A 115,343-nucleotide genomic window follows, 5' to 3' on the forward strand; every position below is an offset into this window, starting at 1 on the left:
GCGGTATCAGCATTACACAATTATTGATCATTGCGGCTATCGTGGTGCTGTTATTCGGTACTAAAAAGCTGCGCGGCCTGGGATCGGATTTAGGCGCCTCGATTAAAGGATTCAAAAAATCCATGAGCGAAGATGACAACGCGACGACGAAATCGTCGGATAAGCCTTCTCAGGATGCCGACTTTACCCCACCGCCCATCGCGCCGAAAGCCGACCCGGCACGGCCGGATGAAGCCAAAAATAAAGATAAAGAGCAGGTATAAGCCGTGTTCGATATTGGATTTGGTGAGCTGATGCTGGTATTCGTTATCGGACTGGTGGTGCTGGGTCCAGAACGTTTGCCGGTTGCGGTCAGGACGGTGGCAGGTTGGATCAGGGCAATACGATCCATGGCGTCGACGGTGCAGAACGAATTAACGCAGGAGCTTAAGCTGCAAGAGTTGCAGGACAGCCTGAAAAAAGTTGAAGAGGCCAGTAAAAACAACCTGTCGCCGGAGCTGAAAGCCTCGATGGAAGAGCTGCGTGAAGCGGCGGAGTCCATGAAGAAGGAATTTAAGGGCATCAATAGTGCCGCACTGGATCCGGCTGAGCCGCATACGATTCACAATCCGCTGGTGACCGATCCCGAGGCGTTGCATGACGGTGTGACCCCGGCAGAGGGCGATCGCCAGGCCGACGCGCCACCGATGACGCCGGCCGACTCCGTAGCGGATCCGGCCGCCCAGGCCGCGGCGCCCGCCGCGAAAGCGCCGCTCGACCCGACGTCAGCGCCGGCCGATGCCGTAGCGAATCCGGCCGCTCAGGCCGCGGCGCCCGCCGCGAAAGCGCCGATCGACCCGGCAGCAGCGCCGGCCGATGCCGTAGCGAATCCGGCCGCTCAGACCGCGGCGCCCGCCGCGAAAGCGCCGATCGACCCGGCAGCAGCGCCGGCCGACTCCGTAGCGAATCCAGCCGCTCAGGCCGCGGCGCCCGCCGTGAAAGCGCCGATCGACCCGGCAGCAGCGCCGGCCGATGCCGTAGCGAATCTGGCCGCTCAGGCCGCGGCGCCCGCCGCGAAAGCGCCAGCCCAAGGGGAGCCCGGCAGCGCGGCCTCCGCCCCGCGGCCGGCATCGTCCACTTCTCCACTGAATAATGATCGCTAATCCATGGCCGTTGATGATACCCAACCCCTGATCAGTCACTTAATCGAACTACGCAAGCGGCTACTTTATTGCATCCTCAGCGTACTGGTGGTCTTTCTGGCGCTGATTTATTTCGCTAACGATATATATCAGCTGATATCCGCGCCGCTTATCAAGCAGTTGCCGGCGGGGGCCAGCATGATAGCGACCGATGTCGCGTCGCCGTTCTTTACGCCAATCAAACTGACCATCATCGTCTCGGTATTTGTCTCCGCGCCGCTGTTGCTTTACCAGGTATGGGCCTTCGTGGCCCCCGCGCTGTATAAACATGAACGCCGGCTGATGATGCCGCTGCTATTCTCCAGCACCCTGCTATTTTATGCCGGTATGGCTTTCGCCTACTTCGTCGTATTCCCGCTGGCCTTCAGCTTTTTTGCCCATACCGCCCCGCGCGGCGTGCTTATCGCAACCGATATTAACAACTATCTCGACTTCGTTATGGCGCTGTTTATGGCGTTCGGGGTGTCGTTTGAAGTGCCGGTAGCTATCGTACTATTATGCTGGAGCGGCGTGGTGACGCCGGAGGACCTGCGCAAGAAGCGGCCCTATGTGCTCGTCGGCGCCTTTGTGATTGGTATGCTGCTGACGCCGCCGGATGTCTTTTCCCAAACGTTATTGGCGATACCCATGTACCTGCTGTTTGAGATCGGCGTGTTCTTCGCCCGGTTCTACGTCGGTAAAGGGCGCAAAGGCGCTGAGGAAGAAGACGATCCCGAAGAGGATGAGCCTGAATAACGCCGTGACATGGGCAATACCGTCAGGGCGAGGAGGGTTGCTGTTAGGGTATGGCGATTTCCAGGTTTGTCGGCTCACGCCTTCAGCGCTGTGGGGGCATCATCCTCGCCGGGACCGGCTATTGGATCTTATGAAATTGGCGATTATCCAGGCTTTGATACACCTGTTTATTTAACAAATTCAGCAGCAGCATGGAGCGCGCTTCGCCGTCAGGTTCGGTATAAATGGCCTGTAATCCTTCAAATACCCCGGCGGTGATCAACACTTTGTCGCCGGTTGAAGGCGTTTCGGGATCGGTCACGTTGTCAAAACTATGGTCGCGCAGTTCTTGAATGACTTCGGCGGGGATGATGACCGGCAGACTGCCAAAGCGGACAAAGTGGCTGACGCCGCGGGTAGCGCTGATGGTGGTGGTATGAATGGTTTCCGGATCGAATTCGATAAACAAATAATTTGGAAACAGCGGCTCGCAGGTTTCTGTGCGCTTGCCCCGGATGATTTTCTCCAGCGTTACCATCGGCGTCAAACAGGCGACCGCCTGCCGTTCCAGATGTTCTTTAGCACGCAGCAATTGTCCACGCTTACAATATAATAAATACCAAGCTTCCATAGTAACAATTTACCTATCTCATCGAAGACTTAGCATAACAAAAGCCATAACAGATATATAGCACCGGACGCCGCCGCCGTGGGGCTTGGGGGGGCTTATTTTTACCGATCTTTGACAAAAGACCAGCAAGGCTGATAAACAGATCTTATAATGCAGGCTAAATACCGTTCCTGATGATGCTATGAAATACCGTGACTTGCGCGACTTCCTCGCTCTGCTGGAGCAGCGGGGAGAATTAAAACGAATCAGCTTGCCCATCGATCCCTATCTGGAAATGACGGAAATCGCCGACCGCACGCTGCGTGCCGGCGGTCCGGCGCTGCTATTTGAAAACCCTAAGGGGTATACCATGCCGGTACTGTGCAATCTGTTCGGCACCCCGGAACGGGTGGCGCTCGGTATGGGTCAGGAGAGCGTTAGCGCACTGCGCGATGTGGGTAAATTGCTGGCATTTTTGAAAGAGCCAGAGCCGCCCAAGGGCTTTCGCGACCTGCTGGACAAAGTTCCCCAATTCCGCCAAGTACTGCACATGCCGACCAAACGGCTCAGCGCCGCGCCTTGCCAAGAGCAGATCTGGCAGGGTGAGGATGTGGATCTCGGCCGTATTCCGGTGATGCATTGCTGGCCTGGCGACGCCGCGCCGCTTATCACCTGGGGGCTTACGGTTACGCGCGGACCGCACAAAGAACGGCAAAACCTCGGTATTTATCGTCAGCAGGTGCTGGGCAGGAATAAGGTCATTATGCGCTGGCTCTCTCATCGCGGCGGCGCGCTCGACTTCCAGGAATGGACGCAGCAAAACCCCGGTAAACGTTTTCCCGTCGCGGTCGCTCTCGGCGCCGATCCGGCGACAATTTTGGCCGCGGTGACGCCGGTGCCTGATGCGCTCTCCGAATACGCATTCGCCGGCCTGCTGCGGGGTTACAAAACCGAAGTGGTCAAGTGTGTTTCCTGCGATTTGGAGGTACCGGCCAGCGCGGAGATCGTTTTGGAAGGTTACCTTGAAGCGGGAGAAACGGCGACGGAAGGGCCGTATGGCGACCACACCGGCTATTATAATGAAACAGACAGTTTCCCGGTCTTCACGATAACCCATATTACCCAGCGGCGCGACGCGCTATACCACTCAACCTATACCGGCCGCCCGCCCGATGAACCGGCGGTATTGGGGGAAGCGCTTAATGAAGTCTTCGTTCCCATATTGCAAAAGCAGTTTCCAGAAATCGTGGATTTCTACCTGCCGCCGGAAGGGTGCTCCTACCGCTTGGCGGTAGTGACCATCAAAAAGCAATATGCCGGCCACGCCAGACGGGTAATGATGGGGGTCTGGTCATTCCTGCGTCAATTCATGTATACGAAATTTGTTATCGTATGCGATGATGATATCAATGCACGTAATTGGAAAGACGTGATATGGGCGATGACGACCCGTATGGATCCGGCGCGCGATACGGTCTTGATGGCAAATACACCGATAGATTATCTCGATTTCGCTTCGCCGGTTTCCGGGCTGGGCTCGAAAATGGGCATGGACGCGACAAATAAATGGCCGGGAGAAACACAGCGCGAATGGGGTACCCCAATTGAAATGGATCGGACGGTGCGCGCGCGCGTTGACGCTATCTGGGACCAGCTGGCTATCCTAAAAAATGGCCACGCGTCGTAATTTACGCGGCGCCCGTGGCGAATTGCTTAATGACCCGACAGAGGGACTGCATGACAACATTGACCTGTAAGGTCTCTTCCGTGGATGCCATCACTGATACCGTTTACCGCGTACGGCTGGCACCGGAAGCGGCTTTCCACTTCCGCGCCGGGCAGTACCTGATGGTGGTGATGGATGAACGCGATAAACGTCCCTTTTCCCTGGCGTCAACGCCCATGGAAACGTCGTTTATCGAGCTGCATATCGGCGCTTCCGAACTCAATTTGTATGCGATGGCCGTCATGGATCGTATCCTGAAAGAGAGGGAAATTACCGTCGAAGTCCCGCAGGGCGAAGCCTGGTTGCGTGATGATACCGACAGGCCCATCGTGCTGATCGCCGGTGGTACCGGTTTCTCCTACGCGCGCTCGATTTTATTGACGGTGCTGGCGTGCCAGCCCGAGCGTAAAGTGGCGATATACTGGGGCGGTCGTGAACGGGACCATCTCTACGATTTAGGCGAGCTGGAGGCGCTTACCCTACAGCATCCGCAATTGTCCGTAGTACCCGTGGTCGAACAGCCGGATGAACAATGGCAGGGCCGTTCCGGTACCGTCCTGATGGCGGTGATGCAGGACTATGGCTCCCTGGAACCCTACGATATCTATATCGCGGGGCGCTTTGAAATGGCAAAAATCGCTCGTGAACGTTTTTGCGCCGAGCGCAGCGCCGTGGTCGATCGCATTTTTGGTGACGCTTTCGCCTTTATTTAAGCCGGTTCATCCGCATCAGCGCCGTTTCATTCGCGGCGACGGCCCGGCGGGGAGGCAGCACTCGACGGGCCGGCCGCTGTGCCAGGCGGAGCGCTATGGTAATATGGGCCAATTACGTTCCGCATAGGGTCTGAACATGGAATCGCTTTCTTCGTTATATCAGGATCATCTCGCCACACTCCAACAGCGCACCCGGGAGATATTGCAGCGCCAGCAGCTGGATGGATTGCTGATCCATGCCGGCGAGCCGATAGGCCGCTTTCTTGATGACCATGACTACCCGTTTAAAGTCAATCCCCATTTCAAAGCCTGGCTGCCGGTCACTCGCGTACCGCACTGCTGGCTATGGGTGGACGGGGTAAACAAGCCGAAACTCTGGTATTACCTGCCGGTAGACTACTGGTATCTCGTGGAACCGTTGCCGGATAGCTTTTGGACGCCGTATATAGATATCGTGCCGTTCGCCGATCCGGACGAGATCACTATGCTGTTGCCGCCGCGCGCGAGGGTCGCCTACCTGGGATCGGCGCCGCAGCGCGCTTCCCGCCTGGGGATTGAGAGTGAATATATCAACCCGCAGCCGGTGCTGGATTATTTGCATTTTCACCGCGCCTATAAAACCGACTATGAACTCGCCTGCATGCGCGAGGCGCAAAAATCAGCGGTAAACGGCCATCGAGCGGCGAAAGAAGCCTTTTTGTCCGGCATGTGCGAATTTGATATTAATATCGCCTATCTTAGCGCCTGCGGTCACCGCGATACCGATGTGCCTTATGATAATATTATCGCCCTGAATGAACATGCCGCGGTATTGCATTATACCCGCCTGGATCAGCGCACGCCGGACCACCTTCACAGCTTTTTGATCGATGCCGGCACGGAATATAACGGTTACGCCGCCGACCTGACCCGCACCTATGCGGCGCAAAAAGACAGCGATTTCGCCGCGCTAATCACGGCGATGAATAATGAGCAGCAGGCGCTTATCGCCACCATTGAAACCGGTATTAACTACATCGACTACCATGTGCAAATGCACGGCAGAATCGCCAAATTGCTGCGGCAGTTCGAGATTATCAGCGACCTTAGCGAGGATGCCATGGTGGCGGAGGGCGTTACCGTGCCGTTCCTGCCGCATGGACTGGGGCATCCGCTGGGATTACAGGTACACGATGTTGCCGGCTTCATGCAAGATGACCGCGGTACGTCCCTGGCGCCGCCGTCACGCTATCCCCACCTGCGCTGTACGCGCGTACTGCAACCGCGCATGGTGTTGACGATCGAACCCGGTCTTTATTTTATCGAAACGCTGCTGGCGCCTTGGCGCTCTAGCCCCTTCAGCCGGCATTTCAACTGGTCGCGTATCGAAAGCTTCAAGCCTTATGGCGGTATCCGCATTGAGGATAATATCGTCATTCGCGACAACCACATCGAAAACATGACGCGCGCGCTGAAATTGGCATGACGGCGTCTTGGTTCGCACCGGCGGCGGTGGTCACGCTGACGGCGGAAATAAAAAAAAGCCGTTTTATCACATTGCTGTCCCCCACGCGGGGGACCGATGCCGCTAAAGCCTACATCCTGCAATGTCGCAAGCAACATCCGACGGCCGCGCATCACTGCTGGGCGTATATCGCCGGTCCGCCTTCCGACTCCCTTCAGCGGGGGTTTTCCGATGATGGCGAACCCTCGGGCACCGCCGGTAAGCCTATGCTTGCACAGCTGGATGGAAGCGGTCTTGGGGAAATCACTGCGGTAGTGGTGCGATATTATGGCGGTATTCACTTGGGCACCGGCGGCCTGGTTAAAGCCTACGGCGGCGGCGTTCAGCAAGCGCTGAAACAGGTTTCGCCGGTGGCGCGAGTTCCGCGCCGGCGTTTCGTGCTGCGCTGCGATTATCCACAATTAGCCTGGGTAGAGGCCGCGGTGCAGCAGGCCGAAGGCCTGATTGTCGAAGGTGACTATCGGGAATCGATTATACTCACACTCGAGATCCCTGTGCATCATATCGCGATGGCCAATGATACACTGCGCGATCTCAGCCGCGGCGCATTGCAATTAACACCTGTTCCACAATAATGCCTTCCACCGGAAGGGTGTAATCGTTAAGGATAGTGCAGACATGCATTTTCGCACCATAACCCGCATCGTGGGTCTGCTCGTCATCTTGTTCTCCGTGACCATGATTATTCCCGGTCTGGTGGCCTTGATCTACCGGGACGGTGCCGGCAGCGCGTTCGCGCAAACGTTTTTTTGCGCGCAGGCCATTGGACTCTTACTCTGGCTACCCAATCGTCGCCAGAAAAGCGAATTGAAATCCCGCGAGGGCTTTCTCATTGTGGTACTGTTTTGGACCGTCTTGGGCAGCGTGGGTGCTTTGCCGTTTTTGTTTGCCGAACATCCCAATTTGTCGGTCACCGATGCGTTTTTTGAATCCTTTTCAGGGCTCACCACAACAGGTGCCACCGCATTGGTGGGGCTCGATACCTTACCCCACGCCATTTTATTTTACCGGCAAATGCTGCAGTGGTTTGGCGGTATGGGGATCATTGTCCTGGCGGTAGCGATTCTGCCGATTCTCGGCGTCGGCGGCATGCAGCTCTACCGCGCGGAAATGCCCGGCCCGCTGAAAGATAATAAAATGCGCCCCCGTATCGCGGAAACGGCCAAGACCTTATGGCTCATCTATGTCGCGCTGACGATTGCCTGCGCGCTGGCGCTGTGGGGCGCGGGCATGCCGGCGTTCGACGCGATAGGCCACAGCTTTTCTACGATTGCCATCGGCGGTTTTTCCACCCACGATGCCAGTATCGGCTATTACCATAGCCCGCTTATCAATACGATCGTCGCCGTGTTTTTACTGATATCCGGGTGCAACTACGGTTTACATTTCGCCGCCCTCAGCGGCCACAATCTGAAAGTCTACTGGCGGGATCCCGAATTTCGCATGTTTATTTCGGTACAGTTGACGCTGGTGGTGGTCTGTATTTTGATTCTCTGGCGCTACGATGTATACGATTCCAGCCTGCAAACGCTTAACCAGGCTTTCTTTCAGGTGGTATCCATGGCGACCACCGCCGGGTTTACTACCGACAGTATCGCCCAGTGGCCGCTGTTTCTACCGATATTGCTGCTCTGCTCGGCGTTTATCGGCGGCTGCGCCGGTTCTACCGGCGGCGGGTTGAAGGTGATCCGCATTCTGCTGCTCTACTTGCAGGGCTCGCGAGAACTGAAACGTTTGGTGCATCCCAACGCCGTTTACACCATTAAATTGGGCAGCCGGGCGCTGCCGGAGCGGATTCTCGAAGCGGTTTGGGGTTTTTTTTCCGCTTATGCGCTAGTGTTTATCCTCAGTATGCTGGCGGTGGTCGCCACCGGCGTCGATAATTTTTCCGCCTTCGCGGCGGTAGCGGCAACGCTTAACAACCTTGGGCCCGGCCTGGGGGTCGTGGCCGATAACTTTACCTCCATGAACGCGGTGGCCAAGTGGATCCTCATTTTGACCATGCTGTTTGGCCGACTGGAGGTATTTACTTTATTGGTCCTGTTTACGCCGACTTTTTGGCGTGAGTGATACAAGGTTTACCATGAAAACGTTGATTCTCTACTCGAGCCATGACGGCCAAACGCACAAAATCGCGCGCGCTATCGCGGCTCATCTTACCGATTGCTGCGAATGTGATGTGGTGGATTTGCGCCTCGCCCGCGATCTTGATTTGCAGCGTTATCAGCGGGTGGTGATTGGTGCGGCAATCCGCTACGGGCGGTTCGCTGCGGATCTTGACCACTTTATCGCGCAGCAGCTTGAATGGCTGCACAGTATCCCCAGCGCGTTTTATTCCGTCAATTTGACGGCGCGCAAGCTCGATAAACGCACCCCGAACACCAACGCCTACACCCGGAAATTCCTGGCGAAAACGCCTTGGCGGCCGGATCTTTGCGCCGTGTTCGCGGGGGCATTGTGCTACCCGCGCTACCGCTGGTTTGATCGGGTCATGATCCAGCTGATAATGCGTGTGACCGGCGGTGAAACCGATCGCACCAAGGAAGTGGAATATACGGATTGGCAGCAAGTTTCTGCCTTTGCCGGTGATTTGGCGCAATTAACCGCCAAACAGGCGACGCAGCGCCCCTAAATGGGGCGTTTTGCTGAAAAATAAATCAATCAGATCGTATTTGTGAAATAGCGCTTGTCACCGGCCGTGAAGGCCCTATAATGCGCCTCCACTGACCGGGAACAGTCGCTGCGACTTACCGGCTCAGCCAGAGGCAAGCGACCCGCGAAGGGCAAATAAAAGCTTGACTCTACAGCGGAAAAGCGTAATATACGCCACCCGCGCCGGTAGAGAAAATACCCTCCCGGCCACGCTCTTTAACAATTTATCAGACAATCTGTGTGGGCACTCACAAGACGATATCGATACACGAAATATCAAGTCTTGAAGAGTGAACAACGAATATTCATAGAATACCAGTTTTAATTCTTTGAGCATCAAGCTTTTAATTGAAGAGTTTGATCATGGCTCAGATTGAACGCTGGCGGCAGGCCTAACACATGCAAGTCGAGCGGCAGCGGAAAGAAGCTTGCTTCTTTGCCGGCGAGCGGCGGACGGGTGAGTAATGTCTGGGGATCTGCCCGATGGAGGGGGATAACTACTGGAAACGGTAGCTAATACCGCATAACGTCGCAAGACCAAAGTGGGGGACCTCGGCCTCACACCATCGGATGAACCCAGATGGGATTAGCTAGTAGGTGGGGTAATGGCTCACCTAGGCGACGATCCCTAGCTGGTCTGAGAGGATGACCAGCCACATGGAACTGAGACACGGTCCAGACTCCTACGGGAGGCAGCAGTGGGGAATATTGCACAATGGGGGAAACCCTGATGCAGCCATGCCGCGTGTGTGAAGAAGGCCTTCGGGTTGTAAAGCACTTTCAGCGGGGAGGAAGGCGATGGCGTAAATAGCGCCATCGATTGACGTTACCCGCAGAAGAGCACCGGCTAACTCCGTGCCAGCAGCCGCGGTAATACGGAGGGTGCGAGCGTTAATCGGAATTACTGGGCGTAAAGCGTACGCAGGCGGTCTGTTAAGTCAGATGTGAAATCCCCGGGCTCAACCTGGGAACTGCATTTGAAACTGGCAGGCTAGAGTCTCGTAGAGGGGGGTAGAATTCCAGGTGTAGCGGTGAAATGCGTAGAGATCTGGAGGAATACCGGTGGCGAAGGCGGCCCCCTGGACGAAGACTGACGCTCAGGTACGAAAGCGTGGGGAGCAAACAGGATTAGATACCCTGGTAGTCCACGCTGTAAACGATGTCGATTTGAAGGTTGTGGCCTTGAGCCGTGGCTTTCGGAGCTAACGCGTTAAATCGACCGCCTGGGGAGTACGGCCGCAAGGTTAAAACTCAAATGAATTGACGGGGGCCCGCACAAGCGGTGGAGCATGTGGTTTAATTCGATGCAACGCGAAGAACCTTACCTACTCTTGACATCCAGAGAACGGCAGAGATGCCTTGGTGCCTTCGGGAGCTCTGAGACAGGTGCTGCATGGCTGTCGTCAGCTCGTGTTGTGAAATGTTGGGTTAAGTCCCGCAACGAGCGCAACCCTTATCCTTTGTTGCCAGCGATTCGGTCGGGAACTCAAAGGAGACTGCCGGTGATAAACCGGAGGAAGGTGGGGATGACGTCAAGTCATCATGGCCCTTACGAGTAGGGCTACACACGTGCTACAATGGCGCATACAAAGAGAAGCGATCTCGCGAGAGTCAGCGGACCTCATAAAGTGCGTCGTAGTCCGGATTGGAGTCTGCAACTCGACTCCATGAAGTCGGAATCGCTAGTAATCGTGGATCAGAATGCCACGGTGAATACGTTCCCGGGCCTTGTACACACCGCCCGTCACACCATGGGAGTGGGTTGCAAAAGAAGTAGGTAGCTTAACCTTCGGGAGGGCGCTTACCACTTTGTGATTCATGACTGGGGTGAAGTCGTAACAAGGTAACCGTAGGGGAACCTGCGGTTGGATCACCTCCTTACCAGAACGATACGTTCAAGTGACGTGTCCACACAGATTGTCTGATAACTGTCACGAGCAAAGCAGCCCGTCGGCGGCTTTTTTTTTATGCCGATTTTTCGTGTCCCCTTCGTCTAGTGGCCTAGGACACTGCCCTTTCACGGCGGTAACAGGGGTTCGAACCCCCTAGGGGACGCCACTTTGCTTTTTATTTCAGAGCGCGTTTATCGAGCGCGCTGCGAAATACCGCTCTTTAACAATCCGGAACAAGCTGAAAATTTGAAACACATGCTGAAGCGCAAACTCAGTATGCGAGTCTCTCAAACGAAGTAAGCAAACCTGAGATAACGCGTAAGCGTTATCACTGTAGCGCGACAGGCCTTGTCGTCTCCGTGGCGTCTTCACAGACGACGCCGGGTCTCGCCAGTATGGCGACACTCGAGCGAGACGGCGCGAACGGCTGAAAGCCCAGGCGCACGGCACGCAGGCACCGCAGTGGACTTGATGTCCATGAGGATGCCGAGTACCGCGCAACGCCGGATTTCGGTCGTGCAGCCCGTCGGACAAGGTGCAAACAGCTCAGGGTTGTGAGGTTAAGTGACTAAGCGTACACGGTGGATGCCTAGGCAGTCAGAGGCGATGAAGGACGTGCTAATCTGCGAAAAGCGCCGGTGAGCTGATATGAAGCGTTATCAGCCGGCGATGTCCGAATGGGGAAACCCGGTGCAATTCGTTGCATCATCGTTAAGTGAATCCATAGCTTAACGAAGCGAACCAGGGGAACTGAAACATCTCAGTACCCTGAGGAAAAGAAATCAACCGAGATTCCCCCAGTAGCGGCGAGCGAACGGGGAACAGCCCAGAGCCATCATCAGCTTGCGCATCAGGAGAACGGTCTGGAAAGTCCGGCGACAGAGGGTGATAGCCCCGTATCCGAAGGTGCGCTTGTTGTGAGCTCGATGAGTAGGGCGGGACACGTGATATCCTGTCTGAAGATGGGGGGACCATCCTCCAAGGCTAAATACTCCTGACTGACCGATAGTGAACCAGTACCGTGAGGGAAAGGCGAAAAGAACCCCGGCGAGGGGAGTGAAATAGAACCTGAAACCGTGTACGTACAAGCAGTGGGAGCATCCTTCGGGGTGTGACTGCGTACCTTTTGTATAATGGGTCAGCGACTTATATTCTGTAGCAAGGTTAACCGTATAGGGGAGCCGCAGGGAAACCGAGTCTTAACTGGGCGTCTAGTTGCAGGGTATAGACCCGAAACCCGGTGATCTAGCCATGGGCAGGTTGAAGGTTGGGTAACACTAACTGGAGGACCGAACCGACTAATGTTGAAAAATTAGCGGATGACTTGTGGCTGGGGGTGAAAGGCCAATCAAACCGGGAGATAGCTGGTTCTCCCCGAAAGCTATTTAGGTAGCGCCTCGTGACGTCATCTACGGGGGTAGAGCACTGTTTCGGCTAGGGGTCCATCCCGGATTACCAACCCGATGCAAACTGCGAATACCGTAGAATGTAATCACGGGAGACACACGGCGGGTGCTAACGTCCGTCGTGAAGAGGGAAACAACCCAGACCGCCAGCTAAGGTCCCAAAGTCATGGTTAAGTGGGAAACGATGTGGGAAGGCCCAGACAGCCAGGATGTTGGCTTAGAAGCAGCCATCATTTAAAGAAAGCGTAATAGCTCACTGGTCGAGTCGGCCTGCGCGGAAGATGTAACGGGGCTAAACCATGCACCGAAGCTGCGGCAGCGACACGTAAGTGTTGTTGGGTAGGGGAGCGTTCTGTAAGCCTGCGAAGGTGGCCTGTGAGGGCTGCTGGAGGTATCAGAAGTGCGAATGCTGACATAAGTAACGATAAAGCGGGTGAAAAGCCCGCTCGCCGGAAGACCAAGGGTTCCTGTTCAACGTTAATCGGAGCAGGGTGAGTCGACCCCTAAGGCGAGGCCGAAAGGCGTAGTCGATGGGAAACAGGTTAATATTCCTGTACTGGGTGTGACTGCGAAGGGGGACGGAGAAAGCTAGGTTCGCCGGGCGACGGTTGTCCCGGTTCAAGCGTGAAGGTGGAATGAGCAGGCAAATCCGCTCATTCTCAACACTGAGGCGTGATGACGAGCCACTACGGTGGTGAAGGAATTGATGCTACGCTTCCAGGAAAAGCCTCTAAGCTCCAGGTCACATCGAATCGTACCCCAAACCGACACAGGTGGTCAGGTAGAGAATACCCAGGCGCTTGAGAGAACTCGGGTGAAGGAACTAGGCAAAATGGTGCCGTAACTTCGGGAGAAGGCACGCTGGCATGTAGGTGGAGGGCCTTGCGCCCCGAGCTGAAGCCAGTCGCAGATACCAGCTGGCTGCAACTGTTTATTAAAAACACAGCACTGTGCAAACACGAAAGTGGACGTATACGGTGTGACGCCTGCCCGGTGCCGGAAGGTTAATTGATGGGGTTATCGCTTGCGAGAAGCTCTTGATCGAAGCCCCGGTAAACGGCGGCCGTAACTATAACGGTCCTAAGGTACGAAATTCCTTGTCGGGTAAGTTCCGACCTGCACGAATGGCGTAATGATGGCCAGGCTGTCTCCACCCGAGACTCAGTGAAATTGAACTCGCCGTGAAGATGCGGTGTACCCGCGGCAAGACGGAAAGACCCCGTGAACCTTTACTATAGCTTGACACTGCATTGAGCCTTGATGTGTAGGATAGGTGGGAGGCTTTGAAGTGTGGACGCCAGTCTGCATGGAGCCAACCTTGAAATACCACCCTTTAATGTTTGATGTTCTCACTCAGGCCCGTTATCCGGGCCGAGGACAGTGTCTGGTGGGTAGTTTGACTGGGGCGGTCTCCTCCCAAAGTGTAACGGAGGAGCACGAAGGTTAGCTAATCACGGTCGGACATCGTGAGGTTAGTGCAAAGGCATAAGCTAGCTTGACTGCGAGAGTGACGGCTCGAGCAGGTGCGAAAGCAGGTCTTAGTGATCCGGTGGTTCTGAATGGAAGGGCCATCGCTCAACGGATAAAGTACTCCGGGGATAACAGGCTGATACCGCCCAAGAGTTCATATCGACGGCGGTGTTTGGCACCTCGATGTCGGCTCATCACATCCTGGGGCTGAAGTAGGTCCCAAGGGTATGGCTGTTCGCCATTTAAAGTGGTACGCGAGCTGGGTTTAGAACGTCGTGAGACAGTTCGGTCCCTATCTGCCGTGGGCGCTGGAAGATTGAGAGGGGCTGCTCCTAGTACGAGAGGACCGGAGTGGACGCACCACTGGTGTTCGGGTTGTCATGCCAATGGCATTGCCCGGTAGCTACGTGCGGAAGAGATAACCGCTGAAAGCATCTAAGCGGGAAACTTGCCTCGAGATGAGTCTTCCCTGAGGCCTAGAGCCTCCTGAAGGGACGTTAAAGACGATGACGTTGATAGGTCGGGTGTGTAAGCGCTGCGAGGCGTTGAGCTAACCGATACTAATGACCCGTGAGACTTAACCTTACAACACCTGAGCTGTTTGAGAGCGAGCGTGAGACGAGAGCGAAAGCGAACGTTGACGCTCAAAGCGCAGGCGGATGACACCGCCGACACCCGCGCCAACCGCAGGCCAGATATGGCCGCGAAAGGCATAAGCCACACCGACCCCGGTGCGGCGGCAGGGCGTGCAGCGTGCGCAAGAGACAAGACATTATCAGCGATGTTCCGGATAACGCCCGACGGTCACGTGAGTGAGGGTCGGGCAGCAAGAGCCTTCTGCACGGCGAAAGCGGTGCGGACAACGAATTTGCCTGGCGGCACTAGCGCGGTGGTCCCACCTGACCCCATGCCGAACTCAGAAGTGAAACGCCGTAGCGCCGATGGTAGTGTGGGGTCTCCCCATGCGAGAGTAGGGAACTGCCAGGCATCCAATAGGTTGTGCCGGTTAACGCCGGAACGACAAGCAGTATCAACAGGCAGCGAGAGCTGCAATAAACACCCAGGATGGTCAACAGGCGTCTGACCCCGCTCATGTTAATCTGGTGTGTGTCATGATTCGGTGGTGCGGTAGTTCAGTCGGTTAGAATACCGGCCTGTCACGCCGGGGGTCGCGGGTTCGAGTCCCGTCCGCACCGCCACCCTATTTAGGGGCGTAGTTCAATTGGTAGAGCACCGGTCTCCAAAACCGGGTGTTGGGAGTTCGAGTCTCTCCGCCCCTGCCAGCCATGGAAACCCTTCGCATTCGCGAAGGGTTTTTTTTTGTCTGTCGTTTCTCCCTGTGCCGACGCCCGGACTAAATCAGCTAAACATATGCACAAAAACACTGATCGTTCAGGGTGTGATGGCGCTCATCATAATTATTTTCATTTCTATTAAAACTAATTAACACCCACAGGTAACAAGAGAGGTGCGTCCGTTAATCATCCAGCAATGCTGTCCCAAAAAGCGCCCGGCCATAAGCCGGTGGCGGGAAGCCGGGCGCGCCTCACCTCTGCAAAAATACAAAAATAAGGAAGGTCACATGATGGTCAAGCGCATGATAATGGCATTGGCAATAAGCGTTGCCTTGGGTCAGACGGCGCAGGCGGCGGCGCCGGTGGTTGGTTTCTCGCAGATTGGTTCTGAATCCGGCTGGCGTTCGGCGGAAACCAAAGTCGCGAAAACCGAAGCGGAAAAGCGCGGTATAACGTTGAAAATCGCCGATGCGCAGCAAAAGCAGGAAAACCAAATTAAAGCGGTACGCTCCTTTATCGCACAGGGCGTAGACGCCATCTTTATCGCGCCGGTGGTCGCCACCGGCTGGACGCCAGTATTACAGGAAGCCAAGGAAGCGAAAATCCCCGTGTTTTTGCTAGACCGCATGATAGAGGTCAATGACCCATCGCTGTATACCTCCGCAGTCGCATCTGACAGCGTGCATGAGGGTAAAGTCGCCGGCGAGTGGCTGGTGAAGGACGTCGGGGATAAAGCCTGTAACGTCGTGGAGCTACAGGGTACGGTCGGCGCCAGCGTTGCTATTAACCGTAAAAAAGGCTTTGCAGACGGCATCAGCGGGCATTCCAATATAAAAATCATTCGTTCGCAGTCTGGAGACTTCACCCGGAGTAAAGGCAAAGAAGTCATGGAAAGCTTCATCAAAGCGGAACAAAACGGCAAGAACATTTGCGCCGTTTACGCCCACAACGATGATATGGCAATCGGCGCTATACAGGCGATCAAAGAGGCCGGTTTGAAACCGGGCTCGCAGATTAAAGTGATCTCAATCGACGGCGTACCGGATATCTTCAAAGCGATGATGAACGGGGAAGCCAATGCAACGGTCGAGTTGACGCCCAATATGGCCGGTCCGGCATTCGATGCGTTGCTGGCGATGAAGAAAGACGGCAAGGCGCCGCCGAAATTTATCCAGACCGACTCGCGGTTGCTGTTGCCGGATACGGCCAAGCAGGAATATGACGCCAAGCAGAGCATGGGCTACTGACAACGGTGTTGACTTCGCCGCCTGCCACGGTAGCGGCTAGTGTATCAGTGACGGGGGAAAAGGCATGGCATCCGCACCGCTTCTGGAGCTTAAAGGCGTCAGCGTGGAATTTCCCGGCGTAAAAGCCCTCCAGCAGGTGGACTTTACCCTGCATAGCGGCGAGGTAGTGGCGTTGTTGGGTGAAAATGGCGCCGGCAAGTCAACGCTTATCAAAGCGCTGACCGGTGTATACCGGCGCTCGGCCGGCGAGATCCTGCTTGCCGGCCGGGCGGTGGAGCCCAAGGGTACCGCCGACGCGCAAGCGATGGGCATCGGGACCGTTTATCAAGAGGTGAATCTGCTGCCGAATCTGTCGGTGGCGGCCAACTTATTCATTGGCCGTGAGCCTGTTTGTTTCGGTTTGGTCTCACATCGGAAAATGAATGCCCGCGCCCGGCAGATTTTGGCTCAATATGGCTTGGCGGTTGATGTCAGCCAGCCCTTGGCCAATTATTCCATCGCGATACAACAAATCGTGGCTATTGCCCGGGCGGTCGATCTTTCCGCTCAAGTGTTGATCCTCGACGAGCCCACCGCCAGCCTGGACGCGAATGAAGTGGCGATGCTGCTTGATATACTACGGCAACTGCGCGACAGCGGCGTCGGAATGATTTTTGTAACGCATTTTCTCGATCAGGTTTACCAAATCAGCAATCGTATCACCGTACTGCGCAACGGCCAGTTGGTTGGCACCCGCGACGCCGCGACGTTGCCGCGGCTTGAACTGGTGCAAATGATGTTGGGCAAAATGTTTAACGAGGCTGACTTGAAACGTTCCGCTCGGCCGGTAAGCCGCGCGGACCCCCTGGTGTCTTTTCGTCAATACGGCCGCCGCGGTACGGTGGCGCCTTTTGATTTACAGGTGCGGCCCGGGGAGATCGTCGGCCTGGCGGGGCTGCTGGGATCCGGCCGTACCGAAACGGCGCAGCTGCTGTTTGGTATTAAGCCTGCGGACAGCGGCGAGGCCCGTTTGGCCGGCAAACGTATTCGTCTATCAAACCCGCGCCGGGCCGCTCATTTGGGTTTCGGTTATTGTCCGGAAGACCGAAAAAATGAGGGTATCATCGGTTCCGCCACGGTGCGAGAAAATATCATTCTAGCGTTACAGGCACAGCGCGGCTGGTTCCGGCCGCTGCCGCTGCGTGAGCAACTGCGCATCAGCGATGCGTTTATTCGCCTGCTGAGTATCCGCACCCCCGGCCCCGAGCAGGAGATCCAGTATCTTTCCGGCGGCAATCAGCAAAAAGTGCTGCTATCGCGCTGGTTGGCCACGCAGCCGCGCTTTCTAATCCTCGATGAACCCACCCGCGGTATCGATCTTGGCGCCCATGCGGATATTATCCGGGCCATCGAGGCGTTATGCGCTGACGGGATGGCGCTACTGGTCATCTCGTCGGAACTGGAGGAGATGGCCGGGTACGCCGATCGTATCATTGTCCTACGCGATCGTCGGCACGTGGCCGAGCTGGGGTGCCAGCAAATCTCGGTCGCCGGCATTATGCAGGCCATCGCCGCGCAACCCGAGGAGGCCGCCCTTGAGCAGTAAACCTTTGTCCACGCCGGCCGGCGCGCGGCGGATACGCTGGAGCATGCCCTCTGGCAGCACGCAATGCCTGGCGCTGCTGGCTATCTTGATTATTGACGGCCTGGTCTCGCCGCATTTTTTCTCGTTACATATTCAGGACGGCAGGCTGTTCGGCAGCGTAATCGACATCATCAATCGCGGCGCGCCGGTGGCTCTCCTGGCGCTGGGTATGACGCTGGTTATCGCCACCGGCGGTATTGACCTGTCCGTCGGGGCGGTCATGGCAATCGCCGGGGCGGTGGCGGCGACGCTTATCGATCATCACGTATCGCTACCGGTGGCGCTGGGAGCAGCCTTAGTCGCCGGGGTCGTGTGCGGGCTCTGGAACGGTTTTCTCATCGCCGTACTGGGGATGCAACCCATCGTCGCCACGCTGATTCTGATGGTTGCCGGCCGCGGTGTGGCGCAACTGATTACCGAAGGCCAAATCGTGACCTTCGATAATGCGGCGTTCGGCAAAATCGGCCACGGGGCGCTGTTATGGTTACCGGTACCGGTGATCATCGCCGTCGCCATGCTGCTGTTGTTATGGGTGCTGACCCGCAAAACCGCGCTGGGGCTGTTTATCGAGGCGGCCGGCATCAACATCCGTTCGGCGCATAACGCGGGGGTCAATACCCGTCTGGTGCTGATGGTCGTGTATATGCTGTGTGGGCTATGTGCCGCCGTGGCCGGTATTATCATTACCGCCGACATTCAGGGGGCGGATGCTAACAATGCCGGACTGTGGCTGGAGCTGGACGCCATATTAGCCGTGGTTATCGGCGGCGGCTCGTTGTTGGGCGGCCGTTTTCATCTGCTGCTATCGCTGGTGGGGGCGCTCATTCTTCAGGGCATGAATACCGGTATCTTGCTTTCCGGCTATCAGCCCGAATTCAACCTGGTCGTGAAAGCGATTGTGGTGCTGCTGGTTCTAATGGTGCAGTCGCCGCGGATGTCGCTGTCGATGTTGCGGAGGCGCCACTAATGCTGAAACGTAATTTGCCGTTGGCGTTTACTATCTTGGTTTTCATTGCCGGTTACCTGTACTGTCTGAGCCAATATCCGGGCTTTGCCTCCACGCGGGTCATTGGCGATCTGCTAACGGATAACGCGTTTTTGGGGATTGTGGCGGTGGGGATGACCTTTGTGATCCTCTCCGGCGGTATTGATTTGTCGGTTGGCTCGACAATTGCGTTTACCGGCGTACTGCTGGCGAAAATGATTGGAGAATATGGCATTCCCCCCGGATTGGCCTTCATTATTGTGCTGGCGCTGGGCGCGCTGTATGGCGCTCTGACCGGTTGGATTATTGATGCTCTGCGGTTACCGGCGTTTATCATCACCCTGGCCAGTATGTTTTTCCTGCGCGGCATGAGTTTTATTTTGTCGCGGGAGTCGGTCCCTATCGTTCACCCGTGGTATGACCTGCTGGCTAACTATGCCTGGCGGCTGCCCGGCGGCGGCAGGCTCACTTTGTTGGCGCTTATCATGTTGCTGGTAGTGGCGGTGGGGGTAGTGCTGGCGCACCGCACACGCTTTGGCCATAACGTCTACGCCATGGGCGGTAACGGTTACTCCACCGCCCTGATGGGGGTGCCGGTAACAAGCACGACGGTGCGGATATATATGCTGTCGAGTTTCCTGGCGGTGCTGTCGGGCATCGTCTTTTCTCTTTACACCTCGGCGGGTTATGCTCTGGCTGCGAGCGGCGTGGAGCTAGACGCTATCGCGGCGGTGGTTATCGGCGGAACGCTACTGACCGGCGGCGTCGGTACCTTGCTGGGTACGCTGTTTGGCGTGATGATTCAAGGATTGATCCAAACCTATATCACCTTTGACGGGACGCTCAGCTCCTGGTGGACCAAGATCGTCATAGGGATTCTGCTATTCGGCTTTATCGGTCTGCAAAAAGGCTTAAACGCGTTCTGGCTGGCGCGCCGTGGAAACGGTAACGCAGTGGCGATTCGGGCCGCACCGCTGAGCGGCGCCACGCCGGCCGGGCCAGCGCGACGCGGATCGTCATAGCACGGCGGTTTTCAGCAGTTGCCGAATCATCGGACGCTGATCGCTGTTTTGCAGCCATACCGCGTACAGCGGGCGTACAATGGTTGGCACATCGCTAACGGGCCGCAAATCCGGAAACCGCTGCGCCCAATGGCTGGGCAAAAAGGCGCAGGCGGCGGTGACCTGTAATAGCTGGCGCGTTAATTGCGCCGAGGTGGTGGTGACGAGCGGCGCCTGCTGATTAAGCTGCAACCGGTTTTCGTGCGTATGAAAATCGGCTCCCCATTCAAGCTGTATATAAGGTCGCTTATCGTTAACCGGTTCGCCGCCGCTGGCATCGGCGAACAGCGTCAGGGAAAAGCTGCCAAGCTGCTGGCTGGTCAACTCCTCCATTTTTGGCGCTTCGGTGGTAATCATTAAATCCAGCTGGCGTTCGTGCAGCTCTTTAATCAGCCCCTGGCGCAGGGCAATGCGCGCCTCCAGCTGGAGGTCCGGCCACTGTTTATAAAGATTTTGCAGCCAATCTCCCAGCCACGCTTCCCACAGCGATGCGCTGGCGCCAATGGACAGCGGATTGTGCTGCAAGGAGCGCGTCACTTCCTGCTTGGCGACCTGCCAGGTGATCATCAGATTTTCGGCATAGGGCAACAGGCGTTCCCCCGCCGCGGTCAGGCGAATATTATTCCTATGACGGGTAAACAGGCTTACGCCCAGCTGGGTTTCCAACTGGCGGATGCGAAAGCTGACCGCTGATTGTGTCAGATAAAGCGCTTCCGCCGCTCGCCCGAAATGTCGGGTACGGCTTACCTCCAAGAATGTTTTCAGTAATTCCGTGTCCACTGCGCTCTCCAAAAAAATTTTGTCGTACTGATTAAAATGTTTCGTTTTACAGAAAGTCAACCCTAACTAATACTCCGCGCCATAAACAGCATGGCTTATGTAGAGATGGGAGCGCGTAAGATGGCGGACAGCTTTTTTACTTCTAATCGTTATTTTGATAACAAAAATTATCCTCGCGGCTTCTCCCGGCATGGTCATTTCACCATTCGGGAAGCGCAGTTATTGGAGCGTTGCGGCCATGCCTACAATGATTTGGACAGCGGCAAACGGGAACCTGTAACCGATGAAGAGCGGCAGTTTGTTGCGGTGTGCCACGGTGAACTTGCCCCCGCCAACGAACATGAGAAGGTCTGGTTCAAATACATAGAGCATACTCGCCGCCCCAAGCGTTTTCATACCCTTTCCGGCGGTAAACCACAGATGGATGTGGTGGAAGACTACACCGACACTGAAGATTGATAAAGAAGGGGCTGCGGCCCCTTTGTTCTAACGCTTATTCCCGCTGTTGCCACAGCTCGTGCAGCAGCCGGTCGATACAGCGATAGCTGAGGGCTTCCGCCAGGTGATTCCGGCTAATTTGGGCCTCACCCGCCAGATCCGCCAGTGTACGCGCTACTTTTAATAACCGATGCCAGGCGCGTACCGACAATCCCAGCGACGTTAATGCATTTTCCAGAAACTGGCCATCGGCCTCCGATAAAGGGCACCATTGCGCAAGCTGCGTATTGCTTAGCCGAGCGTTAAGGCTCTGCGCGCGCGCTAACTGAATGGCGCGCGCCGCCATGACCCGTGCACGCACGGTCGCGCTGTCTTCGCCGGGCGGCGGGCGGCGGCGCAACGACCCCGGCGGCAGCAGCGGAACCTCCACCGACAGATCGAAGCGATCCAGAAACGGCCCCGACAGGCGATTCAGATAGCGCAGGATCTCAGCCGGCCCGCAGCGGGCATGTACCCCGCTGCGATCGCCGGAAGGGCTGGGGTTCATGGCCGCCACCAGTTGAAAACGCGCCGGCAGGCAAACGCTGGCCTGAACCCGCGCGATGTGGATTTCACCCGTTTCCAGCGGCTCGCGCAGCGCATCGAGCACCCGCCGCTGAAACTCCGGCAGCTCGTCAAGAAACAGTACGCCGTTATGGGCCAGCGAGATCTCGCCGGGGCGCGGGAAGGTGCCGCCGCCGACCAGTGCGGCCATCGTCGTGCTGTGATGGGGGGCGCGAAAAGGACGCTGCCGCCAATGGCGTCTGGCGGTGCTGACGCTGACCAGACTGGTAATGGCGGCGGTTTCCATCGCCTCGTTATCCGTTAACGGCGGCAGCAGCCCCGGTAATCGGCTCGCCAGCATGGTTTTCCCGGTACCCGGCGGCCCTATCAGCAATAAATTGTGGCCGCCGGCCGCGGCGATTTCCAGCGCGCGTCGGGCCTGCTGCTGGCCGATAACCTCGGCCAAATCGCTGCCGTCTGACGGCGCTGGTCGGGTATCCGTCGTGGGGTCGGCGATGATCAAAGAGCCGTTGCCCTGCAAAAAGCGGCACACCTGCTGTAGACAGCCGGCGAGGCACGCCTGGCTGCCCGGCAGCAGCGCGATTTCTTCGCGGTTGGCCTGCGGCAGGATTAGCTGCCGACCGTCGCCCGCCGCGCCGTGGGCGGCCGGAATAGCGCCATAAACCCCCCGCAGCTCCCCGGCCAGCGACAGTTCGCCAAGAAACTCATAAGGTTTGAGCCGCATGCCGGGGATCTGTTGCGTCGCCGCGAGGATTGACAGCGCGACCGGCAAGTCGTAGCGCGCCCCCTCTTTCGGCAGATCCGCCGGCGCCAGGCTGACGGTGATACGTCGGGCGGGGAATTGATAGCCGCTGTTAAGAATGGCGCTGCGCACCCGATCCCGTGACGCGCGCACGGTACTTTCCGGCAGACCCACCAGGGTGAAGGCGGGCAACCCCTTTCCCACATGTGCCTCCACCGTGATAGACGGCGCCTGGATGCCGATTAGCCCGCGGGTGTAAATTGTCGCCAGTGCCATGGGGCTCTCCTTTATCAACGGAGCTGAGTATGCCCGCTATCGCGGCGGCAGGGCGGTAACAATAAAAAGATTTGCGGCGCGGGTATGAAAAATAACTTCGCCATTGACATACCGTGGCAAAAAAATGCAACGGCGCTCGCCTTTCTGGCCTAGCTACGCCGGAAACCCCGCTGCACGGTATCGCCGTCCACCGTTGCGCTGTTTTCCCTGACGGGGTAGTCCCGCGTTGTTGATGACGGCGGAAGAAGGTGAATAGAGCGATTATCGCTCAAAGAACGGCGCGCATTAGTCCGCGGGGAATCACTTTCGCCGCTAGCGATCGGGGAAATAAGACTACCGGGGGGAAATAAGGCTACCGGATAAATAGAGGCAATCGGGTCAATAGAGGGGACAATACTCTCTCTTAAACGAGGTTTAATGCAGAACGCCGCAGGCGGAGATAATGAGAATAAAATACGCTGCCTCTCTGCGTTTACTATCACGACCACAGGCCATCGTCCCCTTTCCCTCGTTATATTTTGGCGCGAAAATGACGTGACCAACCTTACCTGTCCAATCCGTCATGCGCCGACCAGCCAGTGAAAGGCGCGATAGTCTACTGAAATATAAAGCGTTAATTCAAGGCTGGCGGGAAGTGTCCCGCAGTGTCGCTGTCGTCATATTCAGACGGCTTCGCTATAAATTAACCCAGTACCTTTCAATCAAGTCGAATAGGGAGGATGTGCAAGTTAGCAGGGGTTTTCTTTTTACGCTATGGCATTGCTTATTATTGCGCGCAATGGCTACTGCTCATGGCGTACCGCAAAGGTATTATCCCCCTTACCCGAAAAATAGCTTTAATACTAATCAATCGTCCGATGCCTCTATATTACGTCCCGTAGGCTCAAACTGTCATCGACCCACCGATCCCTTCCCTGGCGGCAGCGCAGCGAAGACGCGCCAATCGGCCTAATCCCACTCATCACGGCGAATGGTCCTACTGACCCCCTCTATCACCCTCATCTCAGCAGCGGTAACCTTGTTTATCCCCTCATCGCCACCGCGCCCGCTAAGGGGGTGAACGCCGTGTCTCTACCTCTCTCTCTTCTGGTATCGGTGGAACTCTCTTGCCTTAAAGCGCGGCTCTAGGCGGCTACGTTGTCTGGCCGTCGTCGACTAAATGAAAAATTTTCATTTACGAATAACCTGATTTAAATCAGGGGATAACAGGGTAAAACGCGCTGCTCGCGCTGGAGGGCATAACGAAAATAGTTGTCATGCTTACACTAACTGTGATAACTCTGTAGGCATTCATTCGATGTCAAACATAATGAAAACCTATTTATGAAAGCCGTTGTTCAAGTGATTAGCCTAGTCGTGATTAGCGTGGTGGTGATTATTATCCCACCGTGCGGGGCTGCACTTGGACGAAGAAAAGCTTACTAAACAAGCTTAAATCTCAAGAAAACCCCCGCACCAACTGGTCGGGGGTTTTTTTTTGGCATCAATCAAGCGACAGGAGAACACTAAATGAAAATTAGAATATTGTTCTGTCCCTGCGGCGCGAAGGCGGGGAACTAACCATGAACGGAGCTCAATGGGTAGTACAGGCGCTGCGGGCACAGGGTGTGGACATGGTTTTCGGCTATCCCGGCGGCGCTATCATGCCGGTGTACGACGCGCTCTACGACGGCGGGGTTGAGCATCTGCTATGCCGTCATGAGCAGGGCGCGGCCATCGCAGCAATCGGCTACGCACGGGCTACCGGCAAAGTGGGGGTGTGTATCGCGACCTCCGGTCCTGGCGCCACCAATCTTATCACCGGTCTGGCCGATGCCTTATTGGACTCGGTGCCGGTCGTGGCGATTACCGGACAGGTGGGATCGGCGTTTATCGGCACCGACGCCTTTCAAGAGATCGATGTATTGGGCCTGTCGCTGGCCTGTACTAAACACAGCTTTTTGGTGGAATCGCTGGACGCGCTGCCGGGCATCATCACCGAAGCGTTCGCCATCGCCACCAGCGGACGTCCCGGCCCGGTCCTGATTGATATCCCCAAGGATATTCAGCTGGCCGACGGCGACCTGACGCCGCATTTGTTGAGCCTCGACGATCAGGCCGGTAGCATCCAGGGCGACCTGGAGGGGGCGCGCCGGCTGATGCGCCAGGCAACCCGCCCGGTTTTGTACGTCGGCGGCGGCGTTGGCATGGCCGGCGCGGTACCGGCGCTGCGGCAATTGATTAGCCAAACCGGCATTCCTGCCGTGGCGACGCTGAAGGGGCTGGGCGCGCCGGAGGGCGACGATGCCTGTTATCTGGGCATGCTGGGTATGCACGGTAACCAGGCCGCCAATCTGGCGGTGCAGGCGTGCGATCTGCTGATCGCGGTTGGGGCGCGTTTTGACGATCGGGTAACCGGCCGGCTGAACGCTTTCGCCCCACAGGCCAAAGTGATCCATCTGGATATTGATCCTGCCGAATTGGGCAAGCTGCGTCAGGCGCATATTGCGCTGCTGGGAGACCTGAATCATCTGTTGCCGGCGCTGGCGCAGCCGATGTCCATCGACGCCTGGCGGGTTGAAACCCAGGCGCTGAAGGCGGAGTACCGCTGGCGCTATGATCACCCCGGCGAGGGGATTTACGCGCCGGCTCTGCTGCGGGCCATCAGCGATCGTGCCCCCGATGACGCCATCGTGACCACCGATGTAGGGCAACATCAGATGTGGGCCGCCCAGCATATGCGTTTCAGCCGGCCGGAGAATTTTATTACCTCCAGCGGGCTGGGTACGATGGGTTTCGGCATTCCCGCCGCGATTGGCGCGCAGATTGCCCGGCCGCAGGATACCGTCATCTGCGTCTCCGGCGACGGCTCCTTCATGATGAATGTGCAGGAGCTGACTACCATTAAGCGAAAACGGTTGCCGCTGAAAATCGTGCTGCTGGATAACCAGCGTTTAGGCATGGTCCGACAATGGCAGCAGTTATTTTTTGATAAACGTTATAGCGAAACCACCCTGACCGATAACCCCGATTTTCTCACGCTGGCCAGTGCCTTCGACATTCCCGGCCTGCACATCACCCGTAAAGACCACATCCCGCAGGCGCTGGAAACCCTGTTTACCCAACCGGGGCCGTTCCTGCTGCATGTCTCTATCGATGAGCTTGAGAATGTCTGGCCGCTGGTGCCGCCGGGCGCCGGTAATGAAACCATGCTGGAGAAATCATCATGATGCAACATTCCCTTTCCATTCAGGCGCGCTTTCGCCCGGAAGTCGTGGAGCGTATTTTACGGGTGGTTCGCCACCGCGGCTTTGAGCTGTGCGCATTAAATATGACGCCGCGCACCGAGGCTGAAGGTATAAATATTCACTTGACCGTTGCCAGCAAGCGGTCCGTGGACTTATTGTCTGCACAATTGAGCAAACTAATGGATGTCGCCTGTGTCGAGATCCAGCAATTAACATCACAACAAATACGTGCCTAAGGCCGGGTAAGGAAAGAAAAAAATGACAACGAAGAAAGCTGATTTCATTTGGTTTAACGGTGAAATGGTTCCGTGGGCAGAAGCCAAAGTCCATGTAATGTCGCATGCGCTGCATTACGGGTCATCAGTCTTTGAAGGTGTACGTTGCTACGATTCGCATAAAGGCCCGGTGGTATTCCGTCATCGTGAACACATGCAGCGCCTGCATAATTCGGCCAAAATCTATCGCATGCCGGTGACGCAAAGCGTGGATGAGCTGATGGCGGCCACGCGCGCCGTTATACTGAAAAATAAATTGGTCAGCGCCTATATCCGGCCGCTGGTGTTTGTCGGCGATGTCGGCATGGGCGTGAATCCGCCGGCGGGCTACACCACCGACGTGATTATCGCCGCCTTCCCCTGGGGAGCCTATCTGGGAGAAGAGGCCCTGGATCAGGGAATTGACGCGATGGTGTCTTCCTGGAATCGCGCGGCGGCCAATACCATCCCGACCGCGGCTAAAGCCGGCGGCAATTACCTGTCCTCCATGCTGGTGGGCAGCGAAGCCCGCCGCCATGGTTATCAAGAGGGCATCGCCCTTGACGTGCACGGTTATGTTTCCGAGGGTGCCGGCGAGAACCTGTTTGAAGTGAAGGACGGTATTTTGTTTACGCCGCCGTTCACCTCTTCCGCGCTGCCCGGCATCACGCGCGACGCCATTATCAAGCTGGCCGTCGCGGCCGGACTGGAAGTGCGGGAACAGGTCCTGTCCCGCGAATCGCTCTATCTGGCCGATGAGGTCTTCATGTCCGGTACCGCCGCCGAGATAACCCCGGTGCGTAGCGTTGACGGCATCAAGGTCGGTATCGGCAAATGCGGTCCGGTCACCAAGCAGTTGCAGCAGGCGTTTTTCGGGCTGTTTACCGGCGAGACTGAAGATAAATGGGGCTGGCTGGATCCGGTCAATCAATAACGATAACGCTTTCGCGCCGGGGCGCTACGGCCGCCCTGGCCATCTGAATAACTGGAGTTATGAGCATGCCTAAGTACCGTTCCGCTACCACCACGCACGGCCGTAACATGGCCGGCGCACGCGCCCTCTGGCGCGCCACGGGGATGACCGACGACGATTTCGGCAAACCGATTATCGCCGTGGTCAACTCCTTTACCCAGTTTGTGCCGGGCCACGTGCATCTGCGCGATCTGGGTAAGCTGGTCGCCGAACAAATCGAAGCGTCCGGCGGGGTAGCGAAAGAGTTTAATACCATTGCGGTGGACGACGGCATCGCGATGGGGCACGGCGGCATGCTGTACTCTCTGCCGTCGCGCGAGCTTATCGCCGATTCGGTGGAATACATGGTGAATGCCCACTGCGCCGACGCTATGGTGTGCATTTCCAACTGCGATAAAATCACCCCCGGGATGCTGATGGCGTCGCTGCGCTTGAACATACCGGTCATTTTTGTCTCCGGCGGCCCGATGGAAGCCGGTAAAACCAAACTGTCGGATAAAATCATCAAGCTGGACCTGATAGACGCCATGATTCAGGGCGCCAACCCCCACGTCTCGGATGAAGACAGTAACCAGATTGAGCGTTCCGCCTGCCCGACCTGCGGATCCTGCTCCGGCATGTTTACCGCCAACTCGATGAACTGCCTGACCGAGGCGCTTGGCCTTTCCCAGCCGGGCAACGGTTCGCTGCTGGCGACCCACGCCGATCGCAAACACCTGTTCTTGAACGCCGGCGAGCGTATCGTCGGGTTAGCCAAACGCTACTATGAGCAGGATGATACCAGCGCGCTGCCGCGCAGTATCGCCAGCAAAGCCGCGTTTGAAAACGCCATGACCCTGGATATCGCCATGGGCGGCTCGACCAATACCGTGCTCCATCTGCTGGCCGCGGCGCAGGAAGGCGAAGTGGACTTTACCATGGCCGATATCGATCGCCTGTCGCGGAAGGTGCCGCATTTATGTAAGGTCGCGCCCAGCACGCAAAAATACCACATGGAAGACGTACACCGCGCCGGCGGCGTCATCGGCATTCTGGGCGAGCTGGACCGCAGCGGCCTGCTTAATCGCGACGTACGCAACGTGCTCGGACTGTCGCTGCCGGAAACGCTGGCGCGCTACGATATCATGGTGACCGACGACGCGGCGGTAAAAAGCATGTACGCCGCCGGGCCGGCGGGCATTCGCACCACTCAGGCGTTTTCCCAGGAGTGTCGCTGGCCGTCGCTGGATGACGATCGTCAAGAAGGCTGCATTCGCGCCCGTGAATTCGCCTATAGCCAGGACGGGGGATTGGCGGTGCTCTATGGCAACATTGCCGAAGACGGCTGCATCGTGAAAACCGCCGGCGTCGACAAAGGCAGCTTGGTGTTCCGCGGGCCGGCCAAGGTGTATGAAAGTCAAGAAGCCGCGTCCGAGGCCATCCTCGGCGGTAAAGTGGTGGCCGGCGATGTCGTGGTGATCCGCTACGAAGGTCCGAAAGGCGGACCGGGAATGCAGGAAATGCTCTATCCCACCACCTTCCTTAAGTCCATGGGGCTGGGTAAAAGCTGCGCGCTGATTACCGATGGCCGCTTTTCCGGCGGAACCTCGGGATTGTCTATCGGCCACGTGTCGCCGGAAGCCGCCAGCGGCGGCCTGATCGGGCTGGTGCGCGACGGAGATATCATCGATATCAATATCGCCGGTCGCGGCATTGTGCTGGACGTGGCCGATAGCGAGCTGGCCGCGCGTCGCGAGACCGAACTGGCGCGCGGTGGCGCAGCCTGGACGCCGGTCGCGCGTGAGCGCCAGGTGTCGTTCGCTCTGAAAGCCTACGCCAGTTTGGCGACCAGCGCGGATAAAGGCGCGGTGCGCGATAAAGCCAAGCTGGGAGGATAAAGCGCCATGGCTGAGTCTCAACCGTTTTCCGCCGAGCCTTGCCCTGCGGAGTACCTGCGCGCCGCGCTACGCGCGCCGGTGTATGAAGTGGCCCAGGTCACGCCGCTGCAGATGATGACTAAGGTGTCGGAACGCCTCGGCAATACCGTGCTGGTGAAACGTGAAGACCGTCAGCCGGTGCATAGCTTTAAACTGCGCGGCGCCTACGCGATGATCGCCGGGCTCAACGCAGCGCAGCGGGCCTGCGGCGTGATTACCGCCTCGGCGGGCAACCATGCCCAAGGCGTGGCGCTTTCCGCCAGCCGCCTCGGCATTCCGTCGCTCATCGTGATGCCGGTTAATACCGCCGATATCAAAGTGGACGCGGTGCGCGGCTTCGGCGGCGAACCGCTGTTATTCGGCGCCAACTTTGATGAAGCCAAGGCAAAAGCCATTGAATTGGCACGCGAACGCAATATGACTTTTGTGCCGCCGTTCGATCATCCGGCGGTGATCGCCGGTCAAGGGACGCTGGCGATGGAGTTGTTGCAGCAGGACGCCCATCTGGACCGCATTTTTGTGCCGGTGGGCGGCGGAGGCCTGGCGGCGGGCGTAGCGGTGCTGATAAAACATCTGATGCCGCAAATCAAGGTTATCGGCGTTGAAGCGGAAGAGTCCGCGTGTCTGGCGGCGGCGCTGCAGGCCGGTGAGCCGGTGGATTTGCCGCGGGTTGGCCTGTTTGCCGAAGGCGTGGCGGTACGGCGCATCGGTAATGAAACCTTCCGCCTGTGCCGCGATTATCTTGATGATGTTATTACCGTGGACAGCGACGCCATTTGCGCGGCGGTGAAGGATTTGTTTGAGGACGTGCGGGCGATTGCCGAGCCCTCCGGTGCGCTGGCGCTGGCGGGAATGAAAAAATATGTCCAGCTGCACGGCATCCGTGATGAGCGTCTGGCGCACGTGCTGTCCGGTGCCAACGTCAATTTTCACGGCCTGCGCTATGTCTCGGAGCGCTGTGAACTGGGCGAGCAGCGCGAAGCGCTGATGGCGGTGACCATCCCGGAAAGAAAGGGCAGCTTTTTGGCCTTCTGCGAACTGTTGGGCGGTCGGCCGGTTACCGAATTCAATTATCGCTATAGCGATGCCGATAACGCCTGTATTTTCGTCGGCGTTAGGCTGACCCGCGGGCGTGAGGAGCGCGAGGAGATCCTGGCGGAAATGGCCGCCGGCGGTTACCAGGTGGCGGATCTTTCCGATGATGAGATGGCCAAGCTTCACGTCCGTTATATGGTGGGCGGTCGCCCGTCGAAGCCGCTGCGCGAGCGTTTATACAGCTTCGAGTTTCCCGAGTCCCCCGGAGCGTTGCTAAAATTTTTGTACACGTTGGGGACGCGCTGGAATATTACGCTGTTCCACTACCGCAGCCACGGCACGGATTATGGCCGGGTGCTGGCGGGATTTGAATTGGCGGAGCGCGAACCGGAATTCGATCATCATCTTTCGGCCTTGGGCTATGAGTGCCACGATGTTACCGCCAATCCGGCGTTTCGCTTGTTCCTGGCGGATTAAGCGCATCGCCCGCCGCTGACGCTGTCGGCGCCTGACCGCGGTTGCTTCGCCGTTTCGCTTGTTCCCGGCGGACTTACCGCCCTGTCCGCGGGGCGAATCGGGCGTCAGGCGGCGGTTAGCGCTCCAGCAGTTGCCAGAAGGCGTCGATCAGCGGCTCTTGTAGCCGCTTTCGTTGTGCACAGACTCCCAGCGCCAGCGGCGCGACCGGGGTGCCGTGCTCCAGCAGGGTGATGCGGCTGCGCACCGGCTCCGGCGAATTGTCCATCACCACCGACGGGATCAGCGCGATACCGCAGCCCAGTGCCACCATCGACACAATCGCCTCATTGCCGGCAACGGTAGCGTAAATCAGCGGATTGCTGATATGGTTGCTGCGAAACCACAGTTCAATGCGCCGACGCGCCGGACCGTGCTCCGGCAAAATGAAAGGGGTATTCGACCAGTCAGGCTGGGGGGTCTTGACCCGGGCGCGAACCGGGCAAGGCAGCGCCGGCGCGATCAATATCATGGGGATTTCGCCGATGGGGGTAAAATCGATACTCGCCGGCAAAATTTCCGGATGGCCGGCTATGCCCAAATCCGCTTCGCCGGACTGCACTTTATCCAGCGCGTTGGCGGCATCGCCGGTGGTGAGTTTTATTTCCACCAGCGGATGCTCGGCGCGAAACAGATCGAGGATCGGCGGCAAATGGCTGTAGGCGGCGGTTACCGAGCAAAACAGCCGCAGTTCGCCGCTGAGTGAAGGACCGTGTTGACCGAGGCGGTGGCGCAGCTGTTGGTATTGCAGCAGGGTTTGCTGCGCGAACTCTTTCAGTTGCTGGCCGGCGTCGGTCAACTGTACAGTACGGTTATCGCGTAAAAACAGCGTCTGCCCGACATCCTCCTCCAACCGTTGGATTTGGCGCGACAGGGTCGACGGGCTGACATGCATCGCCTTGGCGCTGCGGCCGAAGTGGCGGCTTTCCGCCAGGTGGAGAAACAACTTGAGGTCGCGGATATCCATGGATTCGCCCCGAGAGTGAATGAAATCCACCGTCGCGTAGTGCCGGCCAGTGGTATTGCAGATTCTGCAAGGTCAGATTGTTAATATATCAATTTAAGCAATGCTTTTCCTGCTTTATAGTGATGGCAGAAAAGATTCCTGTCCGCGGGCGAACGCCTACGGCACGCCCTGATACCTGATGATGGAGTTGCACCATGGCTAACTATTTCAACACCTTAAATCTGCGCCAGCAGTTGGCGCAGTTGGGTAAATGTCGTTTCATGAGCCGCGATGAGTTCGTCGATGAAGCGGGTTACTTGCAAGGCAAAAAAGTGGTGATCATCGGCTGTGGCGCCCAGGGTTTAAACCAGGGGCTGAATATGCGTGACTCCGGGTTGGATATCGCCTACGCGCTGCGTAAAGAAGCGATCGACGAGAAGCGCCCCTCCTGGCGTAAAGCGACGGAAAACGGCTTTCGCGTCGGCACCTATGAAGAGCTGGTGCCGGAAGCGGACCTGGTCGTTAACCTGACGCCCGATAAACAACACTCCGCGGTGGTGCAGGCGGTACAACCGCTGATGAAACAAGGCGCCGCGCTGGGCTATTCCCACGGCTTCAACATTGTTGAAGTGGGCGAGCAAATCCGCCGCGACATCACCGTTATCATGGTGGCGCCGAAATGCCCTGGGACAGAGGTGCGCGAAGAGTACAAACGGGGGTTTGGCGTACCGACCCTTATCGCCGTGCATCCGGAAAACGATCCGAAGGGCGAGGGGATGGCGCTGGCCAAAGCCTGGGCGGCTGCGACCGGTGGTCATCGTGCGGGGGTGCTGGAATCCTCCTTTGTCGCCGAGGTCAAGTCGGATCTGATGGGCGAGCAGACTATCCTGTGCGGTATGCTGCAGGCCGGCTCGCTGCTGTGCTTCGACAAGATGGTCGCCGACGGCGTCGACCCGGCCTACGCCGGCAAACTGATTCAGTTTGGCTGGGAAACCACTACCGAAGCGCTGAAGCAGGGCGGTATCACGCTGATGATGGACCGCTTGTCCAACAGCGCGAAGTTGCGCGCTTTTGCGCTGTCCGAGCAACTGAAGCAACTGATGCAGCCGCTGTTTGAAAAACACATGGACGATATCATTACCGGCGCCTTCTCCAGCGGCATGATGGCCGATTGGGCCAACGATGATGTCAAACTGCTCGGCTGGCGCGAAGAAACCGGCCGTACGCCGTTTGAAAATGCGCCGCAGTACGACGGCAAAATCAGCGAGCAGACCTATTTTGACCACGGCGTGTTGATGATCGCCATGGCAAAAGCCGGCGTGGAACTGGCATTTGAAACCATGACCCGTTCCGGTATCATTGCCGAATCGGCCTATTACGAATCCCTGCATGAATTGCCGCTCATCGCCAATACCGTCGCCCGCAAGCGTCTGTATGAGATGAACGTGGTCATTTCCGACACCGCCGAATACGGCAACTATCTGTTCGCCAATGCCGCCGTGCCGTTGCTTAAAGAGGCGTTTATGGGCAACCTGCAGGCGGGGGATTTGGGCAAACCGGTGGCCGAGGGGGAAATCGACAATGCGCGCCTGCGTGATGTTAACGAAGCGATTCGCCAGCATCCGATCGAAATTGTAGGCGCCGAATTGCGCGGTTACATGAAGGATATGAAGCGCATCGCGGTCGCCAACTGACAGGCGGTTGGGTCATCCCCCGGATGACGCGCCGACAGACTCACGCCCCGCCGTTAGGCGGGGCTTTTTTTTTGCCTATTGCCGGCGAATGTGGCCCGACCGTGGCGAGGCAGGGGCGTTGGGGCACCCGTATCCTCATTACGACGGGGATAAACCCCGGCGCCGCTTTCTGCTACAATCCCCCTCCGTTCTCTGCCACCGTTTTTGCCCGGGAATAACGAATGCGCCTTAATCCGAGCCAACAACAAGCCGTCGAATTTGTCACTGGACCCTGCCTGGTGCTGGCCGGCGCCGGCTCGGGTAAAACGCGGGTCATCACCAATAAAATCGCCCATTTGATCCGCGGTTGCGGTTACCAGGCGCGCCATATCGCGGCGGTCACCTTTACCAATAAAGCCTCGCGGGAGATGAAAGAGCGGGTGGCGCAAACCCTGGGCCGCGCTGAGGCGCGCGGCTTAACCGTCGCCACGTTCCATACGCTCGGGCTGGCTATCATCAAGCGCGAATATAAAGCATTGGGCATGAAGGCTAAATTTTCGCTGTTCGATGAGCAGGACCAACTGGCGCTGTTAAAGGATCTCACCGAGCCGTGGCTGGAAGGGGACAAAGACTTGCTTAATCAGCTTACCGCCACCCTCTCCAACTGGAAAAATGATCTGTTGTCGCCGCCGCAGGCCGCGGCGGCCGCGCGTTCCGAGCGGGATAAACTGTTCGCCCACTGTTACGAGCTCTACGACAATCATCTGGTTGCCTGCAATGTGCTGGATTTCGACGATTTGATCCTGCGACCCACTAAGCTGCTGCAGCGCGACGAGGCGGTGCGCGAGCGTTGGCAAAACCGGCTGCGCTATCTGCTGGTGGATGAGTATCAGGACACCAACACCAGCCAATATGAACTGGTAAAGCTGCTGGTAGGGCCGCGGGGCCGTTTCACCGTGGTGGGGGACGATGACCAGTCGATTTACTCCTGGCGTGGCGCGCGACCGCAAAATCTGGCGCTGTTGCAACAGGATTTCCCGACGCTCGCGGTGATTAAGCTGGAGCAGAACTACCGCTCCACCGAGCGCATACTCAACGCCGCCAATATTCTTATTGCCAACAACCCGCATGTCTTTGAGAAAAAGCTGTTTTCCCGGCTGGGCTATGGCGAAATCCTAAAGGTTGTCACCGCCAATAATGAAGATCACGAGGCCGAGCGGGTGGTGGGAGAATTGATCGCCCACCATTTCATCAACAAGACCCGCTATCGCGATTACGCCATTCTGTATCGCGGTAATCACCAGTCGCGGCTGTTTGAAAAGATGCTGATGCAGAACCGCATTCCTTATCGCATCTCCGGCGGCACGTCGTTTTTCTCACGCCCCGAGATTAAGGATCTGCTCGCCTATCTGCGCGTGCTGACCAATCCCGATGACGATAGCGCGTTTTTGCGAATGGTGAACACGCCGCGCCGGGAGATCGGCGCGGCGACGCTGGCGAAGTTGGGTACCTGGGCGACACAGCGCGACAAGAGCCTATTCACCGCCAGCTTCGATCTGGGCCTGGAGCAAACGCTGAGCGGCCGCGGCCTGGAATCGCTGCAACAGTTCACCCGCTGGCTGGCGGGCATTGCCCGCCAGGCGGAGCGGGAGCCGGTCGCGGCGGTGCGTGAACTCATCCACGGTATCGACTATGAAAGCTGGCTGTATGAAAGCTCTCCCGGTCCGAGAGCGGCGGAAATGCGGATGAAGAATGTTAACCAGCTGTTCAGCTGGATGACCGAGATGCTTACCGGCTCCGATTTGAATGAGGCGATGACGCTTGATCAGGTGGTCACCCGTTTTACTCTGCGCGATATGATGGAGCGCGGCGAGAGCGAGGAGGAGTTGGATCAGGTGCAGCTGATGACGCTGCACGCCTCTAAGGGGTTGGAGTTTCCCTATGTCTTCCTGGTCGGCATGGAGGAGGGACTGTTACCGCATCAAAGCAGTATCGACGAGAACAATATTGATGAGGAGCGCCGCCTGGCTTATGTCGGCATTACCCGCGCGCAAAAGGAATTAACTTTCACCCTGTGCCGCGAGCGGCGTCAATACGGTGAACTGGTCAAACCGGAACCGAGCCGCTTCTTGCTGGAACTGCCGCAGGACGATTTGGCGTGGGAGCAAGTGCGTAAACCGGTCAGCGCCGAGGAGCGGATGAGCCGTGGACAGGGCCATCTGGCCAGTCTTCGCGCTCAGTTGGCCAAGGCGCGCGGCGAGGGCGGCTAAGCTATTTCCCGCTTAGCGCGGCAACAGCGGCCGCGACGGGGCGTAAGCTGAGCCGATCGCTCAGCTTTGCGGTGCTTCTTCCAGCAGTAACGGCCAGTGGACGTAACTCTGCCACTGGCTTTCTTGCTCCAGGTATTCCGCCCGCAGCGGATGCTGGTTCAACCAGTCGTGGGGTAACAGGACGTGCAGCGTCTCGTCCATGGCGCGCAGCTCCACCGCGGGTAACGCGTCGTCGCGCCGGCGGCTGGCAAAGATGATCGCCAGCCGCATCAACCGACATAAGCGTTGAGCGATGCGCGGCGGCAGGCTATTTTGCTCATTCAACTGAGTGAGATCGATGTGGTTGCTCTGGTTTTGCAGCAGCGTGGCGATAAGCTTTTGCTGGGCGGGGGTAAAACCGGGAAGGTCGGTATGGCGGACGAGATAGGCGGCATGGTGCGGAGCGCGTTTAATATCAATGCTTAGGCCGATTTCGTGGATCATGCTGGCGCAGCGCAAAAGCGTGAAACATCGCTCGTCCAATTGCCAGGTCTCGGCCACCTGACGGGCGAATCCGTCCGCTAGCCGGGCGACCCGCTGCGCCTGCTCGGTATCCAGCTGATAGCGGCGCTGCAAGTTTTCCAGGGTGCGCTGGCGGATATCGCCGCCGGCCGGCAACGCCATCATGCCGTACATCATCCCCTCGCGCAGCGCGCCGCCCGCCAGGGTCATGGTCTTGATGCCGAGTTCGGCAAATACCGCCAGCAAAATCGCCAGCCCGCTCGGGAACACCAGCGCTCGATCCAGCGTCAGACCTTCGATTTCCAGCTCTTCGAGCTTGCCGCAGTGAATGGCGCGCTGTTTAAGCTGCAGCAGTTTGCTGAGCGTAATATGTTCATCCATCCCCTGGGCAACCATAATTTCTTGCAGCGCCTGCACCGTGCCGGAGGCGCCGACGCACACCTGCCAGCCCCGGGCCAGCAGTCGGAAAGCGACCGGGCGGATTTTTTCGCGCGCCGCGTGCTCCGCCCGCTCGAAGTTTTCCCGTGTCAGGCTGCGGTCGTTAAAATAGCGCTCCAGCCAGGTGACGCAGCCCATTTCCAGACTGAACAATTCCAGCGCCTGCGCGCCGCGCCCCACTACCAGCTCGGTGCTACCGCCGCCGATATCCACCACCAAACGTTCATCGGAGCCGCCGGTCGTGTGGGCGACGCCCTGATAGATAAGCCGGGCCTCTTCTTCGCCCGAAATGACCTGCACCGGACAGCCCAGAATATCACTGGCCGGGCCGAGAAATTCCGCCGCGTTAGTGGCCAGGCGCAGGGTGGCGGTGGCCACCACGCGGACGTGGGCGGGAGGGATATCCTGCAAATGTTCGGCAAACAGGCGCAGGCACTGCCAGCCGCGCTGCATCGCGTCGCTGGAAAGCCGGTTATCGCCGTTGAGCCCGGCGGCCAGACGCACTTTACGCTTGATGCGCGCCAGCGTCTGGACGGTGCCGGACACCTCACGCACCACCAACATATGAAAGCTGTTGGAGCCTAAGTCAATGGCGGCATAGAGTGAGGAGGCGCTTATCATCTGCGTTTAGCCCGGACGTTTACGGTTATGGCGCGGCGCGCCGCTGCGCCGCGGGCCGCCGCTGCGGCGGGGACCACTGCCGTTGCGGGGGCGGGTCAACCGTTTTGGCGCGGGCAGGTCGGTCAGCAGTGCGTCGCTGTTGTATTTACTAACGGGGATCTGATGGCCAATATAGCTTTCTATCGCGGTAAGATTCAATGCATATTCTTCACACGCCAGGCTGATGGAACACCCGCTCTCGCCGGCACGGCCGGTCCGGCCGATACGGTGGACGTAATCTTCGCAGTCGTCCGGCAGATCATAATTGAAAACGTGGGTCACGGAGGGAATATGCAGTCCGCGGGCGGCCACGTCCGTCGCCACCAGGATATCCAGCGCGCCCTGGGTAAACTCTTCTAAGATGCGCAGGCGCCGCTTCTGCGAGACATCGCCGGTCAGCAGCCCGACGCGATGACCGTCAGCGGCCAGGTGGCCCCAGATATCCTCACAGCGGTGCTTGGTATTGGCGAAAATGATACACCGGTCGGGCCACTCTTCCTCGACCAAGGTTTGCAGCAGGCGCATTTTTTCTTCATTAGAAGGATAAAACAGCTCCTCTTGTATGCGGTGGCCCGTTTTCTGCAGCGGCTCCACTTCAACATACTCGGCGTTATTCATATGCTCGAACGCCAGCTCGCGCACCCGATAAGAGAGGGTGGCGGAAAACAGCATGTTCAGCCGTTCAGCGGCGGCGGGCATCCGGCGGAACAGCCAGCGGATATCTTTGATAAAGCCGAGGTCGAACATTCGATCGGCCTCGTCCAGCACCACCACCTGAATGGCGCCCATATTGACGTAATTCTGTTTGGTGTAGTCAATCAGCCTGCCGGTGGTGCCCACCAGGATGTCGACCCCGGCTTCCAGCACTTTCAGCTGTTTATCATAACCATCGCCGCCGTAGGCCAGCCCCATTTTCAGGCCGGTCGCCTGGGCTAATGGTTCGGCATCGGAATGGATTTGCACCGCCAGCTCGCGGGTAGGCGCCATAATCAACGCGCGCGGCTGATTGGTTTGACGCCCCTCGGCGGCAGGGTGGGTGAGTAAATGATGAAACGTGGCCGTTAGAAAGGCCAGCGTTTTGCCGGTACCGGTTTGCGCCTGGCCCGCGACGTCTTTGCCCGCAAGCGTAATGGGCAAAGTCAGCGCTTGAATGGGCGTACAATTGTTAAAGCCTTTAGAATCAAGCGCTTCAACGATTAACGGGTGCAGGGCGAAGTCGGAAAACTTCTTTTCTGTTAAGTGTGTTTTGCTCATAGTGTGGTAGAATAACAGTTAACTATTGCATTACGAAAGTGTATACAGTGAAATAAAGTCAACCTGTTGTTGGTCATTGCTGCAACGGCAGGTAACGATAATTCTGTGGAGTAAAACATGAGCGATAAAATTATTCATCTGAGTGACGACAGCTTCGAAAAGGACGTATTACAGGCCAAAGGGCTGTTTTTGGTCGATTTCTGGGCCGAATGGTGTGGTCCTTGTAAAATGATTGCGCCTATTCTGGCAGAAGTCGCTGATGAATTCGACGGCAAACTGACCATCGCTAAATTGAACATCGACGAGAATCCGGCCACTGCACCTAAGTATGGTATCCGCGGTATTCCCACCCTGTTGCTGTTCCGCGATGGTGAAGTGGTAGCCACCAAAGTTGGCGCCCTGTCCAAAGGACAGTTGAAAGAGTTCCTTAACGCAAATCTGTAAGCGGTATTGCGCATCTTCCTCTGGGCGCTGGCGTTCATAAGCATTTCTCATATTGACCGCTAGACGCCCATCAAGAACCATGCTAAGTTTATGTCCACTGCATTGTGATCTTACCTGTAGTTTGAATCTGAGCTTTACTCTTTGCCCGCACCCCGTTGTAAGAAAGTACCAAACGTGACCAACGAGGGCGTCAGGCAGGCGGGATTTAAATTAATCCGTTGTTAGGCACTCTTAATCTCAGTCTTCTTGTTATTCATATTGCATGAGTCGCTGTTCATCAGCCCAAACGGGATTTCCCGGGATTAAATGCCATAGACAGGCACGGTTTTACGCTGCCATACCATCCACAAAATCAGTTCGAGATATACCCCGAGTTTAAGAACCCACCATTATGAACCTTACCGAATTAAAAAATACGCCGGTTTCAGAGCTAGTGACCCTCGGCGAGAATATGGGGCTGGAAAACCTGGCCCGCATGCGTAAACAAGACATCATCTTCGCCATCCTCAAGCAGCATGCCAAGAGCGGCGAGGATATCTTCGGCGATGGCGTGCTGGAAATTTTGCAGGACGGATTCGGTTTTCTCCGCTCCAGCGACAGTTCCTACCTTGCCGGCCCCGATGATATTTACGTTTCCCCCAGCCAGATCCGCCGCTTTAACCTGCGCACCGGCGACACCATTTCCGGCAAGATCCGTCCGCCGAAAGAGGGCGAGCGCTACTTTGCGCTGCTGAAAGTCAACGAAGTCAACTACGACAAGCCGGAAAACGCCCGCAACAAGATCCTGTTTGAAAACCTGACGCCGCTGCACGCCAATTCGCGTTTGCGCATGGAGCGCGGTAACGGCTCTACCGAAGATTTGACCGCGCGCGTTCTGGATCTTGCCTCGCCTATCGGCCGCGGCCAGCGTGGCCTGATCGTGGCGCCGCCGAAAGCCGGTAAAACCATGCTGCTGCAAAATATCGCCCAAAGCATCGCCTATAATCACCCCGACTGCGTGCTGATGGTGCTGCTGATTGACGAACGTCCGGAAGAGGTGACCGAGATGCAGCGTCTGGTGAAAGGCGAAGTCATCGCTTCGACCTTCGACGAGCCGGCGTCTCGCCACGTGCAGGTCGCCGAAATGGTGATAGAAAAAGCCAAGCGCCTGGTTGAACATAAGAAAGACGTTATAATCCTGCTGGACTCCATTACCCGCCTGGCGCGCGCCTACAACACCGTCGTACCCGCTTCCGGCAAGGTATTGACCGGCGGTGTCGACGCCAACGCCCTGCATCGTCCGAAACGTTTCTTCGGCGCCGCGCGTAATATGGAAGAGGGCGGTAGCCTGACCATCATCGCCACCGCGCTTATCGATACCGGCTCGAAGATGGACGAAGTGATTTACGAAGAGTTCAAGGGCACAGGCAACATGGAACTGCACCTGTCGCGTAAAATCGCCGAGAAACGTGTTTTCCCGGCGATCGATTACAACCGCTCAGGGACCCGTAAAGAAGAATTACTTACCACTCAGGAAGAGCTACAGAAAATGTGGATCCTGCGCAAAATCATCCACCCGATGGGTGAAATTGATGCGATGGAATTCCTGATGAACAAGTTGGCGATGACCAAAACCAACGATGAATTCTTCGACATGATGAAACGTTCGTAAGTCACAAAAACTCGGGTAGCGCCACGTGAGAACGTGGCGTTTTTCTTTTCTAATGCTAGGATAGTCACATCTTTGGTGTGTCCGGTTACACGCGTCTGTGCCTGTCCGGGCGATTTTGATCCTATCTGCACGCCTGACGGAGATTCAGGTGGAACATAAAGAGATAACAGAAACCCTATTTCGTTGTCACAAAACTCAGTGACGAGTAAGGCATCGGAGTTGAGGCGTAAACCATGGTGACGCATTGAACGACCTGATGGATGCAGAGAGCTTTCTATTGTGAACATACTCAATATGAGTACTGATTTTGTTGCTATTTTTCTGTTTTCTTTGCTCTTTTTGTTTTTAGCGCGCAAGGTTGCCAAAAAAATAGGCCTGGTCGACAAGCCCAACTACCGCAAACGCCACCAGGGGCAGATCCCTCTGGTGGGCGGTATTTCCATTTATGCCGGCATCTGCTTCGCCTTTCTCTACACGGATCATTATATTCCTCACGTGTCGCTGTACCTGATGTGCGCAGGCGTCCTGGTCGTGACCGGCGCGCTTGACGATCGGTTCGATATCAGCGTGGTGGCGCGCGCCATCATCCAGGCGCTGGTCGCGGTGGCGATGATGGTCTTCAGCGGCCGCTATATTAATAGCCTGGGCTACATTTTCGGGCCGTGGGAAATGGTGCTGGGGCCATTTGGTTACTTGGTGACGCTATTCGCCGTCTGGGCGGCGATCAACGCGTTCAATATGGTGGACGGTATCGACGGCCTGTTGGGCGGCCTCTCCTGCGTGTCTCTTGGCGCCATGGGCATCCTGCTCACGTTGGACAATAATCCAGGCCTGGCGCTGTGGTGTTTTGCCATGATCGCCGCCATTTTGCCCTATATTTTATTAAACCTTGGGGTGTTCGGCCGACGCTATAAAGTGTTTATGGGCGATGCCGGCAGCACCATGATCGGCTTCACGATTATCTGGCTGTTGCTGCAAAGCACCCAGGGCTGGGGGCACCCGATGAATCCCGTGACCGCCCTGTGGATCATCGCCGTGCCGCTGATGGATATGATAGCCATTATGTACCGCCGGATGCGCAAAGGCATGAGCCCGTTTGCGCCCGACCGGCAGCATATTCACCACCTGATCATGCGCGCGGGCTTCAGCTCGCGCCAGGCGTTTATCATCATTACACTCACCGCCGCGCTACTGGCGTTTTTCGGCGTGGCGGGGGAACGCTGGCTGCGCTGGCCGGAGTCGGTCATGTTGTTGCTGTGGATCGGGGTGTTTTTACTGTATGGCTACGTACTGAAATGCGCCTGGCGGGTCGCCCGCTTCGTCAAGCGAACCAAGCGGCGGCTTAGCCACTACAAAAAAAACACCACCTTAAACGGAAATTCGGGGCGAAAATGACACCTGCTAGCTCACCCTCCTCCGCCGGCCGGGGACAGGCTATCGACAATGAACTGGACTTGCGCGGTTTGCTATGCGTGCTGTGGCGCGGCAAGGTTACCGTCATCGCCTATGCGCTCGCGTTTGCGCTGGGCGCGCTTATATACTCCTTCGTGGTGCGCCAGGAGTGGACCGCCATCGCCATTACCGACAAACCGACGGTGAATGTACTGGGCGGCTACTTCTCCCAGCAGCAGTTTTTGCGCAATTTGGATGTGAAAAATACCGCGCTGCCGACCTCTGACACCCCCTCGATTGCCGATGAAGCGTATCAGGAATTCTTGCGCCAGCTCGCATCCTACGACACCCGCCGGGATTTCTGGCTCGCCAGCCCCTATTATCAAACGCGCAAAAAGGGCGACGTCCACGCCGACGCGGTGCTGCTGGATGAGTTGATCAACGCCATTCAGTTCCTGCCGCGCGACGAGGTGAAAAAACTGCCCGACAGCGCGCGGCTGGTGGCGGAGACCGCGCCGGACGCCAATCAGCTGCTGCGTCGCTATGTGGATTTCGCCAACCAGCGCGCGGCCAACCTTCTCAATGAGGATGTTATGGCCGCCTGGGCCGCGCGCACCGTTTCGCTCAAAGCGCAGGTGAAGCGGCAGGAGGCGGTGGCCGCGGCGGTCTATCAGCGCGAGCAGCAACAGCTTAATCAGGCGTTGAAACTGGCGCTCGCGCAGGGTATCGACCGCAGCCGAACCGACGTCGCCGCTGAGAATTTGCCGCAATCCGAAATGTTTCTGCTGGGACACCCGCTCCTGCAGGCACGTTTGGACGCTCTGCAGGCGGCCGGACCGGCCTATGATACCGATTACGACCAAAACCGCGCGATGTTGACTACCCTCAATGTAGGGCCGGTTTTAAACAAAAGCTTTAAGACCTACCGTTATTTGAGGACCCCTGAAGAGCCGGTAAAACGCGATAAGCCACGCCGCCTGTTCCTGCTTGTGCTGTGGGGAGCCGTAGGTATGCTGCTGGGCGCGGGCGTCGCGCTGGCGCGCCGTCGTTAATGCCGCCGACAGGCATTAAACTGTCGGAATAGTCCGCTGCCGTTAGCCGCGCGGCCGAATGTATTCCAAGCCGTTGCCGGCTTTGCTCAGAATAAAGGGAACTGTTGTGAAAGTGTTAGTCGTCTTTGGCACACGGCCGGAAGCCATCAAAATGGCGCCGCTGGTTCTGGCCCTGGCCGCTGATCCGGCCTTCGAGACCCGCGTCTGCGTGACGGCCCAACATCGCGAGATGCTGGATCAGGTGTTGCGCCTGTTTGCGATCGTGCCCGATTACGATTTGGATATCATGCGCCCGGCGCAGGGCCTTGGCGAGATAACCAGCCGCATATTGACCGGCATGCAGCCCGTCCTGGACGACTTCCGTCCAGACGTGGTGCTGGTGCATGGCGATACCACCACCACTCTGGCCGCCAGTCTGGCGGCGTTTTATCAACATATCCCCGTGGGCCATGTGGAAGCGGGCCTGCGCACCGGCGATCTCTCCTCTCCCTGGCCGGAGGAGGCGAATCGTAAATTGACCGGCCACCTGGCCCGCTGGCATTTCGCGCCCACCGACAATGCCCGCGCCAATTTGCTGGCTGAAGGGCTGCCGGCGGCGCGCATCGCGGTGACCGGCAATACGGTAATTGACGCGCTATTTTGGGTGCGGGACCGGGTAATCAGTAATGCCGGGCTGCGCGCCAGCCTGGATGAGCGTTACGCGTTTCTCGACGGTGTGCAGAAGATGATATTGGTCACCGGCCACCGCCGCGAGAGCTTTGGCGACGGTTTCAAGCGTATTTGCGCCGCGCTGGCGCGTATTGCACTCGATCACCCCGACGTGCAGGTGGTCTATCCGGTGCATCTTAATCCTAACGTTAGCGAACCGGTAAACCGTATGCTGAGCGGTATCGCCAATATAAAACTCATTGATCCACAGGACTATTTGCCGTTCGTTTATTTAATGAATCGCGCCACGATTATTCTGACGGATTCCGGCGGGATCCAGGAAGAAGCTCCCTCGTTGGGGAAACCGGTGCTGGTGATGCGCGATACCACCGAGCGGCCGGAGGCGGTGGCGGCCGGCACCGTGCGGCTGGTAGGGACGGACGAGCAGGCGATTCACCAGGCGGTATCGCAGTTGCTCAATGATGCCCAGGCGTATCAACGGATGAGCCGGGCGCATAACCCCTACGGCGATGGCCATGCCTGTGAGCGGATTATCACGGTATTAAAAAAAGATAGCAGGTGAATCCATGAATTTTGACACAATTTCCGTTATTGGACTGGGGTATATCGGTCTGCCCACCGCCGCGGCGTTTGCCTCGCGCCGCAAACGGGTGATAGGCGTAGACACAAATCAGCATGCGGTGGACACCATTAACCGCGGCGCAATACACATCATTGAACCGGATTTGGACCGGGTTGTGACCGATGCCGTGCGCCAGGGGCTGCTGCGGGCGGTGAGCCAGCCGCAGCCGGCGGACGCGTTTCTCATCGCCGTACCGACACCCTTTCAGGATGACCATGAACCGGATCTGAGCTATGTCAAGGCGGCGGCGTTATCGCTGGCGCCGGTTTTAGCGCCGGGATGTTTGGTAATCCTTGAGTCCACGTCGCCGGTGGGAACAACTGAACAGATGGCCGGCTGGCTGGCGGACGCGCGTCCCGATCTGACCTTCCCGCACCAGGCGGGAGAGGCGGCGGATATCAATATCGCCTATTGCCCGGAGCGCGTGCTGCCCGGCAAAATTATGGTGGAGCTGATTAAAAATGATCGGGTGATCGGCGGCATGACGCCGCGCTGCTCGGCGCGCGCCGCCGAGCTGTATCGCATCTTCCTGGAAGGTGAGTGCGTGGTGTCCAATGCCCGCACCGCCGAAATGTGCAAGCTGACCGAGAATAGCTTCCGCGATGTGAACATAGCCTTTGCCAATGAGCTGTCGGTCATCTGCGCGGAACAGCAAATCAACGTCTGGGAGCTGATAGCGCTGGCCAATCGCCATCCGCGGGTCAATATTTTGCAGCCGGGACCGGGCGTCGGCGGCCATTGCATCGCGGTGGATCCGTGGTTTATCGTGGCCCAGAATCCGGCGCAGGCGCGGCTTATCCGCACCGCGCGCCAGGTGAATGACGACAAACCCGATTGGGTGGTGGAAAAAGTGAAGGCGGCGGTGGCGGACTGCCTTAACGACAGCGGGCGCGGCAGTAGCGATGTGACCATCGCTTGCTTCGGGCTGGCGTTTAAACCGGATATCGACGACCTGCGTGAAAGCCCGGCGCTGCATGTGACCGAGCTCATCGCCCGCTGGCATCGCGGTCAGACGTTGGCGGTGGAGCCGAATGTCGACGCGTTGCCGGCCTCGTTGGACGGATTGGTCACCCTGGCGGACAGGGACCAGGCGCTGGCGACGGCCGATGTTCTGGTTATGCTGGTGGATCATCGCCAATTCCGCGCCCTCGCGCCTTCCGCCATCCGCCAGCGCTGGGTGGTGGATACGCGCGGAGTCTGGCGATGAGACGCCTGCTGATTACCGGCGGCGCGGGGTTTATCGGCTCGGCGCTGGTACGCTATATTCTCGGCGCCACCGCGGATCGGGTGTTAGTGGTGGATAAACTGACCTATGCCGGCAATCTGGACTCGCTGGCACCCGTCGCCGACCATCCCCATTATCGCTTTGCCCGCGCCGATATCGGTGACGGCCCGACAATGGCGCGGCTGCTCGCGGAGTTCCAGCCGGATGCCATCATGCATCTGGCGGCGGAAAGCCATGTCGATCGCTCCATTGACGGCCCGGCGGCGTTTATCGATACCAACATCACCGGGACCTCGATTCTGCTGGAAGCGGCGCGCGGGTATTGGCAGACCCTGCCTACGGCCGCGCGCGCCGCCTTTCGCTTTCACCATGTCTCCACCGATGAAGTGTACGGCGACCTGCCCAATGACGGTAGCCGGTTTAACGAAAGCTCGCCTTATGCGCCCAGCAGTCCCTACTCCGCCTCGAAAGCCGCCAGCGACCACCTGGCGCGCGCCTGGATGCGCACCTTTGGCCTGCCGGTGCTGGTGACGAATTGTTCCAATAATTATGGCCCCTATCACTTCCCGGAAAAGCTGATCCCGTTGATGATTATCAACGCCTTGGCGGGTAAACCGCTGCCGGTGTACGGCGACGGCGGTCAGATCCGCGACTGGCTGTATGTGGAGGATCATGCCCGCGCCCTCTATCAGGTGGTGACCCGCGGCCGCCCTGGTGAGACTTATGTCATCGGCGGCCATAACGAGCGGCGCAACATCGACGTAGTAGAAGCGCTGTGCGGGCTGCTGGAGCAGGCCGGTGCGCCTCATCCCCCCGGCGTCGTCGCGTTCAGGCAGCTCATCACGCAGGTGGAAGATCGGCCGGGGCACGACCGGCGTTATGCGATTGACGCCGGTAAGATTGCGCGCGAATTGGGTTGGCGGCCGCAGGAAACCTTCGACAGCGGGCTGGCCAAGACCGTGCAGTGGTACCTAACCCATCATGAATGGTGGCAGCGGGTGCTGGACGGTCGCTATCGCGGCGAGCGTCTCGGCCTCGGGCCGGGCCAGTAAGGCGAGGAGAACAGATGAAAGGTATCGTTCTGGCGGGCGGCAGCGGCAGCCGCCTCTATCCGATCACCCGCGGGATTTCCAAACAACTGTTGCCCGTGTACGACAAACCGATGATCTATTATCCGCTGTCGGTGCTGATGCTGGCGGGGATCCGCGACATCCTGATTATCACCACCCCGGAAGAAATGCCGCTATTCAAGCGGCTGCTCGGCGCGGGCGAGGCGTTCGGTATTCGTCTGACTTATGCCGCCCAGCCCCGTCCCGAGGGAATAGCGCAGGCGTTCCTGATTGGCGAAAGCTTTATCGGCGACGACCGCTGCTGTCTGGTGCTTGGCGACAATATCTATTTTGGTCAGGGCTTTAGCCCCAAACTGCGGCAGGTGGCCGCGCGCGAGCAGGGCGCGACGCTGTTCGCCTACCAGGTGATGGATCCCGAGCGGTTCGGCGTGGTGGCGTTCGATGACGATTTCCGCGCCGTCGCGCTGGAGGAAAAACCGGCCCATCCCCGCTCCCGCTGGGCGGTAACCGGTCTCTATTTCTATGATCGCCAGGTGGTGGAGTTCGCGAGACGGGTTACGCCTTCGGCGCGCGGAGAGCTGGAGATCACCTCGATAAACCAGATGTATCTGGAGCAGGGCGGGCTGCAGGTCGAGCTGCTGGGGCGCGGTTTCGCCTGGCTGGATACCGGCACCCATGACAGCCTGATAGAGGCCAGTACCTTTGTACAGACGGTCGAAAAGCGCCAGGGATTCAAAATCGCCTGTCTGGAAGAAATCGGCTGGCGCAACGGCTGGCTCGATGATGACGGCGTGCGGCGCGCGGCGCAGGCGCTGGCGAAAACCGGCTACGGCCAATACCTGATGGATCTGCTCCATGTCCGCCCGCGCCAGTATTGACCTCCTGGCCTGGGAGAGCGAGTTTTTCGGCCGCCGCCTGGGCCGCGTCGTGTTTGACGACGCCGCGCCGCGTTTGACCCCGTCGGCGCTGACGGGATTTGCGCTGGTGCAGGCGAAAGTGGCGGCGCAGGCCACGGCACAAATGGATGCGCTTAGCGCCATCGGATTTCGGCCGGTGGAAGGCGAAATGGACTGCTGTTATACCCTGCCGGCCTGCGCCGGCGGCGCGCCGGTCGCGGGCGCTGCGGCGCTGCCGGCGGCGGAAATGCGGCTGGCGGGGGAGGCGGATATATCCGCGCTGCGCGCGCTGGCGGCGCAGACGTTGGTGCAAAGCCGCTTTCGGGCGCCGTGGTTCAGCGACGAAGAGCGCCAGCGCTTTTACGCGCAGTGGGTGGCAAATGCCGTACGGGGCAGTTTTGATCACCTCTGCCTGGTGGCGCAGGGGCCCGACGGTATTTCGGGGCTGGTAACGCTTCGGGATATCGGGGGGCAAGCGGCGCGTATCGGCCTGCTGGCGGTGTCCCCCGCCGCCCGCGGTCGCGGCACGGGCAAATTGCTGTGCCGCGCGGCGCTGGGCTGGTGCCGCAGCCGCGGCTTCCGGCAATTGTGGGTGGCGACGCAAACCGCCAACCTGCCGGCGCTGCGGCTTTATTTGGCGAGCGGCGCACGGGTAGTGCATGCCGCGCATTGGTTATACCGAGGACCTCATGATTCCATTTAACGCGCCACCGGTGGTCGGCACCGAATTGGGCTTTATGCAGACCGCGATGGGCAGCGGCAAGCTGTGCGGCGACGGCGGATTTACCCAGCGTTGCCAACACTGGCTCCAGCAGCGTTTCGGCAGCGCGAAGGTGTTGCTGACGCCTTCCTGCACCGCCTCGCTGGAGATGGCGGCTATTCTGCTGGATATCCGCCCCGGCGATGAAGTGATTATGCCGAGCTATACCTTCGTGTCCACCGCCAACGCCTTTGTGCTGCGCGGCGCGACGATTGTCTTCGTCGATATCCGCCCGGACACGATGAACATGGATGAGGCGCTGATAGAAGCGGCGATCACCCGCAAAACCCGCGCTATCGTGCCGGTTCACTATGCCGGCGTGGCCTGTGAAATGGATACCATCATGGCGATCGCCGAGCGGCACCGCTTGTGGGTGGTGGAAGACGCCGCGCAGGGGGTCATGGCGACCTATAAAGGGCGCGCCCTCGGCACCCTCGGCCATATCGGCTGCTTTAGTTTCCACGAAACCAAAAATTATACCGCCGGCGGTGAGGGCGGCGCGACGCTCATTAACGATGCGGCCCTCGTTGAGCGGGCGGAAATCGTCCGCGAAAAGGGCACCAACCGCAGCCAATTTTTCCGTGGACAGGTGGATAAGTATACCTGGCGCGATATTGGTTCCAGCTATCTCATGGCGGATATTCAGGCCGCCTATCTATGGGCACAGATGGAGGCGGCGGACATCATCAATCAACGGCGCCTGGCGCTGTGGCATCGTTACGCGTCTGCGCTGGCGTCGCTGGACGGTTTGACGCTGCCGACGGTGCCGGCCACCTGTTTGCACAATGCCCACATGTTCTATGTCAAGTTGCGGGATATCGACGATCGCGACGGTTTCATCCGCCATTTGAAAGCGGCGGATATCTTGTCCGTCTTTCATTACATTCCGCTGCACGATAGCCCGGCGGGGCGCCGCTTTGGTCGGTTCCACGGCAGCGATCGCCATACTCAGCGCGAAAGTCAGCGCCTGGTGCGTTTGCCGCTGTTTTACAATCTAAGCGACGACGATCAGCAGCGCGTCATTGACGCGATATACGGCTACTTCAACTGATATGTCGCTGGCGAACGCATCCGTCTGGACCGCGCTATCCACGCTTATCAAAATCGGCGCCGGTCTGCTGGTGGTGAAGGTGCTGGCGGTGGCGTTCGGTCCCGACGGCGTGGGGCAGGCGGGGAATTTTCGCCAGTTGGTCACGGTGCTGGGCGTACTGTCCGGCGCCGGCATCTTCAACGGAATGACCAAACTGGTGGCGCAGCATCAGCATCAACCGGATCGGCTGCGCGCGGCGCTGGGCACCGGCTCGGCGATGGTCCTTGCTTCTTCGCTGCTGCTGGCGGCGGTGTTTGTTTTTGCCGCCGATCCGGTCAGCCGCGCGCTGTTCGGCCATGAGCGGTATCGGGATGCCGTCGTGGCGCTGGCGGTTATCCAACTGGGGATCGCCTGCGCCAACCTGGGGCTGGCGATTTTAAAAGGATATCGGGACGCCGCCGGCAATGCGTTAGCCGTCAGCGTCGGCAGCCTGCTTGGCGTCGCCGCCTTTTTTGTCTGCTACCGGCTGGGCGGCTACGCGGGCGCGCTGGCCGGGCTGGCGCTACTGCCGGCGATGGCGCTGCTGCCGGTGCTGTTCATGTTGTGCTACCGGCGCCAGCTGCCGCTCTCATTCTTGCTGCCCGCCTGGGACGGCGGCTATGCCGCGCTGCTGGCCAAGTTCACCGTCATGGCGCTTATCACCGCGGTGACCCTGCCGGTGGCCTATGTGATGATGCGTAATTTGCTGGCCCGCACGGAGGGTTGGGCGGCGGTGGGGATTTGGCAGGGCGTCAGCAGTATCTCGGACGCCTATTTGCAGTTTATCACCGCCTCGTTTACCGTTTATTTATTGCCCACGCTGTCGCGATTAAATGATAAGCGGTCGGTAGCGCGGGAAATCGCGCGTGCGCTGCGCTTTGTGCTGCCGGCGGTGGCGACGGTCAGCCTGACGCTTTGGCTATTGCGGGACGTAGCGATCCGGCTGTTGTTTTCCGCCGAGTTCAGCGCCATGAGCGGGCTGTTTGCCTGGCAACTGGTGGGGGATGTCCTGAAGGTGGGTGCCTATGTTTTTGGCTACCTGGTGGTGGCCCGTGCCGCGCTGCGCGTTTATCTCGTGGCTGAAATAAGCCAGTTTGTGCTGCTGACTGGCTTTTCCCATTGGCTTATTCCGCGCCACGGCGCGCTGGGCGCGACCCAGGCCTATATGGCCACCTATATCGTTTATTTCGCGCTGTGCAGCGGTGTATTCCTACTTTATCTCAGGAAAAAATGAGCAATTTGATACATGTGCTGGGATCCGATATCCCCCATCATAATCTGACGGTGCTGCGTTTCTTTAATGATACGCTGGCGGCAATCTGCCCGCCGGCGCACACCCGGCGATTTATGGTGGTCGCCCCGGACGGCGCGCCATTTTCCGGCTACGGTCAGCTGGATATCGAGCGTTTTGACAGTAAGCGGGCACTGACCAAAGCGCTGGTGCGCCGCGCCGCCGCGGCGCCGGACGAACGTTATTTTCTGCACGGCCAATTCAATCCCTCGCTCTGGCTGGCGATGCTGGCGGGCAAAATCCGCCCTGCGCGTATAAGCTGGCACGTATGGGGCGCGGATCTGTATGAGGAATCGCGCCGCCTGCGCCACCGGCTGTTCTATGTGCTGCGCCGCCGCGCCCAGGGGCGGGTCGGTCATGTCTTCGCCACCCGCGGCGATCTGGCCTGCTATCGCCAGCGGCATCCGTCGGTGCCGGCTTCGCTACTCTATTTCCCTACCCGGCTGGCCGCGGATATCGTGCGGGTGGCGCCAGCGGAGGCAGGCAACCGGCCGCTAACGCTGCTGGTGGGCAATTCCGGGGACCCCTCCAACCGCCATTGCCAGGCGCTGCGCGCCATTCATCATCAATTCGGCAGCGCGGTCAAGATCATCGTGCCGATGGGCTATCCCGCCGACAACGATACCTATATCGCCACGGTGCGCGCGGAAAGCGAGCGCTGCTTCCCCGAGGGACAGGTGCGGATCCTCACCGAACCGCTGGCCTTTAACGATTATCTCGCGCTGTTGCAGGAATGCGACGCCGGCTATTTCCTCTTCCGGCGCCAGCAGGGCATCGGCACGCTGAGCCTGCTGATTCAGTTGGGCCTGCCATTCGTACTTAGCCGGCACAATCCGTTCTGCCAGGATTTGGTCGCGCAGCAGGTGCCCGTGCTGTATGAGGATGACGCGCTCGACCCCGCCCTTATCCGCGAAACGCAGCGGCGCATGCTGGCGCAGGATCCGGCGCGTATCGCCTTTTTCTACCCGAATATCCTGCATGGCTGGCGTCAGGCGTTGTCCATTGCCGCGGGGGTACCGCTATGACGCTGGCGCAGTTCGGCGGCCTGCTGGTGGTCTATTTGCTGTCGTTGGCGCTGGTTCTGTCGCTAACCTACCGGGAATTCCGGCGGGTCAGGTTTAATTTCAATGTTTTCTTTTCGGTGTTATACCTGCTGACGTTCTATCTCGGTTTTCCCTTTACTTGTCTGCTGGTGTACCGCTATGGCGTCGAGGTGGTGCCGGTGGAAAACCTGCTGGAATCGCTGCTGGCGGCGACCGCCTTCTATGGCATCTACTATGTCAGCTACAGAACCCGGTTGTTCCCCCGCCCGCGCGGCCCGCGGCCGCCCTGGTTCAGCATCAGCCGTACCGAGATCCATTTACTGTGGCTGCTGCTGGCGCTCATCGCCGTGGCAACGGTGATGGTGTTTTTCATCCATAACGGTTTTTTGCTGTTCCGGTTGCATGCCTATAGCCAGATCTTTTCCAGCGATGTCTCCGGCGTCGCGCTAAAGCGTTTCTTTTATTTCTTCATTCCCGCAATGTTGCTGATCTATTTCCTGAACCCTACCCGGCGCAGCTGGATAATCTTTCTTATCGCCACGGTTGCCTTCGGTATTTTCACCTATATCGTGGTGGGCGGCACGCGCGCCAATATCATTATTGCCTTCGCGCTGTTTTTGTTCATCGGTATCCAGCGCGGCTGGATCACCTTGTGGATGCTGGCGGGCGCCGGCGTAGCGGCGATCGCGGGCATGTTCTGGCTAGCGCTGAAACGCTACGGGCTGAATGTCAGCGGCGATGAAGCGTTCTATACTTTTCTCTATCTAACGCGCGACACCTTCTCGCCCTGGGAAAACCTGGCGCTGCTGCTGCAGAACTATGGACACATAGATTTTCAGGGTCTAGCACCTATCGTTCGTGATTTTTATGTCTTCATTCCCGGCTGGCTGTGGCCGGATCGGCCTTCGCTGGTGCTGAATACGGCGAATTATTTTACCTGGGAAGTGCTGAACAACCATTCAGGCCTGGCGATTTCACCCACGCTTATCGGTTCGCTGATTGTGATGGGCGGCGTTGGGTTCATCCCGCTGGGCGCTGTCGTGGTCGGGCTTATCATCAAGGGGTTCGACACGCTCTATGAGCGCGGCACGGCGGCGGGCGATCGCTACCGCGCCTCGCTCTTGCAATCCTTTTGTTTTGGTGCGGTATTCAACATGATAGTCCTGGCGCGTGAAGGATTGGATGCGTTTGTATCACGGGTGGTGTTTTTCTGCCTGGTGTTCGGGCTGTGTTTAATCGCGGCCAAACTGTTGTTCTTGCTGTTCCGTCATGTGGGGCTGATACGGCCGCGCAGCGCCAGATTGAACGACCACCGCGCCGTGCCGTAACCGATTACCCCCCATGGGAAGAATATAATGCATAATAACGACGGGGTTCCCCATTATCAAATTCGCGGCCTGGCCCTCTGGGGGTTTCGCGACCGGGCGGAATTTATCGATTATTTGTTTGCCGGCGGGCGGCTGAAAACCGGCACCCTGGTGGCGATTAACGCTGAAAAAGTCCTGAGCGCCGAGCGGGATGCGGCGCTGAAACAGCTGCTTGACGAAGCGGAATATAAGTATGCCGACGGCATCAGCATCGTACGTTCCATCCGCCGCAAATATCGCCATGCCGAGGTAAGCCGTATCGCGGGCGCGGATTTATGGGAAGATCTCATGGCGCGCGCCGGCAGGGAAGGCGTGCCGGTATTTTTGCTGGGCGGCCGTCCGGTGGTGCTGATGCAGACCGAAGCGCAGCTGCGCGTGCGCTGGAATGTGAACATCGTCGGCCGGCAAGACGGCTATTTCACCGCCGACGCGCAACCGGCGCTGATAGAACGCATCCGCGCCAGCGGGGCCGCTATCGTCACCGTTGCCATGGGTTCGCCGCGTCAGGAGCAATTGATGCAGGCATGCCGGCGGGCATATCCTGCGGCGCTGTATATGGGCGTAGGGGGCACTTATGACGTGTTTACCGGCCACGTCAAGCGCGCGCCCAAGGTGTGGCAGGATTTGGGGCTGGAGTGGCTTTACCGGCTGTTAAGCCAGCCGTCGCGCCTGCAGCGTCAGCTTAAACTTCTGCGTTACTTGGGCTATCATATCAGCGGACGCCTATAGCGGGCGAAGGGGGAAGGGCAGGGCGGCGACGCAAGTGAGCAAAGGGTAACCAAACGCATCATTTCTTTGAAAAACCACTAGACAGCCGGCGCGTAAATCCGTACTATCCCCACCCGCAACGGCGCTACGCGCCCGTAGCTCAGCTGGATAGAGCGCTGCCCTCCGGAGGCAGAGGTCTCAGGTTCGAATCCTGTCGGGCGCACCATCACGTTTGTGCGCAGAGCCGTGGTAAGTCCTATGCCGCGTTGCGATAGTAATCAGTAATGGTGATTGTAGCTCAGTTGGTAGAGCCCTGGATTGTGATTCCAGTTGTCGTGGGTTCGAGTCCCATCAGTCACCCCATTATCAGTGGGCATGCGAAGGTGGCGGAATTGGTAGACGCGCTAGCTTCAGGTGTTAGTGTCTTAACGGACGTGAGGGTTCAAGTCCCTCTCTTCGCACCACATCCTTGAATTGTCAGCATTACCTGCCCGTTGGCACCCCGCTTGAGTTTGTTCCAGGGGCCTACGCGGCGTATTACCTCGGCGAGTAGCGCAGCTTGGTAGCGCAACTGGTTTGGGACCAGTGGGTCGGAGGTTCGAATCCTCTCTCGCCGACCATATTCTCAACGATCTTGTTGCGCGATATCCAGACAAGGTCGTAAAAGACAACAGCAAGTCATGATGACTTGCTGTTTTTTTTTGCCCTCATGCTCCCGCTGCTCAGCCCGGTTTTGATGTTGACTCCTGTGGAACCGCGATCGGGGGCGGGACTGCTAAGGCGCTTCCTGTCGCCAGCACTGCGGTGAAGACAGGACTAAACGTTTTCAAAACGGCCGTGCGTTATGACACGATATCACCTTGGCTTTACCAACGGCGATGTATTACGGTTTCTTAGTGAGGATGAGGGGATAATTCCCGCTAAAATAACCTGTTTGCATAATGGTCTTAAGCCAGCAAAAGCGAATCAGCTTTCACTTATAATGACAGAAATGAGACGCTGAAAATCCGAGCCCCGTCATTGTTGCTGTAAAAAAAACGGCGTTTTATGCTGTAGTAAAATCAATAATAAGCCTTAATAAACAAAAAGCCATGAATTTACGTGTTTTAGTAATAAAGATAAAAATGTACAAAAAAGGTTATTGCTTAATTAAAAATAAGAAGCGCATCACATATCAACGTAAACATCACATGCTATAACAGTATTAAACAATATCAGGTTTATTGTTTTATTAGTTGACCGCAGAATTTAAAATTACTTAATTATACAAAGTTTATTAATATCATTTATTAATAAAGATAGCACTGATGTTAGCCGTAGAGAAAGTGAATATCGCTGCCAACGCAGGCAGGGTCGGTAGACCAATGTACAGGGGAAAGGAATATGGAAAGGATTCTCGTGACAGGCGGAGCGGGCTATATTGGTACACACCTCGTTGAACTCCTTCTTTCTCAGGGACATAGGGTTCGCGTTATTGATAATGGAACCTTCGGCATGTCCGGGTTACGCCCCTTTTATGGGTTAAGCCATTTCGAGATGCAACAAGGGGACATTCAGATTACCGCGCATCTCCGAAAGGCGGTCGTCAATATTGATAAAATTGTTCATCTGGCCGGGATTGTCGGCAATCCGGCGTGCGCTTTTGACAAGGAAATTTGTAACGAAGTCAACGTGGTCGCGACCCAAAAGCTATTCGACGTAGCGGCAAAAGAAAAGGTTAAACATATTCTCTTTGCCTCAAGCTGTAGCGTGTACGGTTATGGCGAGGATGTTTTTACTGAGCGGTCAAAGCTGAATCCAGTGGACTATTATTCAGAAACAAAAATCCAGGGTGAGGCCATCGCCCAGGCTTACAAAGAGGATATGGCCGTCACGATATGCAGGTTCGCCACCGTCTTTGGCGCCTCAAGGAGAATGCGGTTTGATCTAGCCGTCAATGGTATGACCGCTAATGCGGTTAACAGAAGGGAATGCATCATTCATGGCGGGCAACAATGGCGGCCGTTTATCCATTGCAGAGATGTGGCTCGAGCCATAGCAATCGCTTTGGCAGCGTCAAACGAAAAAATCAGCGGCGATATTTACAATGTTGGTGATGACAAACTAAACATTAACCTGTCTGGGCTGGGGAAGGTGATCTGCTCCTGCATACCGGGCGTTGTCGTAAAAAGTGACGCATCCATTACAGATAATCGAAGTTATAAAGTGGCCTTTGCAAGTATCAGGAATAAGTTAGGGTTTGCTGCTGAGTATGACCTTAAAAAAGGCATAAAAGAGATTGAAATGCTGGTGAAAAGTCATTTAATTCCTGACCCTAACTTAAATATATACAGCAATGTTAAAACCCTGGAACATAACCTGCTCGTCAGGGGGCTGCCATGAAAAGTAAACCCGCTATTCTGGGTGGAGAGAAAGCCTTCACGCAAGGAATACCCTTCTTGAAACCTTATATTCCTTCTATTGCGGTTTTAAAAGAGAGCCTAGCGGAAATTTTAGCCTCCGGAATGCTTACCAAAGGGAAATATTTACAGGCATACGAAGACAAGGCAAAGGCGTATAGCGAAGACGCACAAATGAATGTCGTTGCGGTATCGTCGGCGACCATTGGCCTGACGCTTACCTTGCAAGCGCTTGGCATAACGGGGGAGGTGTTGGTGCCGTCGTTTACATTTTGTGCATCTGCTAATGCGATTGTACAAGCCGGGGCTAAACCGGTGTTTGTTGATTGCTGTCCGGATACATACACTATAAGCATCAGCGATCTCGCGCAAAAAATAACCAACCAGACTGAAGCGATACTTGCGGTCCATGTCTTTGGTGTGCCTGCGGATTGCCTGGCGCTCGAAAAGCTAGCTAAAGCACATAATATCAAGCTCATATTCGATGCGGCCCACGGCATGGGATCCACATTGGATAACATCAAGATTGGTCGTTTCGGTGACGCTGAAGTATTCAGCACCACCCCAACGAAAACGCTGGTTACTGGTGAGGGTGGATTGATCTTTACCCGCGACGCGGCGTTAGCGCAAAGATTGAGAACGTATCGAGAGTATGGCAATCCAGGCGATTATGATTGTACCTATGTAGGCACGAATGGACGACTTAACGAAATAAGCTGTCTGATGGGGGTCGCTTCGTTCGATTTGTTGCCGGAAAATATCAGATTACGCAATGCAGCCGCTAATGCCTATACGCAGAGATTGAAATCGGTTCCCGGTATCAGCCTACAGCATATCCCTAACAATGTTTTGAGTACCCATAAGGATTTTTCTATCCGGGTGGATAAACACCTGTTCGGCTGTGATAGGGACGTTTTGGAGGCGGCTTTATGTGCCGAGGGCATACCAACAAGGCGCTATTTCTTTCCCGTGGTACATAAAATGAAAGCCTATAAGGAATTCAACGCGACCGTATTGCCCGCGAGTGAAAATATCGCTGCAACTATTCTTTGTCTACCTATCTATCCTTTGTTGCCATTGAATGATATTGCGCTAATATCATCAGCAATAGCGAAAATACAGCGCCAAGCGCACCGAATTGCAAATTACATTGACGGAAGTTAATAATGAGCAGATATGTAAAAGACATGAGAGCCATGATCGGTCACCGGCCTTTATTATTGGCGGGGTCGAATGTCATCATTTTGGATGAAAGAGGCGATATTTTATTACAACAAAGATTGAACGGCCATTGGGGTTTGCCGGGAGGGTTGCTTGAGCTGGGTGAGTCATTAGAAGAGACCGCGCGACGCGAAGTGTTAGAAGAAACGGGACTGACGGTTGGAAACCTCAAGTTTTTAAACATATTTTCTGGCATTGAGTACTTTTTCACGCTGCCTAACCAGGACCAAATACACGTCATAACGGCGCTGTATCTTTGCCGAAACTATCGTGGAGAGATAAGGATGAACGCAGAAGAGTCAAAAGATCTCAAGTTCATGCCTATCGAACACCTTCCCGGCAATACCGAGGCGGAGTATCGCCATTATATTCAGTTTTATCTGGATAATCTTTCCCTCTATGACGTTCCAGGAAAGTAACCACGCGTAATGATGTGGATTGAATACCAGAGCGAGGCAAAATTGCTAGGGCTCGGCTCGCTTTTGATGTCTCTTCCGCGGCTATATTCGTGGTTACAATAAACAATGCTCGTGGTTACAATAAACAATGCATTCTTGCCTATTTGATACTTGCCTAGCCTAGCCTAGCCTAGCCCTAGCCCTAGCCCTAGCCCTAGCCCTAGCCCTAGCCCTAGCCCTAGCCCTAGCCCTAGCCCTAGCCAACCGCCAATCGCTAACCGCCAATCGCCAACCGCTAACCGCCAACCGCTAACCGCTAACCGCTAACCGCTAACCGCCAACGCTATCGCAGATCCGTATCGCACCGTGTTACAGCAGCCAGGGCCCCTTAGCCCGCTAAAACATGCGGTATCCTGGCTTAAGTTAATCAACTAATTCGAGTTAGCCAACGTATCCGCAAATTAGTAGGATAGTGACGAAGCAGGATCCATATCACACATCCGCTACAAATCTTTTGAATTTTCATTTAGCGCAAATATAATGCTAACTCAAGGTAGCAATAGGGTTGTTCCCATGAATGGATATTATCTTGGCGTTGACGCCGGCTCGGCCAGCGTAAGAGCAGGGTTGTTTTCCTCCCGGGGCGAGCGTTTGGCTTTCGCCACCCGTCCTATCAGTCAGTTTCATGATGAAGGCCATTGCGTAGAACAATCGTCAGATGAAATCTGGACGGCGGTAGGGGAAGCGGTGCGGGAAGCGGTGACGACATCGCATATCGCCCCTGAACGCATTAAAGGCATCGGTTTTGACGCCACCTGTTCCCTAGTCATGTTGGGCAGCGCAGGCGAGCCCCTCTCGGTGTCCCCCAGCGGCGATCCGCAGCGTAACATCGTCATGTGGATGGATCATCGGGCGACCCGCGAGACTGAAGAGATCAACGCTACGGAAGATCGCGCCCTTCAGTATGTGGGCGGCAAGGTCAGCGTGGAAATGCAACTGCCCAAAATCCTGTGGTTAAAGCGGCATTATCCTGAACGTTATGCGCAATGCGCCCGGCTGCTGGATTTGGCGGATTTTTTAGTGTGGAAAGCCACCGGCGCCGATATTGCCAGCGTCTGCACCTTAACCTGCAAATGGAATTACCTCGCCCATGAAAATCAGTTCAGCGCTTCGCTATTAAGCGCGATGGGGCTTGAGGATGTTCTGGCACGTATCCCGCCCGTCATCTTGCCGCTGGGCAGCGCCGCCGGCAAACTCAGCCCGCAGGCCGCCCGCGCTTTTGGCCTGCCGGAGGGCATCGCGGTAGCCACCGGTATCATCGATGCTCATGCGGGCGGTCTGGCGCTGCTGGCCGGGGATCCCGAGGGGAGTTTGGCATTGATCGGTGGGACGTCCAATTGTCACATGATCGTCAGCCGCGAGCCCTGTCAAGTTGCCGGCGTATGGGGGCCCTATTGGAATGCGATGCTGCCGGAATGGTGGCTGAACGAAGGCGGCCAAAGCGCCGCCGGCGCGCTGGTGGAGTGGACTATCGCTCAGCATGAGGCCTGGCCGGCATTAGAGCAGGAGGCCAAACAGCGCGGCGTGAGCCATTGGCAACTATTAAACGAATGGGTGAGCGATCTTGAGCAACGCGACCCTTTCCCCACGCGGGCGCTGCATGTGTTGCCGGATCATCATGGGAACCGCTCCCCGCGGGCAGACCCGCTGGCGCGCGGGGCGGTGTTCGGCTTGACCCTTGAGCGCGGCCGCGATGGCCTGGCGCGCCAATATCTGGCGACGCTGCAGGGCATCGCGCTGGGGACGCGGCATATCATCGATGTTATGCAACAGGCGGGGCATCATGTATCGCGGCTTTTTTTATGCGGCGGCGTGACGCGCAATACCCTGTGGCTGAGAGAGTACGCCAATGCCACCGGCCGCACGCTGCATCTGGCGGCGGAAGAGGACGTGGTGACGCTCGGCGCGGCGTTGCTCGGCGCGGTGGCCAGCGGCGAATATGCCGATTTCGCCAGCGCCGCGCGGCAAATGGTGCGGCCCGGCGCGGTAATTGCCGCCGATGCCGAAAAGCACAGTTTTTTTGCAGCGAAATACCGCGTCTTTTTACAAATGTATGATGATCAGCAACGTGCCGCCGCCCTAATGCAGTACGCCTGATAATAACAAAGGAGAGGCTATGCTAACGCTAAATCTGACGCCCGCCGCCGCTTCGGTCCGTGCCGGGGAACGCGAAGTGCTCATGATAACCAATGCCGATCTGCGCGAACCGGCGAATCTGACCTGCTGGCCGATGCAGCAGCGCTTTGAGCGAAAGTTGCAAACGGCGCTGGAGAAAACGGGATGGCACATGAAACGTGCCCACGACGTAGATAACGCCCGCGGTCACGGCTTCATCAGCTCACAGAAGGAAGGCAGCGCGCTTTTCGCCCATATCGATGCCGATGCGCCGCTCATTGTCCTATTGACCGCCTGGCAATATTCCCACCACATCGCGCCGTCGCTGGTGCATCACCGCGGGCCGGTGCTACTGCTGGCGAACTTTGACGGTACCTTCCCGGGTCTGGTCGGGATGCTGTGTATGGCGGGCACCTTGACCAGTCTTGGCAAAAACGTGTCCAGATTGTGGTCGGAGAATTTCGATGACGCCTTCTTTGAGCAGGGGCTGGCCACGTGGCTGCGCGATGGCGCATTGCACCATGCAACCCACTATCTGCGCGCCATTCCTCCCACCCACGCCCTGATGGCGACCGCGGCGGGGCAGATAGGCCGGCAAACGGGCGAATATATCCTGCGCCATAAGGCGATTATCGGTTTGTTCGATACCTTATGTATGGGCATGCTGAACGGCGTGTTCCCGGTGAAAGCCATGGTGGGTGCCGGTATGCCGCTGGAATCGCTGTCGCAATCGGCGCTGTTGGTGGAGATGGACAAAGTTCCGCAGGCGCTGCGGGAAAGCTGCCTGCAATGGTATGAGCAGCGTGGCATGACCTTTCATTTCGGCACCCGCCACGATCAGGATTTGACCCGTGAACAGGTGCTGGAACAGTGCGCAATGCTGATTGCGCTGGCCCGTTTTGTGAAACGATTTGGTCTGGCGGCGGTAGGCGTGCAGTATCAGCAGGGGCTGAAGGATTGCTGTGCCGCATCGGATTTTGCCGAAGGCGCGATTGGCAACGCCGAGCGTTTCCCGATACCCGATGAAGACGGCACTATTATTTGGCCAAACCAAGCCATCCCCTGTATTAATGAAGTGGATATGGGGTCCGCCATTCCGCAGGCGATGCTGTGGCGTTTGCTTGACGCGCTGGGACTGCCGGCGGAAACCACGCTGCACGACATCCGCTGGGGCAGCGACTATCAAGGCGTATTCTATTGGGATTTGGAAATTTCCGGCGCGGTGCCGTTTGAGCATTTAAAAGGCGGCATAGCGGGAGCGCAAGGGTATCGTCAGCCGTCAATGTTTTTCCCCAACGGCGGTTCCACTATATGCGGTCAAGGTAAGGCTGGACGCTTTGTTTGGGCGCGGGCGCATTATGAAGGGACCTGCATTGTCATGCATATTGGTACCGGCCGCGGTGTCGAATTGCCGGCGGAGGAGTTTGAACGCAGGCGGCGCGCCACCAATTATGAATGGCCGTTGCTCAATGCGGTTCTGGACGGCGTTAGCCGCGACGATCTCATGGCGGGCCATCAGAGTAATCATTTGACGCTGGCCTATGTGGATGAGCCGTTATTGGCTGAGGTGTTGACGGCATTTGTGGCCCAGGCTTTAACGCAAGGTATTCAGGTTTACGTTGCGGGCAGCGCCTATGATTTATTAATTAAGCAGTGATCACCATAAATTCACGGAAGAATAACGATAAAGAAGGCTATTAAAAACAGCAGTACTATTGCATTAATTGTGGTTTTAGATCGATACGTTTTACAGCACGTGTGATGACGCAAAAGAGCAGGGCGTTCCCCTGCTCGCATCAGCGCGCACGTAACAATATGGCTTGAAATAAACACGTTTAACTATGATGAATATCAGCGCCTGTTGATATTCTTACTCTGTTACCTGACCAAGCTTGAGAATATTATTATGCAAAACGTTAGCAAAAAAGAGATGCGCCTGGCGGTAATATCGAGCCTGGTAGGCAGCATGCTGGAATTCTATGATTTCCAAATATACGGCATGGCCGCCGCGCTGGTATTTAATATTCTTTTCTTCCCCGACGTTGATCCGACTACCGCCTTATTAGCCTCGTTCGCCACCTTTGGCGTCGGGTTTATTGCGCGACCGCTGGGCGGCATGTTTTTTGGTTACCTGGGCGATATTATCGGCCGTAAAAAAACGCTGGTCATCACCCTTATCGGCATGGGGATCGTGTCGTGTCTCACCGGCCTGCTGCCGGGCTATATGCAAATTGGGCTATGGGCGCCGGCGCTGCTGGTGCTGCTGCGCTTCCTACAGGGCTTCCTGGTAGGCGGTGAATGGGGCGGTGCGGCGCTGCTGGTGTATGAATACGCGCCACCCCACCGGCGCGGTTTCTTCGGCGTCTTTCCGCAAATCGGCGGTTTCCTCGGCAACCTGCTGTCCGCGGGCACCTTTGCCTTGGTCACCTTGTTACCCCAGGATGATTTATTGTCGTGGGGCTGGCGCATCCCCTTCCTGTCCAGCGCCATCTTGTTGGGCGTGGGGCTGTTCGTTCGCGCCAAACTGGATGAAACCCCAGCCTTTAAGGAAATGCAAAGGCAGGAATTGATCCTAAAGGACCAAAAAACCAAAAAAACCATTCCTACCGTCGAGGTTATCAAGAATTCCTGGCGCAGCATTTTGACCATCATGCTGTTACGGTTGGGTGAAAGCGTTCCGTATTATGTCGTCACGGTATTTGCGGTCTCTTACGCCAGCACCCTGGGTATCGAGCGCGGCACTATGCTGTTGGCCATCGTTTTGGTTTGTATCCTGGCTTGCCCGATGCATCTGCTGTATGGCGCGCTTTCCGATAAAATCGGCCGCCGCAAGATTTATCTCTTTGGTGCCATTGTCGCGGCCATCAGTCCCTTTCCCTTCTTCTGGGCGCTGGAAAGCCATTCGTTCGTATTAATGCTGTTGGGTTATGTACTGGTGATAAATATTGCCCATAACGCCATCAACTCGATGCAACCTTCACTCTTTTCGGAATTATTTAACACCAAAGTCCGCTACAGCGGGATTTCTATCGGCAGCCAGTTTGGCGCCATCCTCGCGGGCGGGTTTACACCGCTTATCGCAACATCGCTGGCGCGCTACGACGGCGGCCACTGGACGCTGGTTGCCCTGTATGTCACCGCCGCGTCGATGGTCACCGTATTAACCGCATTCTTCCTGAAAGAACGGCACGGTCGCCATGCTGAAAAACCCCTAACGCGGCAGGGCAACGTCTCCGTTGATGCCGCCGACTAAAGCACGCAGAGGTGACGCAGGGATGCGCGCAACATCCAACATTCATACGGCAGTCAATGACAGGAGTAGGGCATGAGTAAGTCTTTCCCGGGTGGGGTGTGGCCAGTGATGTTGACGCCCTTTAAAGAAACTGGCGACGTGGATTACAAAGCGCTAGAGACATTGGTCAATTGGTATATTGATCAGGGCGTGGCGGGGCTTTTTACCGTCTGCCAGTCAAGCGAGCAATTCTTTCTGACGCTTGAGGAACGCATTAACGTTACCCAAACGGTAAAAGGCATGAGCGCGGGACGCGTGCCGGTTATCACCTCCGGCCACGTTGCGGATGATATTCACGATCAAATCGCGGAAATGCAGGCGATGGAGAAAACCGGCGCTGAGGCGTTAATTTTAATTACCAACCGGCTGGCGCGTGAACATGAAAGCGATGAATGCTGGATAAAAAATTGCCAGGCGTTGCTGGATAAGTTGGACCGGCAGACGGCGCTAGGCTTATATGAATGTCCTTATCCTTATAAACGCCTGCTGTCTGAGAAAATCATTGAATTTTGTCTGGCGACCGGCAGGTTCTATTTCATCAAAGATACCTGTTGCGACGCAGATATTCTGGCGCGGCGAATTAAGTTAACCCAGGGCAGCACCATAAAAATATATAACGCCAATACCACCACCTTGCTTGATTCGCTTAGGAAAGGGGCGGCGGGCTATAGCGGCGTTATGGCCAATTTTCATCCGAAACTGTATGTGTGGCTTTGTGAAAACTACCGGGACGCAAGGGCGGAAGAATTGGCGGCAGACCTCTCTATTATGTCATTAATTGAAAGGCAATATTATCCGGTCAACGCTAAATATTATCTTGCCAGCGTCATGCATTTGCCGATGGGCACCACCAGCCGGCAGCAAAATGATAACGGCTTAACCGATACGTTTAAAAAAGAGACATTTTATCTTTCCCATCTTACCGAAAAACTCGAGAAGCGTTTTTATTAAGGAGTAGACAGAATGAAAAGTTTCAAACCAGAATATGATGTCATCGTCGTTGGCGGCGGACCGGCAGGGGTTATGGCCGCATTGGCTTCAGCCAGGACGGGGGCGAAAACGCTTGTCGTAGAACGGTTGGGGTTTCTCGGCGGCACCGCCACCAACTCGCTGATTGGGCCGATTTCGCCTTTTCATTATGGCGATGAGCAGGTGATTGACGGCATTCCGCAGGAATTCATGGATGAGCTGATGGCGGCCGGCGGCAGTACGGGACATTTAAAAACCCTGGATCCGTACGGCAGCGGCGCGTCATTGGGTTTCTACGATCGCGAGAAATACAAATACGTGGCGCAGGAAATGTTGGTAAAAGCCGGAGTGGATATTTTCTTCCACGTGTTCATCCGCGATATCCTCAAAGAAGGCAATAAAGTTACCGGCGTCACCATTTCCGCTAAAGACAAAGACTACACTTTCCGCAGCAAGGTAGTGATCGATTGTTCTGGCGACGGCGATGTGGCGGTCAAAGCCGGCGCGGATTATGTTTATGGCGATGCGGTAACTCATAAGGCGCAGCCCGGTTCCGCGATGTTTGAAATGGCGGACGTGGACGTGGATAAGGTGTATGACTACATCTGCGCCAACCCGGACGATTTCGAGTTTAAAACCGACTGCGTTCCGCTACGGCCCTACGACGAGCGCTTAAAGCAGCACTATTTTGTGGCGCAGGGGTTTAAAAAACTGGTGAAACAAGCGGTGGACGCCGGCGAGCTGAAATTCGGCCGCGATAGTATTATTGTCCTTAACAGCGTACATCCGGGCAGTATCCATTTTAACGCCACCCGTGTTCATGGTTTCGATTTGTCCGACTCTGAACAGCGGTCGCTGGCGGAGCTGGAGGGCCGCCGGCAGCTCGAATCCGTGTCGGAATTTATGATCAAGTATGTACCGGGTTTTGAAAAAGCCTGGGTGAACGATACCAGTAACGAAGTGGGGTCACGTGAGTCGCGCCATATCGTCGGTTTGTACACCTTGACCGGCGAGGACGTGGCGGAAGGCCGTAAATTTGACGATGTGGTGTCGCGCGGCTATTTCCCGATTGATATTCACAACCCGAACGGCGCCGAAGGTTATCGCCAGGATGGACAAGGCGGCCACTGGATCGATCTGAAAGATACCTATGATATTCCGCTGCGCTGCCTGGTGCCGGCCCATATCGATGGCATCGTATTGAGCGGCCGCTGTATTTCCGGCACCAGTCAGGCGCATGGCTCTTACCGCACGCAGGGCGGTATTATGGGGATTGGCCAGGCGTCGGGCGTGGTAGCGGGACTGTGCGCTATTCAGGGAGTCCAGCCGCGTGAAATTGACGTCAAGGCAGTACAGGATCAGCTGTTGGCGTTCGGCGCTTCACTTTGGCGCGATAAGGAAAAGACCGCCCGTGAGCAGGCACACGCCACGGCGTGTGTGAAAGCCTACCTTCAAGGGCGCGATAAATTTATTACCCGTGCCGACGTGTTGAAAAAATTCCATGAGTGATCTCACCGTCAATCTGGCGCTTATCGCAGCCAGCTAACGCTTATCGCTATCGATGCCCGCCCTTAGGCGGGCATTGTTATTGCGGTGAGCGCTCTGCGCATGGCCATCTTAAGCGTAGTGATCCCGCTGGCAGCGCCGCTAATGCACCGAGCGCTGCCGCCATAATAGCGTCATGGGAATAACGCGCCGCACGTGGTTAGGCGTTTCCCGTTGCAGGATGTGCAGCATAGTATTGAAAGCTTGATCGGCCCAGATATTTTCATCCTGCTTCACCGACCAGAGATTATTGGGCAAAAAGCTCAGCATGGGATGTTCATCGAAGGTGCCGATGTTAATGTCGCGGGAAATGTAGCCGCGCAAGGTTCTTAACTGACTTAGCGCTCCTTCCAGCACCGGCAGCGATGAAGCAATAAAGGCGTTCGGCGGCGCGGCATGCCGCGACATATAATCATGCATCATTTTTTCGCCATCCATCCTGCGGTTATGGGCGCTTTCCAGGATCCAGTGGGGCTGAACGGGCAGTCCGTGGCTCGCCAGCGCCTGTTGATAACCCTCTAGACGTGCGCGAATACTGGGCTGCTGAATATCGCCGCCGAGAAAAATAATCGGCTCGGCGCGCGCCGATAGCATGGCGTGGGTTAATTCCACGCCGCCATTAAAATTATCGCTCACGACCAACGCGCTATTATCCAGACCAAAATCCCGGTCAAGTACCACGATAGGCTTTTTGGCGCGTTCGACGTGATGCTTTTGCGCGCTACGGGATGATGGGACGATAAATAGCCCGTCGATATTGCGCTGCACCATGGATTCCACCAGCTTTTTTTCGCGCTGCGAATCGCTGTAGCTGCTGCTTATGACCAGGTGATAGCCCTCTTCACGACAGCGTAGCTCGAGTTTTTCCGCCAGATTGGAGAAAAACGAGTTCGACAATCGGGGAATGATCAACCCGAGGGTATCGGTTTTATTTAGCTTCAGGCTGCGTGCGGTATAGTTGAGCGTGTAGCCATGTTCGGCGACATAGCGATTTATCCGTTCCTGCGTGCGCGCGCTAATCCGATATTGATCGGCCTTACCATTAAGCACCAGCCTGATGGTGGTGATGGATAAGCCCAAGTCCGTTGCTATTTGCTCTACGCTTTTAGCCATAATCCAGCATAATAAAAAAAGTCCAGAAAGGCAGTATAACGCTTTTGCTGCGTCGGCGCAGCTAGAGACGGGATCGAATGCGATCTCACGCAGGTTGGAAAAATCATCCCGGACAGGTATCATTACGGGGAGAAAAGGTTCGCGCCGCGGCGGCGACGTGACCCTCCGGGTGGCGCACGGATCGTCTCGCGAAAAACCGCCGGTTCGGCCGCAGGCCATCTCAGCCGCCCGTTTATGTTGTTAATCTTAGGTCAAGTTTATGTTAATGCATCCGCTGTTGCTCCATCCCCGTATCGCTTAATCGGGCAGTGAAGGTTGAACGTGCTTTCACTGCTGCGGAATGACGTTCCGTGGCTTTTATCCCTTTACGAGATTTAAACCATGTCTAACAACGATAAACATTGGTCCAAGGTAGAATATCTTCACCAGACGGTGACCAATCCGAATATTCACATCTCGGGCGAACACAGCTACTACAGCGAATATTGGGATGACGGCTTTGAAAAAAGCGTGGTCCGCTACCTGCACGGCGACAGCGTCAGTCAGCAATGGGCGCCGCTCGGCATCCTTGACCAGCTGTGGATTGGCGATTACGTTTGCATCGCTGCCGGGGTCGTCATCCTGATGGGGGGGAATAACACCCACCGTACCGATTGGTTCTCTTTGTATCCGTTTATGGAGACGATCCAGGCGTCCTATGTGCCAAAGGGCGATACTCGGCTCGGGGATGGTTGCTGGCTCGGTATGCGCGCCATGATTATGCCCGGCGTCACCATCGGCGAAGGGGCCATCATCGCCGCCGGCAGCGTCGTAACCCGCGACGTCGATCCCTATACGGTGGTCGGCGGCAATCCGGCCCGGCCGATCGCCTCGCGTTTCGACCCGCAGATTATCGCACGGCTGCTGGCGCTGAACATTTATCAGCTCAGCCCCGAGGAGTTTGACCTCATCCGCCCGCTGCTCACCGCCAATGATATTGACGGATTGGAGCAGGCGGTCGCCGGTTTGGCCTCTCGCCAAAGGTGATAGCCACGCCTTGCGACCTCGCAACGGCAACCCGCCCGGCCATGGCCGGGCTTTTTTTTATCGGTAAGATGCTCAGCCGCAAGAAACTCTCCTCGCCGATGGCGGCGCCAGGTGTGTCTGGTCGTGGTCGCTAGGGCTTCCCGGCCGATGACGACAGCGGGCGATGGCGCTTCTGCTGTTGGACGTCGGGGATAATTAATTTCGCCGAGTTTTGGCGATTAGCGGGCAATAGTTGCGGGCAATGTCACATTATTATGCCTGCTAAACGTGATCTTTATCTCAAATAAACACCCTTTCCGCCACCTTTTATCTTTTGTCCTGCCGGGTGGACAAGCTTTAGTATTGTTGCTTTTGCCGCGTCCGACTAGATTATTCACCATGCCAGCGGTATTTATCGCCTGATTAAGACGGTAATAAAGGAAGATGATATAACGATGAGATAATTAGCAGAATTCAGGCAACCTCGTAAAAGGTCACTATGATGCAAACGCTTACTTCTCGGCAAAATAAATTACTGCGTTATTTACTCCAGCATCAAGAATATGTAGCGCTTAAAACCATCGCCCGCTATCTGGCGGTTTCGGAAAAAACGGTCCAGCGCGATTTGCAGTTTATCGAGGCCTTCCTTTCTGTGTGGAATATTGCTTCAGACAAAAAGGCCGGTATGGGGATTATGCTACAGGCGGACGACCGTCAGCGGTTAATGCTGCTAGAGCAGCAGGTCATCCCCGAGGACGGTTTCACCGAGGCGCTGGCCAATAAGTCGCGGCGGATCAAAATCGCCTCTCAGCTATTGAGCGAGACGCCGCGCGAGACCTCCATCAGCAAGCTGTCGGAGCGCTACTTCATCAGCAGCGCATCGATCGTTAACGACCTCAAAATTATAGAGGGCTGGATGCAGCCGCTGGGGTTGACGCTGGTGCGCAGCCAGAGCGGCACCCATATCGAAGGCAGCGAGAACAATGTACGCCAGGCCATGGTGTCGTTGATTAACGATATCATGAATCACAGAGAGCCCGGGATGATTAATCATTCGCGGCTCGATCCCGGCAGCTATAAAGCGCTGACGGATTATTTTGGCGCTGAAGACGTTCTTTTTGTGCAACAGTTGCTGCAACAAATGGAGCGGCGGCTCGGCTACCCGCTCGGCGAACCCTACTATATTAATATCTTCACCCATATTTTAATTATGATGCACCGTATGGCGCAGGGAAATGCGTTGGCGATGGCGGAGAAAATAGAGGCCAGGCAGGTTGATGAACATATATTTTCTATCGCCCGTGAAATGATTGAAAAAATAGAAGCGCGGTTTGTCCATCCGCTGCCTGCCGAAGAGGTGTGGTTTATTTATCAGTATATTATTTCATCGGGTATTGTCATGGAGGAAGGGGCCGACGGGCGGCAACCCCATAGTCATTTCTTTAACGGAGAGTCACACCGGTTAACGCTACATTTAATTGACGCGTTTTCGTCTTTGATCAATATCGATTTGCGTTCCGACAGGTTGCTTTATGATGGCTTGCTTATTCATGTTCGCCCCTTGCTCAATCGCCTGAAATATCACATTCGCATCCGTAATCCTTTGCTTGAGGATATTAAGAACGAATTGCCGGATATCTATCAGCAAACCGATAAAGCTATTCATCAGGTTTGCGCGCTGTTTGGTTTGCAGCTTATCGCCGAAGATGAAATAGGCTATTTGACCATTCATTTCCAGGCGGCGCTGGAGCGGCAGATTGCCCATAAACGTATTCTGGTGGTGTGCTCCAGCGGGGTAGGCACCTCTCATTTACTCAAAAGCCGTATTCTGCGCGCCTTTCCCGATTGGGTGATCGCCGGCGTGGTTTCCGCCAGCAATATGGCTGCGTTTTGCCGCCAGGAGCCGATCGAATTGATTGTCTCCACCATTCATTTGCGCGAGGAAAGCATTCCGATTGTGTATGTTTCGGCCTTTTTCAATGACGACGATATCAAACGCGTCACCGAAAAAGTCATCGCCAGCACGTTGCAGCACGCGGTTATCCCGTCCTCGGTGGCGGAGCCAATTCATTATTCACATTGTGGTGAGGTAGAGGATGGACATCAATAAGATTCTTACGCCGCGGCGCGTCAACTTGCACATGCAGGCGACCAATAAAGAGGACGCCATTCAGGAATTGGCCGATCTGTTATATGACGATGGCGCCCTGACCAGCAAAGAGGATTTTATTCAAGACGTTTGGCAGCGTGAGGCCGAGGGCTCCACCGGCTTTGAAAACCATATCGCTATCCCGCACGGCAAATCCCAGGCGGTGAAGCAGACCACGCTGGCTATCGGGCGGACCGCGCAGGATATTCCCTGGGAAACCCTCGACGGCAGCAAAGTGCGCTGCATCATCTTGTTCGCGGTGCGTCTTGAGGATCAGAACACCACCCATATTCGTCTACTGTCGCAGGTGGCGGCGGCGCTGGCCGATGACGATGTCATCGACCGGCTATTAACGGAAACGGACGCCAATAACATCATTGCGTTGTTCAGTCAGTACGCAGAGACCGACCTTTGTTAACCCTGCAACCCTATGAGGCCGAATATGAAAATCGTTTGTGTCGCCGCCTGTACGGCAGGCATCGCGCATACCTATATTGCGCGTGAAAAACTGATTAAGGGCGCCCGTGCGCTGAATTATGACATCCAGGTCGAAACCCAGGGCACCATTGGTACCGAAAATCCGCTGACGCCGGAGGCGATTGCCGCCGCCGATGTGGTGATCCTGGCGGTCGATATCAAGATCAACGGCGAGGAGCGCTTTAAAGGCAAACGTTTGGTGCGGGTCAAAACCGACGTGGTGATCAAATCACCGGTCAAATTCCTGGAAAAAGTGGCCGGCTCGCTGGAACGGGCCTGATTACCAACGGCTTCGGGAGCCACATCATGAACGTTAGCCAACATAACACGGGCACTGTCATTAAAGGGCATCTGTTGACCGGCATTTCCTGGATGATCCCGCTGATTGTCGCGGCGGGGATCTGTATCGCGCTGGGGCAGGTCATCGGCGGGCCGGACGTCGGCCAAAAGACCGGCAGCGTGCCCTGGATGCTTAACCAGATCGGGGGATGGGGTATGGGGCTTATCGTGCCGCTGATTAGCGCCGCGATCGCCTACTCCATCGCCGATCGACCCGGTTTCGCTCCGGGGCTTATCGTCGGTTTTATCTGCGGGCAGATTCAGACCGGGTTTATCGGCGGCATTCTCGGCGGTTTTCTGGTGGGCTACACCGTACTCTTGCTGCGACGGGTGATTAAGCTGCCGGCGTCGATGCAGGGGTTGATGCCGGTGATGATCCTGCCGGTGCTGAGCACTGTCATCGCCGGACTGCTGATGATGACTTTCATCGGCCAACCTATTGTCTGGCTGCAAAAGGCGCTGATCCACCTGCTGGAATCGATGCAGGGCGGATCGCGTTTCCTGATGGGCGCCATTCTGGGCGCGATGGCCACCTTCGATTTCGGCGGGCCGGTCAATAAAACCATGTCGCTGTTCGCCGACGGTCTGCTGGTGGACGGTATTTATGGTCCGGAAGCGGTGAAATTCGTCGGCTCCATCATCCCGCCGTTTGGCATCACCTTGTCGTTTTTGCTCACGCGGTACAAATATACCCGGGCGGAGAAAGAAGCGCTCAAGGCCGCGTTTCCCATGGGGATTTGCATGATAACCGAAGGGGTTATCCCCATCGCGGCGCGGGACCTGTTGCGGGTGGTAGCGTCGTGCGTCGTGGCCTCGGCTATTGCGGGCGGGTTGATTATGGTCTGGGGCGTCGAGTCGCCGGTGCCGCACGGCGGAATGTTCGTCGTGCCGCTGTTTACCCGGCCGGCGATGTTCTGTCTGGCCCTCGGTATCGGGACCGTCATTTGCGGCGTGATGCTGTCGCTTTTAAAGAAACGGGTCACCGAGGCGGATGAGGAGTTCGATGATGTAGAAGATAGGACCGTGCGGGACGAAGACATCAAATTCACTTTGGAATAACGGGAGTCGCCATGTTTGCCGCCATGAAGAGTTTGCTGGCTGACGCCAGCCGGCGTCGGTACGCGCTGTTAGCCATTAACTGTTTCAATCTGGAAACCGCGCGCGCCACCATCCGCGCCGCCGAACAGCAGCGGGCGCCGGTGATCCTCAATCTCTACCAGGGCCATTGCGGCCATCTGCCGCCGCGGGTGGCGGTGCCGCTGGTACGCGCGCTGGCCGATGAGGCCGCCGTACCGGTGACGCTGAGCCTGGATCACGGCAGTGACGCCGCGATCATCGGTCAGGCATTTCGCGCCGGCTTCAGCGGGCTGATGATCGATGCCTCCAGCCAGCCGCTGGCGGAGAACATTCGCCAGACGCGCCAGGTGGTGCAACTGGCGGCGACCGATGGCGTCTGCGTGGAGGGCGAGCTGGGCCATATCGCCGATGCACCGGTGTATCAGATCGCCGATGCGCGGCAGATGATGACCGCGGTGGAGGATGTCGAGCCTTTCCTCCGCCAGACGGGCATCGATCTGCTGGCGGTATCGGTAGGTACCGCGCACGGCCTCTATCCGCCGGGCGTCACGCCGGAGGTGGATTTCGAGCGGCTGGAGGCCATCCATCGGGTATCGCGCGTGCCGCTCGCGCTGCACGGCGGCAGCGGCACCCGGCCGGAGGACATACGCCGGGTCAGTCAGCACGGCGTGGCAAAGATGAATGTCGGCGTCGCGGTGGCCCAGGCCGGGAAAACCGCGCTACACGACGGGCTGCGTCAGCATCCCGATGCCGAACTGGCGGATCTGTTGCGGTTGATGGAATCCGCTTGCCAGGAAGTTGTGGCCGAGTACCTCGGCTGGTCCGGGTCGGCCCATAAAGCCTGACCCCGGCCGGCATCACCCTTTTCGTCCTGTCCATCGGCGCTGCGGCGCCGGTGCGGGCCGCGTTTATCCGCAATTCAACCCATAAGGAAGATATCATGCTGATTTCTATGAACGACATCCTGCAACCGACCCGCGAACATCGTTTCGCCATCGGGGCTTTCAACGTGGCCGATAGCTGCTTTATCCGCGCGGTGGTGGAAGAGGCTGAGGCCACCCGTACCCCGGCTATTATTTCCATTCATCCCAGCGAACATGATTTTGTCACCGACGCCTTTTTCGCCTATGTGCGCGAAAGAACGTTAAAAAGTCCAATGCCCTTTGTCTTGCATTTGGATCACGGCGCCTCCATCGAACATGTGCAACGCGCCATTCAATGTGGATTCACGTCGGTGATGATCGACGGCTCACTGCTACCCTATGAGGAAAATGTGGCGCTAACCCGCGAGGTGGTGCGGCTGGCACATGCGGTGGGGGTGTCGGTGGAGGGGGAGCTGGGCACTATCGGCCAGACCGGCAATTCGGTAGAGGGCGGGGTATCGAAAGTTACCTATACCGATCCGGCGCAGGCGCAGGATTTTGTCACCCGCACCGGTGTGGATACGCTGGCGGTGGCCATCGGGACCGCGCACGGTATTTATCCGAAGGATGTTAAGCCGGCGCTGCAAATGCATATTCTGCGCGATATTTGCCAGCGTGTGTCGATCCCGCTGGTACTGCACGGCGGGTCTTCCAATCCAGACGCCGAAATAGCGGAGGCCGTGACCCTCGGGGTGGGTAAAATCAATATTTCCAGCGATATGAAGTTTGCTTACTTCCAAAAAGCGCGCGAGATACTCAGCCGGGAAAGTTGGTGGGATCCAAACGTGATTTATCCAGAACCGATCCTGGCGGCTCGCGAGGTGATTCGCAACAAAATGGCGTTGTTTGGTTCCCTCGGTAAGGCCAGTCTTTATTAAGGTCCCCACAGCATTGCGCTATGGCCACCGTCAACCGCAGGGCGGGGGGCGATGGCCCCCAGGGTAGCCGAATTCACGAGCCCGCCCCCCGCTTTGGCCGGCGGCAAAAGCCGCGCGGTCAGTCCATTCCCCGCAGGAAAAGTATTTTTTACCGGCGGCGTTGAAAAGCCGCTAACCCCGTCTAAAGTTAATTCGCCACCGCCGGAGTGATAGCCCATGGCGGCGGCGCACGCTTTCCTGACCACCATCGTAAACAACGCCTTTATCTACCGCGGCAAAGCCGGCGGCAGGTGACTAAAGAGAGACTTCATGAGCAGCGTAAACGTTGAAACGGAACAGCCGATCGCCTCTCCCGCGACGCTTCCGGCCGCCGGGGCGGCTGGGGCAGACGGTCTGCTGACGACGATTATTGAAGAAATACAATTGACCGGCCGTCCCGTCACCCATAAATTGATTTTGGCGGTATTGCTTGAGCGCCTGGAAACCGAACATGATCCGCAGATGCAGGATCGCTATCGAGAGGCGTTGAATAGCTTTATGCATACCAGCGTCATGGACGATATTTGACCCCTCGCGCTGGCGTGCGCCGTTGCCGGCCGCGCGGCGCAATGCCCCTGCTGCGGCACAGGGCAAGCGCCGCAGGGCTTTGATGCTGCACTGGCAGGCGCCGACGCGGACAGCCGACGCCCGGTTACGCTTTTGCTGCGCGGCCCGGCTAGGATAATCCTTGCCGCGCTGTTTTGCGGCGCGTGCTTCATCCGCTTGCGAGGTGTACCGATGGCAATCGATTTTCATGCTGGCTCTAATCAATATTCTTATGCCCGCCGCGTAGCCCATGCCGGTTGGGGAGATTTTATTCAACAGCGGGTGGATGCCGCCGGTAAAGCGATCGCCGATATCGGCTGCGGCGGCGGCATTTATAGCGCTGCCTGGGCCGGGTTAGGCGCCCGACAGGTCACCGGCGTCGATTTTTCCGCGCAGATGTTGCAAGATGCGCAGGAAACCGTGCAGGGATTAACCAATGTGGCGTTTGTGCAGGGCGACGCGGCCGCGACCGGTCTGGCGGACGCCAGTCAGGATATCGTTTTCGCCCGCGCCCTCATTCACCATTTCGACTCGCCGCAGCCGTTCTTGCATGAAGCATGGCGCATCCTCGCGCCGGGGGGACTTCTGCTGATTCAGGATCGGACGCCGGAAGATGTCTTCTTGCCGGGATCGCCCGAGCATATGCGCGGCTGGTTTTTCGATCTGTTCCCGCCGTTGGCCGCCATTGAAAGGGCGCGTCGCCCGCCGCGCTCGGTGATTGAAGCGGCGATAACGACGGCGGGATTTGAACTGCGTCCGACTACCACCCTGTGGGAGACGCGGCGCGAGTACGCCGATAGCGCCGCGTTGGCGGCGGATTTACGCGGCCGCACCGGGCGCTCAATCCTGCATGAATTAAGCGATGAAGCGCTGGAGCAGATGATTGCTTATATTCTCGCGCGCTTGCCGGCGGGACAGCCGATCGTAGAAAACGATCGCTGGACGTTTTGGTGGGCGCAAAAACCGGACGTTGCTGGCAATGGTTTATAGACGAGCCTATGCGCCGCTGTTGGTCTGGTAAGGCTACCCTGCGGGTCGGCTTGGCTCTGCGTGTACTGAAAAAAAAAGCCGGTGGCACCTGGAACGTCCTGTTCCGGCCCCCGGCCAGTAAGCAAATTCCCTACGCCGTTAGGCGTTTTGCTATAAATACAAGTTGGTAGAAAGCAAAAATGCACTGCCCGGTCATTTTTCAACGCCGGGCAATTTTCGTCAAGCTGCACTAAAGGATAGGCCCGCCGTCTGGCGCGGGTCTCCAGCGCTTTTATTTCACTCGCCGGCAAGGAGGCGATAGATGAAACTATTACGTTACGGTCCGCCGGGCGCAGAGCGTCCGGCACTCCTGGATGGCGACGGCCAATTGCGCTCTCTCGCCGGAGAGATAGAGGATATCGCCGGCGAGACGTTATTGCCGGCGGCGCTTGACCGCCTGCGCGCTCTGGATCCCGCTACGCTGCCAAAGGTGGCGGGCGATCCGCGCATTGGCCCCTGCGTCGGCCGGGTTGGTAAATTCGTTTGTATCGGGTTGAATTATGCCGATCATGCGGCCGAAACCGGCGCGGCAATCCCTACCGAGCCTATCGTATTCAATAAATGGATCAGCGCTATCAGCGGTCCTTTTGATGCGCTGCATATCCCGCGCGGCTCGCTGAAAACCGATTGGGAGGTGGAGCTTGGCGTGGTGATCGGTCAAGGCGGCCGAGATATCCCCGAACAAGACGCCCTACAGCACGTGGCGGGCTACTGCGTAGTGAATGATGTGTCCGAGCGGAACTGGCAGCTGGAGCGAGGGGGCACCTGGGATAAAGGCAAGGGCTATGACAGTTTCGGTCCCATCGGTCCCTGGCTGGTGACCGCCGATGAAATCGCCGATCCACAAGCGTTGCAGCTCTGGCTCGAAGTGGAGGGTAAGCGCTATCAAGCGGGATCCACGGCGACGATGATTTTCTCCGTCAAAGAAATCATCAGCTACCTGAGCCGGTTCATGCGTCTGGTGCCGGGGGATATTATCGCCACCGGCACGCCCCCCGGGGTGGGGATGGGGCAAAAACCGCAGCCGGTTTTCTTGCGGGCCGGCCAGCGGCTGCGGTTGGGCGTTGAGGGGCTCGGCGAGCAACGGCAACTCACGGTACAGGACTGACGAACGGCCGCGCACTAGCGTCATAGACAAAGCGGCCTCTTCGGCCGCAGGCAGCAAGAGTCAATGGGGCATTCTGCTCAGGCGGGTAGGCAGCAAAGCTGGAGCGGCATGCGGCTTCTTGCTCCCGCAAGCCGCCGGCAATGGGCAATGGAGCATTTTGCGCAGGCAGACAGGCGCTATAGCCGGAGCGGCATCGCGCTCCGGCAAGCCGGCCTCAAGGGCGAGGATCGGCGGGGGGCGTTTTAACCGGCTCTGCCCGGGTGTCGTCCGCCGGCGTTTGGGGAGCCAGGGACGCGCCGGATGGAGCGGGGGTTTTGCTTGGCGGCGCGGCCAGCGTCAGCATTAACCCCTCGCGGCGCATCTGCGCCGACTCCTCCGGCTTATGCAGCCGGTCGAGCACATCCGCCAGCCAGGCGTAATCGTGGGCGTCCGGGCGCTGCTTAAGCGCGGCGCGAAAGGCGTCGGCCGCGGCCTGCCATTCGCCGCGTTTCATCAACAACTGCCCCAGCGTACTGCTTAAGAGCGGCGTGTCTCCCTGCTGGCGGATTTGCAGCCGCAGCGCTTTCTCTACCTGCTCGGGATCGCCGCTCTTCAGGCGCGGCAGCAGCAGCAGCAGCAGCAGTTCATCGTCGGTGCGATGTTTAAGCGCCTTCACAATGAGACGCTGCGCGGTGTCGTGATCGTTGCATTCGATGAGGTGTTCGGCCAACGCCACCTGTAGCGAGGCGTCGTTGCGCACTTTCCGACTTTGATCGCGCCACCAGCGGTTCAACCCCTCGCTGCCCTGATTTTCCATGATCTGGTCCATCAGCCCGTTAAAAGCCTGATACTGCAGGCGATTTATTGTCGCCTCGTCGTATACCTGAACTTTGCGCATTGCCGGCAGAATATCCAGCAGCGATTGCCAGGCGTGCGTGCGGATGAAGGCCTGTTCCGCCAGGCGCAGCACTTCGGGATGGCGCGGTGCGGTTTCCAGCAGACGGTCGACGCCGTGGCGGGCGGCATGATCCTCATGGCGCGCGAGTTGGATGCGCACCCGGGTAATGTCTACCGGTAGCTGATCGTTGTCCGCCACTTCCGCCGCGCGGGCCAGATACTGATTAGTGCGTAACTCGTCCCCGCGCTGCTGCGCGGCCTCCGCCGCCAGCAGATAGTTAACCACCGGCTGGTCGGCGTGATCGGCGTTGCGCGCCAGGAGTTTTTCCACCTGACGGTAATCCCCTTCGGCCAGCTTCATCAACGCCGCGCGGGTGTGCTTGCGGGCGCGATGATTTTTACGGCCGTGAAACCAGCGGCGGGTACGCGCCCCGGTCCGAAACAGCCGGCGGATTGCCCATTCGATGATAAACAACACGATAAACGTCAGGATCAGAATAATCACCAGACCGGTGACGCTGGTTTCAATATTGTAATTATCGGTCTGGATCAACACATATCCCTGATGACCGGCGATCAGCGGGCCGAGCACAATGCCCGCGAACAGCAGGATGAACAGCAATAAGACCTTGATCATCGCTTATTCTCCCTGTGCGGCGGGGGCCGCCGGCTGGGCCAGCAGGTTGCGTACCCGGGTCTGCATCAGTTTATCCAGCAGCGGCTGGCTTTGCAGACTGTCCGGCAGGTTCATGGTGATATCCTCCTGGCCCAAAGCGTCAAGCTGGCTCAGGAAAGCGCGGGTATTGGCATCGTCGGCATCGAAATAGGCGCGCACCCAGGTGGATACGGAATCCAGCGACTGCTGATAGATTTCATTCTGGTGGCGCGGTACCGCCTGGGCGGCGACCAGCAGCCGGGCGCGAATATTTTCCCGCAGGTAAACATCCTGATTCGGCGCCAGCAGCGGCTCGGCGCCGGTATCGCGGCGGCGCACGGTAATGAAATCGTTCATGAAATTATGCCAGCTTTTGCTGAGGTTCTGCCGCCACTCTTGAATTGACCCCGATAATTCGCCGCTGTCGCTATCCATGGGGGATTCGTCGCTGTCGTTATCCGCCAGCCGTAGGTTGTCCACCTGGTTGGTCAACTGGTTGAGTTTTAAGATAATGCCATCGAAATCTATCTGGCTGACGCCGGCCAGCGTGCCAATATCTTCGGTGATCGCCCGCCGCGCCTCGGTCAGGCTGGGATCGTTCATTTGCGCCAGGCTGGCGTCAGCGCTTTTCAGCAGTGCGCCGGCGGTGACGACATCCCGGTCGCTCCACAATTTGCGTCCGGCCATTTTCACCAGGAAATCCGCCTGCGACAGCAGCCAGGTATTGGCGTTAGTCCCGGTGATGGCCGTCAGTTTGTTCTGCAAATCCTCCAGCTCGCGCCCCTGGGCCGCCTGCTGCGCCCGCGCAGCGTCGAGCGCTTGCCGCTGGGCGGCCAGTGACTCCTGGTATTGCTGGCGTTGCGTCTGCTGCGCCTGATTGAGTTCATCGAGACTCGCCTGCAGTTGCGCGCGCGCGGCCTCCTGTTGATGCGCCTGCTGGCGCGCGGCGATATAGACGCCAATCGCCAGTAAAACGGCTATGACCAGGGCCAACGCCGCCAGTATCAGCGCCAGCGGCCGCCGGCCGCCGGCCGTTTTGCCCGGTTTGCCGTTACCGGCGGGCGGAATCTTCCCCCCCGCGGGCCGCGAGGGTGCAGCGGGCCGTGGCTCGGCGTCGCCGGAAAGCGGGGTCGAAGCATGCGGGCTATCTGCCTTCCTGGTCGCGTCATCCTGCGGGATCGTTGGAGTAGTGTGTTCCGTCATGTTGGCCTGTCCCATGATTAAATTTAGAGCAATACGCGCATCAATGCATCGTTGTCTGCCGCGTTCGCTACGACGATGTCCGTCCAGCCCAATTGGCGGGCAAGCATGGCTAAACGTTCGCTGACCACTATCAGCCGGCATGGCATCAGCCAGGTGCGGCGATAGTATTCAGGCATTAAAGTATAGAATTGTTGTAACATTTCGCCGCTGGTAATTACCAGCGTGTCGATGCCCAGCGTTCGCATGCGTCGGCCCTGCTCTTCGCCGTCATAATGTATCGGGCTGCGGCGGTAGCATTCGCAATAGGTGGCCTGCACGCCGCGCTGGCGCAACGTTTGCTCCAGCACGTCCCGTCCGCCGTTGCCGCGCAGGATAAGCGCGCGCTTGCCGTTGATGCGCGCCAGCGCCGGCAGACGCAGCAAATCCTCGCTGGTTTCTCCCTCGTCGGGGTAGCTGACCGGCAATCCGCTCAGGCCATTCAGCCGCAGGCCGGTGCTGCGCCCCACGGCGAAATAGTGCAACCCGGCCGGCCAACTGACGCCCTGCTGCATCAGCCAGGGGTGAGCGTAGTTGATGGCATGCTGTGAGACGATAAACAGTAAATCGCCGTCAGACAGATCGGCGAGACGTTGCGGAAGATGCGGCAGATCATTGCCGGGAGTAAAGTCGATAAGCGGCAGATGCCAAGCGGATTTGCCGCGGGCGCGAAGCCTGTTCACCAGTTGCTCGCCCGCGGGCGATGGGCGGGTGACGAGGATGCTCATTGCGGTGGATCGTCCTGATAAACCTGGGCCAAGATGGCGCGAGCGCCGCGATCCAGCAGATCGTCAGCCAGGCGCAGGCCGAGCTGCTCCGCCTGCGCCAGCGGCGCCCGTCCTTCACTGCGAATGACGGTGGTGCCGTCCGGCGACCCCACCAGGGCGCGCAGCCAGACTTGATCGCCGTCGAGCACGGCATAACTGCCGATAGGCACCTGGCACCCGCCCTGCAGGCGGGCGTTCATGGCACGTTCGGCACCGACGCGCACAGCGGTTTCCCGGTGATGCAGCGGCGCCAGCAGCGCCAGCGTGCGGGCATCGTCCAGCCGGCATTCGATGCCGACCGCCCCTTGACCTACCGCCGGCAGCGAGTCCGCCGGATCAATGGCCTGACGGATGCGATCCTCCAGTCCCAGCCGTTTCAGACCGGCGACCGCCAGGATGATGGCATCAAAGTCGCCCCGGTCGAGTTTTGCCAACCGCGTGCCGACATTGCCGCGCAGATCGCGCACCTGCAAATCAGGACGCCGTTCGCGCAGCTGGCACTGCCGGCGCAGGCTTGAGGTGCCGATAATCGCCCCTGGCGGCAGCGCGCCAAGATTGGCGTAATGTGAACTGACAAAGGCGTCGCGCGGATCGTCGCGCTCGCACAGCACACAAAGTCCCAGACCGTCGGGAAAAGAGACCGTGACATCCTTCATCGAATGGACGGCGATATCGGCGCGATGTTCCAGGAGCGCCCGTTCCAATTCCTTGATGAACAAGCCCTTACCGCCCACTTTTGCCAGCGGGGTATCAAGGAGGATGTCGCCGCGGGTCACCAGGGGCACCAGCGCCACCTGCAAATGCGGATGGTGGCGCAGCAATGCATCACGCACGTAGCCCGCCTGCCAAAGCGCCAGAGGGCTCTGTCGGGTGGCGATTCTGAGAAGGTTGTCTTGCATAGTCATTACCGATTTTATCATTCACCCACCATCCTAACACCGATAGTGAAGCACTGTCAGTTTTCGGCGCCGGCTAAGCGAGGCGGGAAGGGAGAAAAAAGGAATAACAAGTTGCCGTTGGGGAAAGTGCTATACTCACTGGGTAGCTTAACTTTCTTTACGGTCAATCAGCAAGGTGTTAGATTGATCACGTTTCCAGCATTTACCGGCCAATAATTCTACTACTCACTACGCCGGTCAGGTGGAGAAACGGGTTTTTCTAACACCGGGATAATCAGGCGAGACGTCTTGTACTTCTACATCGAGACCTTGAAACAGAGACTGGACGCGATTAACCAACTTCGGGTAGATCGCGCGTTGGCGGCCATGGGGCCGGGTTTTCAACACGTATACAGTCTGCTGCCAACCTTACTACATTTTCACCATCCGATGCTTCCGGGTTACCTGGACGGTAATGTGCCCCACGGCATCTGTTTTTATTCCCCCAATGAAACGCAGCGCGCCTGGCTTGACGATATCGGCCGCCAGGCCGGCGCGGCGGTGGCGGAGCCGGACAGCGGCGAGCAGCCCATCACCGGCGTTTACTCCATGGGCAGTACCTCTACCATCGGCCAGAACGCCAATTCCGATTTCGACATCTGGGTTTGTCACCAATCCTGGCTGGACAACGAAGAACGCGCTCAGTTGCAGCGCAAGTGCCACCTGCTGGAGCAGTGGGCGACACGTCAGGGCGTGGACGTCAACTTCTTCTTAATAGATGAAAACCGTTTTCGCCATAACGAAAGCGGCAGTTTAGGCGACGAGGACTGCGGCTCCACCCAGCATATCCTGCTGCTGGATGAATTTTATCGCACCGCCGTGCGCATGGGCGGTAAGCGTATCCTGTGGAACATGGTGCCGGGGGACGAAGAGGCCCATTACGACGAATATGTTCTGTCGCTGTACGCCCGCGGCGCGCTGACGCCCAACGAGTGGCTAGATTTGGGGGGCCTCGGCACCTTGTCCGCGGAAGAGTATTTTGGCGCCAGCCTCTGGCAGCTGTATAAAAGCATCGACTCCCCCTATAAGGCGGTGTTGAAAACGCTGCTGCTGGAAGCCTACTCCTGGGAATATCCCCATACCGAACTGCTGGCGATGAAGATTAAACAGCGGCTGCATGACGGCGAAATCGTGTCTTTCGGCCTCGATCCTTATTGCATGATGCTAGAACGGGTGACGTACTACCTGACTCAGATAAACGATATGACGCGGCTGGATTTGGTGCGCCGCTGCTTTTATCTGAAGGTGTGTGAAAAATTATCGCAGGATCCCACGGGTACCCCGTGGCGGCGTGAGATCCTGACGCAGCTGGTGACCAGCTGGGGTTGGGATGAGGCGCGGCTGAAAATGCTGGACGATCGCGCCAACTGGAAGATAGGCCAGGTGCGTGAAGCGCATAATGAGCTGCTGGACGCCATGATGCAGAGTTACCGCAATCTGATCCGGTTCGCCCGCCGCAACAACTTGAGCGTCAGCGCCAGCCCGCAGGATATCGGCGTGCTGACCCGCAAGCTGTATGCGGCCTTCGAGGCGCTGCCGGGCAAAGTGACGTTGCTCAATCCGCAGATCTCGCCGGATCTGTCGGAACCGCACCTGACGTTCATCCACGTGCCGCAGGGGCGCGCCAACCGTACCGGCTGGTATTTATACAATCAGTCACCGTCGATGGATTCCATCATCAGCCACCAGCCGCTGGAATATAACCGCTATCTTAATAAACTGGTGGCCTGGGCCTGGTTTAACGGGCTGTTGACCCGCTCGACCCAAGTGCATATCAAGGGTAGCGATACCTGCGATAGCGCTAAACTGAATGAGCTCATCGCCGATGTCGCCGGCCACTTCCCGTTGCGGGTGCCGGCGCCGACGCCCAAAGCGCTCTATAGCCCGTGTGAAATCCGTCATCTGGCGATTATCGTCAATCTGGAACACGACCCCACCGCGGTATTCCGCAACCAAGTGGTGCATTTCGATTTCCGTAAGTTGGACGTTTTCAGCTTCGGCCAGCAGCAGCAATGTCTGGTGGGCAGCATCGATCTGCTCTATCGCAACTCGTGGAATGAAGTGCGCACCCTGCATTTCAGCGGCGAGCAGGCGGTGCTGGAAGCGTTGAAAACCATTCTCGGCAAAATGCATCAGGACGCCGCGCCGCCGGATACGGTGGAGGTATTCTGTTACAGCCAGCATTTACGCGGGCTTATCCGCACTCGCGTGCAGCAGTTGGTTTCCGAATGTATCGAGCTGCGTCTTTCCAGCACCCGCCAGGATCCGGCGCGGTTCAAGGCGGTGCGCGTGGCGGGACAGACCTGGGGGCTGTTTTTCGAGCGCCTGAGCGTTTCGGTACAGAAGCTGGAAAACGCGGTGGAGTTCTACGGCGCCATTTCCAATAACAAATTGCACGGGCTGTCCATTCAGATGGAGACCGAGCAGATCCATCTGCCGCCGGTCGTGGACGGGTTCGCCAGCGAGGGTATCATCCAGTTCTTTTTTGAAGACACCACCGATGACAGCGGATTCAATATCTATATTCTCGATGAAACCAATCGGGTGGAAGCCTATCACCATTGCGAAGGCAGCAAAGAGGAGCTGGTGCGCGATGTCAGCCGCTTCTACTCCTCATCCCACGACCGGTTTACCTATGGCTCGAGCTTCATCAATTTCAATTTGCCGCAGTTCTATCAGATTATGAATCTGGACGGCCGTATCCAGGTCGTGCCGTTTCGCAACAGCGTGCTCTCCCATTTGTGCGCCACGCCGTTGGAAAATGGCGCGCCGCCGCTGGCGCAAAACGCCCGCAGCAGCTAATCCGCCGGCGGAGCACGCGCTCCCCGCGCCCGCCATTTCGCGCCCGCCCCGTCGCTGGTAAACCACAATTGCTGTTGCTTTTCATATGCCAACTGCGATGATAGGACGCTGAGACGGATGAACAATAGGTAATGGGTGAAATGAAAAGCGAATTGCGCCGCGCGGCGTTGGTGTTGATGCTGCTGGGGCTTTACGGCTGCGGCCTGAAAGGTCCCCTTTATTTCCCGCCGGCGGACAAAGCGGATAAAAGCGAACAGAAGCATCAGTTGACGACCACGCCGTCCTCGACCCAGTCTCCGGTGCAGACCGCCTCGCCCGGGGATGATGGCAGCAGCGCCGCCGTCGGGACCGAACAGCTGTAATCGCGACGCAGTCGCTTCCTGCCGGCAGACGCGCTATGCTGCGCTATCGGCTACTCAGCGGAGTGGGATATGCAGTTCTCCAAAATGCACGGCCTGGGTAACGACTTCATGGTCGTGGATGCCGTGACGCAAAATGTCTATTTCTCACCCGAAATGATCCGCCGTCTGTCGGACCGGCATTGCGGCGTGGGATTTGATCAACTGTTGGTGGTGGAACCGCCCTATGATCCGGAACTGGATTTCCATTATCGTATATTCAACGCCGACGGCAGCGAAGTGGCGCAATGCGGCAATGGCGCACGCTGTTTTGCCCGTTTCGTGCGCATGAAAAATCTGACCAACAAACGCGACATTCTTGTCAGCACCCAGACGGGGCGCATGGTGCTGACCGTCACCGAGGACGATATGGTGCGCGTTAATATGGGCGAGCCGAATTTCGACCCGCAGCAGGTGCCGTTTCGCGCGGCCAAAGCTGAGAAAACCTATATCATGCGCGCGGCGGAGCAGACGGTGCTGTGCGGCGTGGTTTCCATGGGCAATCCACACTGCGTCATTGCCGTGGACAGCGTGGAGAGCGCTCCGGTGCTGACGCTCGGGCCGGTGCTTGAGAGTCACGAGCGCTTTCCGGAACGGGCCAATATCGGTTTCATGCAGGTGTTGAACCGCGGGCATATCCGCCTGAGGGTCTATGAACGTGGCGCGGGTGAAACCCAAGCTTGCGGCAGTGGCGCTTGCGCCGCGGTCGCGGTGGGGATCTCGCAGGGCCAATTGGCGGAGCAGGTGCAGGTGGACCTTCCCGGCGGCCGGCTCGCCATCAGCTGGCGCGGGCCGGGACATCCGCTGTATATGACCGGACCCGCCACCCATATCTATGACGGATTTATTCATCTATGAAGCAAGTCGGCGAACAGGCGGACAGCGCGCAAACGCTGGATGACGAACAGGTGGTGCGTTATCTGCTCACTCACCCGGATTTCTTTATCCGCAACGCCCGAAGCGTGGAGCAGATGGTGGTGCCGCATCCGGTGCGCGGCTGCGTCTCCCTCTTGGAATGGCAACTGGGACGCCAGCGTGCCCATATTCAGCAGTTGGAAGACGATATCACCCGTTTGATGGAACATGCGAGTACCAATGAGCCGCTATTCAATCGCTTACTGCGGCTGCAATCCGATCTGGCGGCGGCTGACAGTTTGCAGGAGCTGCTTAATCGCCTGCAGCGCTGGACGCGCGGCCTGGGATTGGCGGGAGCGCATGTGCGGCTGTTCAGCGATCGGTGGCAACTGGGCGCCCCGTCGGGGTTCACGCATTTGGCGCTGGCGCGCAGCGCGTTCGAGCCGCTGCGGATCCAACGTCTCGGCCAGGGCAATCATTATCTCGGCAAGCTGAACGGCCCGGAGTTGCTGCTGCTGCTGCCCCAGGTACGGCAGGTGGGCTCCGTCGCCATGTCGCTGCTCGGGGATGATGGCTCTCTCGGCGTGCTTATGTTTACCAGCCGCGACAGCCAGCATTTCCAGGACGGGATGGGAACGGTGTTGTTACAGCAATTGGCCACGCTATTACCGGGCCTGCTGGAACGCTGGGTCAGCCGGGCATGACCGACACCCGCTCTCCGCTCTGGCCGCAGGTCGATGCCTTCCTGCAATATTTGCGGGTGGAGCGGCAGCTGAGCCCCAAAACGCGGGAAAGCTATCTTCGGCAGTTGGCCACCCTTAGCGCCATGGCTTACGAGATGGGGCTTACGGAATGGCGGCAACTGGAGGTAAGCCAGGTGCGCGCGTTGGCCACCCGCAGTAAGCGCCAGGGATTACAGCCCGCCAGTCTGGCGCTGCGGCTTTCCGCGCTGCGCAGTTTTCTGGACTGGCTGGTGAGCATCGGTCAGTTGGGCGCAAACCCGGCGCGAGGTGTTCCCGCGCCGCGCCACGGCCGGCATCTGCCGAAAAATATGGATGTCGACGAAGTTGACCACCTGCTGGATATCGACACCCACGATCCGCTGGCGCTGCGCGACCGCGCGATGCTCGAGGTGATGTACGGCGCCGGGCTGCGGCTAGCGGAGCTGGTTGGCCTCAATTGCGCGGACGTTGATCTCAGCGGCGGCGAAGTGCGGGTGGTGGGTAAAGGCAATAAAGAGCGAAAACTGCCCATCGGCGCCACCGCCGTGGCCTGGTTGACGCGCTGGCTGGCGCTGCGTGACCAATACGCGCCGCAAAACGACGCGGTGTTTATCGCCCAGCGCGGGGGACGTATTTCCGCGCGTAATGTGCAGAAACGCTTTGCCGAATGGGGCGTGAAGCAGGGGGTAAATAGTCATATCCATCCGCATAAGCTGCGCCACTCCTTCGCAACCCATATGCTGGAGTCGAGCGGCAATTTGCGCGCGGTGCAAGAGCTGCTCGGCCACGCCAATCTCAGCACCACCCAGATCTATACCCACCTTGATTTCCAGCATCTGGCATCGGTGTACGATGCCGCGCACCCACGAGCCAAACGGGGAAAAACCTGATGCATTTCTATCGCCCTCTGCGAGAGCTGCGCGCGTTAACCTTTGATCTTGATGATACGCTCTACGATAATCGGCCGGTGATTGCCCGTACCGAAAACGAGTCGGTGCAATTTCTACAGCAATATCACCCCGCGCTACGCTGTCTGGGACAGGACGATTATCAACGGTTGCGCCGCGAGTTGCGCCAGCGCGAGCCGGAGATTTACCACGATGTGAGTCATTGGCGCTGGCGCTCGATCGAACTGGCGATGCGTAACGCGGGACTCAGCGAGCGCGAGGCGCGCGTTGGCGCCGATGCCGCCATGGAGATGGTCCTGCGCTGGCGCAGCCAGATAGATGTGCCGGCGGAAACCCACAGCACGCTGGCGGCCCTCAGCGCCCGCTGGCCGCTGGTGGCGATAACCAACGGCAATGCCTCCCCCGAGGCCTGCGGACTGGCGGGCTATTTCCGCCATATTTTGCGCGCCGGCCCGGACGGTCGCGCCAAGCCCTGGCAAGATATGTACGCGCTGGCGGCGGTGCGGTTAAATGTGCCGCCCGGCAATATTCTGCACGTGGGCGACGATTTGGAGGCGGATGTCACCGGCGCCATTCGCTACGGGATGCAGGCCTGCTGGATTAACGATCGCGGCGGTAATTTCGCCGCCGCCGCCGATGCGCGTCTGTTACCGCATCTGGAAATTTCGCGGTTGGCATCCCTGACAACCTTGTTATAATCACGATTAACTCTGTATAAATGACCAGTGTTTTTGCCGCCGCCGGACGGCATTCCCCATTCGCATGTTAAAGGCCACCTATGGACGTTTCTGATTTGCTCAACAGCTTGAACGACAAGCAACGGGAAGCCGTGGCGGCGCCACGCGGTAATTTACTGGTGCTGGCCGGCGCCGGCAGCGGCAAAACCCGGGTGCTGGTGCACCGTATCGCCTGGTTGTTGTCGGTTGAAAACTGCTCGCCCTATTCGGTGATGGCCGTGACCTTCACCAACAAAGCGGCGGCGGAAATGCGCCACCGTATCGAACATTTGGTGGGCACCAGCCAGGGCGGCATGTGGATAGGCACCTTCCATGGGCTGGCCCACCGCCTGCTGCGCGCCCATCATCAAGATGCCAATCTGCCGCAGGATTTTCAGATCCTCGACAGCGAGGATCAGCTGCGTTTGTTGAAACGCCTCATCCGCGCCATGAATCTTGATGAGAAACAGTGGCCGCCGCGCCAAGCGATGTGGTATATCGGCGGCAAGAAAGATGAGGGTTTGCGCCCGCAACATGTGGAAAGTTACGGCAATCCGGTGGAGGCGACCTGGCAGCGTATTTATCAGGCCTATCAGGAAGCCTGCGACCGCGCCGGGCTGGTGGATTTCGCCGAGCTGCTGCTGCGCGCCCATGAGCTGTGGCTGAACAAGCCGCATATTCTGCGCCATTACCGCGAGCGGTTCACCAACATCCTGGTAGACGAATTTCAGGATACCAACCAAATCCAATACGCCTGGATCCGCATGCTGGCCGGCAATGACGGCAATGTGATGATTGTGGGTGACGATGACCAATCGATTTACGGCTGGCGCGGCGCGCAGGTAGAAAATATCCAGCGTTTTCTGGATGATTTTCCCGGCGCGCAGACCATTCGCCTTGAGCAGAATTACCGTTCCACCAGCAATATCCTACAGGCCGCCAATGCCCTTATCGCCCACAACGGCGGCCGGCTGGGCAAAAATCTGTGGACCGAAGGCGCCGAGGGCGAGCCGATTACCCTTTACTGCGCCTTTAACGAATTGGACGAGGCGCGCTTCGTGGTGAATCGCATCAAGGTGAGCCAGGAGCAGGGCGGGGCGCTCAAGGACTGCGCCATTCTCTATCGCAGCAACGCCCAGTCGCGCGTGCTGGAAGAAGCGCTGCTGCAAACGGGCCTACCCTACCGAATTTATGGCGGCATGCGCTTTTTCGAGCGTCAGGAAATCAAGGATGCGCTCGCCTATTTACGGCTTATCGCCAACCGCAACGATGACGCCGCCTATGAGCGGGTGGTCAATACGCCGACGCGCGGACTCGGCGATCGCACCCTCGACGTGGTGCGCCAGACCGCCCGCGACCGGCAGTTGACGCTGTGGCAGTCCAGCCGGGCGCTGCTCGCCGAGCGCGTGCTGGCCGGCCGCGCCGCCGCCGCGCTGCAACGGTTTTTGGAGCTTGTTGATGCGCTGGCGCAAGAGACGGCGGAGCTGCCGCTCCATGTGCAAACCGATCGGGTGATCAAAAATTCCGGTCTGTGGAGCATGTACGAGCAGGAGAAAGGCGAAAAGGGCCAGGCGCGTATCGAAAACCTGGAAGAGCTGGTCACCGCCACCCGCCAGTTCAGCTACAACGATGAAGATCAGGATCTGCTGCCGTTGCAGGCGTTCCTATCCCATGCCGCCCTGGAGGCCGGCGAGGGCCAGGCTGATGCCTATCAGGATGCGGTGCAATTGATGACGCTGCATTCCGCCAAAGGGCTGGAGTTTCCCCAAGTGTTTATCGTCGGCATGGAAGAGGGGATGTTCCCCAGCCAAATGTCGCTGGACGAGGGCGGGCGGCTGGAGGAGGAGCGACGTTTGGCGTACGTTGGCGTTACCCGCGCGATGGACAAGCTGACCATCACCTATGCGGAGACCCGCCGGCTGTACGGCAAAGAGGCCTACCATCGGCCGTCGCGTTTTGTAGGCGAACTACCGCCGTCCTGCGTGGAAGAGGTGCGGCTGCGCGCAAGCGTGACCCGTCCGGCCAGCCAACAGCGCCTAGGCGCGCCGCTGAGCGAAAACGACAGCGGTTTCACCCTCGGCCAGCGAGTGCGTCATCCGAAATTTGGCGAGGGCACGGTGGTGAATCTGGAAGGCAGCGGCGAACATAGCCGGCTGCAAATCGCGTTTCAAGGCCAGGGTATTAAATGGCTGGTGGCGGCTTACGCCCGGCTGGAAACCGTTTAACGCCGCCGCGTGCCGCGCTATTGTACAGAAACTGGCCAAACGGTTTTTCTCACGTATTGACAGCCTTTTTCTTCTCGGCGTAACATGCGCGCACTACTATTAGGAGAGGATTACGCCTTGGACACCCCCAGTAGATACTGGCTCGATAATCTGTTTATCAGGTACAACCACTAAGGCTGCCTCCAGCGCTGGCTGCCTCAGTGGTTGTCAGCGACCTGCATTTAGCGTCGCGCGGAGTCGGATCTTTGACGGTCTGAAACTCGACGGTGACTCCTCACCCCGTATTTCTGTGATCTAATGCGTTTCCCGTTTGTTACCGTGAAGGAAACGAGGGCGTATGCTTAACGCATTTCAACTGGAAAACCATCGTTTATCGCGTCTTGACGCCGATGAGCTGGGAACCCTACCCGAGGCGGTATGGGTTGATTTGATCGAGCCCGGCGATGATGAGCGCGAACGGGTGCAGCACGAGCTGGGCCAGAGCCTGGCGACGCGTCTGGAGCTGGAGGACATCGAAGCGTCCGCCCGTTTTTTCGAGGACGAGGACGGGCTGCATATCCACTCCTTTTTCTTTTATGCCGACGCGGAGGATCACGCCGGCAACGCCACCGTGGCGTTTACCATTCGCGATGGCCGGCTTTACACCCTGCGCGAGCGGGAACTGCCGGCATTTCGCCTGTATCGGATGCGCACCCGCAGCCAGACGCTGATTGACGGCAACGCCTATGAGCTTCTGCTGGATTTGTTCGAGACCAAGATCGAGCAACTGGCGGACGAAATCGAGAATATCTACAGCGATCTGGAGGCCCTGAGCCTGGTCATCATGGACGGCCACCAGGGCGATGAGTATGACAATGCGCTCTCGACCCTCGCCGAGCTGGAAGATGTGGGCTGGAAGGTCAGGCTATGCCTGATGGATACCCAGCGGGCGTTGAATTTTCTGGTGCGCAAGGCGCGGCTGCCGTCGGGCCAGTTGGAGCAGGCGCGGGAGATCCTGCGCGATATCGAGTCGCTGCTGCCCCATAACGAATCGCTGTTTCAGAAGGTGAACTTCCTGATGCAGGCGGCGATGGGATTTATCAATATCGAGCAGAACCGCATTATTAAAATATTTTCGGTGGTGTCGGTGGTGTTCCTGCCGCCGACTCTGGTCGCCTCCAGCTATGGGATGAACTTCGAGTTTATGCCGGAGCTGAAATGGTCCTTCGGCTACCCCGGCGCCATTATGTTAATGATACTGGCCGGGCTGGCGCCGTATTTGTATTTCAAACGGAAAAACTGGCTTTAGGTATTGGCCGAGGTGGAAAGGGCGGCGAGCGCCATCCTTTCTGGCCCGTTGCCGTTAACCCCTGCTATCGTAAGGCGTCGGCGGGCGTTGGAAACGCTATCACGTCCTTGCGCGGTTGGCCGGGGCGCCGCATCGGACGCAGATATTTTCCCTACACGCCCGCAATGTGATAAAACGGCTACTTACGCCTGCTTTTAAACGACCTTCATTCATGAAAGCTTTGCCGGTTTATCTCCAATGGCTGATCCTGCTGGCGTGCTCGCTGGCGCTGGGATTTATCCTGCAACACTACCACGTTCCCGCCGCGCTGCTGCTTGGACCCATGATGGTCGGTCTGGTGATGGCGTTGTCCGGCGCCCGCATCGCCATATCGCCAAAAGTATTTATCGGCTGCCAGGCCATCCTGGGGTGCATGATAGCCGGCGCCCTCTCGCCTTCCATTCTGTCGGTGCTGGTCAGTGATTGGCTACCCGTCGTGTTGACGCTGGCGGTTACGCTGCTGGCCAGCGGATTGTCGGGCTGGCTGCTGGTCAGGTTCAGCAGCTTACCGGGGCCGACGGGCGCCTGGGGCGCATCGCCGGGCGGCGCGTCGGCGATGGTGGCGATGGCGGGCGACTTTGGCGCCGACGTGCGGCTGGTGGCGTTTATGCAATATCTGCGGGTATTGTTTGTCGCCACCGCCGCCGCCGCGGTGGCGCATATTGCCATGGGCGAACAGGGGGCCGTCGCGCCGGCGGTGCAGTGGTTTCCGCCGCTGGACCTTCGCTTTGTCGCCACGCTGGGGGTGGCGGCCGTGGGGGCGATACTCGGCCGACGGCTGCGTATTCCCGCCGGCCCGCTGCTGCTGCCGATGGTGGCCGGCGCTACGCTGCACGCCACCGGCACGCTGACGCTGCAAGTGCCGGAGTGGCTATTGGCGCTGGCCTATGCGTTTATTGGCTGGAGCGTCGGCCTGCGCTTCACCCGCGCTATCGTGCTGTTGGCGCTGAAAACGCTACCGCAGATGCTGGCATCTATCGCCGGTTTGATGCTGCTGTGCGGCGCCATGGCCTGGCTGTTGACCAAACTGTTGCCGGTGGATCTGCTGACCGCTTATCTGGCCACCAGTCCGGGCGGCTTGGATACCGTGGCGATTATTGCCGCCGGCAGTCAGGTTAACATCGGTTTCGTGATGGCAATGCAAAGCCTGCGTTTATTCGCCATTTTGCTGGTCGGGCCGGCGATGGCGCGTTTTATCTCGCGCACCTCCGTCCGGCGCCAGGCCAGCCAATCGCGCGGCTGACGCGGCGTCAGGCGGTTTGTAGCCGCCGTCGCTGGGCCAGCAGGGCGTCGGCGATAAATACGCCGAGCGCCAGCCAGATAAAGGCGAAGGTATAGAGTTTATCGGCGCTTAACGCCTCGCCATAAAAGCCCACCGCCAACAGGAACATGAGCGTCGGCCCGAGATACTGGAAAAAACCTACCGTCGACAGCCGCAGACGGTTAGCGGCGGCGGTAAACAGCAGTAGCGGCACGGTGGTCAGCACCCCCGCGCTCGCCAGCAGCGTATTAAGGTGCCAGCCGTTGGCGCTGAGGTGGCTGGTCGGGGTGTCGGCGACGAAAAACAGGTAAACGGCGGCGGCCGGCAGCAGCCAGAGGGTTTCTATCAGCATGCCGGTTTGGGCGTCGATGCCGATCTTTTTTCGCAGCAGGCCATACAGGGCAAAGGTAAGCGCCAGTCCCAGGGCGATAAGCGGCAGTGAACCGAACATCCACAACTGCACCAGCACACCGGCGGATGCCAGCACGACCGCCAGCCATTGCCATCGTCGGAAACGTTCTCCCAGAAACAGCATACCGAGCAAAACGTTGACCAGCGGATTGATAAAGTAGCCGAGGCTGGCTTCCAGCATATGGTGGTGATTGACCGCCCAGATGAACAGCAGCCAGTTGCTGCCTATCAGTACAGAGGTCAGCGCCAGGGCCAGCAGCAATCTGCCGCGGCGAAAAGACCGGCGCACCTGCGGCCAGCGGCGGCCCAGGGTCAGCAATACCAGCATAAACACCGCCGACCACAAAATACGGTGCGCGAGGATTTCGTTGGCGGGCACGTAATCTATCAATTTGAAATAGGCGGGAGCCAGGCCCCAAATAAAGTAAGCGCCGAGGGCGCACAGCACGCCTTGGCGGGCGGTGTTTTCGTTCATTGGTCAGCCTACCAAATAAGTTGCGGTGGCGGTGGCGAGATGATGCCCCCGGTTGTTGTGCAGCTCCGCGCGCGCCACGGAGATCTTATTGCCGCCGCGCAGTAGGTGGCTGGTGACGGTAAAGTGCTCGCCGTGGCCGGGCAGCAAATAATCCACCCGCATGTCAATCGTTCCCATGCGCGCCAGCCGATGACGCAGATCCTGCTCCGACAACGCGGGCTGGCGCAGCAATGCGCCGGTGACGCAGGTTATGCCGGCGGCGACGTCCAGTACCGAGGCGATAACGCCGCCGTGAAGAATACGCTGTAGGGCGTTGCCCACCAGCTTTTCATCGCGCGCGAATTCGAGTTGTGCGGCGTCGTTCTCATGTTGTGTAAGCTTCAGGCCTAATTCGCGGTTGAACGGCATATGATAAACGAAGATATCCCCGATCAAACGGCGGGCGTGATCGGCGGTAAGGGGGGTTAAAGACATAATTAATTCCGGATTGAGGCAACGCTCACCGCGCGGGGTAAGGGAAATTATAGGTTTATAGTATGCTTAATTAATATGGCTTACTAGTCTCGGATGGTCGCAGCCACTTTAGGCAGTTTTCCCTAAACGAAAATTTCTGGAGCGTGTAAAATGATTAGCTTTGAATGCTTGTGTTGCTGGGTTACGCGCTTTCGGAGAACATTTTATGCGCAGACTTTGGGGAGCCACGGCTCTCTTGCTGGGATCGACGTCTTTCGTTTACGCACAGGAAGCCACGGTTGAGAAGATCCACGATACGCCGGCGGTGAAGGGAAGCATCATTGCCAATCTGTTGCAGGAGCACGACAATCCTTTCACGCTGTACCCGTACGAGAGCAACTACTTGCTCTACACCTATACCAGCAACATCAACAAACAGGCGATAAGCAGCTACGATTGGGCCAATAACGCCAAAAAAGACGAAGTAGCGTTCCAACTGAGTCTGGGGTTCCCGCTGTGGCGCGGCATCGCGGGGGATAACTCGCTTTTGGGCGCCTCATACACCCAGCGCTCCTGGTGGCAGTTATCCAACAGCGAGGAATCGTCGCCCTTTCGTGAGACCAACTATGAACCGCAGCTGTTCATTGGCTGGGCAACGGATTATGATTTCGCAGGCTGGACCTTGCGCGATGTGGAAATGGGCCTGAACCATCAATCCAACGGCCGTTCGGATCCGACGTCGCGCAGTTGGAACCGCGCCTATACGCGGCTAATGGCGCAAAACGGCAACTGGCAGGTGGAAGTCAAACCCTGGCTGCGGCTGGACGACAGTAGCGATAACCCGGATATTATCAAGTACATGGGCCACTACCGACTGAAGATAGGCTATGCCTGGGGCGAGAGCATCTTTAGCGCGGAAGGGCGCTACAACTGGAATAGCGGCTACGGCGGCGCGCAACTGGGCTGGAGCTATCCCGTCAGCCGCCACGTGCGTTTTTATACCCAGCTGTTTAGCGGCTATGGCGAGTCGCTAATCGATTATAATCATCGGCAGACCCGTATAGGGATGGGCTTTATGCTCAATGATATGATGTAATTCACAGGGACTTAACCACGGACGCCCCCCTGCGGCGTCCGTCTGAAGACAAAGTTGGAGCAGATGTGTCTACGGCGGAAATAATCCAGCGGGAAGCGCTGGCGGAGCAGGTGTTGCACGACACCTTTGGCTACCAGCAGTTTCGGCCGGGCCAGCAAGCGATCATTCACGCGGTTCTGAGCGGCCGCGACTGCCTGGTGGTGATGCCCACCGGCGGCGGCAAATCGCTGTGCTATCAAATCCCCGCCCTGGTGATGGATGGGCTGACGCTTGTGGTTTCACCGCTGATTTCGCTGATGAAGGATCAGGTCGATCAGCTGCTGGCCAATGGCGTGGCGGCGGCCTGTCTGAATTCCACCCAGAGCCGCGAGCAGCAGTACGAGGTGATGGCCGCGTGCCGCAGCGGGCGCATTAAGATGCTGTATATCGCGCCCGAGCGTCTGATGATGGATAACATGCTCGAGCAACTGCAGCAGTGGCGGCTGGCGATGATAGCGGTGGACGAGGCGCACTGCATTTCGCAATGGGGACACGATTTCCGCCCGGAATACCGCGCGCTCGGGCAAATCAAACGCCATTTTGCGACGCTGCCGTTTTTGGCGCTGACCGCCACCGCGGACGAGGCCACGCGGCAGGATATCCTGCGTTTGCTGGATTTGCGCGATCCGCTGATCCAGGTCAGCAGCTTTGACCGCCCCAATATTCGCTACACGCTGGTGGAGAAATACAAGCCGTTTGAGCAGCTCTGGCACTTTGTGCAGGGCCAGCGCGGCAAGAGCGGCATTATCTATTGCAACAGCCGTTCGCGGGTGGAAGATCTCAGTGCGCGGCTGCAAAGCCGCGGCGTCAGCGTGGCCGCGTACCACGCTGGCCTGGAAAACGAGCGCCGCGCCCAGGTGCAAGAGGCGTTTCAGCGCGATGATTTGCAGGTCGTGGTGGCGACGGTGGCGTTCGGGATGGGGATTAATAAGCCCAATGTGCGCTTTGTGCTGCATTTTGATATCCCGCGCACCATCGAATCGTACTATCAGGAAACCGGTCGCGCCGGTCGCGACGGTCTGCCGGCCGAAGCCATCTTGCTATACGATCCGGCGGATATGGCCTGGCTGCGGCGCTGCCTGGAGGAAAAACCCGCCGGCCAGCAGCAGGATATCGAGCGCCATAAGCTAAACGCCATGGGCGCTTTTGCCGAGGCGCAGACCTGCCGGCGGCTGGTGCTGCTGAATTATTTTGGCGAAGGCCGTCAAATGGCGTGCGGTAACTGTGATATTTGCCTCGATCCGCCCAAGCGCTATGATGGGCTGGAGGAGGCGCGTAAAGCGCTCTCCTGCATTTACCGGGTCGGGCAGCGTTTCGGTATGGCCTATGTCGTTGAGGTGCTCAGAGGCGCCAACAGCCAGCGTATTCGTGAAAACGCGCACGATCGGCTGCCGGTATACGGTATCGGCCGCGACCGCAGCAATGAGCATTGGATAAGCGTGCTGCGGCAATTGATCCACCTGGGGATGGTCAGTCAGAATATCACCCAGCACTCGGCGTTGCAGTTGACCGAGTCCGCGCGGCCTGTGCTCAGGGGCGAGGTGGCATTGATGCTGGCGGAGCCGCGGGTGACCAATTTGAAAACCCGCACCGCCCCCAAAACCTACGGCGGTAACTACGATCGCCCGTTATTCGCCAAACTGCGTAAGCTGCGCAAAACGCTGGCGGACGACGCCAACGTCCCACCCTATGTGGTGTTCAACGACGCCACGCTGCTGGAGATGGCCGAGCAATTGCCCACCGACAGCGGCCAGATGCTGCGGATCAACGGGGTGGGGAATCGAAAACTGGAGCGTTTCGGGCTTCCGTTCCTGGCCCTTATCCGCGAACATCTGTCCGACGAAGATCCGCCTCTGCCCGTGCGCTAAGCGCGCCCGGGTTGGGGCGGCCGCCGTGCGGCGGGCATCGGCACGGGCCGCGGTGTAGCGGGACAGTCATCCACTGACGCGCGGGGCACGATGCTCCGGCGTTTTATTTCAGGAGCAGGAAAAGTATGTTAATGCTGTTTGCCACCGTGGCGCTGGTGCATTTGATCGCCCTGATGTCCCCCGGTCCGGATTTCTTTTTCGTCTCGCAGACCGCCGCCAGCCGCTCGCGCCGCCAGGCGATGTACGGCGTCATGGGTATCACCCTCGGGGTGGCCATTTGGGCGGCGGTGGCGCTGTTGGGGCTGCATCTGCTTTTGAGCCGTATGGCCTGGCTGCATAACCTTATTACCTTTGGCGGCGGCCTGTACCTTTGCTGGATGGGTTGGCAACTGCTGCGGGCGGCGGCGCGTCGGCAGGCCCCGGCGGGTGATAATCCTCCGGCCGTTGCCGTTGCCGTTGACGGCGGCCGCGAGCATCGCTTTTTACGCGGCCTGCTCACTAATCTGGCCAATCCCAAGGCGGTTATCTATTTCGGCAGCGTATTTTCGCTCTTCGTCGGCGATAATATCGGCGCCGGCGCCCGCTTTGGGATATTCGCCCTGATTTTGGGCGAAACCCTGCTGTGGTTTTCATTGGTGGCGGTGGTGTTTGCCCTGCCGGCGATGCGCCGCGGTTATCAGCGTCTGGCGCGCTGGATCGATGGCGTGGCCGGCGTGTTGTTTGCCGGCTTCGGCATTAACCTTATTTTGTCGCGCTAAGGCGCCGCCGGACAATGTGCCGGGTGCGTAATGCCCAGTGGCTAACCCGTGAACGGCAGTTCGCCGCGTTCTCTAACGGCGAGCTGCTGGATTTTTGGCGCGGGCGGGAAGAAGGCGAATTTGCCGGCGCGCAGGCGCTGCCGATTCGTTTTGTGCGCTTTTGCGCCCCCGGCCATGATAAAGTGGTGGTCATCAGCACCGGCCGCATCGAAAGCTATGTTAAATATCCCGAAGTGGCCTATGATCTGTTCCATTGCGGCTATGATGTGATGATTATCGATCACCGTGGACAAGGGCTTTCCGGCAGACTGCTGGCAGACTCCCACCGCGGTCACGTATTGCAATTCGCCGATTACGTCAGCGATTTCGCCCGCTTCTGGCAACGGATTGTCCAACCGGCCGGCTACCGCAGACGCTTTGCGCTGGCGCACTCCATGGGCGGCGCCATTCTCGCGCTGTTCCTGGCGGAGCAGCCGGACGCCTGCCACGCTGCCGCGCTGTGCGCGCCGATGTTCGGGCTGCGGTTGCCGATGCCGCGCTGGCTGGCCTGGCGTATTCTGGAGTGGGCGGAACTGCGGCCGTCGATGCGCGATCGCTACGCGGTAGGCACCGGCGCTTGGCGGCCCCGACCGTTCACGGTCAACATGCTGACGCACAGCGACCAACGCTATCGCCGCAACCTGCGCTACTACGCCGATTATCCGGAGCTGCAACTGGGCGGCCCTACCTACCACTGGGTGCGCGAGGGGATACTGGCCGGGGAGCAGGTGCTGGCACAGGCCGGCGCGATTACCACGCCGGTGCTGCTGATGCAGGCCGGAGAAGACAAAATCGTGGATAACCGCAGCCACCGGGCGTTCTGCCAGGCGATGGCCCTGGCGGGTCATCCCTGTGAAAATAACGGCCCAATAACGATTACGGGCGCGCGTCACGAAATTTTATTCGAGACTGACCCGCTGCGCGCGCAGGCTCTTACGTTAATCGCTGATTTCTTTATGCGGCATCATTAATCTGCGGCGCTGGTTTCGCCGCGTACACCAGAGGTTTTATCGCCCCATGTTCCATATTGTTGCGTCCGATCTTGATGGTACACTGCTTTCACCGGCTCATCGGCTCACCCCCTACACCAAACAAACGCTGCAACTCCTGACCGCACGTGGTATCCACTTCGTGTTCGCCACCGGCCGCCACCATGTGGACGTGGCGCAGATGCGCGCCAATCTGGAGATTGACGCCTATATGATCACCTCTAACGGCGCGCGGGTACACAACACCGCCGGCGAGCTGATCTTCTCCCACAATTTGGATGAAGATATCGCCGCGGAGTTGTTCAGCGTAGTGCATCAGGATCCGAAAATCCTGACGAATGTCTTTCGCAATGATGAATGGTTTATGAACCGTAATCGCGCCGATCAGGAAGATTTTTTCCGCGAATCCACCTTCAAATATCAGGTGTATCAGCAGGGCGCGCTGCCCACCGACGGCATCTGCAAAGTGTATTTCACCTGCGACGACCATCAGCGGCTGCTGGTGTTGGAAGAAGCGCTCAACGCCCGCTGGGGCGATCGGGTCAACGTCAGCTTCTCCCTACCGGTTTGTCTGGAGGTCATGGCGGGCGGGGTTTCCAAAGGGCACGCGCTGCGGCAGGTGGCCGGCCTGCTCGGCTATCAACTTAAGGATTGCATCTCCTTCGGCGACGGGATGAATGACCAAGAAATGCTGGCGATGGCCGGCAAGGGCTGCATTATGCAAAATGCCCAGCAGCGTCTGAAGGACACCTTGCCGACCCTGGACGTTATCGGCAGCAACGAAGACGATGCGGTGCCCCGATATCTACGGACGATGTATTTGGGAGAGGAATAAAAAATGCTTTACAACTGCGAATGATAATGATTACTATTGCCATGCTTACCGGCCATTGCGATACTGGCACGGGAGCACGACATTGCTCACATTGCTTCCAGTAATTTCAGCCAGCCTGTGCGCTGGCTTTTTTTTATACCCTCATTAGCCCTCTGTCGCCTATCATTCGATTTTTTTGAACTTAGCGGTGATATTTTTCCGCTATTATTCTGCTGTGCCGCGCTTAGACTGGAGGAAAATAGTGAGGAGAATTGAATATGAACTTTGTACGTGCCGCCAACGACCGCGGCTATGCCCAGCATGGTTGGCTGACCAGCCGGCATAGTTTTTCCTTTGCCGACTACTATCATCCCGATTTTATGGGATTTTCCGCGCTGCGGGTGATCAATGAAGATATCATCGCCCCCGGTGAAGGCTTTGGCACCCATCCCCATAAAGACATGGAGATTCTGACCTATGTGCTGTCCGGGACGGTTGCGCACCGGGATAGTATGGGCAATCAGGCGCAGATTCACGCCGGCGAGTTTCAGATTATGAGCGCCGGGACCGGGATACGGCACTCCGAATACAATGCCCGCGACGATGCGCCCCTGCATCTCTATCAGATCTGGATATTGCCGACGCAAACCGGTCTGCCGCCGCGCTACGAACAGCGGCGCTTCGCGGCGCCCGAAGGCCGCCAACTGGTGCTATCGCCGGATGCCCGCGACGGCTCGTTGCGGGTGTTCCAGGATATGACGCTGACCCGCTGGGCGCTCCCGCGCGGCCGGTCGGACGCTCTGCCGATCGCGCCCGATCGCCGGCTGTGGCTACAGGTGGTTGCCGGCGCGTTGACGGTGAATGAAAAGACGCTGGCGGCCGGCGATGCGCTGGCGGTGTGGGATGAAAGCCGTATCGCGCTGGCGGCGCACGAGGACAGCGAAGTGCTGCTGTTTGATCTGCCGCCGGTATAACCGGGAAAAAATACTCGGCCAGCCTTTTTTTTGTTAAACTTGGCTGAATCGTCGGCGGAGGTTAACAAGTTAATAATGAAGAAAAAAAGGCCGGGACTGCAGGATGTTGCCGATCAGGTTGGGGTCACCAAAATGACGGTAAGCCGCTATCTGCGCGATCCGGATCGGGTTTCCCAGGCGCTGCAGGCAAAAATCGCCGCGGCGCTTGACAGGCTGGGCTATATTCCCAATCGAGCGCCGGATATTCTCTCCAATGCCACCAGCCGCGCTATCGGCGTTTTATTGCCTTCGCTGACCAACCAGGTTTTCGCCGAAGTCCTGCGCGGCATTGAACAGGTCACCGATGCCAACGGCTATCAGACCATGCTGGCGCACTATGGTTATTCGCCGGAGCTGGAGGAGCTGCGGCTGACCTCGCTGCTCTCTTATAATATCGATGGCCTCATCCTGTCCGAACGCCATCACACTCCCCGCACGCTGAAAATGATCGAAGTGGCCGGCATTCCGGTAGTGGAAATCATGGATTGCGTTTCACCCTGTCTGGATATGGCCGTGGGTTTTGATAATTTCGAGGCGGCCCGGCAGATGACCCGCCTGATTATCGAACGGGGACACCGTCAGGTGGTGTACTTCGGCGCCCGGCAGGATGAGCGTACCATCATCAAACAGCAGGGGTATGAGCAAGGCATGCGCGACGCCGGCCTGCCAGCGTATAGCGTCATGATGGCGGATTCTTCCAACTATACCGCCGGCGTGGAGCTGCTGCGCCAGGCGCAGCGAGAATATCCCGGCATTAACGGTATCATCAGCACCAACGACGACCTGGCCATCGGCGCGCTATTTGAATGCCAGCGCCAGGGGATCGCCGTGCCCGCTAAGATGGCGATCGCCGGCTTCCACGGTCACGACTTCGCCCGGGTTGTCCATCCGCGCTTGGCAAGCGTACTCACCCCCCGCGAGGAAATGGGGCGCCTGAGCGCCGACTGCCTGCTGGCTCGCCTGCGGGGTGAGCCTCGCGGCGATGGGCAAATCGACGTAGGTTTCACGTTATTGGCGGGTGAAAGTATCTGACAACCCCGGCGCGCGGACAGGCGACGCCGCCGCTGCCGAACGTTAACGATACTAGGGCTGCTCTGCTTCCGGCCTGACCCTAACCGGGCGGTGAAAGTCTCTGGCCCTGCGCCCGGGGTCAGAATATGATCCCGCTCCCAAAACGCTAATATAGTTCCCCCATGCATTCCTTAGCGGGCGATGTTACCGGTATCATGATACCGGTAACATCATCTCGTACGATATGATTTGAAGACTATCACCGATTGACCGACACGCGAAATGCCGGTCCGGACAGATATCCATTGGGGAATTATCATGCCACTTTTTATTGTTGCCATTGGTGTAGCACTGCTGCTGCTCCTGATGATCCGTTTTAAATTGAACGGTTTTATCGCCTTAATCCTGGTTGCGCTGGCGGTAGGGGTTTTGCAGGGCATGCCGGTCAATAAAGTTATCGGGTCGATTAAAAACGGGGTTGGCGGTACGCTCGGTAGCCTGGCGCTGATCATGGGCTTTGGCGCCATGCTGGGTAAACTGCTGGCGGACTGCGGCGGGGCTCAACGCATCGCCACCACGCTTATCGACAAATTTGGTCAACGCTATATTCAATGGGCGGTGGTATTAACGGGCTTCACCGTCGGTTTCGCGCTGTTTTACGAGATTGGTTTTGTGCTAATGCTGCCGCTGGTGTTCAGTATCGCCGCCAACGCGCGTATTTCGCTGCTCTATGTCGGCGTGCCGATGGCCGCCGCGCTGTCGGTGACGCACGGCTTCCTGCCGCCGCACCCCGGCCCCACCGCCATCGCCGCCATTTTCCACGCCGATATGGGTAAGACTCTGTTGTACGGCACTATCCTCGCTATCCCGACGGTCATCCTGGCCGGCCCGGTGTATTCGCAATTTCTGCGCCATATCGACAAGCCGGTGCCGGAAGGTCTGTACAATCCGAAAAAATTCACCGAGCAGGAAATGCCGAGCTTTGCCGTCAGCGTCTGGACTTCGCTGGTGCCGGTGGTATTGATGGCGCTGCGCGCCATCACCGAAATGCTGCTGCCGGCCGGCAATCCTATCTTGGCTTACACCGAGTTCTTCGGTGATCCCATCATGGCCACCCTTATCGCGGTGTTGATTGCCATTTTCACCTTTGGTCTCAATCGGGGCCGCAGTATGGATGACGTAATGGGTACCATTACCGATTCCATTAAAATCATTGCCATGATGCTGCTTATCATCGGCGGCGGCGGGGCGTTTAAACAAGTGTTGGTTGACAGCGGCGTGGATAAATACATCGCCTCGCTGATGGAAGGTAGCACCATCTCTCCGCTGCTGCTGGCCTGGACCATCGCCGCCACGCTGCGTATCGCACTGGGTTCGGCGACCGTCGCCGCGATTACCGCCGGCGGTATCGCCGCGCCGCTTATCGCCACCACCGGCGTTAGCCCCGAGCTGATGGTCATCGCCGTCGGCTCCGGCAGCGTGATCTTTTCCCACGTCAACGATCCCGGCTTCTGGCTGTTCAAGGAGTATTTCAACCTGACCATTGGTGAGACCATCCGCTCCTGGTCCGTGCTGGAAACCATCATCGCGGTCAGCGGCCTGGTGGGCTGTCTGCTGCTGAATATGGTAATTTAACCTTATCCGCCTACGCTCGCGCAGTCCGGCCTGGCAGTCTGCCTGCTGGGCCGGGTTTTACCCATCGACCGCCTGCCGCTTCTTGAGCGTGCGGGCGGTGGTCACGCCCGGTCTAATGATTGACGATGTGGTCTCCCGTCCCTAAGTACGCAGATAAGCGCGCACGCCGTCCAGGAACATCTGAGTCGAGATCATGACCAACAATAACCCCATCAACCGCTCAAGCGCGCTGACCCCTTTACTCCCCAGCAACCGCAGAAAAACGTTGGACAACATCAGGATGACGACCGACAGACCCCAGGCGATGAGTAAAGCCAGGACCAAATGGTTGATTTGCAGTGGATATTGATGCGATAGCAGCATCAGCGCCGCCAGAATAGACGGGCCGGCGACCAGCGGGATCGCCAGCGGCACCAAAAACGGCTCCTCCCCCGCCGGCAGGCCGGTGCTGTTCCCTTCTTGAGAAGGAAAAATCATTTTGATAGCGATCAGAAAGAGGATAATGCCGCCGGAGATGGATACCGTTTCGGTGCGCAGGCTGAGAAACGACAAAATATGTTCGCCGGCAAACAGAAAAATCAGCATGAGAAGCAGCGCTATCAGCATTTCCCGGATGACGATAACGCGCCGCCGCTTCGGCTCCAGATGTTTGAGCACCGACATGAATATGGGCAGGTTGCCCAAGGGATCCATAATCAGAAATAACAAAACGGTGGCCGATATCATTTCACTCATTATTACCTCAACGTCATCAGCGCCGGCGCCCCGGCAACGGCAGGGGAAGAGTATAAGCGCCGCTGCTGAAAAAGGGCTTAAAATCGAATAATTTCACTTGCGGCATTTCGGCCACATTTTGTATGGTGGACAGAGTGTATCCTGCTGACGCTGTGCAGTAAGAGCACGCGGAAGAGTTTGTCACCCCCTACGGCAGGACAGTTAAACATGAAAAACGTTGGTTTTATCGGCTGGCGCGGTATGGTCGGTTCAGTGCTAATGCAGCGCATGACCGAAGAGCGCGATTTTGACGCCATCCGCCCGGTATTTTTTTCCACCTCCCAACATGGTCAGCCCGCGCCGGCGGTCAACGGCCAGCAGGGCGTGCTGCAAGATGCACGGGACCTGGCGGCGCTCAGCGCGCTGGACATTATCGTGACTTGCCAGGGCGGCGATTATACCAACGAAATCTATCCGCGGCTGCGTGAAATCGGCTGGCAAGGCTATTGGATTGATGCGGCGTCGTCGCTACGTATGCGCGATGACGCGATTATCATTCTCGATCCCGTTAACCAGGCGGTGATTCAGCAGGGTCTGGATCGCGGCATTAAGACGTTTGTCGGCGGTAACTGCACCGTGAGCCTGATGCTAATGTCGCTGGGCGGGTTGTTTGCCCATGATTTGGTGGAGTGGGCCTCGGTTGCCACCTACCAGGCGGCATCCGGCGGCGGGGCGCGCCATATGCGTGAACTCCTGGTTCAAATGGGGCAATTGCACGACGCGGTAGCGAAACCGCTGCAAAATCCGGCATCGGCCATTCTGGATATCGAGCGGCGGGTCACCGATCTGACCCGCAGCGGCACCCTGCCGACGGATAACTTTGGCGTGCCGCTGGCCGGTAGCCTGATCCCCTGGATAGATAAGCAACTGGAAAACGGCCAGAGCCGCGAAGAGTGGAAAGGCCAGGCGGAAACCAACAAAATCCTCAACACCCGTCAGGCAATTCCGGTGGATGGGTTGTGCGTGCGCATCGGCGCCCTGCGCTGCCATAGCCAGGCGTTTACGCTGAAGCTGAAGAAGGATGTTCCGCTGGCGGAAATTGAACGTTTGCTGGCAACCCATAATGACTGGGTGACCGTGGTACCTAACGATCGAGAACTGTCGATGCGGGAATTGACGCCGGCGGCGGTCACCGGCACGCTGAAAACGCCGGTCGGCCGGCTGCGTAAATTGAACATGGGGCCGGAGTATCTTTCGGCCTTCACCGTCGGCGATCAGCTGTTGTGGGGCGCCGCCGAACCCCTGCGCCGCATGCTGCGCCAGTTAGCTCACTGATAGTTGCCCCTTGCCGCCGGGTGCGAAGGACCGATTACCGCACCTTGCCGCCTGCCGCGAGGGGCGGAGAATCGCCCTTCGCCGTGTCGCCGGGTAAACTGACTTCACTCGCGCACGTCCACCTGCTTTTATTTTCTTTCTCCCTGTGCGACCGGCGCCGGATTAATGCCTGTGGCACTCTAAGCGCCATCGGGCGCCGGCGATTCAGGTAGGCTGATATTCTCATGTCCCAGCGCAATGAGGAAAGATGACGCGCATGACGCGCCCGCGCCAGAGTAGGGTCGGCCCCTCCCGTCATCGGCGCAGACCCGCGCGGCGTACTCTCCGCCTATCCGTTGATTCACGATCCGCGGGTGCTCGTCATTCATTGCGTTTGATGCAACACCCGTCGCCAACGTGTTTTTTTGGCTGATAAAAAATTTAACTGAGTGAAGTTAAGTTTTTCATAGGCTTAATAGTTAATAAAAAATTTCGTTAAGCAAGCCTGAACGCGCGGTAAACATTTGTCTATGCTTATTATTGAGAGTTCCATGATTACGTTCTCATCGTAATTGTCTCTCATATGGAAACTTTCTGCTCCCTTGTCACGTACGTTAACCGCCAACGTGCCGCCGCCGCGCGCGGCTGACGGTGCGAGAGCGTGCGGGCTGGTAGGTTTTTACCCTTTATTTTTTTTGCAATATCCTTTTATTTCATGGAGTAAGCAAAGGAAGAAGACATGGCAGGATATCCCGACCAAGATGTTATTACCGCACTGGTGGCCGGCCATTATGCCGATCCGTTTTCTTTATTGGGAATGCATCACACCGAGGCGGGTTTGGTGGTACGCGCGCTATTGCCGGATGCCAGCGCGGTCACGGTAATAGAGGCGAAAAATGGACGCCGAGTCACAGATTTAAACTGTGATGACCCGCGCGGTTTTTTTAGCGCGCTGATCCCACGGCGTAAAAATCCTTTTCATTATCGCCTGGCCGTGACCTGGCATGAGCATACTTATCTTATCGAGGATCCTTATCGTTTCGGTCCTTTATTACAGGATATTGATAGCTGGCTATTGGCGGAAGGCACCCATTTACGTCCCTGGGAACGGCTGGGGGCACATCCTGAGGTTCTTGATGACGTCGCCGGCATGCGTTTCGCCGTTTGGGCGCCCAATGCGCGGCGGGTTTCGGTCGTTGGGGAATTTAATTTTTGGGATGGCCGCCGCCATCCGATGCGCCAGCGGCGGGAAAACGGTATTTGGGAACTCTTTTTGCCGGCGGTAACCGTTGGCCAACTTTATAAATATGAAATCATCGATTGCCACGGGCAGACGCGGCTCAAAGCCGATCCCTATGCGTTTGAGGCGCAGATGCGTCCAGACACGGCGTCGCTAACGCGGGGATTGCCGCCGCCGGCGGATCCGCCTGACGCGGCTCGCCGCCAGGCCAATGGAATGAACCAACCTATTGCCATTTATGAAGTGCATCTGGGCTCCTGGCGCCGCCACGCCGAAAATAATTTCTGGCTGAGTTATTTGGAGCTGGCGGAGCAATTGGTCGGCTACGTGAAGTATATGGGTTTTACCCATATCGAATTGCTGCCGATTAATGAACACCCTTTTGACGGCAGTTGGGGATATCAGCCCCTTGGCATTTATGCCCCGACCCGTCGCTTCGGCACGCCGGAGGATTTTCGCACGCTCATTACCGCCGCCCATCAGGCCGGGCTGAACGTGCTGCTGGACTGGGTGCCGGGCCATTTCCCGAGCGACGAATTCGGGCTGGCGCACTTTGACGGCACGGCGCTGTACGAATACGCCGATCCGAAAGAGGGGCGGCATCAGGACTGGAATACGCTGATTTACAATTATGGTCGTAACGAAGTGCGCAACTATCTGGCCGGCAACGCGCTGTTTTGGCTGGAGCGTTATGGCCTCGACGGGCTGCGGGTCGATGCGGTGGCGTCCATGATTTACCGCGATTATAGCCGCGCCGCCGGTGAGTGGGTGCCCAACTTTTATGGCGGCAATGAAAATCTGGAGGCCATCGCCTTTCTGCGCTACACCAACCATACCGTCGGCACGCAGCGTGACGGCGCGATCACCGTGGCGGAGGAGTCCACCTCTTTTTCCGGCGTCACCCGGCCGCCGGACGCCGGCGGGCTGGGATTCCATTACAAATGGAATATGGGCTGGATGAACGACACGCTGCACTATATGCAGCTCGATCCGGTGCATCGCAAATACCATCATCATCAGATGACGTTCAGCATGGTCTATGCCTATAGCGAGAACTTTGTGCTGCCGCTGTCCCACGATGAGGTGGTGCACGGCAAGGGGTCCATTCTCGGACGTATGCCCGGCGACGATTGGCAAAAATTCGCCAATTTGCGCGCTTATTACGGCTTTATGTGGGGCCATCCCGGTAAAAAGCTGCTGTTTATGGGTAACGAATTTGCCCAGCGCCGAGAATGGAACCACGATGTGAGCCTGGACTGGCATCTGCTGGACGATGAAAGCGGTTACCATGCCGGCGTGCAGCGGCTGGTGCGGGATTTGAACCAATGCTATCGCAGTCATGCTCCGCTCTATGAGTGCGATTATACCTTTTCCGGCTTTCAATGGCTGGTGTCTGATGACCACGAAAACTCGGTATTTGCCTTCCTGCGCCGCGACAACGCCGGCAATGAAATGCTGGTGGTCAGCAATTTTACGCCGGTGCCGCGCCAAGGCTATCGCATCGGCGTCCCCCACGGCGGCCGTTGGCATGAGGTGCTCAATACCGACTCGGCTTATTACCACGGCAGTAATACGGGGAATCAGGGCGAAATCCACAGCGAGCCGATCCCCTGGCATTACCACGGCTATTCTCTGTCGCTGACGTTGCCGCCGCTGGCGACCCTGTTTTTGCTGCGGGAGGGGGAATGACGGCGCTGACGGCGGGGTCTCCCGAATACCTGGGCGCCCGCATTGACGGCGCCGGCGTCAATTTCTGCCTGTTTTCCGCCCACGCAGAGCGGGTGGTGCTGTGCGTATTCGATGAGCAGGGCGGCGAACTGCAGTGGGAATTGCCCGGCCGCAGCGGCGATCGCTGGCACGGCCATCTGGCCGGCGCCGGTGCGGGCCTGCGTTACGGTTTTCGGCTTCATGGCCCTTTCGATCCCGGCGAGGGCCACCGTTTCAATCCGGCAAAGCTGGTTATCGATCCCTGCGCTTACGCGCTGGAAGGGGAGGTCGGCGACCATCCGGCGCTGCTGGACGCGGGCGACCGGCCGGATCCCACCGACAGCGCGCCCTATGTTCCCAAATGCCGGGTGGTGGCGCTCGATTATGACTGGCGCGGCGATGCGCCGCCGGCGGTGCCCTGGGGGAAGACGGTGATCTATGAAGCCCACGTGCGTGGCCTCACCCAGTTGCACCCCGCTATTCCCGCCGCGCTGCGCGGGACCTATGCCGGTCTGGCCCATCCGCAAATGTTGGCCTACCTGCGCGCCCTCGGCATTACCGCCGTTGAATTGTTGCCGGTGCAGCAGCACGCCCATGAGCCGCGGTTGCAGCGCCAGGGGCTGTCTAATTACTGGGGCTATAACGTGCTGGCCCCCTGCGCGGTGGAACCCGCTTATGCCGCGGGACAACAGGGGCAAAGCGCGCTGAACGAATTCCGCGATATGGTGCGGGCGCTGCACGGCGCCGGCATTGAGGTCCTGCTGGATGTGGTGTTCAACCACAGCGCGGAACTGGATCGGTTCGGGCCAGTGCTGTCGCTGCGCGCGATCGACAACCGCAGCTACTACTGGCTCGATGAGCAGGGCGACTACCGCAACTGGACCGGTTGCGGCAATACGATGCGCCTTTGTCAGCCCTTGGTGCGGGAATGGGTAATGACCTGTCTGCGTTTTTGGGTGGAGGAGTGTCACGTAGACGGTTTCCGTTTCGACCTCGGCAGCGTGCTGGGCCGGACGCCGGCGTTCAGCGCCGATGCGCCGCTGTTTGCCGCCATCAAAGCCGACCCGCTGCTCGGACGCTGCAAGCTTATCGCCGAGCCGTGGGATATTGGGCCGGACGGCTATCAGGCGGGGCGTTTCCCGTCGCCGTTTGCCGAATGGAACGATCGCTTTCGCGATGATATGCGTCGCTTTTGGCTGCACGGAGATATTCGGCTGGGTCAATTCGCCCGCCGTTTCGCCGCCTCGGACGATCTGTTCCGCCAGCGCTCGCCGGCCGCCTCGGTAAACATGCTGACCGCCCATGACGGTTTCACGCTGCGCGATTTGGTGAGCTTCAACCACAAGCGTAATCAGGCTAACGGTGAGGACAACCGCGACGGCGCCGGTGAGAACCACAGCTTTAACCACGGCCATGAGGGGCTGGACGCCAGCGCTCAAGTGAATGCCGATCGTGGCCAAAGCCAGCGCTCGCTGCTGACGACGCTGCTGTTGTCCCAGGGCACGCCGATGCTGTTGGCCGGCGATGAGCACGGCCATAGCCAGCAGGGCAATAACAACGCCTATTGCCAGGACAACGCCACTACCTGGCTGGACTGGGCGCAGGCCGACGAGGCGTTGACCGCGTTCACCGCCGGGCTGATCCGCCTGCGTCAATCGATTCCGGCGCTAAACGTCGATCGCTGGTGGGTGGAGGATTCGCCGGAGCAGGTCGAATGGCTTGATGAGCACGGCGCTCCGCTGTGCGCGGAACAATGGCAGCAGGGGGAAACGCGGCTGCAAATTCGTTTATCGCAACGTACGCTTTTTGTGATCAATGCCACGACAAGCCCCTGTGAAATCACCTTACCTGAAGGGAGGTGGCGGTTAACGGCGCCGTTTCAGCCGCTTATGTCAGCCCCCGCTGACCTTTTGCTATCGCTTGGTCCCCGCGCGGCATGCGTGCTGGAACAGGATTAACAGGAGTGGGCTATGGTGCGGTTTGCAAGCAGTGACCCGGTGATGCTGGCGCGCCAGTTGCCGATTCAATCCGTGGCGTTGATCCTGGCGGGCGGACGCGGCTCGCGGTTAAAAGGGCTGACCGCCGAACGCGCCAAACCCGCGGTACATTTCGGGGGTCAGTTTCGCATCATCGATTTTGCTTTGTCCAATTGCCTGAATTCCGGCATCCGGCGCATCGGCGTGATTACCCAATATCAATCCCATACGCTGGTACAGCATATCCAGCGCGGCTGGTCGTTCCTCAATGCCGAGATGAACGAATTTGTTGACCTGCTGCCCGCCCAGCAGCGGTTGGCAACCGAACATTGGTACCGCGGTACCGCCGACGCGGTGTCGCAAAATCTGGATATTATTCGCCGCTACCGCGCGCAATACCTGGTGATCCTGGCCGGCGATCATATCTACAAGATGGATTATTCGCGGCTGCTTATCGATCATGTGGAGAAGGGCGCACCCTGTACCGTTGCCTGCCTGCCGGTCCCCCGCGCCGAGGCGCGTGATTTTGGCGTGTTGGCGGTGGATGCCGACTATCGCGTGGTGGATTTCGTCGAGAAACCGGCGGATCCCCCGGCGATGCCGAGCCAGCCGGACATGGCGCTCGCCAGCATGGGCATTTATGTTTTCGACGCTGACTATCTGTACCAGCGGCTGGAGGAAGATCGGCGCGATGACTGTTCCAGCCACGATTTCGGCAAGGATATTCTGCCCCGCGTGACCGCCAATGGCGATGCCTGTGCGCACCCCTTTACGCTCTCCTGCGTGCGGTCGGCCCAGCCCGGCCAGAGTACGCCCTACTGGCGCGATGTCGGCACGCTGGACGCCTATTGGCGCGCCAACCTCGATCTTGCGTCGGTTATGCCTGAGCTGAATATTTACGATCGCGAGTGGCCGATCCGTACGGCGATGCCGGCGATGCCGCCCGCTAAATTTACCCAGGATCGCGCCGGCCATTCCGGCGTGACGCTGAATTCACTGGTCTCCGGCGGCTGTATTTTGTCCGGGACTACCTTGAAACACTGCGTGCTGTTTCCGCGCGTCAGGATCCATTCCTTTTGCGAGCTGGAACAGGCGGTGCTGTTGCCTGACGTGATTGTCGGACGCTCCTGCCGGCTGCGACGATGCATTATCGATCGCGCCTGCCAGATCCCTGATGACATGATTATTGGCGAAGAGGCGGATTTGGACCGGCAACGCTTTCACCTTACGGAAGAAGGCGTCGTGCTGGTCACCCGCGAGACATTGGCAAAACTCAGTTAGGGAAGACCGCAAACGGTCACTAGAAGAGCACTAAGCCACAACAGGAGCGATGATGCAGGTTCTACATGTTTGTTCTGAATTGTTCCCCTTACTGAAAACCGGGGGACTGGCAGATGTGGTAGGGGCGCTCCCCGCTGCGCAAATCGCAGAGGGCGATGATGTGCGGGTTCTCTTGCCTGCCTTTCCCGATCTGCGTAAAGGTGTTCCCGATAGCCGTGTGGTAAAAGAGTTCGATGCGCTGTCGCGCCACGGCGTACTGTTGTACGGCCGTTTCAACGGCGTTGGCATCTATTTGATTGATATTCCGGATCTCTACGATCGTCACGGCAGCCCCTATCACGACCAGGATCAGTTCGCCTATATGGATAACTACCTGCGTTTCGCTGTCCTGGGCTGGGTGGGGGCGGAAATGGCTACCGGGCTGGATCCCGCCTGGCGTCCGGATATCGTGCACGCCCACGACTGGCATGCCGGATTGACCTGCGCCTATCTGGCGGCGAAAGGCCGGCCGGCAAAATCGGTGTTCACCGTGCATAATCTGGCCTATCAGGGGTTGTTCTCCCCGCGCCATTTACCGGAACTCCAACTGCCGGATGACTTTTTCCAGACCTATGGTTTGGAGTTTTATGGTCAGATCTCCTATATGAAAGCCGGGCTGTTTTATGCCGATCATGTCACGACGGTCAGCCCCACTTACGCCCGGGAAATCACGCAGCCGGCCTACGGTTACGGCATGGAGGGGCTGCTGGCGTCCCTACAGACCCAGGGGCGGTTGAGCGGTATTCTCAACGGCGTCGATGACGCCATTTGGAACCCAACCCACGACGCCATGCTCGCCACCCGCTATAACCGCGACGTGCTGGAGGCGAAGGTCAACAATAAGCGCCACCTGCAAACCGCGATGGGGCTGACGGTGGATGAAAAAGTGCCGTTGTTCGCGGTGGTCAGCCGGCTGACCAGCCAGAAAGGGCTGGATCTGGTGCTGGAGGTCCTGCCGGATTTGCTTGAGCAGGGCGGCCAGCTTACGCTGCTCGGCGCCGGCGACGCCACGCTGCAACAGGGCTTTTTGGCCGCGGCGGCGGAATATCCTAGCCAGGTGGGGGTACAACTGGGCTACCATGAGGCATTCTCGCACCGCATTATCGGTGGCGCAGACGTGTTGATGGTGCCGAGCCGCTTTGAGCCGTGCGGGCTCACCCAGCTTTATGCGCTGAAGTACGGCACTCTGCCGCTGGTGCGCCGTACCGGCGGGTTGGCGGATACCGTCACCGACAGTTCGCTGGAAAATCTGTCGGACGGCGTCGCCAGCGGTTTTGTGTTTGAAGATGCCACCGCCGCGGGCCTGCAGCGCGCTATCCGCCGCGCTTTTGTCTTGTGGTCGCGGCCGTCGCTGTGGCGTTATGTGCAGCGGCAGGCGATGGGACTGGATTTCAGCTGGCGCGTTGCCGCGAAAGCCTATCAGTCGTTGTATCAACGCCTTTAAGGTTCAACCAGGGGAAACACGGGCATGAATTCACCGTTTATCTATGCGTCACCCACCCTCAGCGTCGAGGCGCTTAAACACTCCATCGCCTACAAGTTGATGTTCACCATCGGCAAAGATCCCGCCGTGGCGAACAAACACGAGTGGTTGAATGCCGTGCTGCTGGCGGTACGGGATCGTATGGTGGAGCGCTGGCTGCGATCCAACCGCGCCCAACTGTCGCAGGATGTGCGCCAGGTGTATTATCTGTCGATGGAATTTCTGCTCGGCCGCACGCTCTCTAATGCGCTGCTGGCGATGGGAATTTATGAGGACACCCGGGTCGCGCTGGATGAAATGGGGCTGGAGCTGGACGATCTGCTTACCGAGGAGAACGATCCCGGCCTGGGCAACGGCGGTCTGGGTCGGCTGGCGGCCTGTTTCCTCGACTCGATGGCGACCTTGGCGCTGCCGGGACGCGGTTACGGCATCCGCTATGAATACGGTATGTTCAAGCAAAATATCGTCAACGGCCAGCAGGCCGAGTCTCCCGATTACTGGCTGGAGTACGGCAACCCGTGGGAGTTTCCCCGCCACCCCAGCCGCTATAAGGTCCGTTTCGGCGGCAGGCTACAGCATGAAGGCGCCAAAATCCGCTGGGTAGAAACCGAAGAGGTGCTGGCCTGCGCCTATGACCAGATTATCCCGGGCTTTGATACCGATGCCACCAATACCCTGCGGCTGTGGAGCGCGCAGGCGAGCAGTGAGATCAACCTCGGCAAATTTAATCAGGGCGACTACTTCGCCGCGGTGGAAGACAAAAATTATTCCGAAAATGTTTCCCGCGTGCTTTATCCTGACGACTCTACCTATTCCGGCCGCGAACTGCGGCTGCGACAAGAATATTTCCTCGTTTCCGCCACGGTGCAGGATATTCTCAACCGCCATTGGCTGCTGCACAACACCTTCGATAACTTGGGCGATAAAATCGCTATCCATTTGAATGATACCCATCCGGTGCTGGCCATTCCCGAACTGATGCGTCTGCTCATCGATGAGCATAAGTTTGATTGGGCCCGCGCCTGGGAGGTGGTCTGCCAAGCGTTTTCCTACACCAACCATACGTTGATGAGCGAAGCGCTGGAGACCTGGCCGGTGGACATGCTGGGCAAGATCCTGCCGCGCCATTTGCAAATCATTTTCGATATCAACGATCATTTTCTCAATCAGGTCCAGGCGCAGGCGCCGGGCGACAGCGAGTTGCTGTCGAGGGTGTCTATCGTGGATGAACACAACGGCCGTCGGGTACGGATGGCCTGGCTGGCGGTGATCGCCAGCCATAAGGTCAATGGCGTCTCCGAGCTGCATACTGAGCTGATGGTGCAGTCGCTGTTCGCCGATTTCGCGCGCCTGTTCCCCGATCGTTTCTGCAATAAGACCAACGGCGTGACGCCGCGGCGCTGGCTGGCGCTGGCCAATCCGCCGCTATCGGCAGTGCTGGATGAAACCATCGGCCACACCTGGCGTACCGATCTCGGTCAATTGGAAGAACTGAAGGGGCACATCGATTTTCCCGCGTTTATTGTTCAGCTCCAGCAGGCAAAATTGACCAATAAAAAACAGCTGGCGGCCTATCTGGCGAATCAGCTGGACGAGGTGGTCAATCCGGCGGCGCTGTTTGATGTGCAAATCAAACGTATTCACGAATATAAACGCCAGCTGCTAAACGTGCTGCATATCATTACCCGCTATAACCGCATTCGCGAGAATCCCGACGCCGACTGGGTGCCGCGGGTCAATATTTTCGCCGGCAAAGCCGCCTCGGCCTATTACATGGCGAAGCATATTATCCGCCTTATCAACGATGTGGCGGCGGTGATCAACCGCGATCCGCTGATGAAAAACCGGCTCAAGGTGATATTCGTGCCGAACTATAGCGTCAGCCTGGCGCAGCTGATTATTCCGGCGGCGGATCTCTCCGAACAAATCTCTCTGGCCGGCACCGAGGCGTCAGGTACCAGCAACATGAAGTTTGCCCTTAACGGCGCGCTGACCATCGGCACGCTCGACGGCGCTAATATCGAAATGCGCCAGCATATGGGTGAGGAGAATATGTTTATTTTCGGCAATACCGCCCTGCAGGTCGAGACGCTGCGTAGCGACGGTTACAATCCACGCAGCTATTATGAGCAGGATGCGGAGCTGCATTTGGCGCTATCGCAGATTGCCACCGGCGTGTTCAGCCCCGGCGAGCCGGGACGCTACAGCAACTTATTCGATTCGCTGGTCAACTTGGGGGATCATTATCAGCTACTGGCGGATTACCGCAGCTATGTCGATACCCAGGATGAGGTGGACCGCCTGTATCAGCGCCCGGACGAATGGACGCGCCGCGCGGCGTTGAATATCGCCAGCATGGGCTATTTCTCCTCCGACCGGACGATCCGCGAATATGCCGAGGAAATCTGGAAAGTGGCGCCCGTCCGCCTGTAGTTGCGCCAGCGGGCGGCCGGGCGGGGCTTAGGACGCCAGCGACAGCCGCGCCGGACTGACGTGCTGCGCCAGCCAGTCGACAATACGCGCCTGCTGGGCCTCGTCCAGCCACATGCCCAGTTTGGTGCGGCGCCATATGGCGTCGTCCAGCGTGACTACCCACTCCTGCGCTACCAGATAGCGCAGCTCGGCTTCGTACAGGCCGTGACCGAAATCTTCACCCAGATCCGCCAGGCCGGCGGCGCCCGCCAGCAGCTGCTCGCTGCGGGTGCCGTAAGTGCGGCTGTAGCGCCGCGCCAGCGCTTCCGGCAGAAAGGAGAATTTGCGGCGCAGCACGGCGGCATAGTCGTCGCGAGTACCGACGAAATCGCCGCCCGGCAGCACC

General features: G+C 57.8%; 91 protein-coding genes, 7 tRNA genes, 3 rRNA genes and 1 pseudogene (2 of these 102 running past the window's edge). 87 read left to right on the forward strand and 15 right to left on the reverse strand.

The window, feature by feature from the left end; genetic code table 11:
* From tatE to tatC, 3 genes and pseudogenes are all read left to right on the forward strand, one after another.
* A protein-coding gene (gene tatE, locus SANT_RS01280; protein ID WP_025420523.1) for a twin-arginine translocase subunit TatE crosses the window boundary here: on the forward strand, positions 1 to 263 show its 3' portion. It extends 4 nt beyond the left edge of the window; 263 of the gene's 267 nt are visible here — the last part of the coding sequence; the start codon falls outside the window, past its left edge; its stop codon occupies positions 261 to 263.
* Positions 264 to 266: 3 nt separating this feature from the next.
* Positions 267 to 830 (forward strand): annotated as a pseudogene (gene tatB, locus SANT_RS24645) (Sec-independent protein translocase protein TatB); the annotation flags it as partial.
* Between the two features lie 315 nt (positions 831 to 1,145).
* A complete protein-coding gene (tatC, locus tag SANT_RS01295) occupies positions 1,146 to 1,916 on the forward strand; it encodes a Sec-independent protein translocase subunit TatC (RefSeq protein WP_025420525.1) in 771 nt (256 codons plus the stop codon).
* A gap of 118 nt (positions 1,917 to 2,034) precedes the next feature.
* Here tatC and rfaH read toward each other — a convergent pair whose 3' ends face one another.
* On the reverse strand, positions 2,035 to 2,526 hold the full coding sequence (rfaH, locus tag SANT_RS01300) for a transcription/translation regulatory transformer protein RfaH (RefSeq protein WP_025420526.1): 492 nt from the start codon (positions 2,524 to 2,526) through the stop codon (positions 2,035 to 2,037).
* Between the two features lie 181 nt (positions 2,527 to 2,707).
* On the opposite strand from rfaH, the gene ubiD reads away from it, so the two are divergent.
* From ubiD to yjfF, 16 genes are all read left to right on the forward strand, one after another.
* A complete protein-coding gene (ubiD, locus tag SANT_RS01305) occupies positions 2,708 to 4,192 on the forward strand; it encodes a 4-hydroxy-3-polyprenylbenzoate decarboxylase (protein WP_025420527.1) in 1,485 nt (494 codons plus the stop codon).
* Between the two features lie 50 nt (positions 4,193 to 4,242).
* Positions 4,243 to 4,944, forward strand: a complete 702-nt coding sequence (fre, locus tag SANT_RS01310) for an NAD(P)H-flavin reductase (protein ID WP_025420528.1) — start codon at positions 4,243 to 4,245, stop codon at positions 4,942 to 4,944.
* A gap of 136 nt (positions 4,945 to 5,080) precedes the next feature.
* Positions 5,081 to 6,409, forward strand: coding sequence for a Xaa-Pro dipeptidase (gene pepQ, locus SANT_RS01315; protein WP_025420529.1), 1,329 nt, complete (start codon positions 5,081 to 5,083; stop codon positions 6,407 to 6,409).
* Complete coding sequence (locus SANT_RS01320; RefSeq protein ID WP_025420530.1) at positions 6,406 to 7,023, forward strand: IMPACT family protein; 618 nt, start codon at positions 6,406 to 6,408, stop codon at positions 7,021 to 7,023. Before pepQ ends, SANT_RS01320 begins: the two co-directional genes overlap by 4 nt.
* Positions 7,024 to 7,066: 43 nt before the next feature.
* Positions 7,067 to 8,518: a Trk system potassium transporter TrkH gene (gene trkH, locus SANT_RS01325; RefSeq protein ID WP_025420531.1), complete on the forward strand. Its 1,452-nt coding sequence runs from the start codon at positions 7,067 to 7,069 to the stop codon at positions 8,516 to 8,518.
* A gap of 13 nt (positions 8,519 to 8,531) precedes the next feature.
* Positions 8,532 to 9,080 carry a menaquinone-dependent protoporphyrinogen IX dehydrogenase gene (gene hemG, locus SANT_RS01330; protein WP_025420532.1) on the forward strand — a complete coding sequence of 183 codons (549 nt, stop codon included), beginning with the start codon at positions 8,532 to 8,534 and terminating at the stop codon, positions 9,078 to 9,080.
* A 365-nt stretch (positions 9,081 to 9,445) separates the two neighbouring features.
* Positions 9,446 to 10,981: ribosomal RNA gene (locus SANT_RS01335) — 16S ribosomal RNA — on the forward strand.
* 101 nt (positions 10,982 to 11,082) lie between these two features.
* A tRNA-Glu gene (locus SANT_RS01340) sits at positions 11,083 to 11,158 on the forward strand.
* Between the two features lie 392 nt (positions 11,159 to 11,550).
* Positions 11,551 to 14,453: ribosomal RNA gene (locus tag SANT_RS01345) — 23S ribosomal RNA — on the forward strand.
* Positions 14,454 to 14,739: 286 nt separating this feature from the next.
* Positions 14,740 to 14,855, forward strand: a 5S ribosomal RNA gene (rrf, locus tag SANT_RS01350).
* The 16S, 23S and 5S rRNA genes sit together here with 3 tRNA genes alongside, the layout of an rRNA operon.
* Before the next feature lie 135 nt (positions 14,856 to 14,990).
* Positions 14,991 to 15,067: transfer RNA gene (locus tag SANT_RS01355), tRNA-Asp, on the forward strand.
* Positions 15,068 to 15,075: 8 nt separating this feature from the next.
* Positions 15,076 to 15,151 (forward strand) — tRNA-Trp (locus tag SANT_RS01360).
* Positions 15,152 to 15,453: 302 nt separating this feature from the next.
* Positions 15,454 to 16,410 (forward strand): galactofuranose ABC transporter, galactofuranose-binding protein YtfQ, encoded by a 957-nt coding sequence (gene ytfQ, locus SANT_RS01365; protein ID WP_025420533.1) that lies wholly within the window; start codon positions 15,454 to 15,456, stop codon positions 16,408 to 16,410.
* Positions 16,411 to 16,474: 64 nt separating this feature from the next.
* Positions 16,475 to 17,995 (forward strand): sugar ABC transporter ATP-binding protein, encoded by a 1,521-nt coding sequence (locus tag SANT_RS01370; RefSeq protein WP_025420534.1) that lies wholly within the window; start codon positions 16,475 to 16,477, stop codon positions 17,993 to 17,995.
* A gap of 4 nt (positions 17,996 to 17,999) precedes the next feature.
* Positions 18,000 to 19,001, forward strand: coding sequence for a galactofuranose ABC transporter, ATP-binding protein YtfT (gene ytfT / locus SANT_RS01375; protein WP_420480352.1), 1,002 nt, complete (start codon positions 18,000 to 18,002; stop codon positions 18,999 to 19,001).
* The gene (gene yjfF / locus SANT_RS01380; RefSeq protein ID WP_025420536.1) at positions 19,001 to 20,041 is read left to right on the forward strand and encodes a galactofuranose ABC transporter, permease protein YjfF; all 1,041 of its coding nucleotides are present in this window, start codon (positions 19,001 to 19,003) and stop codon (positions 20,039 to 20,041) included. The genes ytfT and yjfF overlap by 1 nt, the downstream gene beginning before the upstream one ends.
* On the opposite strand, the gene hdfR is transcribed toward yjfF, so the two are convergent.
* Complete coding sequence (gene hdfR / locus SANT_RS01385) at positions 20,036 to 20,860, reverse strand: HTH-type transcriptional regulator HdfR (protein WP_025420537.1); 825 nt, start codon at positions 20,858 to 20,860, stop codon at positions 20,036 to 20,038. The genes yjfF and hdfR overlap by 6 nt on opposite strands.
* A gap of 120 nt (positions 20,861 to 20,980) precedes the next feature.
* On the opposite strand from hdfR, the gene SANT_RS01390 reads away from it, so the two are divergent.
* Positions 20,981 to 21,319, forward strand: a complete 339-nt coding sequence (locus SANT_RS01390; protein ID WP_025420538.1) for a DUF413 domain-containing protein — start codon at positions 20,981 to 20,983, stop codon at positions 21,317 to 21,319.
* A 34-nt stretch (positions 21,320 to 21,353) separates the two neighbouring features.
* Here SANT_RS01390 and SANT_RS01395 read toward each other — a convergent pair whose 3' ends face one another.
* Positions 21,354 to 22,880, reverse strand: coding sequence for a YifB family Mg chelatase-like AAA ATPase (locus tag SANT_RS01395; RefSeq protein ID WP_025420539.1), 1,527 nt, complete (start codon positions 22,878 to 22,880; stop codon positions 21,354 to 21,356).
* Between the two features lie 1,323 nt (positions 22,881 to 24,203).
* Between SANT_RS01395 and ilvL the strand changes: the two genes are divergently transcribed.
* The 6 genes from ilvL to ilvA all read left to right on the forward strand — a co-directional run bounded on the left by ilvL (position 24,204) and on the right by ilvA (position 30,762).
* The gene (ilvL, locus tag SANT_RS23160) at positions 24,204 to 24,305 is read left to right on the forward strand and encodes an ilv operon leader peptide (RefSeq protein WP_011412204.1); all 102 of its coding nucleotides are present in this window, start codon (positions 24,204 to 24,206) and stop codon (positions 24,303 to 24,305) included.
* Between the two features lie 137 nt (positions 24,306 to 24,442).
* Positions 24,443 to 26,089: an acetolactate synthase 2 catalytic subunit gene (ilvG, locus tag SANT_RS01400; RefSeq protein WP_025420540.1), complete on the forward strand. Its 1,647-nt coding sequence runs from the start codon at positions 24,443 to 24,445 to the stop codon at positions 26,087 to 26,089.
* Positions 26,086 to 26,343 carry an acetolactate synthase 2 small subunit gene (gene ilvM, locus SANT_RS01405; protein ID WP_025420541.1) on the forward strand — a complete coding sequence of 86 codons (258 nt, stop codon included), beginning with the start codon at positions 26,086 to 26,088 and terminating at the stop codon, positions 26,341 to 26,343. The genes ilvG and ilvM overlap by 4 nt, the downstream gene beginning before the upstream one ends.
* Before the next feature lie 22 nt (positions 26,344 to 26,365).
* Complete coding sequence (locus tag SANT_RS01410; RefSeq protein ID WP_025420542.1) at positions 26,366 to 27,295, forward strand: branched-chain amino acid transaminase; 930 nt, start codon at positions 26,366 to 26,368, stop codon at positions 27,293 to 27,295.
* A 65-nt stretch (positions 27,296 to 27,360) separates the two neighbouring features.
* Positions 27,361 to 29,211, forward strand: a complete 1,851-nt coding sequence (gene ilvD / locus SANT_RS01415) for a dihydroxy-acid dehydratase (protein ID WP_025420543.1) — start codon at positions 27,361 to 27,363, stop codon at positions 29,209 to 29,211.
* Positions 29,212 to 29,217: 6 nt separating this feature from the next.
* Entirely contained in the window at positions 29,218 to 30,762 is a 1,545-nt protein-coding gene (ilvA, locus tag SANT_RS01420) for a threonine ammonia-lyase, biosynthetic (protein WP_025420544.1), read from the forward strand.
* A gap of 115 nt (positions 30,763 to 30,877) precedes the next feature.
* On the opposite strand, the gene ilvY is transcribed toward ilvA, so the two are convergent.
* Positions 30,878 to 31,765: an HTH-type transcriptional activator IlvY gene (gene ilvY / locus SANT_RS01425; protein WP_025420545.1), complete on the reverse strand. Its 888-nt coding sequence runs from the start codon at positions 31,763 to 31,765 to the stop codon at positions 30,878 to 30,880.
* A gap of 194 nt (positions 31,766 to 31,959) precedes the next feature.
* On the opposite strand from ilvY, the gene ilvC reads away from it, so the two are divergent.
* Together ilvC and rep are read left to right on the forward strand one after the other, a co-directional pair.
* The gene (ilvC, locus tag SANT_RS01430) at positions 31,960 to 33,438 is read left to right on the forward strand and encodes a ketol-acid reductoisomerase (RefSeq protein WP_025420546.1); all 1,479 of its coding nucleotides are present in this window, start codon (positions 31,960 to 31,962) and stop codon (positions 33,436 to 33,438) included.
* 221 nt (positions 33,439 to 33,659) lie between these two features.
* Positions 33,660 to 35,687, forward strand: a complete 2,028-nt coding sequence (gene rep / locus SANT_RS01435; RefSeq protein ID WP_025420547.1) for a DNA helicase Rep — start codon at positions 33,660 to 33,662, stop codon at positions 35,685 to 35,687.
* A gap of 60 nt (positions 35,688 to 35,747) precedes the next feature.
* Here rep and gppA read toward each other — a convergent pair whose 3' ends face one another.
* Positions 35,748 to 37,247: a guanosine-5'-triphosphate,3'-diphosphate diphosphatase gene (gene gppA / locus SANT_RS01440; RefSeq protein WP_025420548.1), complete on the reverse strand. Its 1,500-nt coding sequence runs from the start codon at positions 37,245 to 37,247 to the stop codon at positions 35,748 to 35,750.
* Positions 37,248 to 37,253: 6 nt separating this feature from the next.
* Positions 37,254 to 38,540, reverse strand: coding sequence for an ATP-dependent RNA helicase RhlB (rhlB, locus tag SANT_RS01445; RefSeq protein WP_025420549.1), 1,287 nt, complete (start codon positions 38,538 to 38,540; stop codon positions 37,254 to 37,256).
* 117 nt (positions 38,541 to 38,657) lie between these two features.
* Between rhlB and trxA the strand changes: the two genes are divergently transcribed.
* The 26 genes from trxA (at position 38,658) to SANT_RS01575 (ending at position 65,762) form a co-directional block, all read left to right on the forward strand.
* Positions 38,658 to 38,984 (forward strand): thioredoxin TrxA, encoded by a 327-nt coding sequence (gene trxA / locus SANT_RS01450; protein WP_025420550.1) that lies wholly within the window; start codon positions 38,658 to 38,660, stop codon positions 38,982 to 38,984.
* A 391-nt stretch (positions 38,985 to 39,375) separates the two neighbouring features.
* A complete protein-coding gene (gene rho / locus SANT_RS01455) occupies positions 39,376 to 40,635 on the forward strand; it encodes a transcription termination factor Rho (protein WP_011412192.1) in 1,260 nt (419 codons plus the stop codon).
* Between the two features lie 279 nt (positions 40,636 to 40,914).
* Positions 40,915 to 42,030: a UDP-N-acetylglucosamine--undecaprenyl-phosphate N-acetylglucosaminephosphotransferase gene (wecA, locus tag SANT_RS01460; protein WP_025420551.1), complete on the forward strand. Its 1,116-nt coding sequence runs from the start codon at positions 40,915 to 40,917 to the stop codon at positions 42,028 to 42,030.
* Positions 42,027 to 43,079, forward strand: coding sequence for an ECA polysaccharide chain length modulation protein (gene wzzE / locus SANT_RS01465; protein ID WP_025420552.1), 1,053 nt, complete (start codon positions 42,027 to 42,029; stop codon positions 43,077 to 43,079). The genes wecA and wzzE overlap by 4 nt, the downstream gene beginning before the upstream one ends.
* A 106-nt stretch (positions 43,080 to 43,185) precedes the next feature.
* Positions 43,186 to 44,310, forward strand: coding sequence for a non-hydrolyzing UDP-N-acetylglucosamine 2-epimerase (wecB, locus tag SANT_RS01470; RefSeq protein ID WP_025420553.1), 1,125 nt, complete (start codon positions 43,186 to 43,188; stop codon positions 44,308 to 44,310).
* Between the two features lie 4 nt (positions 44,311 to 44,314).
* The gene (gene wecC, locus SANT_RS01475; RefSeq protein WP_025420554.1) at positions 44,315 to 45,577 is read left to right on the forward strand and encodes a UDP-N-acetyl-D-mannosamine dehydrogenase; all 1,263 of its coding nucleotides are present in this window, start codon (positions 44,315 to 44,317) and stop codon (positions 45,575 to 45,577) included.
* Complete coding sequence (gene rfbB, locus SANT_RS01480) at positions 45,574 to 46,647, forward strand: dTDP-glucose 4,6-dehydratase (protein ID WP_025420555.1); 1,074 nt, start codon at positions 45,574 to 45,576, stop codon at positions 46,645 to 46,647. The genes wecC and rfbB overlap by 4 nt, the downstream gene beginning before the upstream one ends.
* A 14-nt stretch (positions 46,648 to 46,661) precedes the next feature.
* The gene (gene rfbA, locus SANT_RS01485) at positions 46,662 to 47,543 is read left to right on the forward strand and encodes a glucose-1-phosphate thymidylyltransferase RfbA (protein ID WP_025420556.1); all 882 of its coding nucleotides are present in this window, start codon (positions 46,662 to 46,664) and stop codon (positions 47,541 to 47,543) included.
* Entirely contained in the window at positions 47,521 to 48,264 is a 744-nt protein-coding gene (rffC, locus tag SANT_RS01490) for a dTDP-4-amino-4,6-dideoxy-D-galactose acyltransferase (RefSeq protein ID WP_025420557.1), read from the forward strand. The genes rfbA and rffC overlap by 23 nt, the downstream gene beginning before the upstream one ends.
* The gene (rffA, locus tag SANT_RS01495; protein WP_025420558.1) at positions 48,251 to 49,372 is read left to right on the forward strand and encodes a dTDP-4-amino-4,6-dideoxygalactose transaminase; all 1,122 of its coding nucleotides are present in this window, start codon (positions 48,251 to 48,253) and stop codon (positions 49,370 to 49,372) included. The genes rffC and rffA overlap by 14 nt, the downstream gene beginning before the upstream one ends.
* 1 nt (position 49,373) lies before the next feature.
* Positions 49,374 to 50,624: a lipid III flippase WzxE gene (wzxE, locus tag SANT_RS01500; RefSeq protein ID WP_025420559.1), complete on the forward strand. Its 1,251-nt coding sequence runs from the start codon at positions 49,374 to 49,376 to the stop codon at positions 50,622 to 50,624.
* Positions 50,621 to 51,706, forward strand: a complete 1,086-nt coding sequence (locus SANT_RS01505; protein WP_025420560.1) for a TDP-N-acetylfucosamine:lipid II N-acetylfucosaminyltransferase — start codon at positions 50,621 to 50,623, stop codon at positions 51,704 to 51,706. The genes wzxE and SANT_RS01505 overlap by 4 nt, the downstream gene beginning before the upstream one ends.
* Positions 51,703 to 53,052 (forward strand): ECA oligosaccharide polymerase, encoded by a 1,350-nt coding sequence (gene wzyE, locus SANT_RS01510; protein ID WP_025420561.1) that lies wholly within the window; start codon positions 51,703 to 51,705, stop codon positions 53,050 to 53,052. Before SANT_RS01505 ends, wzyE begins: the two co-directional genes overlap by 4 nt.
* A gap of 27 nt (positions 53,053 to 53,079) precedes the next feature.
* Complete coding sequence (gene wecG, locus SANT_RS01515; RefSeq protein WP_025420562.1) at positions 53,080 to 53,820, forward strand: lipopolysaccharide N-acetylmannosaminouronosyltransferase; 741 nt, start codon at positions 53,080 to 53,082, stop codon at positions 53,818 to 53,820.
* Positions 53,821 to 53,948: 128 nt separating this feature from the next.
* Positions 53,949 to 54,025, forward strand: a tRNA-Arg gene (locus tag SANT_RS01520).
* Between the two features lie 61 nt (positions 54,026 to 54,086).
* Positions 54,087 to 54,162, forward strand: a tRNA-His gene (locus SANT_RS01525).
* A 14-nt stretch (positions 54,163 to 54,176) separates the two neighbouring features.
* Positions 54,177 to 54,263, forward strand: a tRNA-Leu gene (locus tag SANT_RS01530).
* Positions 54,264 to 54,342: 79 nt separating this feature from the next.
* Positions 54,343 to 54,419 (forward strand) — tRNA-Pro (locus SANT_RS01535).
* A 763-nt stretch (positions 54,420 to 55,182) separates the two neighbouring features.
* Positions 55,183 to 56,181: an NAD-dependent epimerase/dehydratase family protein gene (locus tag SANT_RS01540; protein WP_025420563.1), complete on the forward strand. Its 999-nt coding sequence runs from the start codon at positions 55,183 to 55,185 to the stop codon at positions 56,179 to 56,181.
* Positions 56,178 to 57,362 (forward strand): DegT/DnrJ/EryC1/StrS family aminotransferase, encoded by a 1,185-nt coding sequence (locus SANT_RS01545; protein ID WP_025420564.1) that lies wholly within the window; start codon positions 56,178 to 56,180, stop codon positions 57,360 to 57,362. Before SANT_RS01540 ends, SANT_RS01545 begins: the two co-directional genes overlap by 4 nt.
* A 2-nt stretch (positions 57,363 to 57,364) precedes the next feature.
* Complete coding sequence (locus tag SANT_RS01550; RefSeq protein ID WP_025420565.1) at positions 57,365 to 57,838, forward strand: NUDIX hydrolase; 474 nt, start codon at positions 57,365 to 57,367, stop codon at positions 57,836 to 57,838.
* Between the two features lie 552 nt (positions 57,839 to 58,390).
* Positions 58,391 to 59,974 (forward strand): FGGY-family carbohydrate kinase, encoded by a 1,584-nt coding sequence (locus SANT_RS01555; RefSeq protein WP_025420566.1) that lies wholly within the window; start codon positions 58,391 to 58,393, stop codon positions 59,972 to 59,974.
* Between the two features lie 19 nt (positions 59,975 to 59,993).
* Positions 59,994 to 61,649 carry a signal transduction protein gene (locus tag SANT_RS01560; RefSeq protein WP_025420567.1) on the forward strand — a complete coding sequence of 552 codons (1,656 nt, stop codon included), beginning with the start codon at positions 59,994 to 59,996 and terminating at the stop codon, positions 61,647 to 61,649.
* A 249-nt stretch (positions 61,650 to 61,898) separates the two neighbouring features.
* Positions 61,899 to 63,245, forward strand: a complete 1,347-nt coding sequence (locus tag SANT_RS01565; RefSeq protein ID WP_081730497.1) for an MFS transporter — start codon at positions 61,899 to 61,901, stop codon at positions 63,243 to 63,245.
* Positions 63,246 to 63,317: 72 nt separating this feature from the next.
* On the forward strand, positions 63,318 to 64,235 hold the full coding sequence (locus SANT_RS01570) for a dihydrodipicolinate synthase family protein (protein ID WP_025420569.1): 918 nt from the start codon (positions 63,318 to 63,320) through the stop codon (positions 64,233 to 64,235).
* Between the two features lie 12 nt (positions 64,236 to 64,247).
* Positions 64,248 to 65,762 carry an FAD-dependent oxidoreductase gene (locus tag SANT_RS01575; protein ID WP_025420570.1) on the forward strand — a complete coding sequence of 505 codons (1,515 nt, stop codon included), beginning with the start codon at positions 64,248 to 64,250 and terminating at the stop codon, positions 65,760 to 65,762.
* A 138-nt stretch (positions 65,763 to 65,900) separates the two neighbouring features.
* Here SANT_RS01575 and SANT_RS01580 read toward each other — a convergent pair whose 3' ends face one another.
* Entirely contained in the window at positions 65,901 to 66,911 is a 1,011-nt protein-coding gene (locus tag SANT_RS01580; protein ID WP_025420571.1) for a LacI family DNA-binding transcriptional regulator, read from the reverse strand.
* 381 nt (positions 66,912 to 67,292) lie between these two features.
* On the opposite strand from SANT_RS01580, the gene SANT_RS01585 reads away from it, so the two are divergent.
* The 10 genes from SANT_RS01585 to SANT_RS01635 all read left to right on the forward strand — a co-directional run bounded on the left by SANT_RS01585 (position 67,293) and on the right by SANT_RS01635 (position 76,481).
* Complete coding sequence (locus SANT_RS01585; protein WP_025420572.1) at positions 67,293 to 67,937, forward strand: CatB-related O-acetyltransferase; 645 nt, start codon at positions 67,293 to 67,295, stop codon at positions 67,935 to 67,937.
* A 481-nt stretch (positions 67,938 to 68,418) separates the two neighbouring features.
* Positions 68,419 to 70,026: a BglG family transcription antiterminator gene (locus SANT_RS01590; protein ID WP_025420573.1), complete on the forward strand. Its 1,608-nt coding sequence runs from the start codon at positions 68,419 to 68,421 to the stop codon at positions 70,024 to 70,026.
* Positions 70,013 to 70,483 (forward strand): PTS sugar transporter subunit IIA, encoded by a 471-nt coding sequence (locus SANT_RS01595; RefSeq protein ID WP_025420574.1) that lies wholly within the window; start codon positions 70,013 to 70,015, stop codon positions 70,481 to 70,483. Before SANT_RS01590 ends, SANT_RS01595 begins: the two co-directional genes overlap by 14 nt.
* A 24-nt stretch (positions 70,484 to 70,507) precedes the next feature.
* On the forward strand, positions 70,508 to 70,822 hold the full coding sequence (locus tag SANT_RS01600) for a PTS fructose transporter subunit IIB (protein WP_025420575.1): 315 nt from the start codon (positions 70,508 to 70,510) through the stop codon (positions 70,820 to 70,822).
* A gap of 26 nt (positions 70,823 to 70,848) precedes the next feature.
* Positions 70,849 to 71,940, forward strand: coding sequence for a PTS fructose transporter subunit IIC (locus SANT_RS01605; protein WP_025420576.1), 1,092 nt, complete (start codon positions 70,849 to 70,851; stop codon positions 71,938 to 71,940).
* Positions 71,941 to 71,951: 11 nt separating this feature from the next.
* Positions 71,952 to 72,803, forward strand: coding sequence for a class II fructose-bisphosphate aldolase (locus SANT_RS01610; protein ID WP_025420577.1), 852 nt, complete (start codon positions 71,952 to 71,954; stop codon positions 72,801 to 72,803).
* Between the two features lie 95 nt (positions 72,804 to 72,898).
* Positions 72,899 to 73,759 carry a ketose-bisphosphate aldolase gene (locus tag SANT_RS01615; protein WP_025420578.1) on the forward strand — a complete coding sequence of 287 codons (861 nt, stop codon included), beginning with the start codon at positions 72,899 to 72,901 and terminating at the stop codon, positions 73,757 to 73,759.
* Positions 73,760 to 74,068: 309 nt separating this feature from the next.
* Positions 74,069 to 74,326 carry a biofilm development regulator YmgB/AriR family protein gene (locus tag SANT_RS01625; protein ID WP_025420580.1) on the forward strand — a complete coding sequence of 86 codons (258 nt, stop codon included), beginning with the start codon at positions 74,069 to 74,071 and terminating at the stop codon, positions 74,324 to 74,326.
* Positions 74,327 to 74,536: 210 nt separating this feature from the next.
* The gene (locus SANT_RS01630) at positions 74,537 to 75,334 is read left to right on the forward strand and encodes a class I SAM-dependent methyltransferase (protein ID WP_025420581.1); all 798 of its coding nucleotides are present in this window, start codon (positions 74,537 to 74,539) and stop codon (positions 75,332 to 75,334) included.
* A 301-nt stretch (positions 75,335 to 75,635) separates the two neighbouring features.
* Positions 75,636 to 76,481, forward strand: a complete 846-nt coding sequence (locus tag SANT_RS01635) for a fumarylacetoacetate hydrolase family protein (protein ID WP_025420582.1) — start codon at positions 75,636 to 75,638, stop codon at positions 76,479 to 76,481.
* A gap of 214 nt (positions 76,482 to 76,695) precedes the next feature.
* On the opposite strand, the gene hemY is transcribed toward SANT_RS01635, so the two are convergent.
* Genes hemY through hemC form a run of 4 tightly spaced genes read right to left on the reverse strand, consistent with a single transcriptional unit; the run spans position 76,696 to position 80,917 of the window.
* On the reverse strand, positions 76,696 to 77,994 hold the full coding sequence (hemY, locus tag SANT_RS01640) for a protoheme IX biogenesis protein HemY (RefSeq protein WP_025420583.1): 1,299 nt from the start codon (positions 77,992 to 77,994) through the stop codon (positions 76,696 to 76,698).
* Between the two features lie 3 nt (positions 77,995 to 77,997).
* Positions 77,998 to 79,215, reverse strand: a complete 1,218-nt coding sequence (gene hemX, locus SANT_RS01645; protein WP_237234639.1) for a uroporphyrinogen-III C-methyltransferase — start codon at positions 79,213 to 79,215, stop codon at positions 77,998 to 78,000.
* Positions 79,216 to 79,238: 23 nt separating this feature from the next.
* Positions 79,239 to 79,979, reverse strand: a complete 741-nt coding sequence (gene hemD, locus SANT_RS01650) for a uroporphyrinogen-III synthase (protein WP_025420585.1) — start codon at positions 79,977 to 79,979, stop codon at positions 79,239 to 79,241.
* Positions 79,976 to 80,917: a hydroxymethylbilane synthase gene (gene hemC / locus SANT_RS01655; RefSeq protein ID WP_025420586.1), complete on the reverse strand. Its 942-nt coding sequence runs from the start codon at positions 80,915 to 80,917 to the stop codon at positions 79,976 to 79,978. The genes hemD and hemC overlap by 4 nt, the downstream gene beginning before the upstream one ends.
* Before the next feature lie 288 nt (positions 80,918 to 81,205).
* On the opposite strand from hemC, the gene SANT_RS01660 reads away from it, so the two are divergent.
* The 9 genes from SANT_RS01660 to SANT_RS01700 all read left to right on the forward strand — a co-directional run bounded on the left by SANT_RS01660 (position 81,206) and on the right by SANT_RS01700 (position 92,152).
* A complete protein-coding gene (locus SANT_RS01660) occupies positions 81,206 to 83,758 on the forward strand; it encodes a class I adenylate cyclase (protein WP_025420587.1) in 2,553 nt (850 codons plus the stop codon).
* Between the two features lie 140 nt (positions 83,759 to 83,898).
* Positions 83,899 to 84,120: an LPS translocon maturation chaperone LptM gene (gene lptM, locus SANT_RS01665; protein WP_025420588.1), complete on the forward strand. Its 222-nt coding sequence runs from the start codon at positions 83,899 to 83,901 to the stop codon at positions 84,118 to 84,120.
* Between the two features lie 69 nt (positions 84,121 to 84,189).
* Positions 84,190 to 85,014, forward strand: coding sequence for a diaminopimelate epimerase (dapF, locus tag SANT_RS01670; protein WP_025420589.1), 825 nt, complete (start codon positions 84,190 to 84,192; stop codon positions 85,012 to 85,014).
* Positions 85,011 to 85,715: a DUF484 domain-containing protein gene (locus SANT_RS01675; protein WP_025420590.1), complete on the forward strand. Its 705-nt coding sequence runs from the start codon at positions 85,011 to 85,013 to the stop codon at positions 85,713 to 85,715. The genes dapF and SANT_RS01675 overlap by 4 nt, the downstream gene beginning before the upstream one ends.
* The gene (gene xerC, locus SANT_RS01680) at positions 85,712 to 86,623 is read left to right on the forward strand and encodes a tyrosine recombinase XerC (protein ID WP_025420591.1); all 912 of its coding nucleotides are present in this window, start codon (positions 85,712 to 85,714) and stop codon (positions 86,621 to 86,623) included. The genes SANT_RS01675 and xerC overlap by 4 nt, the downstream gene beginning before the upstream one ends.
* Positions 86,623 to 87,339: a 5-amino-6-(5-phospho-D-ribitylamino)uracil phosphatase YigB gene (gene yigB, locus SANT_RS01685; RefSeq protein ID WP_025420592.1), complete on the forward strand. Its 717-nt coding sequence runs from the start codon at positions 86,623 to 86,625 to the stop codon at positions 87,337 to 87,339. Before xerC ends, yigB begins: the two co-directional genes overlap by 1 nt.
* Positions 87,340 to 87,419: 80 nt before the next feature.
* Positions 87,420 to 89,582, forward strand: a complete 2,163-nt coding sequence (gene uvrD / locus SANT_RS01690; protein WP_025420593.1) for a DNA helicase II — start codon at positions 87,420 to 87,422, stop codon at positions 89,580 to 89,582.
* A gap of 337 nt (positions 89,583 to 89,919) precedes the next feature.
* A complete protein-coding gene (gene corA, locus SANT_RS01695; protein WP_025244071.1) occupies positions 89,920 to 90,870 on the forward strand; it encodes a magnesium/cobalt transporter CorA in 951 nt (316 codons plus the stop codon).
* Positions 90,871 to 91,081: 211 nt separating this feature from the next.
* Complete coding sequence (locus tag SANT_RS01700) at positions 91,082 to 92,152, forward strand: AbrB family transcriptional regulator (RefSeq protein WP_025420594.1); 1,071 nt, start codon at positions 91,082 to 91,084, stop codon at positions 92,150 to 92,152.
* A gap of 7 nt (positions 92,153 to 92,159) precedes the next feature.
* Here the strand turns inward: SANT_RS01700 and rarD are convergent, their stop codons facing one another.
* Entirely contained in the window at positions 92,160 to 93,056 is an 897-nt protein-coding gene (rarD, locus tag SANT_RS01705; protein ID WP_025420595.1) for an EamA family transporter RarD, read from the reverse strand.
* 3 nt (positions 93,057 to 93,059) lie between these two features.
* Positions 93,060 to 93,530, reverse strand: a complete 471-nt coding sequence (locus SANT_RS01710; RefSeq protein WP_025420596.1) for a thioesterase family protein — start codon at positions 93,528 to 93,530, stop codon at positions 93,060 to 93,062.
* A 205-nt stretch (positions 93,531 to 93,735) separates the two neighbouring features.
* Between SANT_RS01710 and pldA the strand changes: the two genes are divergently transcribed.
* From pldA to gntT, 8 genes are all read left to right on the forward strand, one after another.
* Entirely contained in the window at positions 93,736 to 94,605 is an 870-nt protein-coding gene (gene pldA, locus SANT_RS01715; protein WP_025420597.1) for a phospholipase A, read from the forward strand.
* A 65-nt stretch (positions 94,606 to 94,670) separates the two neighbouring features.
* Complete coding sequence (recQ, locus tag SANT_RS01720; RefSeq protein ID WP_025420598.1) at positions 94,671 to 96,512, forward strand: ATP-dependent DNA helicase RecQ; 1,842 nt, start codon at positions 94,671 to 94,673, stop codon at positions 96,510 to 96,512.
* 125 nt (positions 96,513 to 96,637) lie between these two features.
* Positions 96,638 to 97,270, forward strand: coding sequence for a threonine export protein RhtC (rhtC, locus tag SANT_RS01725; protein WP_025420599.1), 633 nt, complete (start codon positions 96,638 to 96,640; stop codon positions 97,268 to 97,270).
* Positions 97,271 to 97,284: 14 nt separating this feature from the next.
* Positions 97,285 to 98,280, forward strand: a complete 996-nt coding sequence (gene pldB / locus SANT_RS01730) for a lysophospholipase L2 (RefSeq protein WP_025420600.1) — start codon at positions 97,285 to 97,287, stop codon at positions 98,278 to 98,280.
* 46 nt (positions 98,281 to 98,326) lie between these two features.
* Entirely contained in the window at positions 98,327 to 99,133 is an 807-nt protein-coding gene (gene yigL / locus SANT_RS01735) for a sugar/pyridoxal phosphate phosphatase YigL (RefSeq protein WP_025420601.1), read from the forward strand.
* A 257-nt stretch (positions 99,134 to 99,390) separates the two neighbouring features.
* Positions 99,391 to 100,086, forward strand: coding sequence for a pirin family protein (locus tag SANT_RS01740; RefSeq protein ID WP_025420602.1), 696 nt, complete (start codon positions 99,391 to 99,393; stop codon positions 100,084 to 100,086).
* Positions 100,087 to 100,161: 75 nt separating this feature from the next.
* Positions 100,162 to 101,157, forward strand: coding sequence for a gluconate operon transcriptional repressor GntR (gene gntR / locus SANT_RS01745; RefSeq protein ID WP_025420603.1), 996 nt, complete (start codon positions 100,162 to 100,164; stop codon positions 101,155 to 101,157).
* Between the two features lie 297 nt (positions 101,158 to 101,454).
* A complete protein-coding gene (gene gntT / locus SANT_RS01750) occupies positions 101,455 to 102,771 on the forward strand; it encodes a gluconate transporter (protein ID WP_025420604.1) in 1,317 nt (438 codons plus the stop codon).
* A gap of 141 nt (positions 102,772 to 102,912) precedes the next feature.
* Here gntT and SANT_RS01755 read toward each other — a convergent pair whose 3' ends face one another.
* Positions 102,913 to 103,506, reverse strand: coding sequence for a YhgN family NAAT transporter (locus SANT_RS01755; protein ID WP_038668084.1), 594 nt, complete (start codon positions 103,504 to 103,506; stop codon positions 102,913 to 102,915).
* Between the two features lie 207 nt (positions 103,507 to 103,713).
* On the opposite strand from SANT_RS01755, the gene asd reads away from it, so the two are divergent.
* From asd to glgP, 6 genes are all read left to right on the forward strand, one after another.
* On the forward strand, positions 103,714 to 104,820 hold the full coding sequence (asd, locus tag SANT_RS01760; RefSeq protein ID WP_025420606.1) for an aspartate-semialdehyde dehydrogenase: 1,107 nt from the start codon (positions 103,714 to 103,716) through the stop codon (positions 104,818 to 104,820).
* 718 nt (positions 104,821 to 105,538) lie between these two features.
* Positions 105,539 to 107,728, forward strand: coding sequence for a 1,4-alpha-glucan branching protein GlgB (glgB, locus tag SANT_RS01765; protein WP_025420607.1), 2,190 nt, complete (start codon positions 105,539 to 105,541; stop codon positions 107,726 to 107,728).
* Positions 107,725 to 109,704, forward strand: coding sequence for a glycogen debranching protein GlgX (gene glgX / locus SANT_RS01770; RefSeq protein WP_025420608.1), 1,980 nt, complete (start codon positions 107,725 to 107,727; stop codon positions 109,702 to 109,704). The genes glgB and glgX overlap by 4 nt, the downstream gene beginning before the upstream one ends.
* A gap of 12 nt (positions 109,705 to 109,716) precedes the next feature.
* Positions 109,717 to 111,003: a glucose-1-phosphate adenylyltransferase gene (gene glgC, locus SANT_RS01775; RefSeq protein WP_025420609.1), complete on the forward strand. Its 1,287-nt coding sequence runs from the start codon at positions 109,717 to 109,719 to the stop codon at positions 111,001 to 111,003.
* Between the two features lie 52 nt (positions 111,004 to 111,055).
* A complete protein-coding gene (gene glgA, locus SANT_RS01780) occupies positions 111,056 to 112,486 on the forward strand; it encodes a glycogen synthase GlgA (protein WP_025420610.1) in 1,431 nt (476 codons plus the stop codon).
* Positions 112,487 to 112,510: 24 nt separating this feature from the next.
* Positions 112,511 to 114,958 carry a glycogen phosphorylase gene (gene glgP / locus SANT_RS01785; RefSeq protein ID WP_025420611.1) on the forward strand — a complete coding sequence of 816 codons (2,448 nt, stop codon included), beginning with the start codon at positions 112,511 to 112,513 and terminating at the stop codon, positions 114,956 to 114,958.
* Positions 114,959 to 114,985: 27 nt separating this feature from the next.
* On the opposite strand, the gene glpD is transcribed toward glgP, so the two are convergent.
* On the reverse strand, positions 114,986 to 115,343 hold the final stretch of the coding sequence (glpD, locus tag SANT_RS01790; RefSeq protein WP_025420612.1) for a glycerol-3-phosphate dehydrogenase. The gene runs 1,151 nt beyond the window's last position; 358 of the gene's 1,509 nt are visible here — the last part of the coding sequence; its start codon lies off the right edge, out of view; it ends in the stop codon at positions 114,986 to 114,988.

The sequence above is a fragment of the Sodalis praecaptivus genome (assembly GCF_000517425.1).
Lineage (GTDB): Bacteria > Pseudomonadota > Gammaproteobacteria > Enterobacterales > Enterobacteriaceae > Sodalis_A > Sodalis_A praecaptivus.

Bases quoted from the DNA above. Each gene is read 5' to 3' on its own strand.
- trxA (WP_025420550.1), top strand. From the start codon at position 38,658: ATGAGCGATAAAATTATTCATCTGAGTGACGACAGCTTCGAAAAGGAC.
- rhtC (WP_025420599.1), top strand. From the start codon at position 96,638: ATGTTAATGCTGTTTGCCACCGTGGCGCTGGTGCATTTGATCGCCCTG.
- rfbB (WP_025420555.1), top strand. From the start codon at position 45,574: ATGAGACGCCTGCTGATTACCGGCGGCGCGGGGTTTATCGGCTCGGCG.
- rfbA (WP_025420556.1), top strand. From the start codon at position 46,662: ATGAAAGGTATCGTTCTGGCGGGCGGCAGCGGCAGCCGCCTCTATCCG.
- SANT_RS01700 (WP_025420594.1), top strand. From the start codon at position 91,082: ATGAAAGCTTTGCCGGTTTATCTCCAATGGCTGATCCTGCTGGCGTGC.
- glgP (WP_025420611.1), top strand. From the start codon at position 112,511: ATGAATTCACCGTTTATCTATGCGTCACCCACCCTCAGCGTCGAGGCG.
- rffA (WP_025420558.1), top strand. From the start codon at position 48,251: ATGATTCCATTTAACGCGCCACCGGTGGTCGGCACCGAATTGGGCTTT.
- SANT_RS01550 (WP_025420565.1), top strand. From the start codon at position 57,365: ATGAGCAGATATGTAAAAGACATGAGAGCCATGATCGGTCACCGGCCT.
- lptM (WP_025420588.1), top strand. From the start codon at position 83,899: ATGAAAAGCGAATTGCGCCGCGCGGCGTTGGTGTTGATGCTGCTGGGG.
- glgB (WP_025420607.1), top strand. From the start codon at position 105,539: ATGGCAGGATATCCCGACCAAGATGTTATTACCGCACTGGTGGCCGGC.
- tatC (WP_025420525.1), top strand. From the start codon at position 1,146: ATGGCCGTTGATGATACCCAACCCCTGATCAGTCACTTAATCGAACTA.
- SANT_RS01560 (WP_025420567.1), top strand. From the start codon at position 59,994: ATGCTAACGCTAAATCTGACGCCCGCCGCCGCTTCGGTCCGTGCCGGG.
- glgX (WP_025420608.1), top strand. From the start codon at position 107,725: ATGACGGCGCTGACGGCGGGGTCTCCCGAATACCTGGGCGCCCGCATT.
- SANT_RS01595 (WP_025420574.1), top strand. From the start codon at position 70,013: ATGGACATCAATAAGATTCTTACGCCGCGGCGCGTCAACTTGCACATG.
- rho (WP_011412192.1), top strand. From the start codon at position 39,376: ATGAACCTTACCGAATTAAAAAATACGCCGGTTTCAGAGCTAGTGACC.
- rffC (WP_025420557.1), top strand. From the start codon at position 47,521: ATGTCCGCCCGCGCCAGTATTGACCTCCTGGCCTGGGAGAGCGAGTTT.
- ilvM (WP_025420541.1), top strand. From the start codon at position 26,086: ATGATGCAACATTCCCTTTCCATTCAGGCGCGCTTTCGCCCGGAAGTC.
- hemC (WP_025420586.1), bottom strand. From the start codon at position 80,917: ATGCAAGACAACCTTCTCAGAATCGCCACCCGACAGAGCCCTCTGGCG.
- SANT_RS01395 (WP_025420539.1), bottom strand. From the start codon at position 22,880: ATGGCACTGGCGACAATTTACACCCGCGGGCTAATCGGCATCCAGGCG.
- yjfF (WP_025420536.1), top strand. From the start codon at position 19,001: ATGCTGAAACGTAATTTGCCGTTGGCGTTTACTATCTTGGTTTTCATT.
- trkH (WP_025420531.1), top strand. From the start codon at position 7,067: ATGCATTTTCGCACCATAACCCGCATCGTGGGTCTGCTCGTCATCTTG.
- rep (WP_025420547.1), top strand. From the start codon at position 33,660: ATGCGCCTTAATCCGAGCCAACAACAAGCCGTCGAATTTGTCACTGGA.
- ilvL (WP_011412204.1), top strand. From the start codon at position 24,204: ATGAAAGCCGTTGTTCAAGTGATTAGCCTAGTCGTGATTAGCGTGGTG.
- SANT_RS01625 (WP_025420580.1), top strand. From the start codon at position 74,069: ATGAGCAGCGTAAACGTTGAAACGGAACAGCCGATCGCCTCTCCCGCG.
- SANT_RS01410 (WP_025420542.1), top strand. From the start codon at position 26,366: ATGACAACGAAGAAAGCTGATTTCATTTGGTTTAACGGTGAAATGGTT.
- yigL (WP_025420601.1), top strand. From the start codon at position 98,327: ATGTTCCATATTGTTGCGTCCGATCTTGATGGTACACTGCTTTCACCG.
- fre (WP_025420528.1), top strand. From the start codon at position 4,243: ATGACAACATTGACCTGTAAGGTCTCTTCCGTGGATGCCATCACTGAT.
- hemD (WP_025420585.1), bottom strand. From the start codon at position 79,979: ATGAGCATCCTCGTCACCCGCCCATCGCCCGCGGGCGAGCAACTGGTG.
- wzxE (WP_025420559.1), top strand. From the start codon at position 49,374: ATGTCGCTGGCGAACGCATCCGTCTGGACCGCGCTATCCACGCTTATC.
- ilvY (WP_025420545.1), bottom strand. From the start codon at position 31,765: ATGGATATCCGCGACCTCAAGTTGTTTCTCCACCTGGCGGAAAGCCGC.
- ytfQ (WP_025420533.1), top strand. From the start codon at position 15,454: ATGGTCAAGCGCATGATAATGGCATTGGCAATAAGCGTTGCCTTGGGT.
- gntT (WP_025420604.1), top strand. From the start codon at position 101,455: ATGCCACTTTTTATTGTTGCCATTGGTGTAGCACTGCTGCTGCTCCTG.
- SANT_RS01570 (WP_025420569.1), top strand. From the start codon at position 63,318: ATGAGTAAGTCTTTCCCGGGTGGGGTGTGGCCAGTGATGTTGACGCCC.
- SANT_RS01585 (WP_025420572.1), top strand. From the start codon at position 67,293: ATGTCTAACAACGATAAACATTGGTCCAAGGTAGAATATCTTCACCAG.
- SANT_RS01540 (WP_025420563.1), top strand. From the start codon at position 55,183: ATGGAAAGGATTCTCGTGACAGGCGGAGCGGGCTATATTGGTACACAC.
- gppA (WP_025420548.1), bottom strand. From the start codon at position 37,247: ATGATAAGCGCCTCCTCACTCTATGCCGCCATTGACTTAGGCTCCAAC.
- ilvD (WP_025420543.1), top strand. From the start codon at position 27,361: ATGCCTAAGTACCGTTCCGCTACCACCACGCACGGCCGTAACATGGCC.
- SANT_RS01370 (WP_025420534.1), top strand. From the start codon at position 16,475: ATGGCATCCGCACCGCTTCTGGAGCTTAAAGGCGTCAGCGTGGAATTT.
- wecC (WP_025420554.1), top strand. From the start codon at position 44,315: ATGAATTTTGACACAATTTCCGTTATTGGACTGGGGTATATCGGTCTG.
- SANT_RS01605 (WP_025420576.1), top strand. From the start codon at position 70,849: ATGAACGTTAGCCAACATAACACGGGCACTGTCATTAAAGGGCATCTG.
- SANT_RS01390 (WP_025420538.1), top strand. From the start codon at position 20,981: ATGGCGGACAGCTTTTTTACTTCTAATCGTTATTTTGATAACAAAAAT.
- asd (WP_025420606.1), top strand. From the start codon at position 103,714: ATGAAAAACGTTGGTTTTATCGGCTGGCGCGGTATGGTCGGTTCAGTG.
- SANT_RS01555 (WP_025420566.1), top strand. From the start codon at position 58,391: ATGAATGGATATTATCTTGGCGTTGACGCCGGCTCGGCCAGCGTAAGA.
- ilvA (WP_025420544.1), top strand. From the start codon at position 29,218: ATGGCTGAGTCTCAACCGTTTTCCGCCGAGCCTTGCCCTGCGGAGTAC.
- ilvC (WP_025420546.1), top strand. From the start codon at position 31,960: ATGGCTAACTATTTCAACACCTTAAATCTGCGCCAGCAGTTGGCGCAG.
- SANT_RS01575 (WP_025420570.1), top strand. From the start codon at position 64,248: ATGAAAAGTTTCAAACCAGAATATGATGTCATCGTCGTTGGCGGCGGA.
- glgC (WP_025420609.1), top strand. From the start codon at position 109,717: ATGGTGCGGTTTGCAAGCAGTGACCCGGTGATGCTGGCGCGCCAGTTG.
- corA (WP_025244071.1), top strand. From the start codon at position 89,920: ATGCTTAACGCATTTCAACTGGAAAACCATCGTTTATCGCGTCTTGAC.
- SANT_RS01610 (WP_025420577.1), top strand. From the start codon at position 71,952: ATGTTTGCCGCCATGAAGAGTTTGCTGGCTGACGCCAGCCGGCGTCGG.
- SANT_RS01565 (WP_081730497.1), top strand. From the start codon at position 61,899: ATGCAAAACGTTAGCAAAAAAGAGATGCGCCTGGCGGTAATATCGAGC.
- SANT_RS01505 (WP_025420560.1), top strand. From the start codon at position 50,621: ATGAGCAATTTGATACATGTGCTGGGATCCGATATCCCCCATCATAAT.
- rhlB (WP_025420549.1), bottom strand. From the start codon at position 38,540: ATGAGCAAAACACACTTAACAGAAAAGAAGTTTTCCGACTTCGCCCTG.
- rfaH (WP_025420526.1), bottom strand. From the start codon at position 2,526: ATGGAAGCTTGGTATTTATTATATTGTAAGCGTGGACAATTGCTGCGT.
- rarD (WP_025420595.1), bottom strand. From the start codon at position 93,056: ATGAACGAAAACACCGCCCGCCAAGGCGTGCTGTGCGCCCTCGGCGCT.
- SANT_RS01710 (WP_025420596.1), bottom strand. From the start codon at position 93,530: ATGTCTTTAACCCCCCTTACCGCCGATCACGCCCGCCGTTTGATCGGG.
- hemX (WP_237234639.1), bottom strand. From the start codon at position 79,215: ATGACGGAACACACTACTCCAACGATCCCGCAGGATGACGCGACCAGG.
- wzyE (WP_025420561.1), top strand. From the start codon at position 51,703: ATGACGCTGGCGCAGTTCGGCGGCCTGCTGGTGGTCTATTTGCTGTCG.
- uvrD (WP_025420593.1), top strand. From the start codon at position 87,420: ATGGACGTTTCTGATTTGCTCAACAGCTTGAACGACAAGCAACGGGAA.
- xerC (WP_025420591.1), top strand. From the start codon at position 85,712: ATGACCGACACCCGCTCTCCGCTCTGGCCGCAGGTCGATGCCTTCCTG.
- SANT_RS01600 (WP_025420575.1), top strand. From the start codon at position 70,508: ATGAAAATCGTTTGTGTCGCCGCCTGTACGGCAGGCATCGCGCATACC.
- glgA (WP_025420610.1), top strand. From the start codon at position 111,056: ATGCAGGTTCTACATGTTTGTTCTGAATTGTTCCCCTTACTGAAAACC.
- SANT_RS01590 (WP_025420573.1), top strand. From the start codon at position 68,419: ATGCAAACGCTTACTTCTCGGCAAAATAAATTACTGCGTTATTTACTC.
- SANT_RS01545 (WP_025420564.1), top strand. From the start codon at position 56,178: ATGAAAAGTAAACCCGCTATTCTGGGTGGAGAGAAAGCCTTCACGCAA.
- gntR (WP_025420603.1), top strand. From the start codon at position 100,162: ATGAAGAAAAAAAGGCCGGGACTGCAGGATGTTGCCGATCAGGTTGGG.
- wecG (WP_025420562.1), top strand. From the start codon at position 53,080: ATGCATAATAACGACGGGGTTCCCCATTATCAAATTCGCGGCCTGGCC.
- SANT_RS01580 (WP_025420571.1), bottom strand. From the start codon at position 66,911: ATGGCTAAAAGCGTAGAGCAAATAGCAACGGACTTGGGCTTATCCATC.
- SANT_RS01755 (WP_038668084.1), bottom strand. From the start codon at position 103,506: ATGAGTGAAATGATATCGGCCACCGTTTTGTTATTTCTGATTATGGAT.
- SANT_RS01740 (WP_025420602.1), top strand. From the start codon at position 99,391: ATGAACTTTGTACGTGCCGCCAACGACCGCGGCTATGCCCAGCATGGT.
- pldB (WP_025420600.1), top strand. From the start codon at position 97,285: ATGTGCCGGGTGCGTAATGCCCAGTGGCTAACCCGTGAACGGCAGTTC.
- hemY (WP_025420583.1), bottom strand. From the start codon at position 77,994: ATGATCAAGGTCTTATTGCTGTTCATCCTGCTGTTCGCGGGCATTGTG.
- ubiD (WP_025420527.1), top strand. From the start codon at position 2,708: ATGAAATACCGTGACTTGCGCGACTTCCTCGCTCTGCTGGAGCAGCGG.
- dapF (WP_025420589.1), top strand. From the start codon at position 84,190: ATGCAGTTCTCCAAAATGCACGGCCTGGGTAACGACTTCATGGTCGTG.
- SANT_RS01320 (WP_025420530.1), top strand. From the start codon at position 6,406: ATGACGGCGTCTTGGTTCGCACCGGCGGCGGTGGTCACGCTGACGGCG.
- ilvG (WP_025420540.1), top strand. From the start codon at position 24,443: ATGAACGGAGCTCAATGGGTAGTACAGGCGCTGCGGGCACAGGGTGTG.
- wzzE (WP_025420552.1), top strand. From the start codon at position 42,027: ATGACACCTGCTAGCTCACCCTCCTCCGCCGGCCGGGGACAGGCTATC.
- SANT_RS01635 (WP_025420582.1), top strand. From the start codon at position 75,636: ATGAAACTATTACGTTACGGTCCGCCGGGCGCAGAGCGTCCGGCACTC.
- SANT_RS01615 (WP_025420578.1), top strand. From the start codon at position 72,899: ATGCTGATTTCTATGAACGACATCCTGCAACCGACCCGCGAACATCGT.
- pldA (WP_025420597.1), top strand. From the start codon at position 93,736: ATGCGCAGACTTTGGGGAGCCACGGCTCTCTTGCTGGGATCGACGTCT.
- SANT_RS01630 (WP_025420581.1), top strand. From the start codon at position 74,537: ATGGCAATCGATTTTCATGCTGGCTCTAATCAATATTCTTATGCCCGC.
- pepQ (WP_025420529.1), top strand. From the start codon at position 5,081: ATGGAATCGCTTTCTTCGTTATATCAGGATCATCTCGCCACACTCCAA.
- hemG (WP_025420532.1), top strand. From the start codon at position 8,532: ATGAAAACGTTGATTCTCTACTCGAGCCATGACGGCCAAACGCACAAA.
- yigB (WP_025420592.1), top strand. From the start codon at position 86,623: ATGCATTTCTATCGCCCTCTGCGAGAGCTGCGCGCGTTAACCTTTGAT.
- SANT_RS01675 (WP_025420590.1), top strand. From the start codon at position 85,011: ATGAAGCAAGTCGGCGAACAGGCGGACAGCGCGCAAACGCTGGATGAC.